92 protein-coding genes (1 of these 92 running past the window's edge) are annotated in these 115,343 nt (G+C 73.7%); 47 read left to right on the top strand and 45 right to left on the bottom strand.

Annotation, left to right across the window (positions count from 1 at the left end):
• Positions 1–535: the 5' portion of a TetR/AcrR family transcriptional regulator gene (locus ACYP53_RS25385; protein ID WP_459649097.1), read on the bottom strand. It extends 194 nt beyond the left edge of the window; the window shows 535 of its 729 coding nt (coding positions 1–535); it begins with the start codon at positions 533–535; the stop codon falls past the left edge of the window.
• Positions 536–681: 146 nt separating this feature from the next.
• On the opposite strand from ACYP53_RS25385, the gene ACYP53_RS25380 reads away from it, so the two are divergent.
• Positions 682–1,179 carry a nitroreductase family deazaflavin-dependent oxidoreductase gene (locus ACYP53_RS25380; RefSeq protein WP_189921187.1) on the top strand — a complete coding sequence of 166 codons (498 nt, stop codon included), beginning with the start codon at positions 682–684 and terminating at the stop codon, positions 1,177–1,179.
• A 76-nt stretch (positions 1,180–1,255) separates the two neighbouring features.
• Here ACYP53_RS25380 and ACYP53_RS25375 read toward each other — a convergent pair whose 3' ends face one another.
• From ACYP53_RS25375 to ACYP53_RS25360, 4 genes are all read right to left on the bottom strand, one after another.
• Positions 1,256–2,377 carry a hypothetical protein gene (locus tag ACYP53_RS25375; RefSeq protein ID WP_459649096.1) on the bottom strand — a complete coding sequence of 374 codons (1,122 nt, stop codon included), beginning with the start codon at positions 2,375–2,377 and terminating at the stop codon, positions 1,256–1,258.
• Between the two features lie 190 nt (positions 2,378–2,567).
• Positions 2,568–4,325: a penicillin-binding transpeptidase domain-containing protein gene (locus ACYP53_RS25370; RefSeq protein ID WP_459649095.1), complete on the bottom strand. Its 1,758-nt coding sequence runs from the start codon at positions 4,323–4,325 to the stop codon at positions 2,568–2,570.
• Positions 4,326–4,528: 203 nt separating this feature from the next.
• Positions 4,529–5,035, bottom strand: coding sequence for a carboxymuconolactone decarboxylase family protein (locus ACYP53_RS25365; RefSeq protein ID WP_189921178.1), 507 nt, complete (start codon positions 5,033–5,035; stop codon positions 4,529–4,531).
• Positions 5,036–5,200: 165 nt separating this feature from the next.
• A complete protein-coding gene (locus ACYP53_RS25360; protein ID WP_459649094.1) occupies positions 5,201–6,439 on the bottom strand; it encodes a cytochrome P450 in 1,239 nt (412 codons plus the stop codon).
• A gap of 224 nt (positions 6,440–6,663) precedes the next feature.
• Here ACYP53_RS25360 and ACYP53_RS25355 point away from each other — a divergent pair, with 224 nt between their 5' ends.
• Positions 6,664–7,305 (top strand): hypothetical protein, encoded by a 642-nt coding sequence (locus ACYP53_RS25355; protein WP_459649093.1) that lies wholly within the window; start codon positions 6,664–6,666, stop codon positions 7,303–7,305.
• A 281-nt stretch (positions 7,306–7,586) separates the two neighbouring features.
• A complete protein-coding gene (locus ACYP53_RS25350; protein ID WP_459649092.1) occupies positions 7,587–8,231 on the top strand; it encodes a hypothetical protein in 645 nt (214 codons plus the stop codon).
• A gap of 135 nt (positions 8,232–8,366) precedes the next feature.
• On the opposite strand, the gene ACYP53_RS25345 is transcribed toward ACYP53_RS25350, so the two are convergent.
• The gene (locus ACYP53_RS25345; RefSeq protein ID WP_459649091.1) at positions 8,367–11,576 is read right to left on the bottom strand and encodes a M28 family peptidase; all 3,210 of its coding nucleotides are present in this window, start codon (positions 11,574–11,576) and stop codon (positions 8,367–8,369) included.
• A gap of 348 nt (positions 11,577–11,924) precedes the next feature.
• On the opposite strand from ACYP53_RS25345, the gene ACYP53_RS25340 reads away from it, so the two are divergent.
• The 9 genes from ACYP53_RS25340 (at position 11,925) to ACYP53_RS25300 (ending at position 30,867) form a co-directional block, all read left to right on the top strand.
• Complete coding sequence (locus ACYP53_RS25340; protein WP_459649090.1) at positions 11,925–13,358, top strand: helix-turn-helix domain-containing protein; 1,434 nt, start codon at positions 11,925–11,927, stop codon at positions 13,356–13,358.
• A gap of 276 nt (positions 13,359–13,634) precedes the next feature.
• Positions 13,635–14,492 (top strand): sterol desaturase family protein, encoded by an 858-nt coding sequence (locus ACYP53_RS25335; RefSeq protein WP_459649089.1) that lies wholly within the window; start codon positions 13,635–13,637, stop codon positions 14,490–14,492.
• Positions 14,493–14,597: 105 nt separating this feature from the next.
• Positions 14,598–23,840, top strand: coding sequence for a non-ribosomal peptide synthetase/type I polyketide synthase (locus ACYP53_RS25330; RefSeq protein ID WP_459649088.1), 9,243 nt, complete (start codon positions 14,598–14,600; stop codon positions 23,838–23,840).
• Complete coding sequence (locus tag ACYP53_RS25325) at positions 23,827–25,581, top strand: phytoene desaturase family protein (protein ID WP_459649087.1); 1,755 nt, start codon at positions 23,827–23,829, stop codon at positions 25,579–25,581. The genes ACYP53_RS25330 and ACYP53_RS25325 overlap by 14 nt, the downstream gene beginning before the upstream one ends.
• Positions 25,582–25,598: 17 nt before the next feature.
• Positions 25,599–27,317, top strand: a complete 1,719-nt coding sequence (locus tag ACYP53_RS25320) for a phytoene desaturase family protein (RefSeq protein WP_459649823.1) — start codon at positions 25,599–25,601, stop codon at positions 27,315–27,317.
• On the top strand, positions 27,314–28,369 hold the full coding sequence (locus ACYP53_RS25315; RefSeq protein ID WP_459649086.1) for an MDR family NADP-dependent oxidoreductase: 1,056 nt from the start codon (positions 27,314–27,316) through the stop codon (positions 28,367–28,369). Before ACYP53_RS25320 ends, ACYP53_RS25315 begins: the two co-directional genes overlap by 4 nt.
• Before the next feature lie 124 nt (positions 28,370–28,493).
• Entirely contained in the window at positions 28,494–28,940 is a 447-nt protein-coding gene (locus tag ACYP53_RS25310; RefSeq protein WP_189921168.1) for a GntR family transcriptional regulator, read from the top strand.
• Positions 28,937–29,779 carry an ABC transporter ATP-binding protein gene (locus tag ACYP53_RS25305; protein ID WP_189921166.1) on the top strand — a complete coding sequence of 281 codons (843 nt, stop codon included), beginning with the start codon at positions 28,937–28,939 and terminating at the stop codon, positions 29,777–29,779. Before ACYP53_RS25310 ends, ACYP53_RS25305 begins: the two co-directional genes overlap by 4 nt.
• Positions 29,776–30,867 carry a hypothetical protein gene (locus tag ACYP53_RS25300; RefSeq protein ID WP_189921164.1) on the top strand — a complete coding sequence of 364 codons (1,092 nt, stop codon included), beginning with the start codon at positions 29,776–29,778 and terminating at the stop codon, positions 30,865–30,867. The genes ACYP53_RS25305 and ACYP53_RS25300 overlap by 4 nt, the downstream gene beginning before the upstream one ends.
• A gap of 27 nt (positions 30,868–30,894) precedes the next feature.
• Here the strand turns inward: ACYP53_RS25300 and ACYP53_RS25295 are convergent, their stop codons facing one another.
• On the bottom strand, positions 30,895–31,449 hold the full coding sequence (locus ACYP53_RS25295; protein WP_459649085.1) for a winged helix-turn-helix transcriptional regulator: 555 nt from the start codon (positions 31,447–31,449) through the stop codon (positions 30,895–30,897).
• A 110-nt stretch (positions 31,450–31,559) separates the two neighbouring features.
• Here ACYP53_RS25295 and ACYP53_RS25290 point away from each other — a divergent pair, with 110 nt between their 5' ends.
• A complete protein-coding gene (locus ACYP53_RS25290; RefSeq protein ID WP_459649084.1) occupies positions 31,560–32,318 on the top strand; it encodes a class I SAM-dependent methyltransferase in 759 nt (252 codons plus the stop codon).
• A gap of 217 nt (positions 32,319–32,535) precedes the next feature.
• Here ACYP53_RS25290 and ACYP53_RS25285 read toward each other — a convergent pair whose 3' ends face one another.
• Complete coding sequence (locus ACYP53_RS25285) at positions 32,536–33,753, bottom strand: threonine synthase (protein WP_459649083.1); 1,218 nt, start codon at positions 33,751–33,753, stop codon at positions 32,536–32,538.
• Between the two features lie 106 nt (positions 33,754–33,859).
• On the opposite strand from ACYP53_RS25285, the gene ACYP53_RS25280 reads away from it, so the two are divergent.
• Positions 33,860–34,186, top strand: a complete 327-nt coding sequence (locus tag ACYP53_RS25280) for a hypothetical protein (protein WP_459649082.1) — start codon at positions 33,860–33,862, stop codon at positions 34,184–34,186.
• A gap of 15 nt (positions 34,187–34,201) precedes the next feature.
• On the opposite strand, the gene ACYP53_RS25275 is transcribed toward ACYP53_RS25280, so the two are convergent.
• Together ACYP53_RS25275 and ACYP53_RS25270 are read right to left on the bottom strand one after the other, a co-directional pair.
• Positions 34,202–34,813: a hypothetical protein gene (locus ACYP53_RS25275; protein ID WP_459649081.1), complete on the bottom strand. Its 612-nt coding sequence runs from the start codon at positions 34,811–34,813 to the stop codon at positions 34,202–34,204.
• A gap of 55 nt (positions 34,814–34,868) precedes the next feature.
• Positions 34,869–37,718, bottom strand: coding sequence for a penicillin acylase family protein (locus ACYP53_RS25270; RefSeq protein ID WP_459649080.1), 2,850 nt, complete (start codon positions 37,716–37,718; stop codon positions 34,869–34,871).
• Positions 37,719–37,946: 228 nt separating this feature from the next.
• Between ACYP53_RS25270 and ACYP53_RS25265 the strand changes: the two genes are divergently transcribed.
• Positions 37,947–39,308, top strand: a complete 1,362-nt coding sequence (locus ACYP53_RS25265) for an SUKH-4 family immunity protein (protein ID WP_459649079.1) — start codon at positions 37,947–37,949, stop codon at positions 39,306–39,308.
• A 13-nt stretch (positions 39,309–39,321) separates the two neighbouring features.
• On the opposite strand, the gene ACYP53_RS25260 is transcribed toward ACYP53_RS25265, so the two are convergent.
• The 3 genes from ACYP53_RS25260 to ACYP53_RS25250 all read right to left on the bottom strand — a co-directional run bounded on the left by ACYP53_RS25260 (position 39,322) and on the right by ACYP53_RS25250 (position 41,802).
• Entirely contained in the window at positions 39,322–40,203 is an 882-nt protein-coding gene (locus tag ACYP53_RS25260) for an N-acetylglucosamine kinase (RefSeq protein ID WP_459649078.1), read from the bottom strand.
• A 50-nt stretch (positions 40,204–40,253) separates the two neighbouring features.
• Positions 40,254–40,850 carry a DUF1349 domain-containing protein gene (locus ACYP53_RS25255; RefSeq protein WP_189921146.1) on the bottom strand — a complete coding sequence of 199 codons (597 nt, stop codon included), beginning with the start codon at positions 40,848–40,850 and terminating at the stop codon, positions 40,254–40,256.
• Positions 40,851–41,115: 265 nt separating this feature from the next.
• Entirely contained in the window at positions 41,116–41,802 is a 687-nt protein-coding gene (locus tag ACYP53_RS25250; protein WP_459649077.1) for a macro domain-containing protein, read from the bottom strand.
• A 262-nt stretch (positions 41,803–42,064) separates the two neighbouring features.
• Here ACYP53_RS25250 and ACYP53_RS25245 point away from each other — a divergent pair, with 262 nt between their 5' ends.
• Entirely contained in the window at positions 42,065–43,684 is a 1,620-nt protein-coding gene (locus tag ACYP53_RS25245) for an ADP-ribosyltransferase domain-containing protein (protein WP_459649076.1), read from the top strand.
• A gap of 132 nt (positions 43,685–43,816) precedes the next feature.
• The gene (locus ACYP53_RS25240) at positions 43,817–46,024 is read left to right on the top strand and encodes a HelD family protein (protein WP_459649075.1); all 2,208 of its coding nucleotides are present in this window, start codon (positions 43,817–43,819) and stop codon (positions 46,022–46,024) included.
• Between the two features lie 61 nt (positions 46,025–46,085).
• On the opposite strand, the gene ACYP53_RS25235 is transcribed toward ACYP53_RS25240, so the two are convergent.
• The 5 genes from ACYP53_RS25235 to ACYP53_RS25215 all read right to left on the bottom strand — a co-directional run bounded on the left by ACYP53_RS25235 (position 46,086) and on the right by ACYP53_RS25215 (position 50,949).
• Positions 46,086–46,664: a phosphatase PAP2 family protein gene (locus tag ACYP53_RS25235; RefSeq protein WP_459649074.1), complete on the bottom strand. Its 579-nt coding sequence runs from the start codon at positions 46,662–46,664 to the stop codon at positions 46,086–46,088.
• The gene (locus ACYP53_RS25230) at positions 46,657–48,159 is read right to left on the bottom strand and encodes a diacylglycerol/lipid kinase family protein (protein ID WP_459649073.1); all 1,503 of its coding nucleotides are present in this window, start codon (positions 48,157–48,159) and stop codon (positions 46,657–46,659) included. Before ACYP53_RS25230 ends, ACYP53_RS25235 begins: the two co-directional genes overlap by 8 nt.
• Positions 48,160–48,515: 356 nt before the next feature.
• Positions 48,516–49,358: a universal stress protein gene (locus ACYP53_RS25225; RefSeq protein ID WP_459649072.1), complete on the bottom strand. Its 843-nt coding sequence runs from the start codon at positions 49,356–49,358 to the stop codon at positions 48,516–48,518.
• Complete coding sequence (locus ACYP53_RS25220) at positions 49,355–49,555, bottom strand: hypothetical protein (RefSeq protein WP_459649071.1); 201 nt, start codon at positions 49,553–49,555, stop codon at positions 49,355–49,357. The genes ACYP53_RS25225 and ACYP53_RS25220 overlap by 4 nt, the downstream gene beginning before the upstream one ends.
• Positions 49,556–49,650: 95 nt before the next feature.
• Positions 49,651–50,949, bottom strand: a complete 1,299-nt coding sequence (locus ACYP53_RS25215; RefSeq protein ID WP_459649070.1) for an SGNH/GDSL hydrolase family protein — start codon at positions 50,947–50,949, stop codon at positions 49,651–49,653.
• A gap of 144 nt (positions 50,950–51,093) precedes the next feature.
• Between ACYP53_RS25215 and ACYP53_RS25210 the strand changes: the two genes are divergently transcribed.
• Together ACYP53_RS25210 and ACYP53_RS25205 are read left to right on the top strand one after the other, a co-directional pair.
• Entirely contained in the window at positions 51,094–52,257 is a 1,164-nt protein-coding gene (locus ACYP53_RS25210) for a multinuclear nonheme iron-dependent oxidase (protein WP_459649069.1), read from the top strand.
• A 109-nt stretch (positions 52,258–52,366) separates the two neighbouring features.
• A complete protein-coding gene (locus tag ACYP53_RS25205) occupies positions 52,367–52,654 on the top strand; it encodes a DUF6059 family protein (RefSeq protein ID WP_459649068.1) in 288 nt (95 codons plus the stop codon).
• 90 nt (positions 52,655–52,744) lie between these two features.
• Here ACYP53_RS25205 and ACYP53_RS25200 read toward each other — a convergent pair whose 3' ends face one another.
• The 5 genes from ACYP53_RS25200 to ACYP53_RS25180 all read right to left on the bottom strand — a co-directional run bounded on the left by ACYP53_RS25200 (position 52,745) and on the right by ACYP53_RS25180 (position 57,907).
• On the bottom strand, positions 52,745–53,692 hold the full coding sequence (locus ACYP53_RS25200) for an SDR family NAD(P)-dependent oxidoreductase (RefSeq protein WP_459649067.1): 948 nt from the start codon (positions 53,690–53,692) through the stop codon (positions 52,745–52,747).
• Positions 53,692–54,492 (bottom strand): AfsR/SARP family transcriptional regulator, encoded by an 801-nt coding sequence (locus tag ACYP53_RS25195; RefSeq protein WP_268256617.1) that lies wholly within the window; start codon positions 54,490–54,492, stop codon positions 53,692–53,694. Before ACYP53_RS25195 ends, ACYP53_RS25200 begins: the two co-directional genes overlap by 1 nt.
• A 275-nt stretch (positions 54,493–54,767) precedes the next feature.
• On the bottom strand, positions 54,768–56,456 hold the full coding sequence (locus tag ACYP53_RS25190) for an MDR family MFS transporter (protein ID WP_459649066.1): 1,689 nt from the start codon (positions 56,454–56,456) through the stop codon (positions 54,768–54,770).
• Positions 56,457–56,580: 124 nt separating this feature from the next.
• A complete protein-coding gene (locus tag ACYP53_RS25185) occupies positions 56,581–57,174 on the bottom strand; it encodes a TetR/AcrR family transcriptional regulator (RefSeq protein WP_189921123.1) in 594 nt (197 codons plus the stop codon).
• A 130-nt stretch (positions 57,175–57,304) separates the two neighbouring features.
• Complete coding sequence (locus ACYP53_RS25180; RefSeq protein WP_189921121.1) at positions 57,305–57,907, bottom strand: flavin reductase family protein; 603 nt, start codon at positions 57,905–57,907, stop codon at positions 57,305–57,307.
• Positions 57,908–58,174: 267 nt separating this feature from the next.
• Between ACYP53_RS25180 and ACYP53_RS25175 the strand changes: the two genes are divergently transcribed.
• Entirely contained in the window at positions 58,175–58,939 is a 765-nt protein-coding gene (locus tag ACYP53_RS25175; RefSeq protein ID WP_189921119.1) for an SDR family NAD(P)-dependent oxidoreductase, read from the top strand.
• Positions 58,940–59,030: 91 nt separating this feature from the next.
• On the opposite strand, the gene ACYP53_RS25170 is transcribed toward ACYP53_RS25175, so the two are convergent.
• Positions 59,031–59,765, bottom strand: a complete 735-nt coding sequence (locus ACYP53_RS25170) for an SDR family oxidoreductase (RefSeq protein WP_459649065.1) — start codon at positions 59,763–59,765, stop codon at positions 59,031–59,033.
• A gap of 347 nt (positions 59,766–60,112) precedes the next feature.
• Between ACYP53_RS25170 and ACYP53_RS25165 the strand changes: the two genes are divergently transcribed.
• Entirely contained in the window at positions 60,113–61,738 is a 1,626-nt protein-coding gene (locus ACYP53_RS25165; RefSeq protein ID WP_459649064.1) for an FAD-dependent monooxygenase, read from the top strand.
• A gap of 92 nt (positions 61,739–61,830) precedes the next feature.
• On the opposite strand, the gene ACYP53_RS25160 is transcribed toward ACYP53_RS25165, so the two are convergent.
• Positions 61,831–62,904 carry a ketoacyl-ACP synthase III family protein gene (locus ACYP53_RS25160; RefSeq protein ID WP_459649063.1) on the bottom strand — a complete coding sequence of 358 codons (1,074 nt, stop codon included), beginning with the start codon at positions 62,902–62,904 and terminating at the stop codon, positions 61,831–61,833.
• 56 nt (positions 62,905–62,960) lie between these two features.
• Between ACYP53_RS25160 and ACYP53_RS25155 the strand changes: the two genes are divergently transcribed.
• Both ACYP53_RS25155 and ACYP53_RS25150 read left to right on the top strand, forming a co-directional pair.
• A complete protein-coding gene (locus ACYP53_RS25155; protein WP_459649062.1) occupies positions 62,961–63,998 on the top strand; it encodes an RNA-guided endonuclease InsQ/TnpB family protein in 1,038 nt (345 codons plus the stop codon).
• A gap of 588 nt (positions 63,999–64,586) precedes the next feature.
• A complete protein-coding gene (locus ACYP53_RS25150; RefSeq protein ID WP_459649061.1) occupies positions 64,587–65,642 on the top strand; it encodes an acyltransferase domain-containing protein in 1,056 nt (351 codons plus the stop codon).
• A gap of 58 nt (positions 65,643–65,700) precedes the next feature.
• Here the strand turns inward: ACYP53_RS25150 and ACYP53_RS25145 are convergent, their stop codons facing one another.
• Complete coding sequence (locus ACYP53_RS25145; protein WP_189926054.1) at positions 65,701–66,912, bottom strand: nucleotide disphospho-sugar-binding domain-containing protein; 1,212 nt, start codon at positions 66,910–66,912, stop codon at positions 65,701–65,703.
• Positions 66,913–67,092: 180 nt separating this feature from the next.
• On the opposite strand from ACYP53_RS25145, the gene ACYP53_RS25140 reads away from it, so the two are divergent.
• A complete protein-coding gene (locus ACYP53_RS25140) occupies positions 67,093–68,754 on the top strand; it encodes a class I adenylate-forming enzyme family protein (RefSeq protein WP_229929261.1) in 1,662 nt (553 codons plus the stop codon).
• A 152-nt stretch (positions 68,755–68,906) separates the two neighbouring features.
• Here the strand turns inward: ACYP53_RS25140 and ACYP53_RS25135 are convergent, their stop codons facing one another.
• Entirely contained in the window at positions 68,907–69,587 is a 681-nt protein-coding gene (locus tag ACYP53_RS25135) for a response regulator (protein WP_189926056.1), read from the bottom strand.
• Positions 69,588–69,906: 319 nt separating this feature from the next.
• Positions 69,907–70,347 (bottom strand): nuclear transport factor 2 family protein, encoded by a 441-nt coding sequence (locus ACYP53_RS25130; RefSeq protein WP_189926058.1) that lies wholly within the window; start codon positions 70,345–70,347, stop codon positions 69,907–69,909.
• Between the two features lie 373 nt (positions 70,348–70,720).
• On the opposite strand from ACYP53_RS25130, the gene ACYP53_RS25125 reads away from it, so the two are divergent.
• From ACYP53_RS25125 to ACYP53_RS25105, 5 genes are all read left to right on the top strand, one after another.
• Entirely contained in the window at positions 70,721–71,506 is a 786-nt protein-coding gene (locus ACYP53_RS25125; RefSeq protein WP_189926060.1) for an SDR family NAD(P)-dependent oxidoreductase, read from the top strand.
• A gap of 100 nt (positions 71,507–71,606) precedes the next feature.
• Complete coding sequence (locus tag ACYP53_RS25120; protein WP_459649060.1) at positions 71,607–72,560, top strand: aromatase/cyclase; 954 nt, start codon at positions 71,607–71,609, stop codon at positions 72,558–72,560.
• Positions 72,557–73,912, top strand: coding sequence for an FAD-dependent monooxygenase (locus ACYP53_RS25115; RefSeq protein WP_459649059.1), 1,356 nt, complete (start codon positions 72,557–72,559; stop codon positions 73,910–73,912). Before ACYP53_RS25120 ends, ACYP53_RS25115 begins: the two co-directional genes overlap by 4 nt.
• 2 nt (positions 73,913–73,914) lie before the next feature.
• Positions 73,915–74,694 carry a cyclase family protein gene (locus ACYP53_RS25110; protein ID WP_189926065.1) on the top strand — a complete coding sequence of 260 codons (780 nt, stop codon included), beginning with the start codon at positions 73,915–73,917 and terminating at the stop codon, positions 74,692–74,694.
• A 3-nt stretch (positions 74,695–74,697) separates the two neighbouring features.
• Positions 74,698–75,675 carry an aldo/keto reductase gene (locus ACYP53_RS25105; protein WP_459649058.1) on the top strand — a complete coding sequence of 326 codons (978 nt, stop codon included), beginning with the start codon at positions 74,698–74,700 and terminating at the stop codon, positions 75,673–75,675.
• Positions 75,676–75,739: 64 nt separating this feature from the next.
• On the opposite strand, the gene ACYP53_RS25100 is transcribed toward ACYP53_RS25105, so the two are convergent.
• The 4 genes from ACYP53_RS25100 to ACYP53_RS25085 all read right to left on the bottom strand — a co-directional run bounded on the left by ACYP53_RS25100 (position 75,740) and on the right by ACYP53_RS25085 (position 80,590).
• A complete protein-coding gene (locus ACYP53_RS25100; protein ID WP_189926070.1) occupies positions 75,740–76,771 on the bottom strand; it encodes a methyltransferase in 1,032 nt (343 codons plus the stop codon).
• A 119-nt stretch (positions 76,772–76,890) separates the two neighbouring features.
• A complete protein-coding gene (locus tag ACYP53_RS25095) occupies positions 76,891–77,187 on the bottom strand; it encodes an antibiotic biosynthesis monooxygenase family protein (protein WP_189926071.1) in 297 nt (98 codons plus the stop codon).
• A gap of 51 nt (positions 77,188–77,238) precedes the next feature.
• Positions 77,239–78,885 (bottom strand): NAD(P)/FAD-dependent oxidoreductase, encoded by a 1,647-nt coding sequence (locus ACYP53_RS25090; RefSeq protein WP_459649057.1) that lies wholly within the window; start codon positions 78,883–78,885, stop codon positions 77,239–77,241.
• A gap of 67 nt (positions 78,886–78,952) precedes the next feature.
• The gene (locus ACYP53_RS25085) at positions 78,953–80,590 is read right to left on the bottom strand and encodes an FAD-dependent oxidoreductase (RefSeq protein ID WP_459649056.1); all 1,638 of its coding nucleotides are present in this window, start codon (positions 80,588–80,590) and stop codon (positions 78,953–78,955) included.
• Positions 80,591–80,813: 223 nt separating this feature from the next.
• Here ACYP53_RS25085 and ACYP53_RS25080 point away from each other — a divergent pair, with 223 nt between their 5' ends.
• The 4 genes from ACYP53_RS25080 to ACYP53_RS25065 all read left to right on the top strand — a co-directional run bounded on the left by ACYP53_RS25080 (position 80,814) and on the right by ACYP53_RS25065 (position 85,142).
• Positions 80,814–82,097 carry a beta-ketoacyl-[acyl-carrier-protein] synthase family protein gene (locus tag ACYP53_RS25080; protein ID WP_189926075.1) on the top strand — a complete coding sequence of 428 codons (1,284 nt, stop codon included), beginning with the start codon at positions 80,814–80,816 and terminating at the stop codon, positions 82,095–82,097.
• A 73-nt stretch (positions 82,098–82,170) separates the two neighbouring features.
• Entirely contained in the window at positions 82,171–83,379 is a 1,209-nt protein-coding gene (locus ACYP53_RS25075) for a ketosynthase chain-length factor (RefSeq protein WP_189926077.1), read from the top strand.
• 65 nt (positions 83,380–83,444) lie between these two features.
• Positions 83,445–83,702, top strand: coding sequence for an acyl carrier protein (locus ACYP53_RS25070; RefSeq protein WP_229929263.1), 258 nt, complete (start codon positions 83,445–83,447; stop codon positions 83,700–83,702).
• 135 nt (positions 83,703–83,837) lie between these two features.
• On the top strand, positions 83,838–85,142 hold the full coding sequence (locus ACYP53_RS25065; RefSeq protein WP_189926079.1) for a cation:proton antiporter: 1,305 nt from the start codon (positions 83,838–83,840) through the stop codon (positions 85,140–85,142).
• Positions 85,143–85,266: 124 nt separating this feature from the next.
• Here ACYP53_RS25065 and ACYP53_RS25060 read toward each other — a convergent pair whose 3' ends face one another.
• From ACYP53_RS25060 to ACYP53_RS25050, 3 genes are read right to left on the bottom strand one after another with little or no spacing between them, the layout of a single operon-like run.
• Complete coding sequence (locus tag ACYP53_RS25060) at positions 85,267–85,671, bottom strand: PPOX class F420-dependent oxidoreductase (protein ID WP_189926080.1); 405 nt, start codon at positions 85,669–85,671, stop codon at positions 85,267–85,269.
• Positions 85,672–85,705: 34 nt separating this feature from the next.
• Positions 85,706–87,097, bottom strand: coding sequence for an NDP-hexose 2,3-dehydratase family protein (locus ACYP53_RS25055; RefSeq protein WP_189926082.1), 1,392 nt, complete (start codon positions 87,095–87,097; stop codon positions 85,706–85,708).
• Positions 87,094–88,158, bottom strand: a complete 1,065-nt coding sequence (locus tag ACYP53_RS25050) for a glucose-1-phosphate thymidylyltransferase (RefSeq protein ID WP_189926084.1) — start codon at positions 88,156–88,158, stop codon at positions 87,094–87,096. The genes ACYP53_RS25055 and ACYP53_RS25050 overlap by 4 nt, the downstream gene beginning before the upstream one ends.
• 284 nt (positions 88,159–88,442) lie before the next feature.
• Here ACYP53_RS25050 and ACYP53_RS25045 point away from each other — a divergent pair, with 284 nt between their 5' ends.
• From ACYP53_RS25045 to ACYP53_RS25035, 3 genes are all read left to right on the top strand, one after another.
• Positions 88,443–89,435, top strand: coding sequence for a Gfo/Idh/MocA family protein (locus ACYP53_RS25045; RefSeq protein ID WP_459649055.1), 993 nt, complete (start codon positions 88,443–88,445; stop codon positions 89,433–89,435).
• A gap of 111 nt (positions 89,436–89,546) precedes the next feature.
• Positions 89,547–90,902: a lipopolysaccharide biosynthesis protein RfbH gene (rfbH, locus tag ACYP53_RS25040; RefSeq protein ID WP_459649054.1), complete on the top strand. Its 1,356-nt coding sequence runs from the start codon at positions 89,547–89,549 to the stop codon at positions 90,900–90,902.
• Between the two features lie 67 nt (positions 90,903–90,969).
• Positions 90,970–92,166 (top strand): nucleotide disphospho-sugar-binding domain-containing protein, encoded by a 1,197-nt coding sequence (locus tag ACYP53_RS25035; RefSeq protein WP_459649053.1) that lies wholly within the window; start codon positions 90,970–90,972, stop codon positions 92,164–92,166.
• A gap of 97 nt (positions 92,167–92,263) precedes the next feature.
• Here the strand turns inward: ACYP53_RS25035 and ACYP53_RS25030 are convergent.
• The 5 genes from ACYP53_RS25030 to ACYP53_RS25010 all read right to left on the bottom strand — a co-directional run bounded on the left by ACYP53_RS25030 (position 92,264) and on the right by ACYP53_RS25010 (position 97,965).
• Positions 92,264–93,153, bottom strand: a protein-coding gene (locus tag ACYP53_RS25030; protein ID WP_459648961.1) for an IS5 family transposase whose coding sequence is annotated in 2 segments (ribosomal slippage) — positions 92,264–92,799 and positions 92,799–93,153 — 891 coding nt in all. Because the reading frame shifts where the segments join, the coding sequence is not laid out codon by codon here.
• A 197-nt stretch (positions 93,154–93,350) separates the two neighbouring features.
• Positions 93,351–93,746: a cobalamin B12-binding domain-containing protein gene (locus ACYP53_RS25025; protein WP_189926090.1), complete on the bottom strand. Its 396-nt coding sequence runs from the start codon at positions 93,744–93,746 to the stop codon at positions 93,351–93,353.
• Positions 93,747–93,826: 80 nt separating this feature from the next.
• The gene (locus ACYP53_RS25020) at positions 93,827–95,482 is read right to left on the bottom strand and encodes an acyl-CoA mutase large subunit family protein (RefSeq protein ID WP_189926092.1); all 1,656 of its coding nucleotides are present in this window, start codon (positions 95,480–95,482) and stop codon (positions 93,827–93,829) included.
• Positions 95,483–96,520, bottom strand: coding sequence for a ketoacyl-ACP synthase III family protein (locus ACYP53_RS25015; protein ID WP_459649052.1), 1,038 nt, complete (start codon positions 96,518–96,520; stop codon positions 95,483–95,485). It abuts the gene before it with no gap.
• A gap of 254 nt (positions 96,521–96,774) precedes the next feature.
• Positions 96,775–97,965: an agmatine deiminase family protein gene (locus ACYP53_RS25010; RefSeq protein WP_459649051.1), complete on the bottom strand. Its 1,191-nt coding sequence runs from the start codon at positions 97,963–97,965 to the stop codon at positions 96,775–96,777.
• Between the two features lie 253 nt (positions 97,966–98,218).
• On the opposite strand from ACYP53_RS25010, the gene tatA reads away from it, so the two are divergent.
• Complete coding sequence (gene tatA / locus ACYP53_RS25005) at positions 98,219–98,500, top strand: Sec-independent protein translocase subunit TatA (protein WP_459649050.1); 282 nt, start codon at positions 98,219–98,221, stop codon at positions 98,498–98,500.
• A gap of 412 nt (positions 98,501–98,912) precedes the next feature.
• Here the strand turns inward: tatA and ACYP53_RS25000 are convergent, their stop codons facing one another.
• Positions 98,913–99,332 (bottom strand): ester cyclase, encoded by a 420-nt coding sequence (locus ACYP53_RS25000; RefSeq protein WP_459649049.1) that lies wholly within the window; start codon positions 99,330–99,332, stop codon positions 98,913–98,915.
• Between the two features lie 111 nt (positions 99,333–99,443).
• Between ACYP53_RS25000 and ACYP53_RS24995 the strand changes: the two genes are divergently transcribed.
• Together ACYP53_RS24995 and ACYP53_RS24990 are read left to right on the top strand one after the other, a co-directional pair.
• Entirely contained in the window at positions 99,444–100,016 is a 573-nt protein-coding gene (locus ACYP53_RS24995) for a PadR family transcriptional regulator (protein WP_459649048.1), read from the top strand.
• Between the two features lie 23 nt (positions 100,017–100,039).
• A complete protein-coding gene (locus tag ACYP53_RS24990) occupies positions 100,040–101,020 on the top strand; it encodes an NADPH:quinone reductase (RefSeq protein ID WP_459649047.1) in 981 nt (326 codons plus the stop codon).
• A gap of 160 nt (positions 101,021–101,180) precedes the next feature.
• On the opposite strand, the gene ACYP53_RS24985 is transcribed toward ACYP53_RS24990, so the two are convergent.
• Together ACYP53_RS24985 and ACYP53_RS24980 are read right to left on the bottom strand one after the other, a co-directional pair.
• Positions 101,181–102,956, bottom strand: a complete 1,776-nt coding sequence (locus tag ACYP53_RS24985) for a serine/threonine-protein kinase (RefSeq protein WP_459649046.1) — start codon at positions 102,954–102,956, stop codon at positions 101,181–101,183.
• Between the two features lie 171 nt (positions 102,957–103,127).
• Entirely contained in the window at positions 103,128–103,694 is a 567-nt protein-coding gene (locus ACYP53_RS24980; protein ID WP_459649045.1) for a TetR/AcrR family transcriptional regulator, read from the bottom strand.
• 171 nt (positions 103,695–103,865) lie between these two features.
• Here ACYP53_RS24980 and ACYP53_RS24975 point away from each other — a divergent pair, with 171 nt between their 5' ends.
• The 8 genes from ACYP53_RS24975 (at position 103,866) to ACYP53_RS24940 (ending at position 112,897) form a co-directional block, all read left to right on the top strand.
• Positions 103,866–105,086, top strand: coding sequence for an agmatine deiminase family protein (locus ACYP53_RS24975; protein ID WP_459649044.1), 1,221 nt, complete (start codon positions 103,866–103,868; stop codon positions 105,084–105,086).
• 172 nt (positions 105,087–105,258) lie between these two features.
• Complete coding sequence (locus tag ACYP53_RS24970) at positions 105,259–106,263, top strand: agmatine deiminase family protein (RefSeq protein WP_459649043.1); 1,005 nt, start codon at positions 105,259–105,261, stop codon at positions 106,261–106,263.
• Positions 106,264–106,359: 96 nt separating this feature from the next.
• On the top strand, positions 106,360–108,009 hold the full coding sequence (locus tag ACYP53_RS24965) for an ABC transporter substrate-binding protein (protein WP_459649042.1): 1,650 nt from the start codon (positions 106,360–106,362) through the stop codon (positions 108,007–108,009).
• Positions 108,006–108,965: an ABC transporter permease gene (locus tag ACYP53_RS24960; RefSeq protein WP_459649041.1), complete on the top strand. Its 960-nt coding sequence runs from the start codon at positions 108,006–108,008 to the stop codon at positions 108,963–108,965. Before ACYP53_RS24965 ends, ACYP53_RS24960 begins: the two co-directional genes overlap by 4 nt.
• Positions 108,962–109,816 (top strand): ABC transporter permease, encoded by an 855-nt coding sequence (locus tag ACYP53_RS24955; RefSeq protein WP_459649040.1) that lies wholly within the window; start codon positions 108,962–108,964, stop codon positions 109,814–109,816. The genes ACYP53_RS24960 and ACYP53_RS24955 overlap by 4 nt, the downstream gene beginning before the upstream one ends.
• Positions 109,813–110,781 (top strand): ABC transporter ATP-binding protein, encoded by a 969-nt coding sequence (locus tag ACYP53_RS24950; protein WP_459649039.1) that lies wholly within the window; start codon positions 109,813–109,815, stop codon positions 110,779–110,781. Before ACYP53_RS24955 ends, ACYP53_RS24950 begins: the two co-directional genes overlap by 4 nt.
• Positions 110,774–111,571 (top strand): ABC transporter ATP-binding protein, encoded by a 798-nt coding sequence (locus ACYP53_RS24945; RefSeq protein ID WP_459649038.1) that lies wholly within the window; start codon positions 110,774–110,776, stop codon positions 111,569–111,571. The genes ACYP53_RS24950 and ACYP53_RS24945 overlap by 8 nt, the downstream gene beginning before the upstream one ends.
• Positions 111,572–111,730: 159 nt before the next feature.
• Complete coding sequence (locus tag ACYP53_RS24940; protein ID WP_459649037.1) at positions 111,731–112,897, top strand: agmatine deiminase family protein; 1,167 nt, start codon at positions 111,731–111,733, stop codon at positions 112,895–112,897.
• A 105-nt stretch (positions 112,898–113,002) separates the two neighbouring features.
• Here the strand turns inward: ACYP53_RS24940 and ACYP53_RS24935 are convergent, their stop codons facing one another.
• Both ACYP53_RS24935 and ACYP53_RS24930 read right to left on the bottom strand, forming a co-directional pair.
• Complete coding sequence (locus ACYP53_RS24935) at positions 113,003–114,163, bottom strand: agmatine deiminase family protein (protein WP_189922040.1); 1,161 nt, start codon at positions 114,161–114,163, stop codon at positions 113,003–113,005.
• Between the two features lie 51 nt (positions 114,164–114,214).
• The gene (locus tag ACYP53_RS24930) at positions 114,215–115,252 is read right to left on the bottom strand and encodes an agmatine deiminase family protein (protein WP_459649036.1); all 1,038 of its coding nucleotides are present in this window, start codon (positions 115,250–115,252) and stop codon (positions 114,215–114,217) included.
• Positions 115,253–115,343: the final 91 nt, after the last annotated feature.

Here is a 115,343-nt window from a genome sequence, read left to right as displayed (position 1 = left end):
GTCCGGGCAGGGCGCCCTGTGGCGGGGGGCCGGGCGGGGTGGGCCGCAGCGGGGCGTCGCGGACCACGCCGATCAGGGCGAGGGGCAGCCGGGCGGCGGGTTCGACCGTGGTCCGGGGCGCCGCGTAGCCGGGCACCGGGGTGCCGAAGACCAGGGCGAACTCGTGGGGGTTGGCGCGGGCCCAGTCCCGGGTGGCGGTCCACAGGGCGCACCAGCGGTCGCGGGGGGAGGCCTGCTCCGTGCCGGCCTGCGACGTGTCGGCCTGCGACGTGCCGGCCTGCGACGTGCCGGCCAGGGCGTGGTCGGCGGCGTCGCCGAGCTCGTTGTACGCGTCGATGATCAGCGCGGTCAGCAGCTCGTCCCGGCTGGGGAAGTAGCGGTAGAGGGCGGAGGAGGCCATGCCCAGCTCGCGGGCGACGGCCCGGAGCGACAGCTGTTGGGCGCCGACGGACGCGAGCTGGCGGCGCGCCTCCTGCTTGATCTCGCGGGTGAGTTCCTCGCGGGCCCGTGCGCGGGCGGTCCGGATCGCTGGCATGGGGCCAGCCTGCCACATGTCGGAGCGGTGCACACAAGTGAGAGCACTGCTCTTGCTTTGGGTGCCCGCCGGTGCCATGCTGAGGATGTCAAAACGAGAGCAGTGCTCTTGAAAAGAAGCGGTAGTCACAGAATCGAGGCAGGCCGATGTCCAGCACCGAGAACCCGAACCCCCGGCCGACCGACCCCACCACCCGCCTGGTCGCGCCCACCACCCGCCTCGGCGCCGCCGCCAACCGGCTGACCAACCGCGCGGTCGCCGCCCTCACCCGGGCCGGCGTGAGCCTCTGGGGCTCCCGGGTGCTCGCCGTCCGGGGCCGCAAGAGCGGCGAATGGCGCACCAATCCCGTCAACCTGCTCACCCACGGCGGCGAGCGCTACCTGGTCGCCCCGCGCGGCCACACCCAGTGGGTGCGCAACCTCCGGGCGGCCGGCACCGGCGAACTGCGGGTCGGCCGCCGCGCCGAGGTCTTCCACGCCACCGAACTCCCGGACGCCGACAAGCCCGAGGTGCTGCGCGCCTACCTGCGCCGATGGAAGTGGGAGGTCGGCTACTTCTTCGACGGGATCGGCCCGGACGCCCCGGCCGAGGAGCTGCTCCGGGTCGCCCCGGGCTACCCGGTCTTCCGCGTCACCGCCGGCTGACCCGGCCACCCGAGGCGGTGCTCCCGGCCCTTCTCCAGGTACGGGCCGGTGCCGAGGTACGCGATGTGAACGGGCATCAGTTCCCCTCCCCGGGGCTCTCGGTGGCCGGTGCCCGGTCCTCGAACGCCCGCAGGCGCAGCCGGGGCCGGCTGTGGTCGGCGAACCAGAGCAGCCACCGGTCGCGCGCGGCCAGGGCGGCGCGGGCCGTCTCGCACCAGTCCTCGCGGTCGAGGACGGCGAGGTACGCGGCGAGCACGGCGGTGCGCTGCTCCTCGGTGCAGCCGCAGTCCTCGGCGGACGCGGTGGCCAGGTGCAGGGCCAGGGTGGCCACGAACTGGAAGGTCTCGACGGTCGGTGGCGCATCGCCGGCGTGCCGGGCGTGGGCCGCCAGGACGGCGGCGGAGTGGGGGTAGTGGCCCAGGGTCATCCCCATGCCCGAGCTGTGCGTCAGCATGTAGAGCAAGTGTCCGGTGTGGTGGAGGAGTTCGCGGTCCCGCCCGAACTCCGGGACGGCCTCGTGCAGTCGGCCGGCGACGGCGACCCGGCCCGCGAAGTAGCCGTTGAGGAAGTCGCCGTCGATCGCCTTGCGCAGCAGCCAGGGGCGGGCGGCCGGGTCGTCGAGCCGGCAGAGCGCCTCGACGACGTAGACCCGCCCCCAGCCCGCCGTCCGGTCGGCCAGCCAGAGCAGGTGGGCCGTGCCCCCGTCGAGCCGTTCGAGCGCGCGTGCCGCGAGCGGGCCGAAGGTGTTGGACAGCAGTCCGATGGTCCGGATCAGCGGGATGTCGGCCGTGGTGCCGACCTCGGCGAGCAGGGCGAGCCCCGTCACGACGCTGCCCTCGTCGGTCCCGTGGCGCACCAGCCACCGTCCGGTGCGCCGGACGCGTTCCGGGTCGGCCCGGTGGGCGGCCGCGGTGACGGACTCGCGGGGGTGGATCGGGACGTAGAGCTCGCCGAGCGCGTCGGCCAGCTCCCGGAGCGGCGCGGAGGGCCGGGCGAAGTGCCCGTCCAGGAGGCGGGCGACCGGAACGTCCGCCGTCCGCAGGTCGTCCGGCGCCTTGGGGCGGGGCCGCCCGCCGTCCGGGTACGGCGCACCGTCCCGGGGGAGCGGGCCGTCCGGCGTCAGCCGGTGCAGGCGCAGCGCGTGGTCGTGGAAGCTGCTCGGGATGCCGGGCGACAGCGGCCCGGAAGCGGCGCTCACCAGCGGGTGAGGGGCTCGATTCTGAAGATCATGGCGCCGATGGTGACACCCGAACTCCGGTTTCGGCAAGCCCTTTTCCGCTCCGGTTGCAGTGGCGCGGGCCCCGCGCTGGCGGTCCTGAGCGCTGAACGCCGGGCCCCGCCGACCCGTGCGGACGTACGTACGGCCGCGCGGGTCGACGGGGCAGCCGTCAGCCCTTGCCCGCCTTGAGGACCTGGGCCGCCGCCACGCCGGCCGCGCTGTTGCCGTGGCCGCCGCCGTCGACCTCGGCGGCGACGGCGAGGTCGCCGCGGTAGGCGATGAACCAGCTGTTGGTGGACTGGCCGCCGGTTTCGACGGTGCCGGTCTTGGCGCCGATCTGGCCGGTGAGGCCGGACATCGGGGCGCGGGCGGTGCCCTGGGTGGCGGTCTTGGCCATCATGGCGCGCAGGTCCTGAGCGACGCCGGCGGGGAGCTTCCCGGGGGCGGTGGCGCGCTTGGCGTCCTCCCGCAGGACGGGCTGGCGGAACGTTCCGCTCTGCACGGTGGCGGCGACCGAGGCCATCGCCAGCGAGTTGACCTGGATCTTGCCCTGGCCGATGTACTCGGCGGCGGCCTCGTCCTTGTCCGCCGGCAGCGGGATCGTGGCGTCCCGGCTGTCGATGCCGATGTGCCATTCCAGGCCGAGGCCGAACTGGTCGCGGGCCACCTTGGCGAGCGTGCCGGGCTGCAGCTTCTCCAGGCCCTTGTCGATGAAGCCGGTGTTGCAGGAGTGGCTGAAGTCGTCGGTGAGCGTGTACGAGGGGAAGTCGCCCGGCTCGTCGTTGTGCCACGGGCGCGGGGAGTTGGTGGTGTTCTTGCACGGCACCACGGTGTCCGGGGTCACGCCGGCCTGCAGCAGGGCAGCCGAGGTGATCACCTTCATCGTGGAGCCGGGCGGCTGGCCGGCGGAGACCGCGCGGTTGTACCCGCTGGGCGAGAAGGCCATCGCCAGGATGTGGCCGGTGCTCGGCTGGACGGCTACCAGCGAGGCCGGCTTGCCGCCCGCGGCCTGCTGCTTGACGGCCTCCTCGGCGACCCGCTGGAGGTCGGCGTCCAGCGTCAGCTTGACCTGCGGCGCGCTCGGCGGGGTCAGTACGAACAGCTGCTCGGGCTCCTTCCCGGCGCCGCCGGAGAGCACCACGGCCCGCCCGTTGACCACGGTCTCCCCGTCGGCGGGCGCGATCTTGGGCAGGACGGCGGCCAGCGAGGGGAAGCCCTCCAGGGGCTTGCCGTTGCGGTCGGCCGGCTTGGTGACCGGGTCGGGCAGCGCCTTCACGGCGATCGTCCCGCCCGGCCCGAGGCGGGGGTGGAGCACGGTCGGCGCCCAGCGCACGACGGCCTTGCCGCTCTCGCCCCGGACGACGCTGAGCGTGCTGTCGTACTCCCAGGCGCCCGTCGCGCCCTCGAACTCGGCCTTCACCCGGAAGCCGACGGCCGGTTCCTCCGCCGTGCCGGTCGCCGCCGGGCCCGTCCCGGTCAGCGCGAGGGTGCGGGCCGGCACGTTCTCGTGGAAGGCGGCCAGCGCGGCGCGGGCCGTCTCCGGCCGGTTGGTCAGTGCGGAGGCGGCGGTGACGTCCCCGCGGCCCCAGGCCGCCAGGAAGTCCTTGGCGACCGCCGCGGCCTGCTCGGCGGTCGGCGGTGTCTGCGGGGCCTTCGCCGCGGTGTCGGACCCCTGGGTGCCGCTGCCGCCGCTCGACGGGTTGCCGCCCTGCACGGCGTTCACGATGTTGTAGAGGCCGTACCCGCCGACCGCCAGCAGCGCGGCGAACACCCCGCCGACCGCGACCAGCACGGCCTTCCGCGCGCCGGAGCGGCGCGGGGCTTCCCCCTCGTGCCCGGTCCCGTCCTCGTACTCGACGTACTCGACGTGGTCCTCGTCGAGTTCGGTGTACCCGGCGTACCCGTCGGGTTCCCGCTCTTCACGCATGTCTCTCGTCCCCCTGTGTCCTTCGTGTCCCGCGGACCTGCCCCCTCCGGCATCCCGGCCCGCGGGCCCGGACGGACGGGCGGTCGATCGCCAGTCCGTTCGAGCGCGGACCAGCCTATGCGGACACCGGTGATCGGTCGACAGCGGGAGCGCCCGCCGGGCGGAGTTGCCCGGTAGGCGCTCCCGTGGCCGGAAGGGAACGGTCAGGCCCAGGGGTCGGTGAAGGAGCGGCCCGGGACGGGCTTGGCGATCAGGGCGATGGCGGTGAAGAAGTTGACCTGGCCGATGGCGATCATCAGGGTGGCCAGGGCCTCCTCGTCGTAGTGCTCGGCGACCTCGGCGTACAGGGCGTCGGAGACGCGCTCGCCGTGCTGGTTGGGCTGGAGGGCGGCCTCGACCAGGGCGAGGGCGGCCCGCTCGGGGGCGGTGAAGTACGGCGAGTCCTGCCAGGAGGACACCGAGGCGATGCGCTCCTCGGTCTCGTCGGCCTTGCGGAGGAAGCCGGTGTGCAGGACGGTCAGGTAGGTGCTGCCGGCGATCTGGCCGGCCCGCAGCTGGACCAGGCTGATGGTGGTGCGGGGCACCGAGCGGTTGCCGGTGGCCTTGAACAGCGCGGCCGAGACCTCGGCGAGGGCGGGCACGAGCTGCACCGGGTCCTGGGCCATGCGGGGGCGCTGCGGGACCTCGGCGGTGATGGATCGGCTGGTCATCGTGGTGTTCCTCTCGGGAGCGGCGGGGTCGCCGTGATCGGTGCGATCAGCGGTGCCGTCACCTCCCCGACGGATCCCGGCGCCCGGGTGTGACAGTGCGGGCCCGCGCGTTTCGCGCTCCCCGGCGCGGGCCCGCCCGTGTCGCGCTCCCCGGCGCCGGCCCGCTCAGCGCAGGACGGCGGGCGAAGGTCCGTCCGGCCGTACGGTGATGCTGTAGGCGGCGCCCTTCGGCTTGCTGACGTAGGCCAACTCGCCCATCGGCAGCAGGAGTTCCAGCAGTGCCGTGGTCTCCCGGAGGGCGAACTGGGTGCCCAGGCAGGCGCGGGCGCCGAGGCCGAAGGGGAGGTAGGCGCCGAGGTGGCCGGGGCGCTCCGAGCCCGGGGCGAAGCGGGCCGGGTCGAAGCGTTCGGGGTCGGGCCACAGGGCCGGGTCGCGGTGGATGAGGTACGGGCAGACCAGCACGTCCGTTCCGGCGGCGATGTGGTGGCCCTCGATGACGTCGTCCTGCGTGGCGTGCCGGGGGAGCAGCCAGGCGGAGGGATAGAGCCGCAGGGTCTCGCTCACCAGCGCCTGCGGATCGGCCGTCCGGGCCTCGGGGTGCTCGTCGAGGAGCAGGAAGAGCCAGGTGAGCGTGGTGGCGGTGGTCTCGTGCCCGGCGACGAGCAGGGTGACGAGCTCGTCGCGGATCAACCGGTCGGTGTACGCGGGGATTTGGTCGCCCGCCTCCAGCAGCACCCGGAGCACGCCGGGCTCCTCCGTCGGGCCGGCCTCGCGCGCCGCGTCGATGGCGGCGTGCGCCACGGCGTCGACCAGCGCCAGGTCCTCGGCGACGGCGTCCCGGGCGTCCGCCGCGTCGGTCGGCAGCTTCGGCATGGCGGCCACCACCCGTTCGACCGCGCGGAGTTCGCGGTCGGTCCGGTCGTCCAGGGGCAGTCCGGTGAGCGCCCGCCAGACGGTGTCCAGGGCGAAGCGGCGCATCTCCTCGCCGACGTCGAAGGTCTCCCCGCTGCGCCGGTAGCCGGCCCAGCGCTCGGCGGTGCGGCGCGCCGCCGCCGCGATCCGCTGCTCGTACCGGCGCATCCCGGTGCCGGTGAACTGTGACTGCAGCAGCCGCCGTTGGCGCTTCCAGGCATCCCCGGTGGCGGACAGCACGCCGTCGCCGACGAGCATCCGGGCGCGGTGCGAGCGCTTGACGTACCGGTCCGGGTGGCGGCCCAGGACGTGCTGCACCGCCGCCGGGTCGGTGACCAGGACGGTCGGCTCCGGGCCGAGCCGGAACGCGGCGATCCCGCCGACGCCGCGCCGGGCCCGGGCCAGCAGGTCGACGAGCTCGGCACCCTCGGTGCGCCACTGTTCGACGGCCTCGGGTGCCAGCTCCGGTACCGGGCGGGTGTCCGTGCTCACGGTGGGGGTCCTTTCGGTCCGATGACGGCTGACGGGTGCTGCTGACGGTTCGTCCGCTCCGACTCTATGCCGACTCCATGCCCGGCCGTCCGGTGCTCACACGGCTGCGCCGACCGGGCGGCGGGCCTGGCCGGCGACCGCGCGGCGGCCCGCCGGGCCGTATGCGAACGGGTACCGTGCGGCGGGGCCGACCGGCCCACGCTCGCGCGCGGATGGGAGAACGCATGCCCGGGACCCGGCACATCGGAGGCGGCACAGCCGGCCGAGCGGCCCGGTGGCTGGCGGCCGCCCTGCTCGTACCGGCCCTGGTGTCCTGCGGCGGCGGTGGCGGCGACTCGGCCTCGGCCCAGCGGAGCGACAGCGGCCCGAACGGCAACGGCCAGAACGGCGACGGCGGTCAGACCGGGGAGCAGCGGACCCAGGACACCGGGAACCAGGGCGGGTTCCGGACCGCCGGCGAGCCCTCGGCGAACGTCCAGGGCACCGACAACAAGGCCCTGATCAAGCTGTCCTTCCCCGCGAGGACCAGCTTCCGGGCGACGATCAGCAAGGTCGCCGACTGCGGCACGTCGAGGTTCGCCACCCCCGCCTCGCGACCGGTCCAGGTGGTCGACGGCGAGACCGAACGGGCCGAGTTCACCCTTCCGCGGTGGACGCCCGGCACCACCAGCCGCACGATCTGCCTGACGGTGACGGTCGACGGCGACAGCAAGCAGGTCCAGGCCGTGGGCACCGTGGAGATCATCACCGTCCCGGACGACGGCTCCACCTCCGGCACCGGCTCCACCCCCAGCGTCGAGGCGACCCCGTACGGCGGTGTCAGCCTGTACGGCGGTGCCACTATCGGCGCCGGGAGCAACCCCTGACCACTGCCGAGGAGGAGCCCCCGGACGAACCGAGGCGGGCGCCGGCGGAACAACCGGCGCAACAGTCGCCGCAGCCGCCGGCGCGGCCCTGGACCGACTGGATCGCCAAGCTCGCCACTTGGGTCGCCCCGACCACCCTCCTCACCGCGCTGCTCTTCTTCTTCGGCTACGCCTACACCAGCTCGCTCTACAGCTACTTCGGCATCGACGCGGGCACGATCGGCTTCGCCACCCAGGACCTGCTGCTGCGCAGCTCCCCCGCGCTCTACGTCCCGGCCGGGGTGGCGCTGTGCGGGGCGCTGGTCGGCGCGCTCGGCTACCACCTCGCGACCAGGGCGGCTGGCGGCGGCGCGGATGGCGTCCGGACCGTGCGGTGGGTCTGCCTGGCCGTCACCGCGCTGGTGGTCCCGCTGCTGGTGCTCGGGTTCCTGGCCGGCTTCGAGGTGGTCGACGCCGGCCCCATGGGCACCCCGCTGCTGATCGGCGGCGCGCTGCTGCTCGCGGTGCTGGCCCGGCTGATGTACGTGCGCAGCACCGGCGCGGACTACCCGCTCACCGGGGAGCGCGCGGCGCTGGGCATCAGCGTGGCGATCGTCGTGCTCTGCTCGTACTGGGCGGTCGGCGGCTACGCCCAGCAGAAGGGGACGGCCGACGCCGAGCAGCTCGCCCACCACCTCTACCGGCGTCCGGCGGTCATCCTGGACACCTCGGAGCGCCTGCACCTTGGGTGGGAGGGGGTGCGGGAGACGGTGCTGCCCGAGGTGGCGGAGGGGGCGCGGTTCCGGTACCGCTACGAGGGCCTGCGGCTGCTGGCGCACTCCGGCGGCCGGATGTTCCTCGTCCCGCGCACCTGGACCTGGCAGAGCGGCAACGGGCTGATCCTCCCCTTCGACGCCACCGTCCGGGTCGCCTTCCACCCGGGCTGACCACCGGCCCCGCACACGGCTGCGCCGCGGTCCGTCCCCCTCGACGGACCGCGGCGCAGCGGCTTTCACCGGGCGTCGGTCAGAACGCCCCGGTCAGGTCGTCCTGATCAGATCGCCCCGGTCAGGTCGCCTCGATCACACCGGCTGCCAGAGCGCGGGGACGATCGGCGGCTCCCAGCCGACCTGGGCGGTGTGGCCCTGGACGCAGACGTAGGTGACGCCGTTGTAGGTCACGGTGTCGCCCGCCTTGTAGGTGGTGCCGGCCGTCCAGGTGCCGCTGGGGTCGGGGTTCCCGTTGCCCACGACCAGCGAGAAGGTGGTGCTGTGGGTGGCCGAGCCGGCCCCGGTCAGGGTGATGCTGTAGGTGCCGGCCGCGGTGGAGGCGGAGGTCGCGACGGTGACCGTCGCCGAGCCGCCGGACTGCACCGAGGACGGGCTGAACGAGACCGTGACGCCGGCCGGGGCGCCCGAGGCGGACAGGTTGACCGTCTGGGCGGAGCCGGAGGTGGTCGCGGTGGCGACCGTCGCACTGGCGCTCTCACCGGGCTTGACGGTGGCGCTGCCGGGGTTCACCGAGAGGGAGAAGTCGTTGGTGGGCGTGGTGCCGCCGACCGAGGTCTTCCAGATGGTGTAGGCCACGCCGTCGGCGCTGCGGTTGAGCACCGTCGCGTCGATGTTGCCGGTGGTGTCGCAGGACTGGTGGTAGCAGGAGTCGTAGGACCGGCCCGCCTGACCGCCCCACTTGGCCGCCTGCGAGGAGGACTTGGTGTCGCTGGCGCCGGCCGCGTAGCCCGAGGTCGGGATGCCGGCCTGCTGGAAGGAGTAGTCGTCCGAGCGGCCCTGGCCCTCGACGTTCTCCTCCGGCTGGAGGTTGAGCGAGTCCCAGTAGGCCTTCATCGGCGCGGAGGCCGAGGAGGAGATGTTGTTGATGAAGTAGCCGGCGTTGGGCGAGCCGACCATGTCGAAGTTGTAGTACGCCTTGATCGCGGAGCGCTGGCTCGACCCCAGCTGGCCGACGTAGAACTGCGAGCCCTGGAGGCCCTGCTCCTCACCCGTCCACCAGGCGAACCGGACGTGCCGGGTCAGCGTCGGGTTCTGCTGGGCGAGCACGAGCGCGTTCTCCAGCAGGGTGGCCGAACCGGAGCCGTTGTCGTTGATGCCGGGGCCGGCTCCGACGCTGTCCAGGTGCGCACCGAACATGGTGACCTGGTCGGACGGGCCGCCGGGCCAGTCGGCGATCAGGTTGTTGGACTGGTAGGTGCAGGAGGTGCAGGTCTGCTCGCTGACGGTGTAACCCGCCGCCTGCAGCTTGCCCTTGATGTACGCCACCGACTGGCTGTGCCCGGCGGTGCCCGCCCGGCGGTTGCCGCCGTTCTGGTTGGCGATGCCGTTCAGCTGCGACAGGTGGGCCTGGACCTTGGCGACGTCGATGTCGGGCGCGGGCCCGCCGGGGGTGCCCCCGCCGCCGACGGTCAGGGTGTACTGGGCGGTGTGGGTCGCCGCGCCGGCGGTGCCGGTGACGGTGATCACGTAGCTGCCGGCCGGGGCGCTCGCCGAGGCCGCCAGGGTCAGCGTGGCGGACGAGCCGGTCTGCACGGAGGAGGGGCTGACCGTCGCGGTGACGCCGGCCGGGGCGCCGGAGACGCTCAGGTTGACGGACTGCGCGGTGCCCGAGGTCAGCGCGGTGCCGACGGTCGCCGTGGTCGAGGCGCCGGGCTGGACCGAGCCGGACGCCGGGCCGAGCGACAGCGAGAAGTCGTTGGTGCCGGACGGCGTGCAGCTCGGGTCACCGCTCTGCGCGGGCACGCTGATCGCGTCCCAGGCGGCCTTGGCCCGGGTGAAGAAGGTGCAGGACGGGTCCAGGTTCTTCGCCGCCGTCAGGGTGGCGGTGCGGTAGCGCTTGTAGGTCATGCCGCTGGTCTTGAGCAGCATGCCGCCGTAGAAGACCCGGCCGGCGTCCTTGATACCGATGCCGGTGACCGTGGAGTTGTTGCAGGTCGGGCTGGTGGGCTTGCCGCCGCCCGGGTTGGAGCCCTCGGCCAGCAGGTAGAACCAGTGGTTCAGCGGGCCGGCCGCCGCGTGCTCCTCGGTGTTCGGGATGGAGGAGGAGTAGCAGTTGGGGTTGTTGCCGACCTGCGAGGGGTTGTACATGTTGCGGATCGGACCGCTGCCGACCAGGTTGATCATCTCGCCGACGAGGTAGTCCGGGTTGTCGTACGGCGCGGGCTCGTTGGCGTAGGCCTCGGTGAGCGCGCCCATGATGTCACCGGTGGACTCGCCCAGCCCGGCCTCGTTGTTGGCGCCGCCCGGGGTGTACTGGTCGATGCCGTGGCCGAATTCGTGGCCGACCACGTCGATCGAGGCGATCCACTCGTTGGCCTGGCTGTGGCCGATGGATATCGAGCTGCCGTCCCAGTAGGCGTTGACGTCGTTGAGGCCGACCTTGACCGGCCAGCTGCCGCCGTTGCCGTTGTGCCCGTTGCGACCCAGCCAGTCGCGGAGCATGTCCCATTCCTTCTGGGCCGCGAACATCGCGTCGCCGCAGCCGGTCTCCTTGCTGGTGGGGCTGCCGGTGCCCCAGGAGTCGCTGGACTTGGAGAAGACCTGGCCGGTGCTGTAGTCGGAACAGGTCAGGCCGGGCCGGTTGGGGTCGCGCAGCGAGTACGAGCCGCCCGAGCCGGTGGTGCTGATGGTGACCGGCGCCGGGCCGTTCCACTTGCTGTTGACGGTGCCGGCGTGGACGTCGTCGTAGCTGTCGATGACCTCGCCGCTCGCGGCGTCGACGAAGACGTGCAGCCGGCTCGGGGCGGCGCCCTTGGAGCCGTTGAGCACGGTCTCCCAGGCGAGCCGGCCGCCGTTGCCGTCCTTGACCCGGACGACCAGGCGGTTCGACTCCACCGATTTCACGACGGCCAGCTCGGTGCGCGCGGTCTGCTCCGCGCGCTCCGCGCTGATCTGCGGGGTGACGGAGCCGCCGACCGGGCCGGGGGCGGCGGACTGCAGGCCGCGGACCTTGCCCTGACCGTCGGCGAGCACCACCGCGTCGCCGCCGACCACGGGCAGGCCGCGGTAGCTGCGCTCGTAGGCGACGGAGTAGAGGCCACCGACCCACGGGGTGACGGCCTTGCGCTCATAGGTCTCGTCGGGGCCCTTGGCCAGCGCGTCCAGGCCGGCCGCGGCGGCCGCGTCGGCGGCGTTGACGGCGGCGGACAGGGCGCTCGGTGGTGCTGGGGAGGGGGTGGGCGCGGCGGTGGCCGGCCCCGCAGTGGCGGCGATCAGGCCGGCCAGCACGGTCAGGGTGGTCGCCGTGGTGAGCAACCGCCCGGTGGACATCCTGCGTTGCATCGAGGCTCCTCGTATGTGGGGGTCCTCGACCGCGGACGGCAGTGGCTGGTGGCGCACCGCTGGCCGTGTTCGGGGGACGGCCGTGCGGGCCGTCCGCGCTCGGGTGCCCGAACCCTCACATGGCGTCATGCCCGGGTCAATGGCTGGTGCGGGCGATGCATCGGGTTGGCAAATTCCGTCAAGCGCGTCGTTCGACTTTGCGTCAAGCTGGGGTTTTCTTGAAGTGGTTGAGACCACGTCATATACGCGGCGGGGGGCCGTCCAGTACCGTCGGCGATCGAGTACCGGTGCCGTCCTCGTGGTGGCACCGCGACCGGCCGAGGGCGACGACGCACCCGGGAGGCAGCCGTGGAGCGGAACCGAGTGGCCCCCGACCCGGGGGCTCCGGCCCCGCCGGCCGGCCAGGGCCGCGGCGCCTGGCGGGAGTTCGGCGCCCGGTTGCGGCACTGGCGCCGCCGGGCCGGCCTCACCCAGGCGCAGCTCGGCGCCGGGATCGGCTACGACCACACCGCGGTCAGCAAGATCGAGCACGGTGCCCGCCGGGTCACCCCCAGGGTCGCCGACCGGATCGACCGACTCCTCCGCGCGGGCGGTGAGTTGAGCGCGGCCTGTCTGCGCGCCGAGACCGCCGAACTCTGCGGGCCCGACTCCCTCTCCCTCTCTCCCGCGCTGCTCCGGCCCCCGCTGCCGGGCCTCGCGCCGGCCGAGCCGGTCCTCACCGCCCCCGCCCCGGCGCGGCTGCCCGACTACGGGCTGCTCTGTCCGCTGCACGGCGCCGAGGGCTGCGCCGTCCCGGCGGCCGCTGAACTCGCCGGACTGCACGCCGAGTTCTGCGCTCCCGAGGCGCTCGCCGACCCGGCCGCGGCGCGGCCGCTGGACGCCGCCACCGCGCACGCCCTGACCGGACTGCTCGCCGCCCACCTGCGCTCCGGCGAGACCGGCGGCCGGCCGGGCCTGGCCGCCGCCGTCGAGCGCACCCTGCACGCGGTGCTCGCCCGGCTCGCCGGCGCCCCCGCCGCGCAGCGCGCTCCGCTCGCCCGGCTGGCCGCCGAGCACGCCCACGCGGCCGGCGCGCTGCGGATGCAGGACGGCCGCAACGCCACCGCGATGGCCTGCTACGACCGGGCGCTCACCTGGTCCGGGCTGGCCGGGGACCTGGCCACCCAGGTGGGCACGCTCAGCGATCTGGGCGTCCTGGCCCGGATGGACGGGGACCCGGCGGCGGCCCTCGGCTTCGCCCGGGAGATCGACCGGGTCGCCCCCGGCCGGCACTGGGCCGGTGCGATGGGCCGGATCAGCCGGGCCCGCGCGCACGCCCTGACCGGCGACGTCCGGGCGACCGTCCGGCAGATCGGTCTGGCCCGGGCGCACCTGGACCACATCGGCGCGGCGGACGAGGCCGACGTGCCCTGGCTCTCCATCGCCTCGATGCGGATGCGGGTCGAGTCCGCCGCTGCCGCCGCGCTGCGCGACCTCGCCGCGGCCGGCGACGACCCCCGGCTGGCTCGCCGGGCGCTGAGCGCCACCGAGACCGCGCTGGGCCTGCTGGGCCCGAGCCAACTCCCGTCCAGCCGCCTGCTGTTCATCGTCCGGGCGGCCGACTGCCTGGTCTGCGCGCACGATCCGCGGGGCGCCGTCGAACTCCTCGGCCCGGCGCTGGAGGCGATGCCGGCGGTCGCCCTGCCGGCGCTGGTCGGGTACGAGCTGCGCGGCGTGCGCGACCGGCTCGCGGCGCACGCGCCGCACGCCGCACACCGGTTGGCGGAGCTGGTCCGGACCTGAGCGGCGGGCGGGTGCCGCGGCGCCTCCCGGTACCGGCGCGCGTGGGGGCGCTCGACAGCGCTCACCCGGTGGTGTGATGCCGTGCGCGCCCCGAGAGTCCCCGCTACTGGCACAAAACGCGCCCCCTTCACGCCGTTCGAGCGTCAACTTCGTGCGCGTATCGTCCGCCGATCGGGTCATTCATGGCGTTAACACGTCGAATGACTTCCTCGGCCAGCGGCTCCGGCTAGAGTCTCTGACGTTTCCAGTCGTTAGTCCGCGAAGAACGGGGGGCGCGTGCTTTCAGCCATTGCACGCCGGCTCGCCCATCCGCTTCTGCTGCTGGGCGTGCTGTGCGTCGCCGTCGCGACCCTCCGCTTCCACTGGGCTCCCGACCGGGTCTCCCCGCTCGTCCTGGTGGCCGTCATCGGATACCTGGCGGTCCTGGAGCGGGTGATCCCGTACCGGACCGACTGGCACCCGACGCGTCGCGAACTCGGCTGGTACAGCGTCTACTTCCTGCTGAGCATGGTCGGCGGCGCGCTGGCCCAGGGGCTGGTGACGTCACTGGTGGAGCTGCTCGGCCCGGCGCACCCGGCGCTGCCCTTCGCGGTGGAGATCCCACTCGCGCTGCTGGTCGGCTCGCTCGGCGACTACCTCGTGCACCGCTGGTCGCACCGCAACCGGTGGCTCTGGCGGCTGCACGGCGTGCACCACGTCCCGGAGAAGGTGAACGTCGCGAACAACGGCGTGAATCATTTCCTGGACGTCTTCGTCGCGCAGTCCGTGGTCCAACTTTCACTGGCGCTCGTCGGATTCTCGGCGGATTCAGTGTTCGTGGTCGGAATATTCGTCCTGGCCCAGGGGTATTTCGTCCACGCGAACATCGACGTCCACCTCGGGCCGCTCGGTCACGTCCTGGCCGGTCCGGAGCTCCACCGCCTGCACCACAGCACCGACCTCGGCGAAGCCGGCCACTACTCCTCCGACCTCTCCCTGTGGGACCACGTGTTCGGGAGCTTCACCTGGCGGCCCGGCCGGGTGCCCACCGCCGTCGGCCTCACCGACCCGGCCGCGTTCCCCACGACCGGCGAGCTCGGCGCCACCCTGCTGCACCCGTGGCGCCGGGCGGAGACCACCGAGCCGTCCGTCTGACTCCGGCCGCGCGGCCGCCCCCATGCCCGTGTCCCCGCCCCCATGCCCGTGTCCCGCCCCCATGCCCGTGTCCCCGGCGCCACGCCTTCACCTTCGGATTGGACCATGACCTCCTCGCCCTTCGCCGTGCCCCGCGAGCCCATCGCGATCACCGGTATCGGCTGCCGCCTGCCGGGACACGCCAACGACCACCGGACCTACTGGCGCAACCTGATCGAGGGCCGGGACTGTCTCACCGAGACGCCCGCCGACCGGTACGACACCGCCACCCTGGGCAGCCGCGACCGGGCCAAGCCCGGCCGGCTGATCGGCGGCCGGGGCGGCTACATCGACGGATTCGACACCTTCGACCCGGACTTCTTCGGCATCAGCCCGCGCGAGGCCGAACACATGGACCCGCAGCAGCGCAAACTGCTGGAGGTCACCTGGGAGGCCCTGGAGGACGGCGGCCTGCGCCCCGCCGAGCTGGCCGGCCGGGACGTGGGCGTCTACATGGGCGCCTTCACCCTCGACTGGAAGATCCTGCAGTTCGCCGACCTCGACTTCGACACCATCGCCGCGCACACCGCCACCGGCACCATGATGACGATGGTCTCCAACCGGATCTCGCACTGCTTCGACTTCCGCGGCCCCAGCGTCTCGATCGACACCGCGTGCAGTTCCTCCCTGGTCGCGGTCCACCTGGCCTGTCAGAGCCTGCTCCGCGGCGAGACCGAACTCGCCCTGGCCGGCGGCGCGTTGCTGCACATGGCGCCGCAGTACACGATCGCCGAGACCAAGGGCGGCTTCCTCTCGGCGGACGGCCGCTCCCGCGCCTTCGACGCCTCCGCGGACGGCTACGTCCGGGCCGAGGGCGTCGGCGTGGTGGTCCTCAAGCGGCTCTCCGACGCGCGCCGCGACGGCGACCCGGTGCACGCGGTGATCCTCGGCAGCGGTGTCAACCAGGACGGCCGCACCAACGGCATCACCGTCCCCAGCGCGGATGCCCAGGTCACCCTGATCGAACGGGTCTGCGCCGAGGCCGGACTGCTGCCCGGCAGCCTGCAGTACGTCGAGGCGCACGGCACCTCCACCCCGGTCGGAGACCCGATCGAGGCGGCCGCGCTCGGCCGGGTGCTCGGCATCGGCCGCCGCGACGGGGACCGCTGCTACGTCGGTTCGGTCAAGACCAACATCGGGCACACCGAGGCCGCCGCCGGCGTCGCCGGGCTGATCAAGACCGCGCTCGCCCTCAAGCACCGCCGCATCCCGCCGCACCTCAACCTGGAACGGCCCAACCCCGGCATCGACCTGGCCGCGCTGCCCTTCGAGATCCCGACCGAACCGGTCGACTGGCCCGAGCACCGCGGCCCGGCCCGCGCCGGCGTCAACTCCTTCGGCTTCGGCGGCACCAACGCGCACGTCCTGCTGGAGGAGCCGCCCCGCCCCGAGCCCGCCGCCCCGGTCGCCGAGCCGGTCCGCACCGTTCTGCCGCTGAGCGCCAAGGACGCCGCCGGACTGCCCGAACTCGCCGAAGCCGTCCGGCAGGAGCTCGCCGCCGGGGCCTCGCTCACCGATCTCGGCCACACCCTGGCGCACCGCCGCCAGCACCTGCCCGAGCGGCTCGCGGTGGCCTACTCCACCCGGCAGGACCTGGACGAGGCGCTGGCCGCGTACGCGCGCGGCGAGGAGCACCCGCAGGTGGCCCGGGGCCGCGCCCGCGAGCGCCGACAGCGGCGCCTGGCCTGGGTGTTCACCGGCATGGGCCCGCAGTGGTGGGGCATGGGCCGGGGCCTGTACGAGAGCGAGTCGGTCTACCGGGAGGCCGTGCTGGCCGTCGACCGGGAGATCCGCGCGCAGGCCGGCTGGTCGCTGACCGAGGAGCTGGGCCGGGACGAGGCGGACTCCCGGATGGCCGAGACCTGGCTGGCCCAGCCCGCCAACTTCGCGGTCCAGGTGGGGCTTTCGGCGCTCTGGCGGAGCCACGGCCTGCGCCCCGACGCGGTGGTCGGCCACAGCACCGGCGAGGTCGCCGCCTTCCACGAGGCCGGGGTGTACGACCTGGCCGACGCCGTCCGGGTGGTGCTCGCCCGCAGCCGGCTCCAGCAGCGGCTGGCCGGCACCGGCGGCATGCTCGCAGTCGGCCTGCCGGAGGCGGAGGCGGAGCGCCGGATCCGGCCGTACCGCACCCGGATCTCGCTCGGCGCCGTCAACAGCCCCTCGGCGGTGACCCTGGCCGGGGACACCGAGGCGCTGGGCGAGCTGGCCGAGGAACTCACCCGGCAGGGCGTCTTCGCCCGCCCCCTGGACGTCGAAGTCCCCTACCACAGCATGCGGATGGACCCGATCCGGGACGAGCTGACCGCAGCCCTCGCCGCCGTCAAGCCGCAGCAGGCACGGCTTCCGCTCTACCTGACCGGACGGGAGGGCCTCGCCAAGGGGCCCGAACTGGACGGCGGCTACTGGTGGGAGAACGTCCGCAACCCGGTGCGCTTCCGCGCCGCCGTCGAGCGGATGGCCGAGGACGGGCACACCCTGTTCCTGGAGCTCGGCCCGCACCCGGTGCTCGGGCACGCGATCCGGGAGTGCGCCGAGCGCGCGCACACCCTGCCCTCCATCCGCCGCGGCCAGGACGAGCCCGCGCGCTTCACCCGCAGCCTCGCCGAACTGCACACCCTGGGCGTCGAACTGGGCTGGGACGCGCTGCACCCGGCCGGGCGCCCGGTGCCGCTGCCGGGGTACCCGTGGCGGCGCGACCGGTACTGGGTCGAGCCCTCGCCCGTCGCACAGGTCCGGCTCGGGCGGGTCGACCACCCGCTGCTCGGCCGCCGCACCGCGAGCGCCCAGCCCGGCTGGACCACCACGCTCGACCCCGAGCGGCTGCCCTACCTGACCGACCACCGGATCGAGGGCCAGGTGGTCTTCCCGGCCGCCGGGTACCTGGAGATGGCCGCCCAGGCCGTCCGTGCCCTGACCGGCGGCACCGAGGTGGTGCTGGCCGAGGTCGAACTCAACCGCGCGCTGTTCCTCTCCGAGACCGAGCCCGTCCGGGTCCAGCTCGGCTACGCCCCCGAGGACGCCCGCTTCACCGTCGCCGCCACCCCGAACGGCGGCGAACCGACCGTGCACGCCGGCGGCCGGGTCCGCACCGGCCAGCGGCGCTCCTACGGGCCCGCCCTGGACGTCACGCTGGCGCACACCCACGGGGAACACCTCGACGGCCCGGACTGCTACCGGCGGCTGGCCGAGCGGGGCTACGACTACGGGCCCGCCTTCCAGGCCGTCGCCGAGGTCTGGGCGGGCCCCGGCCAGGCGCTCGCCCGGATCCGGCCGACCGCGGGCCTCGGCCCCGACGCGGCCGGCCACCACCTGCACCCGGTCCTGCTGGACGCCTGCTTCCAGACCCTGCTCACCACCACCCTGCACGCACCCGAGGGCGGCAGCGTCCGGCTGCCGGTCTCCATCGAGGAGGTCAGGCTCGACGAGATCGGCGACCGCCCGCTCTGGGCACGCGCCACCGTCACCCGGGACAGCGGCGAGGAACTCGTCGGCGACATCGCCCTGTACGCCGAGGACGGCACCCCGCTCGGCCGGATCACCGGCTTCCGGGTCGCCGACGTCGCCCAGGCCCCGGCCTCCGTCGGCCTGGCCACCATCGACGGCTGGCTCACCGAGGTCGCGTGGACGGAAGCGCCCGAGCCGACCGCCGAGGAACCCCTCGGCGACCTGCTGCTCCTCGCCGACGAGGGCGGCCTCGCCGAGCGGCTGGCCGCCCTGGCCGCCGAACGCGGCGCCCGCTGCCACCTCGTCCGGCCGGGCCCCGAGTACCGGCACGACGAGCAGGGCTCGACCGTACGGCCCGACTCCGCCGAGGACGTCCGACGGCTGCTCGCCGACCTCGACCCCGGCTACCGCACCGCCGTCCACCTCTGGAACCTCGACCTGCCCGCCCTGGACGCCACCACGCCCGACCGGCTGGACGGGCTCGCCACCCTCGGTGCCTACTCCCTGATCGCCCTCGCCCAGGCCCTGCCCGCCGCCCGCCCGGACGGCCGGCTGCACATCGTCACCCGGGGCACCCAGCCCGCCGCCCCCGGCGAGCGGGTCGAACCCCTCGGCGCCCCCGCCTGGGGCGTCGGCCGGGTGCTCTGGCAGCAGGAACTCGTCGCCCAGCGCGGCAGCCTGATCGACCTCGACCCGGCCGCCGAGGCCGCCGGCCAGGCCGAGGCGCTGCTCGCCGAGCTCACCGCCCGCGACGAGCAGGAGATCGCCCTGCGCGCCGGGCGCCGCCTCACCAGCCGGCTGCGGCAGGCCGAGGGCCTCACCCGGCCGCTGCCGCCCGTCCTGCGGGCCGACGGCAGCTACCTGGTCACCGGTGCCTTCGGCGCGCTCGGCCGGCTGCTCTGCCGCACCCTGGTCAAGCGCGGCGCCCGGCGGCTGATCCTGGTCGGCCGCACCGCCCTGCCCGAGCGCGCCCAGTGGGCGGACACCGACCCGAGCAGCCCCGCCGGGGAGCGGATCGCCTTCCTGCGCGAACTCCGGGCACTCGGCGCCGAACCGCTGCTCGCCCCGGTGGACGTCACCGACGAGGCGGCCCTGGCCGGCTGGCTCGCCGACTACCGGGAGCGCCAGCACCCGCCGATCCGGGGCGTGTTCCACCTCGCCGGGCAGGTCAAGGACACCCTGCTCGCGCAGATGGACCGCACCGCCTTCGACGCCGGGTACGCCCCCAAGGTGGCCGGCGGCCACCTGCTGCACCGGCTGCTGCGCGAGGAACCGCTCGACCACTTCGTGCTGTTCGCCTCCGTCGCCTCGCTGCTCACCACCGCCGGGCAGACCAACTACGCGGCCGGCAACGCCTTCCTGGACGCCCTGGCGCACCACCGCCGGGCCGACGGACTGCCCGCGCTCAGCCTGGACTGGGGGCCCTGGGCCACCGGCATGATCGAGGAGCTGGGCCTGGTCGCGCACTACCGCGACGCCCGCGGTATGAGCTCGCTGCCGCCGGACGCCGGGACGGCCGTCCTGGAGCGCGTCCTCGGCCAGGACCGGGCCCAGCTGCTGGTCGCCACCGTGGTCGACTGGCCGACCTTCCTCGCCTGGTACCCGGCGCCGCCGCCACTGGTCGCCGACCTGGCGGCGAGCGCCGCCGAGCAGGCCCCGGCCGAGACCGGCGGCTTCCTCGACGCCTACCGGGCGGCCGGCCCGCAGACCCGCCGGGAGCTGGTCACCGAGCGGTTCACCGCCGCCGCCGCGGCCGTGTTGCGGATCGGCGCCGAACGGATCGGCCTCGACACCAAGCTCGGCGCGCACGGCCTGGACTCGCTGCTCGCGATGGAGCTGCGCGCCCGGGTGCACGGCGAACTGGGCGTCGCCCTGCCGGTGGTGGCCCTGCTCAGCAACGGCACCGTCGGCGACCTGGTCGACCTGCTCGCCGACGGCCTGACCGAGCGGCTCGATGCCGACGGCGGCCCGGCCCGGGCCGAGGTCGAGCTGTACACCGACGAGTCCCGCTACCCGCTCACCCACAACCAGCAGGCGCTCTGGTTCCTGCGCCAGCTGCACCCGGACGGCTTCGCGTACAACATCGGCGGCGCCGTCGAGGTGCGCGCCGCGCTCGACCCGGAGCTGGTGTTCGCGGCCTTCCGCCACCTGGTCGCCCGCCACCCCGGCCTGCGGGCCGCCTTCACCGCCGAGGAGGGCCGGCCGGTCCAGCGCATCCGCGCGGAGGACGTGGCCGACACCGGCCTGATCGACGTCGAGGGCCGCCCGTGGGAGGAGATCCACGAGCTGATCGTCCGCGAGTACCGGCGGCCGTACGACCTCGCCGAGGACCCGCTGGTACGGCTGCGGCTGTTCCGGCGCGGGCCGGAGCGCTGGGTGCTGATGAAGGCCGTCCACCACATCGTCTCGGACGCGATCTCCACCTTCACCTTCATCGAGGAGCTGTTCGAGGTCTACGAGGCGCTGCGCCAGGGCCGAAGCCCCGAACTGCCCCCGGTGCCCGCCCGCTACCTGGACTTCCTCAACCACCAGAACCGCTTCCTGGCCGGGCCCGGGGCGCAGCGGATGCTGGACTACTGGCGCGGCCACCTGCCCGCCGAGATGCCGGTGCTGGCGCTGCCCACCGACAAGCCGCGGCCGGCCGTGCAGACCCACAACGGGGCCTCCGAGTTCTTCCGGCTGGACGAGGAACTCACCGCCCGGGTCCACGAACTGGCCCGTTCGCAGAACGCCACCCCGTTCATGGTGCTGCTCAGCGCCTACTACCTGCTGCTGCACCGGTGGTCCGGGCAGCCGGACATCGTGGTCGGCAGCCCGGTCACCGGCCGCACCCAGGAGGAGTTCGCCTCGGTCTACGGCTACTTCGTCAACCCGCTGCCGCTGCACGTCAGCCTGGGCGGGGAGCCGACCGTGGCCGAGCTGCTGGCCCGGGTGCGGGAGAGCGTGCTCGGCGGGCTGGACAACCAGGAGTACCCCTTCCCGCTGCTGGTCGAGCAGCTGGGGCTGCAGCACGACCCGAGCCGCTCCGCGGTGTTCCAGGCGATGTTCATCCTGCTCACCCACAAGGTCGCCGTGGAACGCTTCGGCTACCGCCTGGAGTACATCGAACTCCCGGAGGAGGAAGGGCAGTTCGACCTCACCCTGTCCGCCTACGAGGACCGCGCGGACGGCTGCTTCCACTGCGTCTTCAAGTACAACTCCGACCTCTTCGAGCCCGCCACCGTCCAGCGGCTGGCCGGGCACTACCGCAACCTCCTGGACGCCATGACCCGCGCCGCCGAGGACCTGCCGGTGGGACGGCTGCGGATGCTGGACCCGGCCGAACGCCGGGAGATCCTCACCGGGTTCAGCGGCGCCGACCGCCGGATCGAGCACGACACCCCGCTGCCGGAGCTGATCGCCAAGGCCGCCGCCGAGCACCCGGAGGCCGTCGCCGTGGTCGCCCCCGGCCGGGACGAGGCCCGGCGGCTCACCTACGGCGAACTGGACCGGCGCTCCCAGCGCACCGCCGCCCGGCTGCGCGAACTGGGCGTCGGGGAGGGCTCGGTGGTGGCGGTCTGCCTGGACAAGTCACCCGAGCTGATCACCACCCTGCTGGGGATCTGGCGGGCCGGCGCCGCCTACCTGCCGCTCGACCCCGGGCACCCGGCGGACCGGCTGGCGTACCAGGTGGCCGACGCCGGGGCCGCACTGGTCGTGGTCGACGAACGGCGCCCGCTCCCCGCCGGCCTGCCCGCCGAGCCGGTCACCCTGGAGGAACTGGACCGCCCCGCCGCGACCGCCGTACCGCTGCCCGCCGCCGACCCGGACCGGGCCGCGTACCTGATCCACACCTCCGGCTCCACCGGCCGGCCGAAGGGCGTCCGGGTCGACCACCACAACCTGGCCGCCGTCACGGCCGGCTGGCGCGCGGAGTACCGGCTGGACACCGAGGCCCGGGTGCACCTGCAGATGGCCGGCACCGCCTTCGACGTGTTCTCCGGCGACCTCGCCCGGGCGCTCGGCACCGGCGGCACCCTCGTCCTGGTCGACCGCGAACTGCTCTTCGACACCGCCCGGCTGCACCGGGTGATGCGCGAAGAGGCCGTGGACTGCGGCGAGTTCGTCCCCGCCGTGGCCCGCGCCCTGCTGGCCCACTGCGAGCGCGAAGGCCTGACGCTGGACTTCCTGAAGCTGGTGATCGTCGGTTCCGACTCCTGGAAGTCCGCCGAGCACCGCCGACTGCGCGCCCTCTGCGGCGAGCACACCCGGCTGGTCAACTCCTACGGGCTGACCGAGGCCACCGTCGACTCCACCTACTACGAGGGCGCGGCCGAGGAACTGGAACCCGGCCGGATGGTGCCGATCGGCCGGCCCTTCCCCAACAGCGCGCTGTACATCCTCGACCCCTACGGCGAGCCCGTCCCGGCCGGGGTGCCCGGCGAGCTGTGGATCGGCGGCGCCGGCGTCGCGGCCGGCTACCCCAACGACCCGGAGCAGACCGACCGGCGCTTCACCACCCTGGACCTCGACGGCACGCCCCTGCGGCTCTACCGCACCGGCGACCTCGGGCACTGGGACACCGCGGGCACCGCCCACCTGCTCGGCCGGATCGACAACCAGGTCAAGGTCCGCGGCCACCGGATCGAGCCGGGCGAGATCGAGACCCACCTCACCGCCCGCCCCGAACTCGCCCAGGCCTGCGTGGCGGTCCGCCAGGACGCCTCCGGCGAGGCCGTCCTGGCCGCCTACGTGGTCCCCGCCGAGGGCACCGTGCTGGACCGCCGGGAACTCCGCCGCCACCTCGCCGAGCACCTGCCCACCGTGATGATCCCCTCCTACCTCACCGAACTGCCCGCCCTGCCGCTCACCCCGAACGGCAAGGTCGACCTCGCCGCGCTGCCTGAGCCCAAGGCCGACACCGCCGGCGCCCAGCACGAACCGCCCGTCACCCTCTACGAGACCCGGGTCGCCGAGCACTGGCGGAACCTGCTCGGCCTGGAGGAAGTCGGCCTGCAGCACGACTTCTTCGAACTCGGCGGCAGCTCGATCCGGCTGATCGAGCTGATCCACCACCTGCAGACCGAGTTCAACATCGGCATCCCGGTCGGCCAGCTGTTCAAGGTCACCACCCTGCACGGCATGGCCCGCACCGTCGAGCAGATCATCACCGGCGAGGTGGCCGGCGGCCAGTCCCACCTCTGGTTCAACGCCGCGGCACCCGAGGACCGTACGGTCTTCTGCTTCCCGCCCGCCGGCGGCCACGGACTGGTCTACCGGCAGCTCGCGACCCACCTGCCCGAACACCGGATCGCCGCCTTCAACTACCTGACCGGCGACGACAAGACCGCCCGCTACGCCGACCTGGTCGAGGAACTGCACCCGGGCGGGCCGTACGTCCTGCTCGGCTACTCGCTCGGCGGCAACCTCGCCTTTGAGGTGGCCAAGGAACTGGAACACCGGGGCCGGACGGTGAGCTCGGTGCTCCTGGTGGACGCCTACCGGGTGCTCGACGCCTTCGACCTCGGCGAGGAGCACGTGGCCGTCTTCGAACGCGAACTCCACGAGCACCTGCACCGCCACACCGGCTCCCGGATCGTCGCCCGGGAGACCCTCGAACAGGCCAGGGACTACCTGGAGTTCTGCAGCCGTACGCCCAACACCGGCACGGTGCGGGCCCAGCTCGACGTGGTCTGCGAGCGCGAGCGGCTGGCCGTCCACGTCGGCGGCGAGGAGGGCTCCTGGCACGGCGCCTCCACCACCGGCACCGCCGTGTACGCCGGCCACGGCAGCCACGCCGAGATGCTCGACGGCGACCACGCCGCCCGCAACGCCGAACTCGCGGGCGCCATCCTGGCCGGAGGGACCGTCGATGGCCGCGACTGACCGCGGACCGGACTGGTCCACGCGGGAGCGGGCCCCCGGCGGCCCGCCCCGGGTCATCGTGATCGGGGCAGGCCTGGCCGGCCTCGCCACCGGCTGCTACGCGCAGATGAGCGGCCTGGAGACCCGGATCTTCGAGAAGCACGTGCTGCCCGGAGGCTGCTGCACCGCGTGGTCCCGGCACGGCTACCTGTTCGACTACTGCATCGACTGGCTGATCGGCACCGCCGAGGGCACCGGCGCGCACCAGGTCTGGAGCGAACTCGGCGCCCTGGACGGCAAATCGGTGACCCGCTTCGACACCTTCAACCGGGTCGTCGACGAACACGGCCGCGCCGTCACCTTCTACGGCGACCCGGACCGGCTGGAACACCACCTGCTGTCCGTCGCCCCCGGTGACGCCAAGCCGATCCGGGCCTTCTGCCGGGACCTGCGCCGCTTCGCCGCCGTCGACCTGCCCTGGGACCTCACCCCGCCGCCGCTGCGCACCCCCGCGGAACGGCTGCGCACCCTGCGCACCGTCCTGCCGGCCTTCCGGCTGTTCTGGCGGACCGCGACCACCCCGATGAGCGGCTTCGCCGAGCGCTTCCAGGACCCGCTGCTGCGCCGGGCCTTCCCCAACATGTTCCTGCAGGAGCCCGCCGGCTTCCCGCTGCTGCCGTACCTGTACACCCTGGCCGCCGCGCACAACGGCAACGCCGGCTTCCCGCAGGGCGGTTCGCTGGGGCTGGCCCGCTCGGTCGAGGAGCGGTACACCTCGCTCGGCGGGGTGATCGGCTACCGCTGCCGGGCGGAGCGGATCCTGATCGAGGACGGGCGCGCCATCGGCGTCGAACTCCGGGACGGCTCACGGCACTTCGCCGACCACGTGGTCGCCGCCTGCGACGGCCCGACGGTGCTCGACCGGCTGCTGGAGGGCCGCTACTCCAGCCCCGCCACCGACCTGCTGTACGGCGAACTGCTCGACAAGCCGGGCAACCTGTACCCGGCCGTGGTCTCCGCCTTCGTCGGCGTCGACGGCCCGCTGCCGGCCGGCGAGCCGCACAGCACCACCTACCTGCTGGCCCCCGAGGAGGGCGCCCGGCTGCCCGGTTCGCTGCAGAGCAGCCTGGTGGTGCAGCTGCGCTCGTCCTACGCGGAGGGCTTCGCACCGCCCGGCAAGTCGGTGCTGCACTGCACCTACTTCAGCGACTACCGCTCCTGGAAGGACCTGCGGGTCCGGGACCGCCGGGCCTACCGGGCGCGCAAGCAGGAGGTGGCCGCGTTCGTCCGGGGATTCCTGGAACGGACCTACCCGGGGCTCGGCCGGCGGATCGAACTGGTCGACGTGGCCTCGCCGGTGACCACCGAGCGGTTCACCGGCAACACCTACGGCTCCATCCTCGCCTGGCAGGCCTTCTCGGAGGCCGAGGACGCCGCCAACCGGCTGGTCAACCGGGACCGGATGCGGCTGCCCGGGCTGAGCGGCTTCTCCATGGCCGGGCAGTGGACCGCCCTCGGCGGGCTGATCCGGGCGGCCACCAGCGGGCGGTTCGCCGCGCAGTACCTCTGCCGGGAGCTCGGCCGGCCGTTCCGGGCCTGGCCCAGCGACAACCGCGAGCCGTGGCACACGGGCAAGTGGGGCAGCCTGCCGCAACTCGACCGGGTCACCGTGGGGGCGCCGGGAGCGGGCGTGGCGGGAGCGGGCTTGGCGGAGGCGGGAGCGTCGGAAGTCGGAGTCGCGGAAGTGGGAGTGGCGGAGTGACCACCAATCGACAGACGATGGTCGTCATCGGCGGCGGGCTCGGCGGCCTGTCCACCGGCTGCTACGCGCAGATGAACGGCTACCGCACCCGGATCCTGGAGATGCACGAGATCCCCGGCGGCTGCTGCACCGGCTGGGACCGCGGCGAGTTCACCTTCGACTGCTGCGTCAGCTGGCTGCTGGGCAGCGGACCGGGCAACGAGATGCACCGGATCTGGCTCGAACTCGGCGCGCTGCAGGGCAAGCGGATGCGCAACTTCGACGTCTTCAACGTGGTGCGCACCAGGGACGGCGGGGCGGTCTACTTCTACTCCGACCCGGACCGGCTGGAGGCCCACCTGCTTGAGCTGGCCCCGGAGGACGCCCGGCAGATCCGGCAGTTCTGCGCCGGACTGCGCAAGTTCCGTCTGGCGCTGGCCCGTTACCCGTTCCTCAAGCCGGTCGGACTGATGGGCCGGCGGGAGCGGTGGCGGATGCTCGCCTCCTTCCTGCCCTACTTCAACGTGATCCGGCGCTCGATCACGGTGCTGATGAGCGACTACTCGGCGCGGTTCCGGAGCCCGCTGCTGCGCGAGGCGTTCAACTTCGTCCTGTACGAGAAGCACCCCAACTTCCCGGTGCTGCCGACCTACTTCCAACTCGCCTCGCACGCCGGGCAGTCGGCCGGGGTGCCGGAGGGCGGCTCGCTCGGCCTGGCGCACTCGGTCGAGCAGCGCTACCGGCGGCTCGGCGGGGAGATCACGTACAACGCCAAGGTGACCGAGATCCTGGTCGAGGAGGACCGGGCGGTCGGGGTGCGGCTGAGCGACGGCCAGGAGGTGCGGGCGGACATCGTGGTCGCCGCCTGCGACGGCCGGACGACCATGCTGGACCTGCTCAAGGGCCGCTACCTGAACGACACCTACCGCCGGCTGTACACCAGGACCATCACCGAGCCCGGCATGGTCTTCCCCGGGTACCTGACCGTCTTCCTCGGCCTGCGCCGCCCCTTCCCCGCCGGTGACCCGTGCACCACCTACCTGCTGGAGGACGAGCTCGCCGGCCGGCTCACCGGGATCCGGCACCCCAGCGTCAACGTCCAGTTCCGCAGCCGCCACTACCCGGAGCTGTCCCCGGCCGGGACCACCGTGGTGTACGCCAGCTACTTCTGCGACATCGCCCCCTGGCGGGAGTTGAGCACCGGGCCCGAGCAGACGCCCCGGCTGCGGCGCGGCGAGGAGCTGCACACCCTGCCGGTCGGCCGGGGCCGGGAGTACCAGCGGGAGAAGCGCCGGGTGCGGGACGCCGTGATCGACTTCCTGGACGTCCACCACCCGGGCCTCAAGGACGCGGTGGCGGTCAAGGACGTCTCCACCCCGCTCACCCAGGTCCGCTACACCGGCAACTACGACGGCACGGTGCTGGGTTGGCAGCCCTTCGTGGAGAGCGGCGAGACCCTGGAGGAGGAGATCAAGCGCAACGGCCCCGGACTGCCGGGCCTCGCGAACTTCTACCTCTCCGGCGTCTGGGCGACCACCGGCGGGCTGATCCGGGCCGCGGCGGCCGGCCGCCACGTCGTCCAGTTCATCTGCCGGGACGACGGCAAGCCCTTCTCCGCCGAGATCGACGACACCGCGCCGCCGCCCACCCTGCTCATCGAACCCGTCGGACCCGCAGGATCCGCAGGCCCCTCAGGAATCGCAGGAACCGCAGGCCCCACAGGACCCGTCGACCGGCAGTTTGGAGTCACCTCGTGAGGATCGAGAAGTGGACCGTCCGGGAGCACGTGGAGGGCGTGCCGGACATCGAGCGGATGTACCGGAAGGTCGTGGAGGAGGTGGACGTCCGGCTCGCCGCGGACGAGATGCTGCTGCGCACCCGGTACGTCTCGGTCGACCCGTACCTGCAGGGCATCGCACTGGACACCCCGATCGGCGACCACATGGGCGCCGACTCGATCATGGAGGTGGTGGAGGCCGGGCCGGCCGCGCGGTTCGCGGTCGGCGACCTGGTGCAGGGGTTCGCCGGCTGGTGCAGCCACGTGGTCAGCAACGGCGCGCCCCGGCTCTGGCAGACCGGGACCTTCCCGATGGTCTTCCCGGCCTACCGCCGACTGGACCCCGGCCACTACGACGAGGCGCTGCCGCTGTCCACCGCGCTCGGCGTCCTCGGCGGGCCCGGGATGACGGCCTGGGGCACGGTCGAGAAGTTCCTCGACGTACGGGCCGGAGCGACGGTGCTGGTCAGCGGGGCCTCCGGGGCGGTGGGGTCGGTGGTCGGGCAGCTGGCCAAGCACCGGGGAGCGCGGGTGATCGGCACCACGGCGACGCCGGAGAAGGCCGAGCGGCTGTGGGAGCTGGGCTTCGACGGGGTGGTGCTGTACCGGGACGGCGACGCCCCCGAGCGGCTGGCGAAGGAGCTCGCAGAGCTGGCACCGGACGGCATCGACCGCTACTTCGACAGCCTGGGCGGGGTGCTGACGGACGTGGTGTTCGGCATGCTCGCGGTGGAGAGCCGGGTGGCGGTCTGCTGGCAGTGGGGGAGCCAGGTGGGCGGCGACTGGGCGGGGCCCCGGCTGCTGCCAATGATCATGTTCCCGCGCACCACCATCCGCGGCATCTTCTCGCTGGAGTGGTTCACCGAGGAGAACTGGGCCGCACTGCGACGGGACGTGGGTGCCCTGGTCCGCAACGGGGAGCTGAGCTACCAGCAGACCGTCCACCGGGGCTTCGACAGCATCCCGGAGGCGTACCGCAGCCTCTACGTGGACCGCGCGGCGAGCCGGGGGAAGGTGCTGGTCGAGCTCTGAGGGGGGCGGTTCTTCGGGTACCGGTGTCCTGTCGTCACCGCAGTGCTTCGCTGTAGTGGTTGACTAGTGTTCTACTTGACCATAACAATTACGGGGCAGGCCTCAATCACCGAGGAGACACCCCGTGATCGAATTCCATGTGGACCGGGCCGACAGCCTCCCGGCCTACGCGCAGCTCGTACGACAGGTGCGGGAGGCGCTCAGGCTGGGAGTGCTGAAACCCGGTGACCGGCTGCCGGCCGTGCGGGACGTCGTCGTCTCGTGCACCGTCAACGCCAACACCGTGCTCAAGGCCTACAAGGAGCTGGAGCACGGCGGCCTGGTCGAAGCGCGCCAGGGTTCCGGAACCTTCGTCACCGGCTCGCTCGGTGCCGTCGAACCGCACGACATGGCGCGGCTTCGCACCGGACTCTCCCGCTGGGTGGCCGAGGCCCGCGAGGCCGGGCTGGAGGACGAGGACGTCAAGGCGCTCGTCACCGCCGTCCTCGCCGAGGAACCGGCCGCCGCCCGGCGCGACGCGGGCCACGGAGCCGCAGCCCGGCGCGACGCGCGTCAGGGGGCCGGAGCGTGAGCGCGGCCCTGGAGGTGCGCGGACTGACGAAGCGGTACGGGAGCGTGACCGCCCTGGACGACTGCGGCTTCGAGCTCCCGGCCGGCGGGGTGGTCGCGTTGGTCGGCGCCAACGGCGCGGGCAAGTCCACCCTGATGGGCATCGTCAGCGGCATGCTCCGGCCCACGGCCGGGGAGTACCGGACGGCGGGCCGAGTGGTACTGCTCTCCCAGGACAAGCCGCTCTACCGCGACTTCAGCGTCACCGACATGCTGAACTTCGGCCGGCACACCAACCAGGTGTGGGACCAGACCCGCGCGCTCGCCTGGCTGGAACGGTTCGGCATCCCGCTCGACCGGCGCTGCGGCAAGCTCTCCGGCGGCCAGCAGGCCCAGGTCGCGCTGGCCGTCGCGCTCGGAGCCTGCCCGTCGCTGCTCCTGCTGGACGAGCCACTGGCCAACCTCGACCCGGTCGCCCGCAAGGCCGTCACCGGCGAACTGCTCGGCGAGGTCGCCGAGACCGGCATGACGGTGCTGCTGTCCACCCACGTCGTCGCCGAACTCGCGGGCGTGGGCGACCACCTACTGCTGCTGTCGCACGGCAGGAACATCCTGGACGGCGACGTCGAGGACCTGCTCGGCCAGCACGCGCGGCTGACCGGGCCGCGGGCCGACCGGCCGCCGGTCGAGGGCGAGGTCGTGCACGAGACCCACACCGCGCGGCAGTCCACCTTCCTGGTACGCACCCTGCTCGGGGCGGCCACCCCGCTCGACACCCCCGGCTGGACCGGACACCCCGTCACCCTGGAGGACATCGTGCTCGGCTACCTCAGGACCTCCCTCGGGGAGACCGGCCGATGAGCGCCCCGACCACGACCCCGCCGCCCGCCTCGCCGGCTGCCACCGCCACCCGGCCCGCACCCGCTCCCCGAGGGCAGCTGTGGCGCGGCATCCTCTGGCTCACCTGGCGCCAGCACCGCTGGCAGCTGATCGGCGGCGCCGTCCTGACCGCCGGCTTCCTCGGCTGGATGGCCGTCAACGCGGCCGACCTCCAGGGCGCGCTCGACCTCTGCCACGGGCCGGACTGCTCCCGGGCCGTCGCCGAGGACCGGCTCGCCCGGATCAGGCACGGCGCCGACATCGCCGGCTACCAGCTGAACCTGGTGGTCTTCCTGCCCGCGATGCTCGGCATGTTCATCGGGGTGCCCCTGCTGGCCCGCGAGTACGAGCAGCGCACCCTCCTGCTCGCCTGGTCCCAGGACATCAGCCCGCGGCGCTGGCTGTTCGGCAAGCTCGCCGTGCTCGGCACCGTGGTCGGCGGGCTGGCCGCCGCGCTCGCCACCGAGTGCCTGCACGTCGCCCGGCTGGTCCACCTCGCCGACCGGCGCAGCCTGTTCGAGGGGACGCTCTTCCAGGCCGGCGGCTGGATGCCGCTCACGCTCGCGCTCGCCTGGGGGATGTTCGGGGTGGCCGTGGGAGGCGCGCTGCGCCGGCTGGTGCCCGCCTTCCTGGTGGTGCTGGGCTCCTTCGCCGGGCGCACCGCGCTGATGGAGCGGCTGCGGCCGCACCTGATGGACCCGGTGACCCGGACGATCCCGCTCCCGCCGGGCGGTGGCGCGGGCGGTGGCGGGGGCGTGGACGCCTTCGCGCCGGTGGCCAACGACCTGGTGCTGGACGGCGGCAAGGCGCCGTTCGTCGACGCGGCGGGGGGCCTGCACCCGTACAACGAGGTGATGGGTCAGTGGTGCGGCAACATTCCGGACGGGCGGGCCGAGGCGTTCAGCTCCTGCCTGCGGCAGCACGGGCTGACCGGCATGCAGCAGAGCCTGCAGCCGGAGGGCCGGATGGGCACCTTCCACCTGATCGAGAACGGGCTCAACCTCGGGTTGTTCGTGGTGGCGCTGGTCGTCACCTGGTGGCTGGTGCGCAGGGCCCGGACCACGGTGTAGCGGGGCGGGGGCCGGTGGCCGGCTCCGCTAGCGACCGGTGTCTTCGGCGGCGTTTTCGGCTCGGGCGGCTCGGGCGGCTCGGGCGGCTCGGGTGGCGAGGAGCGGGCCGAGGACCTGGGTGCCGGGGCCGGTCCGGCCGCCGGGGCCGGGCAGTTCGGTGGTGTTGGCGGCGGTGACGGGCCCGCCGCAGTGGCCGCAGGCCGTCACGGGCGTGGTCTCCTGCCCGCAGTCCAGGTGGCGGATCCGGGCCGGCGGGCCGGCCTCGCCCGCGTACCAGCGGTCGCCCCAGGCCATCAGGGCCATCAGGACGGCGTGCAGTTCGGCGCCCTTCTCGGTGGCCCGGTACTGCTCGCGCGGCGGGTGCTCCTGGTAGCGCTCGCGGACCAGGACGCCTTCCTCGACCAGCCGGGCCAGCCGGGCGGCCAGGACCTTGCGGGAGATGCCCAGGTCGTGGGCCAGGTCGTCGAAACGGTGGATGCCGGTCAGGACGTCCCGCATGATCAGCGCCGTCCAGGCGTCGCCGAAGAGGTCGGTGGCGCGGGCGATCGAGCAGGCGACATCGGCGAGGGAGGTGCGGGTCATGGCGGCCAGCGTATCCGGGGCCGGCCGGGTCGGGTTCCCTGAGGGAACTTCATCGGATAGGTTCCTTCAGGGAACCCGAATGCATCCGGCGCGTCCAGAGGGAGTTCGGCATGGGCACCACCCCGCACATCGAGCTCGATGCGGCGTCCCCGGCGGCGATCGACGGTCGGCACATCCGCGCCCTGTCGTTCCAGGCCGTCCGGATGGAGTACCTGGGCGAGGTCGCCCCGCGCGGCGAGGGCCGGGCCGCGCTGGTGGTCGGCGGCGGGCGCGGCCTGATCGCCGCCGGACTCGCCCGGTCCGGCTACCGGGTGACGGCCGTGGACCCGTCCCCGGTGGCTACCGGCCACGCCCGGGCCGCACACCGGCGGGACGGCCTCGCGATCACCGACCTGGTCGCCCGGGCCGAGGAACTCCCGTTCGGCGATGACGAGTTCGACCTCGTCTACGGTGCCGACACGCTGGAGGTGACCGACCGTCTGGACGACGTCCTCGCCCAGACGGCCCGGGTGCTCGCTCCCGGCGGCACCCTGGTCTACGACACCGTCAGCCGTACCCCGCTCTCCCGGCTGGTCTACCTCGGCGCCTTCCAGGCCGTCCCGATGACCCGGATCATGCCGCCCGGCCGCTACAGCGCCGACCGGCTGCGCCCACCCGCCGAGCTCGCCGCCGCGCTCTCCCGGCACGGCCTGCACAACCGGGACGTCCGCGAGTTCAAGCCGCGGAACCCTCTCGGCCTGGTCCGGGCGGTCCTGGCCCGTCGCGCCGGTCGGATCACCGACGAGGAGATCCCGCCGCTGGTCGACTTCGTGCTCTCGCCGGCCGCCCGACCACTGGTCACCTACCTGGGGTACGCGGTGAAGGGTTAGGGCGTGTCTGACAATTCCCGCCGGGCGCGCGACGCCGGGGCACGCACCTCGCCGCGTTGTCGTCGGTCGCCGATGCTCCGCATGGACTCCCTCCTCCGCCTTGCGATGCACGCACCCCAACGCCGCGCGCTGATCCGACGCGAATTGTCAGACACGCCCTAGGGCCCGTCTTCGAGCCCCCGCCTGCGGGCGGACGACGGGGGCTCGAAGACGGACCCTAGGCGGCCAGCCCCGCGGCGCGCAGGCGGTGGAGGACGGCGTCCCACTCGGGGGCGACGGGTTCGGTGCGGCGGGTGCCGACGCCCAGGTCCTTGAAGCCGCTCGACGTCGACAGGCAGACCACCGGGCCGTCCGAGAGGTCCGGCTCGCCGAGGCTGCGCAGTCCGGCCAGGCCGGCGGCCGCGGACAGCTCGGTCCACAGGCCCGCCCTGGACAGCTCGTGCTGGGCCTCGGCGAGGCTGCGGTCGTCCAGCGTCAGGGCCCGGCCGCCGCTCTCCCGGACCGCGACCACCCCTCGGTAGCCGCTCACCGGCGAGGCGATCGAGTAGGCGTCACTCGGACCGACCGTGACGTGGGCGGCCGGGAGGCCCAGCGCGATGGCCCGGGCCAGCGGGCCGGAGGCGGCCACCTCGCAGGAGTGGATCCGCGGCACCCGGTCGGTGAGGCCCAGGCGGCGCAGCTCGGCGAAGCCCTTCCAGACGCCGAAGAGCAGTTCGCCGTACCCGGTCGGGACGAACACCGCGCTGGGCACGCCGACGTCCTGGTAGATCTCGTACGCGACGGTCTTGTAGCCCTCGGGGCCGTAGGCGTGCCCGGTGTGGGTGGTGGTCAGGTTGCTGACCGGGTGCAGGCCCAGCCGCTCGACCACCTGGCGCAGCAGCGGCCAGCGGGCCTCCCACGGCACCGGGAGCACCACCGCGCCGTAGGCGTTGAGGAAGGCGTCGACGTTCGGCGGGACGTCGGGGCCGGTGAACACCACGCAGGGCAGGCCGGCGCGGGCGGCGTAGGCGGCGGCCGAGGCGCCGTGGTTGCCGGAGGAGGCCACCGCGATGCCCGGGGCGCCGGCGCCCACGGCGGCGCTGGTGGTGCAGCGGTTCAGCCGGTCCTTGTGGCTCCAGGTCGGGTTGCGCGACTCGTCCTTGACGTACACCCCGGGTTCGATCTCGACCAGCGGGGTGGCGCCCTCGCCCAGGCCCGGCGCGTGCAGCGGCGGCAGCAGCGGGGCCCAGCGCTCCAGGCCGCCGCGGGTGGGGGCGGGGGCGAACAGGCTCGCCGGGTCGACCTTGTCGTAGGCGTAGTCGACCTCGACGGGGTAGGAGATCTCCTCCGTCCCCGTCCGGGGGCAGCCCGCGGTGAGCGGGGGCCAGAGCGGGTAGTCGACGTCGGGGTCGCCGAGGGAGCGTTGTCCGGTCGCGAGGGAGTCTGCTGTCGCCATGTAAGCAGCCTAGAACTGTTTCGGATGCTACCGGGTGGGGTTTGTGATTCCCGTGCGCACGGGCACACTCACCGGGTCGGAGGACTCGGACGGAACCGGGGGAGCGATGGACAGCGGCGTGCGGGCGATGGTCGAAGCGGTCGGCGAGGCGCGGCGGCAGCTGCGTGAGAACGCGCTGCCGAAGGCCCGCGAGGGCGGGCGGGACAAGGTGCCGGCTACGGAGGAGGCGGCGCTGCTCGGCGCCCTGGCGGGGCTGGTGGAGGCCGTCGTGGAGCTGGCCGACGCCGCCTCCGACCGGATGACCACGATCGACAGCGGAACGGTGTACCTCAAGGTGGGCAGGCGCTTGCGGGACCAGGCCGGCTACCTGCGGGACGACGAGCGTGGGGTGAGGGCCCGAGTGGCGCCCGCCGGGCCGGCGAAGCCGTCCTGACCCGGCGGGCGGTGGTCACGAGGCGGTGAACAGTAGGGCGACCAGGCGGCCTTCGGCGTCGCGGCCCTCGTAGCAGTCCGCCCCTCCGGCGTTCACCGGGAAGGCCAGCACGTTCGCGCCGGTGCGTTCGTCCACCGTGACGTCCACCCAGGAGGGCGTCCGGCCGGTCGGGTCGGCGGTGGCGAGCTCTGCCTCGACGAGCGTCACGAAGGCGTCGAGGTCCGGGAAAGCGTCCGGGCGGGGGCCGTCGAAGCGCAGGGCGTCCATCGCGGTGCCGTCCCAGAGGAAGCCGAGGTCGGGGCCGAGCGGCTGGTAGTCGTCGAAGGCGTCCTCGAACTCGGCCTCGGCGATCGCCTCGGGCTCGGCGAAGGGGATCAGCGCCATGGTGACGAGCGCCAGCTCCCGTCCGCTCTCGCTGTCCTGCCGACGGACCACGCCGACGTGCACGGGGTGTGTGCCGATGGGCACGTCGTCGCAGGTGAACCACTCCAGCGCGTCGGGGCTGCTGAAGACCAGCCCCGAGGTGACGGTCAGATCGGCGGCGCGGTGGAACTCCTCCGGGCGCTCGCCGAGGGACTCGTCGATGTGCTCGTCGGCCAGGTCGCGGAGCAGGGTCTCTATGTCCATGCCGGTGATGATGGCAGCCCCCGCCGACAATTCGGCGGGGGCTGCCTGCGACGGCTCAGCGGTGGGCGGGGAACTGCACCACCTGCTGGTACGTCGGGCGGTTCTGCCAGGTGGTCTTGGCGTCCGTCACACCGCCCAGCGGGCGCTGGATGATGCTGTCGGCACACCACTGGTCGCCGGCCGGGCAGTCCGCGTCGCCCGGGTAGACCTGGGCCGGGGTCTGGGCGGCCGCGCGCTTGAGGGTGTCCAGCAGGACGGCGCGGCAGGCGGTGAGGTCGCCGCCACCGCAGAACGGACGGGCCAGCGGGCCCCTGACCTGGTCGCCGAGGACGGACCTGAGGTCCTTGTCCAGGTAGCTCCACCAGCCGTACTGGAAGGCTGAACCCTTGTGCGGGATACCCTCGTTGGCGCTCACCGGGCCGCCGCCGGGACCGGTCTGCCCGCCCGAGGGCGACTCGTTGATCTGCAGCGCGTCGGTCAGCGCGCCGAACAGCTGGTCGCCCAGGCCCGGCCGCATGACGCCCTCGGCGACCAACGGCCACCAGGCGTCCGTCACCCGGATCGCGGTCGCGTCCGCGTAGGTGTGGCTGCCGGCCGAGGTCTCCTTCCGCTGGGCGCCGTTCGCGAGCCAGGTCTCCAGCTGCTGAAGGGCGGTGAGGGCGGCGGGGTCGGTGACGGGCGCGCTGCGCAGTACCCGGATCAGTTCGGGAAGCACGTCCTCGGCCCGCAGGTCGGCCAGGGCGGCGCTCTCCATGGCCTGGGTGAGCGCGACCCGGCTGATCTTGCCGCCGCCGCGCAGCAGCGCCTTGACCCGGTCGTCGAGCAGGTTGCCGCGGTGCACCGAGCCGTTGCCGAAGCCGGCCGAGGTGTAGCCGTTCGCCTGCTTGTTGTTCCAGGAGATGTAGTAGTCCTGGCCGACGGACTGCGGGTGCTCGGCCGCCGGGGTGTACCGGGCGGTGTTCGCGACGGGGTCGAAGTCGGCCCACTCGTAGGCGGGTTGGGCGAGCACCGGCAGGCCGGCGTCGACCCCGGGGGCGCGCACCGGGTTGCTGCCGGAGTTGTAGTACGCGATGTCGCGGGAGTCGGCGTAGAACCAGTTGAAGGTGTAGTTGACGTCCTGCGCGGCCCGCTGGAAGCTCGCCGCGTCGTGCACCGCGCCGGGGTCGTTGAGCTCCTGGAAACCGATGATGGAGTCGGCCTCGTGGCGGTAGGTGGAGCGCAGCGAGGTGAAGGCGACGGGCGCGCCGCCGACCGTGCCGCGGGCGGTGACCAGGCCGTACTTCGAGCGGTACATCACCAGGGTGTAGGAGCCGGCCGCGGTGGAGTCGGCGGTGGTGGGGCTCCACGCGTTCTTGCGTTCCAGCCGGTCGAAGGGCAGGCACTGGCCGTGCCAGAGGTAGGCGTTCGCGGCCGTGGTGACCGGTGAGCCGTCGGTGGTGCAGAGCGGGACGGCGTAGCTGTCGGTGATGTCCTGCCCGGCGGAGGTGGCGCTCCAGGCGTAGTCCTGGCCTCGGCCGAGCTGCACGTAGAAGCTCAGGCCGGCGAAGGCCGCGCCGCGCGCGCTGATCCCGGGGCCCTGGATCTCCTCCAGCATCAGCAGCTGCGGGGCGAAGTAGCCGGTCTGCGGGCCGAACACGGCCACCGGGTGGCCGTCGTCGGTGTGCGCGCCGGACACCAGCAGGGCGTTGGACATGCCGTGCTTGGCGGTGAGCAGGTTGCCGGGCAGGACGCCGTCGGCCTTGGTGGCGGCGGTGCCGGCCGAGCCGGTGGCGTCGTAGACCATCCGTTCGGGCACCACCGAGCCGGGGTCGGGCAGCGCCTCGCCCCGCGGCTGGTCGGGCACGGTCGCGTACGGGAAGCTCTGCCCGTCGTGCAGGGTCTGGACGGCCTCCGGGTCGTCGGCCTCGCGCAGCGACTTCCAGAGCGCGTCTCCGGCGTCCTTGCCGTAGCGGGCCTCGGCGGCCGACTTGACCTGGGCGGAGGAGAGTTCGTTGCCGCCGCCGGAACCGAACAGGGCGCCGACCACGGAGGCGAGGGCGGCCAGGTCGGTCAGCTTGAACGGCTCGATCGACCCGGCGTTGGTGATCGGGTCGATGTGCCCGGTCAGGTCGTATTCGCCGGGGAAGGTGCGTGCGTTGTAGGACTCCTTGGCGTACTGGTTGATGCCGTCCAGGTAGGCGGTGGCGTCGGCGAGCGCCTGGGTGGCCCGGCCGCCGCGGGCGGCGATGGCGTCGATCTGCTGCTGCAGCTCCGCCTCGGTGTACGGCGCGGCCTGCCAGAAACTCTGCTCCAGCTGGCGGTTGGCGGCGGCGCCGCCCGCGAAGCCGGAGAGCTGGCCGCGCCCGACGTGCCGGAAGAGGTCCATCACCCAGAGGCGGTCCTGGGCGGCGGCGTAGCCCGCGCCGAACTCGGTGCCGTAGCGGGTGGTGCCGGTGATGTGCGGGACGCCGCTGGCCTTGTCGCGCACGATGGTGACGTCCGGGCGCGGGCTGGTGGTGCTGGCGACCTGGTCGGCGGGGACGCCGAAGGAGGCGTCGTTGAAGAAGTCGCGCAGCTTGGCGTCGGTGAGGCCCGGGTAGCCGGAGGCGAGCGCGGCGTACGGGCCGAGCTGGTCGTCGGTGTGGGCGGGGCGGGTGCCGAACATCCGGTTGAGCAGGATGTCGGCGAGGGTGGCGTTGCCGTTCTCGCCGGGCGGCAGGATGTCGGCGCAGTGGCCGCCGCAGTAGTCGCCGGCGGCGGTGGTCGTTGCGGTGCTCGCGGTGTTCGGCGCGGTGTTCGTCGCGGTGGGGGCGGCGGTCGCGGTCGGGGTGGTGGTCAGGGCGGCGGTGATGAGCAGGGCCGACGCGAGGGCGGCGGCCGCCCGGAAATGGAGGGGGCGTCGGAGGGGGTGGGGGCGTAGGCGCAAGGCGGACTCCTCCGTCGAAGCCACGGAAGCCACGGGGAGTCGACGGTAGGGGCGCTACTGGACGGTTGGCTAGTGGCGTGCATGCCATTTTCCGTCGGGATGGTGAGGACTTGACGGTGCGTCGGGGGAGGCGGTACCGGCGTCCGGGCCGGTTGTCAGTGGTGTCGGTTATGGTCGGTCGCGTCGGAGCAGGACCGTCCGTCGGATCGGCGGGGGAGGAGGGGCGCGGTGGACGAGACAGCGGTGGACGAGACAGGCGTGGAGACGACGCTGATCAGGGAACTGCCCGCCGGGCTCACCCACGGGCCGAGCCGTGAGCGGCTGGCCGCCGGGGGCCTGCCCCGCTCGTTCGCGCACCTGGACCTGGAGGCGTCCTGGTACGAGCCCCTGCGGACGGCCGCCACCTGGTACGACGGGCTCCAGGACGGCGAGGTGGCCGAAGGCCTGATCGTGCTGGGCGAGGCGCGCTACGAGGACCCGTTCGGCCACAACCTCGCGGACGTGCTGCTCGACGGGGCCTCCGGGGAGATCTACCTGGCCTGCCTGGACAAGGACGGGGCCCTGCGGCGGGACTTGCTGGCCAGTGGTCTGGAGTCCCTGGTCGCGCTGATGATCGAGGTCGAGGCCGTCACGGCCGGCGCCGCCGAGCCGTACGAGGCGGATGAGGACGACGCGGAGGATGACGAGGAGGACGGGGAAGGCGAGGAGGGCGGGTCGCGGGAGGAGTTCGAGCGGCGCGGGCCGGGGGCGGTCGCCGAGGCCGCCAGGATCTCCCTGGAGCGGATGCACCGGGCCGATCCGGAGCTGTTCCGGCGGACGGACGGCCGGCCGGCGCACTGGGAGACGGCGATGCGGGTCCGGGCGCTCGCCTGGGGAGCACTGGAGGGCGAGCCCGGCGGCCTGCGGTACACCATCGACGCGTCCCTGGTCGAGGAACTCGCGGCGCTCACCGAGGGCACCGTCCGACGCTTCCACGAGGACGACCTGCCGGCGGTGCTCGACCACCTCCCGACCCGGCGGCTGCTCACCGGGATCGGCCTGCCGGTTTCCGCGCGGGGAGTGTTGCGGGTCGATCCGGCGGGGCCGCTGCGGACGATGGCGGAGACCTTCCCGGAGGACTATGAGCCCGATGACTGGTCCGACTGCTCGGACCGGTCGGACCGCTCGGACCACTCGGACGACTCGGACCCGTCGGACCCCGGCGACGCGGAGGACCTCGACCGGGCCTACCAGGGCGAGTTCCTGGCCCTGGGGGACTGGCTGTACGACCTCACCGTCGCGCTGGACGGTGCCACCGGCCGCCTTGAGCTCCCGGGCTGGTTCGACGACGGAGACCCCGCCGCCTACCTGCACCAGGACCTCTCGGCGATGCTCTACCTGCTCTGGTCGTACGAGCGCCTGCGCGCCGACCGGCGCCGGTGGGACGGCCGGCCCGACCCGGCACCTTGGGCGGCCTTCGACCCGCAGGCGCTGCTGGATGCTGCGGCGGAGGACGCGCTGCGCGTGCTGGACCCGGAGGCCTTCGCGTCGGAGACGCACTTCTGGCCGATACGGATCGACGACGGGCACATGGGAAGCCTGCTGGAGTAGCGGTGGCAGGTGGTCAGCCGGTTCGGTGGGCGCGGCGTCCGGCGAGCAGGGCGGCGGCGGTGGCCGCGTCGGTGGTCGGCAGCTGTGGGGTGAGGTCGGCGAGGTGACGGAGGAGGTGGTCGCGGATCGGGCCGGGTGAGGTGGCGACCGAGCCGGTGAGGACCAGGGGTTCGGCGGTGACGGCGGTGGCGCGGACCAGCGCGGCGAGGTGCTCGGCGGCGGTTCGGGCGATCGCGAGCGCGGCGGTGTCGCCGGCGGTGGCCAGTCGGGTGACCAGCGGGGCGAGGTCGGCGAGCCGGCGCGGCGGGCCGGCGTAGGCCCAGCGCAGCAGCGGGTCGGGGGAGTCGACGGCGCAGTGGGTGCGGACGGCGGTGCCGAGCGGGCCGTCGGGGCTGGCGTGGGCGTGCCGGAGCGCCTCCCGGCCGAGCCAGAAGCCGCCGCCCTCGTCGCCGAGCAGCCAGCCGAGCCCGCCGCTGCGGGCGAGCGTGCGGTCGCCGTCGAGGCGGACGCAGATCGTGCCCGTGCCGGCGATCAGGACGGTGCCCCGGCCGTCGGTGACGCCGCCGGAGGCCAGGGCCGGGACGGTGTCCGGGACGAGCCGGACCGGGCAGTGGAGGCCGAGCGCGGTTCGGACCCGCCGGGCGAAGCCGTCCGGGTCGGGCAGCGCGCGGTACCCGGCGAGGCCGATCAGACAGGCCGCGACCCGGGCCGGATCACGGTGACCGAGCGCGGCCGAGGCGATGGCGGCCAGGGTGGCGACCGTGTCGTCCTGGTCCGGCCCCGCGGGGTTGGCACCGCCGCTCGCGCCCCGGCCGAGCAGGGTTCCGGCGGTGTCGAGGAGGGCGGCGCGGGTGCGGCTGCCGCCCGCGTCGATGCCGAGGAGGAAGGTGGTCACGGCGGCGGCTCCGGTGGACGGAGGAGGCTGAGCACGGAGTTGGGCGGTGGTCAGTCCGCCAGGTGCAGCGTCATGTCCGCCGGCCCCTGGGCGAAGCGGGTGAAGCGGACCTGCAGGCCGTCCCGTTCGGGTGAGGCGCAGAACGGTCCGGCTGCCGCCGGTGCGGCGGGCGGCAGCGGGGCCAGCCGGACCATCCGCCAGGGGCTGTCCTCGCAACGGGCGCGGACCGTCACGGCGTCCCCGCTGCGGCTGGCTCTGACGGTGACTTCTCTGCCGTGCCATTCGGGGACGGGGGCGAGCGACCAGTCCGAGACGCCGCGGGTGACGACCGCGCCCAGGTGGGGGAGGCCGTCGCTCATCTCGACCCCGGCCTTGATCCAGGTCTGCGGGTCGACCCGGATCAGCAGGCCGGCCTGGTCGTACAGGGCGGCGAAGTCGGCGACGAAGGTGACCTCGGTCGCGCTGCCGACCGGGAAGGCGGTGAGCAGCGCGTGCCCGTCGTCGCGGACGAAGCCGTAGCTGGTGGTGCGCCAGAAATCGCTGCGGCCGCGGGCGGTGACCAGGAGGTCGGTGCCGTCGGTCCGCGCCCGCTCGGGCTGGTTGAGCCAACTGCCCTCGTGCCAGGCGATATCGCGGGGCGGGTGCATGGGAGGCCGTCCTTCCGATGTTCCAGCCGGTGGCAACAGGTGGCTGAAATGGTTTGCAGAAAGGCCATTCAACACCCGCCCGGGTGGGCTCGGGGGAGGTTTGTCAGGGCTGCGGCAGGAGGCGGATCGGGTCCGCCCTCCTCGCGCTCCGGCGCCGCGACCGCGAGGGCGGCCCCGGTCGGCGGGGGCGTGCCGCCCACCGAGCGGGCGCAGTGCCGCCCGGGACGGCGCGGTGATGCGCCCCGGGGCGGGCTGTGGTCGGTCGTCAGGCCCGGCGGGTCGGCGAACTCCGGCGGGCGGGCGGGGAGATGCGGACCCGCTGGGTGGCGGGCGCCCGCTCGATGTCGTCCAGCTGGGCCAGGATGGTGGCGCGCAGGTCGTCGTCGTCCTCGAAGTGGTGGTCGTCGAAGAGGGTGAGGCCCGACCACATCAGGTTGGCGCAGACCCGGGCCGGCACCCGGCCGGTCTGGGCGCCCATGCCGACCAGGGCGACGGAACGGATGGAGCCCGGCTCCAGCGCGTTCTGCCGGTGGACGGCCTGGAACGCGGCGGCGCAGGCCAGTGCCACGTTCAAGGTCTCGCTCACGTTCTGCGAGGAGGTCCGCATCGTCGGGGCCGAGATCAGGAACTTCGGGTTGACGGCGCCGGACCTGACGCACACCGCGCTGCCGACCGGGAGCGAGCCGGCGTGCCCGTCGCGGATCGCCTTCTGCACCCGCAGCTGGATGCCGGCGCCCAGGTGGCGCTTGATCGCCGCGTCCGTCCCGCCGTCCATCCGGCCGCGGGCGTTGGTGGGGCTGACCCAGGCGTCGACCTCGGCGGTGAGGATCGAGGCGTGCCGGATCTCCACCCCGGGGGTGTCGGCGAAGGCCGCCCGCCAGGACTCGACCACCGTGGCGTTGAGGTCGGTCAACACGACCTTGAGCGGCGAGTGCGCGCGGTCCGTGGTCATGGCGGGGCTCCTGTCGGTCGGTGCGGTTCCTGCTGACACCGACGAAGCTAGCGGGGGCCACTGACAATCCGTCCGGGTCCCGCGCGGACCGTCGGAGCGGGCCGGATTGTCAGTCCTGCCTGGTAGGACTGTGGTGTCCGGCAGGGGAGCTGACGGAACGTCATCTGCGTTCCGCCTGCTCTCCGTCCGTCATCCGTTGCCATTCGTCTGCCATTCGTACGGTCCCGACCAGTCGGGCCGCCTCTCACCTTGGGGCACCACCATGAGCGCTGTCGACACTTCCTCCACCCAGCCCGACCCGAACGACCCGCTCGCCCTCACGGAGCTGTTCGCGGGCGGCGGCGAGCCGTGGCTTCCGCTGCTGAAGCCGGTCATCGAGGCCCAGGCCGGCGCGGCCTCGTTCATCGGCCCCGGCCGCGGCCCGGACGTCGTCCCCGTCCGCGAGCTGACCTTCCAGGCGCTCAAGCCGCACGCCCCGGACAAGTGGAAGGTCGTGGTCTTCGGTCAGAACCCGTACCCGCGGCCGGAGAGCGCCACCGGCATCGCGATGTTCGACAACACCTTCCACGACTGGAAGGACAGCAAGTTCGGCCGGGTGGTCAGCATCCGCTGCATCATCAAGGCGGCGGCGATGTGGAAGTACGGCATCCCCAAGAAGACGCCGATCGCCGACATACGGGCGCTGCTGAAGGAGCGGGAGACGGTCCAGCCGCCGGAGTGGTTCCAGGCGATGCTGACCCAGGGCGTGCTGCTGCTGAACGCGGCGCTGACCGCCAGCAGTGACGGCGCGATGGGGCCGGACCAGCACACCGCGTTCTGGCGGCCGGTGGCCGAGCGGATCGTCGAGGAGATCCTCCGGGCCAAGGAACAGGCCGCCGAGGAGGACCGCTACGTGGTCTTCGCGTGGTGGGGCGCGCACGCGCGCAGCCTGAAGAACGTCGTGCTGCGGCTGCAGAAGAAGTACCCCGGGGTCGAGGTCCGGCACATCGACCACGCCAACCCGGCGGCCCAGGGCGACATCTTCTGCGACGGCGAGCACTTCGCGACGGTGAACTCGGCCCTCACCGCGCTCGGTGCCGAGGAGGTCGACTGGCTGCCCAGCGCCGGGTGGAACGCGCAGGCCGACGGGGGCGGCGCGGCGGACGGCGGGGTGGCCGAGCGGATGGGCGCCTTCATCGCCTCCACCATGGAGCTGCACCAGCTCTACCTGGACCGCCTCGCGAGCGTGAAGGACGAGGGGCTCGTCCTGCCCGCCATCACCGGTGTGTTCGACACCCCGCTGATGGGCTTCCGGGAGGCTGCGGCCCCGGTCGCCGAGGTGCTGCGCGGGTTGGACCGGCACGTCACGCTGTCGCACGAGTTCGGCAAGCGGCGGGCGGACGAGGCGGCAAGCGCGCTGTCCGCCGACGAGATCGCCGCGCTGTACCTGTACACCTGCGAGTCGGCGTTCTACCGGGAGATCAACGCCGTCCTGCGGTCGCCCGACCGTGCCCGGCTGGTGCCGTACCTCCCGTACCTGCGGCTGCTGTTCGCGGCGGTGTCGCGGCTGCCCGTCCGCACCGAGCCGCTCTGGCGGGGGGTCTCGCTGGACCTGCGCCGGCAGTACCCGCTCGGCCGGACGGTGACGTGGTGGGGCGTTTCCTCCTGCACCTCCAAGCTCGGGGTGGCGCAGGGCTTCCTCGGCAGCCGGGGCAGGCGGACGCTCTTCGAGGTGCGCCCCGCCCGGGCCGCGGGCATCCAGAAGTTCTCGGCGTTCACCGGCGAGGAGGAGTTCATCCTGCTGCCTGGCACGCAGCTGGAGGTCACGGACGTCCGGGCGGAGCGCGGCGGGCTCTGCACCGTCACGCTGACCGAGCTGGCGGAGGCGCCCCTGGTGTCCTGAACCGACGGGTCCGCGTCCCTCTCGGCGGTCACCGCCATCCCAAAAAGCATAACCGAGTTAGATTTTTTACTAGGTTCAGTTATGCTGGATGGTGAGCCACACGGTGATCCCGTTGCGAGGGAAGGGATGCGGATGATGACCTCGGAAGCCCATCAGGCGGTGCCGGAAGCCCGGCCGCTCGACGACGAGCTGCGCCGGGAGCGGGCCTACGTCGAGACCTGCCGGGCGGCGATGGCCCGGCAGGTCGAGGACGCGGGCCACCAGGTTGTCGCCGGAGAGGACGTCTCCGGCGACGGTGCCAGCGCGGAGGCGCTCGGCCGGTACCTGCGCACGCGCGCCAAGCGGATGAAGGAGCTGCCGGAGAGCCCGTCCTTCTTCGGCCGGCTCGACTTCGCCGACACGGCCGAGGCCGGGGACCACCGACGGCAGCGCTACTACGTGGGCCGCCAGCGGATCTCCGAGGACCCGACGGTGCCGCCGCTGGTCGTCGACTGGCGGGCCCCGGTCTCCCGGGCGTTCTACCAGGCGAGCGCCCACGCACCGCACGGGCTCGCGCGCCGCCGCCGGTTCGGCTGGGCACCGTGGAGTCTCGGCCGGCCCGAGGAGCTCACCGGACTGGAGGACGAGCCCCTCGATGCTGCCGGGGCCGGTGCCGGGGCCGGGGCCGGGGCCGGACCGGACGCCGGCCCCGGGGCAGGCGCGGCGGGCGGCGGTCGGGGCGGGAACGGCCCGGGCGGCATCCTCGCCGCCGAGATCGAACGGCCACGCACCGGCCCGATGCGGGACATCGTCGCCACCATCCAGCCGGAGCAGGACGAGCTGGTGCGGGGCGGGCTGAGCGAGTCCGTCTGCGTGCAGGGCGCCCCCGGCAGCGGCAAGACCGCCGTCGGCCTGCACCGCGCCGCGTACCTGCTCTACAGCTTCCCGCAGCGGATCCGGCGCGGCGGCCTGCTGGTGATCGGCCCCAACCGCACCTTCCTCCGCTACATCGCCGAAGTCCTGCCCGCGCTCGGCGAGATCGACGTCACCCAGTGCACCGTCGAGGACCTCGTCGCCGGCCGACCGGTCACCGCGACCGACGACGACCGGGCCTCCGCGGTCAAACAGGACGCGCGGATGGCGACCGTACTGCGCCGGGCGCTCTACGGGCGGATCAGGGCGGAAGGCTCGGAGCCGCTCGTCGTGCCCGACGGTTCCTACCGCTGGCGGGTGTCGCCGGACCGGCTCGACCGGCTGGTCGCCGAACTGCGCGAGCAGGCGCCCCCGTACGCGGTCGGACGGGAGAGCCTGCGCACCCGCGTGGTCGCCGAGCTGCAGGACCAGGCCGAGCGGCGGGCCGGCGTGATGCCCGGCGCCTGGACGCGGAAGACCGGCCGCTGCAAACCGGTCGCGGCCTTCCTGGAAGCCGCCTGGCCCACCCTGCGGCCCGAAGCCGTGGTCACCGCGCTGCTCGGCGACCCAGCCGTGCTCGCCGAGGCCGCCGACGGGGTGCTGACCCCCGAGGAGCAGGCGGCGGTCCTGTGGCGCCGGCCGCCGCGCTCGGAGAAGAGCGCGAAGTGGTCCGAGCACGACCTGATGCTCCTCGACGAGGTGGCCGGCCTGATCGAGCGCCCGGCCGGCTTCGGCCACGTCGTCGTCGACGAGGCGCAGGACCTCTCCCCGATGCAGTGCCGGGCGATCGCCCGGCGCAGCGCCTTCGGCTCCCTCACCGTCCTCGGCGACCTCGCCCAGGCCACCGCGCCGTGGGCCGCCCGCAGCTGGCCCGAGCAGCTCGCCCACCTCGGCAAGCCGGAAGCCGCCGTGGTGCCGCTGACCACCGGCTTCCGCGTCCCGGCCGCGGTGATGGCGCTCGCGAACACGGTGCTCGGGGCGCTGGACGTGGACGTGCCGCAGGCCGTCTCGCTGCGAAGGGACGGCGAGTTGACGGTGCGGCGGGTCGACGGGGCGGGGCCGGGCGGCGGTGGCGACGGGGTCGACGGGGGTGGCGCGGCGGGCCTGGGCGGCGCCGCGGTGACGGCGGTGCGGACGGCGCTGGAGCGCGAGGGCTCGATCGCGGTGATCACGGCGGACGGCACGGTGGCGCGGACCACCGAGGCCCTGCGCGCCGCCGGCATCGAGCCGGCCACGGCCGAGCAGGTCGGCACCACGGCCCGGGTGAGCGTGCTGCCCGCCACGCTCGTCAAGGGCCTGGAGTACGACCACGTGGTCGTCCTGGAGCCGGCCGAGATCGTCGAAGCCGAACCGCGCGGCCTCCACCGGCTCTACGTCGTGGTGACCCGGGCCGTCTCGCGGCTGGACATCCTGCACTCCCGGCCGCTGCCCGCACCGCTGGGCGGCTGACCGTACCGGCCGACGCGCGGGGAGAGCACCGAACCGCTCGCCGGGCCGTTCACCGGGCCGGTCACCGGTCGGCGAGCCGCAGCGGAACGTGCACGACGGCCAGCGCCGCCACCGCCGCCGCGAAACCGAGGACCGCGCCCGCCGCGACATCGCCCGGGTAGTGCACACCCGTGTGGACCCGGGAGTAGCCGACCGCCACCGCCAGCGCCCCGAGCGGCGCCGCCGCCACGGGCAGCACCACGCCGACGGCCGTCGCGAAGGCCGTCGCCGACGCCGTGTGCCCCGACGGGAAGGACGCCGACTCCGGCATCGGCACCTGCCGCGCCACGATCACCCGGGCACGCTCCCGGTCCGGCCTGCGTCGGTGGACCATCCGCTTGCCGAACAGGTTCGCCGCCACCGAGGCCAGCGCGACGGCCGTGACCCCGACCACCGCCGCCTCCCGGGGCCGACCGGGCACCAGGGCCAGGCCCGCGGCGACGGTCAGCGAGATCTTCGAGCGGTCGGCCGCGCGGGACAGCCGGCGCAAGGCCGGGTCCAGGGCCGGGGTGGGGGTGGCGGCCACGGCCGCGTACAGCGCCCCGTCGACCGCCCGCAGATCGGCGAGGACGCCCGCCGGGGGGATGTTCCGCTCAGCCACAGGTCCGCCCCCCGGGCTCCCGCTCGGCCGGCTCCCGTTCGGTCGACTCCCGCTCGGCCGGCTCCGGTCCGCCGCGGCCGAAGGCCAGCGTGGCCAGCTGCCGCCAGTCCACCCGGGGCGTGGCCGACGCGACGCCAGGCCGGTCGCGCGGCACCAGCACCCGCAGCGCCCCCGGGCGCATCGTGCAGACCACCGGTGTGGGCATCCGCAACGCCTCGCCGTCCACGGCCACCGCGATCTCCCGCTCCCCGGACGCCACCTCGACCCGCCGCGCGGTCAGCACGGTCAGCCCGGTCGACTGCGAGCCCCGGACGGCCAGGTCCGCGGCCTGCGCCGCACCCTCCACCCGGACGCCCAGCACGCCCAGTTCACCGCTGTCGAGCCGAGGCCGGCGGCCACCGCCGTCCAGGCCGTCGGGGGAGCCGTACGGATTGTTGCTGACCAGTAGCGCCTGCTGGGCCGAGAGCGAGGCGGGCGCGGTGCCGTCGACCGTGGCGTCGACCCGCCGCACCCCCTCGCCGACCAGCAGGTCCGGCAGGAGGTTGAGCATGGTGCCCGCCTTGTCGTCGCGGTACTCGGGGCGCTGCACGATGTCCGCGTACACCCCGAAGGACACGGTGTTGACGAAGGCCCGGCCCGCGACCTCGCCGAGGTCGACCCGCAGCTCCTCGCCGTCGGTCAACGCGTCCAGGCAGCGCGAAGGGTCGTCCCGGTCGAGGCCGAGGTCCATCGCGAAGTGGTTGCGGGTGCCGGCGGAGACCACCAGGAACGGCAGACCGTGCTCGGCCGCGACCGCCGCGACCAGGGCCTGCGTGCCGTCGCCGCCCGCGACACCGAGCAGGTCCGCGCCGTCGGCCACCGCCTCGCGGGCGAGCTCGGCGACATCGGCGGGAGCCTCCGGGTCGAGCAGCACCACCCGGGCACCGAGCCGCTCCGCCCGCTCGACCAGCCCGAAACGGCCGACCTTCCCGCCGCCGGACTTCGGGTTCATGATCAGCACCGGCTGTCGGGGCCGCGGCGCGGAGGCCGTCCGTTCCGCCCTGGCCGGACGCGCCCGGCGCAGCGCCGCCCGGCCCAGGGCCAGGGCCGCGCCCCAGCAGAACACCAGCAGCAGCGCCGTCGGCCACAGGTCGTGGCGGGCGAACAGCACCACGACGCCGACGGGCGCCGCGACCGCGAGGAACGCCCCGATCAGTCGCACCGGACCGCGGTGCGCCAGGAACCACCAGACACCGGCCGCCCAGACCACCAGCTCCAGGAAGCCGAACACCACCACTTCCAGGCCCCCGTCGCCCAGCGCGAGCAGCAGCACCACCACGGCGCCGGCCGCCGCCAGCAGCGCGCACCGCGCGAGCACCCGCGCGGACCCGCCGCCCGCCGGACCGGCCTGCCGCGTTCCGTCGATGTCGTCCTCCCTGAGCCGTGTCCCCCGCCGGTCGCCGCCGCGCGGCCCGGTCCGTGCCAGCAGCCTGCGCACTCCCGCCGCCGGAGGCATCCCGGCCAGTCTGTCCGGGTGAGCCCCGTTCCGGCCACGCGAACCGCCGACGGGGTTCCGGGGCGGGCGCTGGTGAGGGGCGGGGCGCGGCAGGCGGGGCTGGAAGGGGGTGGGCCCAAGGCGGGGCGGGGCCCGAGGCTGTGGCGGGCTCAATGAGGGGTGGGGCAGACGGGCCGGGAGGGGGTGGGTGGCCGCGGGGGCCCGAGGAGGGGTGGGGCCGAGGCCGCGGCGAGGGCAGGCGGGCCGGGAGGGACAGGGCCCGAGGCTGGGGCGGGCCCGGGGAGGGGGGTGGGCACGTAGCCGTGGCGGGCCCGAAGCGGGCCGGGTGCCTCCGGCGTGGTGGGGCCGGTGCGGGCTCAGTCGTGGGGGACGAGGGCGACGGGGCAGTGGACGTGGTGGATGGCGGCGTGGGCGACGGGGCCCAGGTGGGTGCCGAGGAGGGTGCGGCGGACGCGGCGGCCGAGGACGAGCAGGCGGGCGTCCGCGGCGGCGTCGACGAGGGTGACGGTGGCGCTGCCGCGGATCAGGTCGGTGGTCACGTCGACTTCGGGGCGGCGGGCGAGCCAGGGGGCCAGGAGGTCGGTGAAGCGGGTCCGCTCGACGGAGGAGAGTTCGGTCTGCAGGCCGCCGATGGCGTCGAAGGCCATGTACTCGCTGCCGACCGGCGGCGACCAGACGTGGACGGCGCGCAGCGGGGCGGAGCGCCGGGCGGCGGCCTCGAAGGCGAAGGCGAGGACGTCGTCCATCGGGTGGGCGAGGTCGAGGCCGACCAGCACGGGGCCGTCCGGTTCCTCCTCGCCGGCCCGGACCAGCACCACGGGGCAGCCGGCCCGGCGCAGCACCTCCTGGCTGACCGAGCCGACCAGGAAGCCGCGGACGGCGCCGAGGCCGCGGGAGCCGAGCACGAGCAGGTCGGCCCGGTCGGCGGCGTCCTCCAGGGCTTCGGCGGGGGCGGCGGCGACGTGCACGGAGGTCACCGGGACCTCGACGGTGGCGCGCAGTTCGGCTTCGCGGGCGGAGAGCAGTTCGACGGAGCGCTGGCGGGTGCCCGCGCCGCCGGTGGTGTCCCGTTTCGGCCACGGCCAGGCCTGGAGGAGTTCCAGCGGGCAGTCGCGGCGCTGCGCCTCGTGGGCGGCCCAGGTGCTGGCGGCGACGCTCTCGGGGGAGCCGTCGAAGCCGACGACGACGGGTCCGGTCATGGTCGGCCGCCTCGTCCGCGGAGGGTGTCGAGCGCGGGGTCGCCGGCGCCGGGGGTCTTCCCGCGCTTCTCGCGCGGGGTCGACCGGACGTCGCGGGTCGACCGGGCGCCGAAGCCCTGGTCCTTGAGCGCCGCGGTGACCGCCTCCACCGCCTGGGTGGAGGGGCGGTCGAGCCGTACACCGATGCCGTGGTCCATGGTTCCTCCCGGGGGCGGGGGTCGCGGCCCCAGTATCGGGGTCCGCGGCGGCCGCCGCCTCCCGGGTCGGGCGGCCGCCGTCGGGCCGGTCCGGTTCAGCTCAGGGCGTCGAGGTCGATGCTGTCGGCGACGGCCCGGTAGCCGAGGGGGCTGGGGTGGAGGTGGTCACCGCTGTGGTAGCCGTCCGGGATGGCGCCGGTGCTGTCGGGGTCGATCGCCCGGTCGAAGTCGGCCACCCCGTCGTACGTGCCCGAGCCGCGGATCCAGTCGTTGAGGTCGCGGCGCAGCCGGTCGGCCTCGGGGGTCCAGAAGGGGGCGCCGCCGAAGGGCATCAGGGTGGCGCCGACGGCCTTGACGCCGCGGGCGTGGGCGGCGCGGACGAGGGCGCGGTGGGCGTCGATCAGTCGCTGGAGGGTGACGGGCGGGTCGTCGCGGTCGACGCCGCAGATCTGGTCGCCGGTGCGGAGGATGTCGTTCATGCCGTGGGAGACGATCACCGTGCCGACGTTCGGCTGGTCGAGCACGTCGCGCCGGAAGCGGGACAGGGCGCTGTCCCCGGCGCAGGCGGAGTCGGCGAGCAGCTTGTTGGAGCCGATGCCGGCGTTGAGCACGGGGTGGGGCAGGCCGGCGGCGGTCAGCCGTTCGGCGAGCAGGTCGGGGTAGCGGTCGTCGCCGTCGACGGTGGCGCCGAAGCCGTCCGTGGTGGACTCGCCGAAGGCCACCACGGCCTTCCCGGCCGGCCGCCCGCCGGTGACCTCGATGCCGTCCAGGTAGTACCAGGAGCCGAAGCCGGGGCGGACGGCGTCGGTGAACGCGGCCGGGCCGGGGTCGCCGCGGTGGTCGCCGTCGGCGCGGTAGGTCGTGGTCATGGAGACCTGGTGGTAGGTGGCGGGGCCGGTGGGGCCGTCGAAGTAGAGGGTCAGCGCCAGGCGGTCGAGGGCGGCCACCGGGAGCGCGACCGGGTCGCTGAGGACCTCTCCGCCGGGCGGCACGGTGACCGAGTCGCGGTGGTCGAAGCGCAGCGGGCGCAGCGTGCCGGGGAGGACGGCCGCGCCGTCGGCGGCCCGGCCGACGTCGGCGCCGGTCAGCCGAAGCGGGGTGGTGCCGTAGGCGTTGGAGAGCCGGAACCGGACCCGGGAGCCGCCCGCGCTGAGCCGCACCACCTGCCGCACCGACTGGTGGTCGAAGCCCGCTACGGCCCAGGTCGCGAACCAGGGCGCGGCGGAGGGCCGCATCATCGGCGCGGACCACGCGCCCGACCAGCGCTGCGGGTGCGCGGCGACGGTGGTGGCGGGGGCGGCCGCGGCGGGGAGGGCGGAGGCGGCGATCGACAGTGCGGTCAGGGCGGCGACGGACGCGGCGCGGGTGAGCGGGTGGCGGGTCCTTGCGGGCATCGGTGGCTTCCTCGGGTCGGTGATGGCTGACGGGTTCACAGGCCTTGACCCCTCCCGGCGCGGGAATGTGACACGGCCGCACCTCGGAGCAGCACGCGGCGACACGAGGCAGCGCGCACCGAGCCCGCCGAGCTGCAGGAGGCGGTGGAACTGCACGTCTGCATGGGGCTGAACGCGTGCAAGGGCCACGGCCGCGACACGTCGGGCGAGATGGCCGGCATGGGCGAGTGCGCCACCGTGTTCCACGTCTGTCACGGCGCCAACGAGTGCCGTGCGCAGGGTGGTTGCGGCTACTCGGGGTCGGAAGCGGAGCAGGCCGTGCCGGGCGACCAGAACTGCCGCTGGAACGGCAGCTGCGCCAGTCCGATCAACGAGAGCCGGGTGCACGGCCACGCCGATCTGGGCACCCACGTCATCGACACCCACGACCAGCCGGTCGCCCAACCCGTGTGGGAGCTCTACACCTTGGCGACCTCGCTGACCGGTCCGGTGCCGACCCTGCTCGAATGGGACGACCGCATCCCGCCGTTGCCGGACCTGCTCGCCGAGCTGGACAAGGCGCGACAGCGGACCGCGGCGGGCAGGCTGCGGGCGCGGTGGTCCGTGGCTAGCGGGGCGGCGCCGGGTGAGGCGCAGCGCCGGCTCCAACGGGCGATCCTGGCCGGGCAGTCGGCCGGGCAGTCGGCCGGGATCATCCGGGAAGCCGACGAACTGCTCGATCCTGCGGCGAAATTGACGCCATATCAGTGCCTGGAGGTCTATTGCCGGGGCTACCGGCTGCGGTTGCTGGAGGCGATGCGCGGACTCCCCGGCCTGGACGAGATGCCGCACTACATCAAGTTCAAGCGGATCGCGGACGGCGTCGAACCGATCGGCCCGGTCCGGCCGCTGCCCACGGACCCGAAGGCCGGCCTGTACGGCGAGGACGAGGCGGCCACCAGCATCAACACCCTCTTCAACGCGGTGTACTGCTACGTGCTGCACATGCTCGACGTCATCTACCGGACCTCGCGCGGCGACGTGAAGCCGGGCGCCACCAGCCCGCGCTACCACTACGAGCGGACCTTCATGTCGGCCATGCAGGGCATCCTCGTCACCCTGGCGGAGACCATGGCCGCCCTCCAGGTGCACGGCTCCCTGCCGATGGTCGTGCACGCGGGGCCGAGCTTCGAGTTCCACCGGCTGCCGGCGACCGGGAAGAAGCAGTACCTCCTGCGGCTGTGCGACGCGGCGATGGCCCACTTCCCGCATCTCGGCGGCGACAACAGCGTGCGCCGGCTGATCGGCAAGCTGCCCGACGCGGTGTGAGGGCGGCGCACCGGCGCCGGAAAGTCGCCGCATCCTCCAGGACGGCTTGAAGCGGTCCGGAAACACTGGCCGCCCCCGCGCTGGACGGGACGGCCGACAGGAGGCGGGCGTGATCGCTCTGTGGACGGTTCTGAGGGGCCTGGGTGCCCTGGTGGGGTGGCTCTGGTCGGGGTTGCAGCTGCTCGGCGGGGCGGACATGTACGAGGCCGCCACGCGGGCCGCCGCGGCCCCGGCACCTGTGCCGGAGCCGCGGCGGCTGCGCGGGCCCGCGCCGGGGCACCCCGAGCGGCTCTGCCCGGAGGTGCCCCTGAGCGCGGTGGAGTCGCGGTTGAGCCGGGAGCTCGCCCGGCTCCCGGAGCCGCCCGGTCGGGGTGAGGGCCGGCGGTCGGCTGGTTGAGCGGGTCACCCGGGGTGGTCGGTCCGCAGTGACCGGGTCCGCGGTGACCGGGCCCGTGTGGTGGGCCGGGGGTGGCCGGCCCGGGGTCGGTCAGCCCACGCCCACCAGCGCGGCGGAGACGTCCCAGAGGCGTGCGGCGCGTTCCGGGTCGAGCGCCTCCGGCAGGTAGCCGCGGGGCGGGCCCTGGCCGTCCCACGGTTCGGCGAGCGCGCAGTCCTCGAGGTAGGCCCCGCCGGTCCCGGCCAGTTCCGGGGCGACCGCCGCCCACACCGGGGTGGCCGCGCCCTGGGCGGCCGTGCGCAGCCGCGGGTTGGGCGTGCCGTCGGGCCCGACCAGGCCCACCGCCAGCTTGGTCTCGGCACTGAGGTGGCGCTGGAGGCCGGTGAGGGCGGCGCCGGGGCTGACGGTGTTGGCGAGCACGCCGTCCGCCCGGTGCCGGCCGGTGAGGGCGACGGCGAACAGGGCGTTGGCGGTCTTGGACTGGGCGTAGGCGAGGTACGGGTCGTACGGGCGGTGCTCGAAGTGCGGGTCGTCGAGGTCGAGTCCGCCCAGGTGGTGCGAGCTGGAGCCGACCACGACGACCCGGGCGTGCCCGGCCGAGCGCAGGGCGGGCAACAGCCGGACGGTGAGGGCGAAGTGGCCGAGGTGGTTGACGCCGAGGTGGGTCTCGAAGCCGTCGGCGGTGCGGCCGGGGGGCAGCCCCATGACGCCGGCGTTGGCGATCAACAGGTGGACGGGGTCGCGCTGTTCGAGCAGGGCGTCGGCGAACTCGCGGACCGAGCGCAGGGAGCCGAGGTCCAGGGCGGCGACGGTGACGGCCTGGTTCCCGGTGCTCTTGCGCAGGTCGGCCGCGGCGGCCCCGGCGGCGCGGGGGTCGCGGGCGCCGATGACCACCCGGGCGCCGGCCAGGGCGAGCGCGCGGACGGTCTCCAGGCCGATGCCCGAGGCGCCGCCGGTGACGACGGCGGTGCGCCCGGTCAGGTCGTGCCCGGCGACGACGTCCAGCGCGGTCGGCGCGGGCGGGGTGAGGATCGTCATCAGCCTCTCCTCGCCCCGGAGACGGCGGGCACCCGCTGGACCGCCGGCCCGTCCACCCGCAGCACCTGCTGGTGGACGCGCTGGAGTTCCGCGGACGGGTCGAGCCCGAGCTCCTCGCCGAGCAGGCGCCGCACCCGCTGGTAGGCGTGCAGGGCGTCGCCGCGCCGGCCCGAGCGGTTCAGCGCGAGGATCAGTTGGGTGTGGAACCACTCGTTGAAGGGGTAGGCGGACACCAGGGTCTGGAGCTCGGCGACGAGCTCGCGGTGGCGTCCGAGTTCCATGTCGGTGCGGACCCTGGCCTCCAGGGCGCTGATCCGCCGTTCTTCCAGGTGGGTGGCGTAACTGGCCAGCACCGGACCGCAGGTGACGTTGGACAGGGCCGGGCCGCGCCACATCGCCAGGGCGTCCTCGAGGAGTCCGGCGGCCCGCAGGGGTTCGCCGTCCTCGGTGAGCAGCCGGGCCTCCTCGACCAGCCGGTCGAACCGGGGGGCGTCGAGCTGGCGTTCGTCGATCCGCAGCACGTAGCCGGGCAGGACGGTGGAGATCATGTGTCCGGCCGCCTCCTCGCCGACCTCGGCGGCGAAGGCCTTGCGGAGCTGGTAGATGTACGTCTGCGCGGTGGTGACCGCGCTCCTCGGCGGGCGGTCGTCCCAGAGCTCGGTGATGATCGAGTCGAGGCTCACCACCTGGTTGACCCTGAGGAGCAGCAGGGCCAGCAACTGTCGGGTCTTCGGAGGACTCGGGGTCCGCGAACAACCCAGGTGGTTTACCTCCAGTGGTCCCAGTACCTTGAAATCCATGGGAAGCTCCTCGCCGGTCGGCTGAATCCTCATGAACGCGGGTGGCCGGCCCCTTGTGGCGGCCGGCCTGTGATCAGGACCCTAGAAGCGTTGTCCGGGATCGCTCAAGGCGATTGCCCCCAATGGAGCGCCGGACACCCACCTTCGGGGTATCCGGCGATGTCACTGAAGAGAGATGGCGCGCGGCGCGGTCGCTGTGCGGTCGCCCGTACGGGGGTGACGGGCGGGGCACCGTGCGACCGCGCCGCGGCCGGCTTGCTGGAGTTGACGGTGCGTCAGGAGTGACGCTGCGTCAATCCTCCTTCCCTGCCGCCGGGTTGGGCCGGGAACTCGGCCGTTCCGATCGGATGGACGGTCGCGGTGCCGTGGCCGTCGCCGGGGGCGCCGGGCCCGCTCTCGCCGTCCTCCTCGTCCTCGTCGAGGTCCAGGTGGGCGAACTCGCCCAGCGGGACGCTCTGGTCGAGGTGGACGTTCTTGAGGAAGGCGGAGAGGATCAGCACGCCGATCATGACCGGGGTGAGCCAGAAGAAGACGTCGGTCAGGGCGTCGCTGAAGGCCAGTCGCAGGCCGTCCCGGACCGCCGCGGGGAGGGCGTTGACCACCGTCGGCGACACCGAGCCGTCCGACGGAACGGCCGCGACCTGGGCGGGCGTCAGGTGCTTGGCGAGACCGTGCTCGTACTGGTGGGCGAAGAGGGCGCCGAGCGCGGCGAGGCCGATCGAGCCGCCGATGCGCTGGGAGAACGCCGCGGTCGCGGTGCCGACGCCGAGGTCCCGGCGTTCGACGGTGACCTGCACGGCGATCACCAGGGGCTGCATCATCAGGCCGAGGCCGGCGCCGAGGATGGTGACGTAAACGGCGAGCAGCCACCAGCCGGTGTGCTCGTTCATCGTGGAGAGCAGGAACATGGTGAGCGCGCCGATCACGGCACCCAGCATGGGGGACCACTTGTAGCGCTCGGTCTTGGTGATCATGTTGCCGCCGATCACGGACGAGAACATCAGGCCGACCATCAGCGGCAGGGTCAGCAAGCCGGTGTTGGTCGCGGTGATGCCCGTGACCAGCTGGAGGAACATCGGGATGAAGGTGGCCAGGCCGTTGACCGCGGTGAAGACCAGCATGCTGGCCAGGCAGGCGAACACCACCGTGCGGACGGTGAACAGCCGTAGCGGGATCAACGGGTCGGGGGCGTACCGTTCGGCGACGACGAAGGCGGCGATGCAGACCGCCATGCCGGCGAACAGTCCGAGGATGGTGGTCGAGGACCAGGCGTACTTGGTGCCGCCCCACGAGGTGGCGAGCACCAGGCAGGTCAGCGCGCCGGCCAGGGTGACGAACCCGGGGTAGTCGATCTTCCCGCCGCGGTGGCGCACCGGCAGCTTGAGCGCGGTACTGGCCACGACCAGCGCGACCAGGCCGAGCGGCAGGTTGATGTAGAAGACCCAGCGCCAGGTGGTGTGGTCGACGAAGTACCCGCCGATCAGCGGCCCGGCCACCGAGGACAGGCCGAGCACGGCGCCGTACAGGCCCATGTACTTGCCGCGTTCACGGGTGGGCACGATGTCGGCGATGATCGTCAGGGTCAGCACCATGAGGCCGCCGGCGCCCACGCCCTGGATCGCCCGGAAGGCGATGAGCTGGAAGATCGACTGGGCGGCGCCCGCCAGGGCCGAACCGGTGAGGAAGGCGACCAGGGCGAACAGGTAGAGCTTGCGCCGTCCGTAGAGGTCGGCGAGCTTCCCGTACATGGGCGTGGAGATGCCCGACGCGAGGATGTAGGCGGTGAACAGCCACGAGGTGTACTTGAGGCCGTGCAGATCCCCGACGATCGCGGGCAGCGCGGTGGCGACCACGGTCTGGTCCAGCGCTCCGAGGGACATGGACAGTAACAGGGCCGTCATGACGACGACCAGTTGGCGGCGGCTCAGGGGACTCCGGGCGGCGTCGCCAGCTGTTGGTGGCACGGGTGGCTCCTTGGTGCGGCTGGTCACGGGTACGTGAGGTCTGGATGGTGCCGACAAGCGGTTGGGAGCGGTGCTGTGGTGCTGGGGTGGTGCTGGTCTCGCGGGTCGATCGGGTGCGGCGGTCTCAGAGGCCGATCTCGAGCAGGTCGAAGGCCTCGTCGATGAGGTTGGCCGTGGTCCGGCCGTCCTGGTTGATCCAGGAGAAGCGGACCGCCCACTGGATCACCGAGAACGCCGAGGTGACCACGACGCTCGGGTAGCTGTCCTTCATCGGGTCGGCGCCGACCCGCTCGGCGACCGCGAGGATGAGACTCCGGAACATCTCCTCCTCGCCGCCCGAGCCGCGCTTGGCCAGGAGTTCGGGGTGCCGGCGCCACAGTTCGCGCCAGAGCTCGGACTCCTCGCGGGCCGGGACGAACGAGTCGGCGATCTCCTGGGCCACCACGCGCATCGACCGGAACACCGGCTCGTCGGCGGGGCGGGCCTCGAAGAGGGCCGTCAGGGACTCGGACGACCAGGACGGTCGCATCTGGAGGGCTTCGTCCTTGGTGGAGAAGTAGTTGAAGAAGGTCCGGGGGCTGATGTCGGCGGCCTCGCTGATGGCTTCGACGGTCATCGCGTCGAGGCCCTTGTCGAGGACCAGCCGGACGGCCGTGAGGGTGATCGCGTGTCTCTTGGCCGCCTTCTGTCGTTCTCTGCGTTGGTCCGATGCGCTCATCACGACTGCACTCTATGCAATCTTGGCGCAGACTGCAATAACTGCAGAGGTTGCATACTCATCGGATAATGCAAAAATTGCACGATGTGCAAAGTTCGAGAGTTTCGGCGACTGCTCCAGCAGGCGCGGGTCAGCCTTCCGCGGCGAGGGTGATCGCGGCCGACGCCTCGTCCGGCTGGGCGGGCCACGTCCCGTACTGGCTGCGCCAGTACATGAGCGGCGTGGAGAGCCCCTGGTGGGCGGTGCCGTCCACGACCGCGCCCACCAGCACCGTGTGGTCGCCCGCCCGGACGGCGCCGGCCAGCCGGCAGTCCGCGTGCGCGATCGCGTGCCGTTCGATCCACGGCAGGCCGGTCGCGGGGCTGGGCCGCCACGGCGTCGCCCCGAAGCGGTCGCCGCTGCGGGAGGCGAACAGGTTGGAGACCCCCTCGCCGCGCTCGCGCAGCACGTTCACCACGAAGCCGCCGCGCGCCAGGATCGCCGTCAGCACGGTGCTGCGGTTGTCCAGGCAGGCCAGCAGCAGCGGCGGACGGGCCGAGACGCTGCACACCGCGCTGCAGGTCAGCCCCTTCGGCCGGCCCTCCTCGTCGAGCGTGGTGATGACGCTGACCCCGGTGGGCAGCGTGGCCATGATCGACCGGAACACGCTGTCCTCCACGTGCGCTCCGCTGTCGTCGTAGTCGATCCGCAGCACCCGCTCGTCGGTGTGCGCGCTCCCGGTGTCGGTGTTCATGCTTCCTCCCAGTCCTCGGGTACGTCCCCGCGGTCGGCCGGGGTGGCCGTGCGGTTGGCGGCGAGGCTGGCAGAGCCGTTTCGACCCGGGTTCGAATTCCGGACAACGCGCTTGCCCGGCAGGCGGGTTGACGGCGGCTCCAGGATCCAGGCCATGGGCCTCGAACCGCCCTCCAGGCGGGCCGGGCAGGCTCGCGCCGGGACCGGCGGACGCTCCGCCGGGCCCCCGGAGGCCGGCCCACCGGACACCGGGCCGCAAGGAGGCAGCGTGGAACTCGCAGTCGCGGACCGGGTGGTCCTGGTCACCGGTGCGACCGGAGGGATCGGGCGGGAGATCGCCAGGGCCTTCGCCGCCGAGGACGCCCGGGTCCTGGTCGGCTACCACAGCAAGGAGCGCGAGGCCGTCGAACTGGCCGAGGAACTGGGTGCGGCCAAGGGCCGGGCCCGGGCCGTGCGCTACGCGCTGACCGAACCCGAGCGCACCCTCGACGAACTCGCCGCCGCCGGTGACGGCTGGGCGGACATCGACGTCCTGGTCACCAGCGCCGTACGGATGATGGCCACCCGCCGGGCGCCGGGGGTGCGCTTCGAGGACGTCCCGGTCGAGGACTGGGAACCGGTGGTGCAGCAGAACCTCGCGCCGACGGTGCGGCTGGCCCAGCTGGTCGTGCCCGGCATGCGGCGGCGCGGCTGGGGCCGGATCGCCCTGCTCTCCTCGCACGTGGCGGTCGACGGCCACCGGGGCCAGGAGTTCTACGGCGCGGCCAAGTCCGGACTGCACGGCTTCGCCCGCAGTCTGGCCTGGGACACCGGGGCGGACGGCATCCTGGTCAACGTGGTCTGCCCCGGGCTCACCCTGACCGAGCGGGCCCTGACCGGGCTGCCGGCCGCGGTGCGGGAGCAGGAGAGCGCCCGTACCGCGAGCGGCCGGCTCAGCGCGCCCGCCGACGTCGCCAACGCCGTGCTGTTCGTCTGCTCGGGGGCCAACGGCAACATCACCGGGGAGGTGCTGACCGTCGCGGGCGGGCGCTGAACGCGCTGAACGTACTGAACGCGCTGAACGTGCGGAAGGGGCGGCCGGGGTGTCCCGGCCGCCCCTGATCCGTGCCCGATCCGCGGCAGGATCAGCCCAGTTGCTCCCGGGTGGAGAGCACCGCCAGCTCGGTCACGTGCACCCCGGACGGGGCGTGCAGCACGTGCAGCACCTGCTCCGCCACCTCCGCCGGGTCCAGCCCGACGGCCTCCTGCACCTTGGCCAGCACCCCGCGCAGCGCCTCGTCCCTGATCCGGGCGGCGCCCCCGGTGTGCACCGCGCCGGGTGACACCAGGGTGACCCGTACGCCGTCCCCGGCGAGCTCCAGCCGCAGGCCGTCGCTGAGCGCCACCAGCGCGTGCTTGGTGGCCGCGTACACGCCCTGGATCGCGTGGGACACCGAACGCCCGGCCGTGGAGCCGATGTTGACGATCTGCGGGTGCTCCCCGGCGAGCAGGGCCGGGATCGCCGCCCGGCTGACCGTCAGCACCCCGAGCACGTTCAGGTCGAGCATCGCCCGCCAGTCCGCGGGATCGCCGTCCCGCACCAGGCCCAGCGGGAACACCCCGGCGTTGTTGACCAGGACGTCCAGCCCGCCCAGCTCCTCGCAGGCCCGTCGCACGGCGGCTCCGGCCGCGGCCTCGTCGGCCAGGTCCACGCCCACCGCCGGCGCGCCGAGTTCGGCCGCGAGGCCGTCCAGCTCCGCCGACGGACGGGCCAGCAGGGCGACCCGGCCGCCGTCCGCGGCCACCGCCCGGGCGATCGCCGCCCCGATGCCCCGCGAGGCCCCCGTCACCAGTACCCGTCGCCCGCTCGATCGCGTCATCCTCGGTTCCTCTCCGATTCGCCCGGTTCAGCCGGTTCAGCCGGTGGGGTCTTCCCCGTGGCCCGGCCGATCAGCAGTACCGGGCGTGGCTGGAGAACCGTTGGAAGGCCGTCCGGCGTTCCCAACTCGGCCGCACCGTAAGCCTGTCAGGGGCGGGGCGCGGACCGGTAGGGTCGGTCGGCCGAACTTCCGGGCGTCGGGGGAGCGCAGCCGTTCTCCAGCAGCGCAGCCGTTCTCCAGCACCGTTCGAGGCGGACCGGCCAGGGTGTGGGCGCGGGCGCGGGCGGCACCGACCTCCGCGCCCAGCCATCTGCACGTTCAGGTACACGCTCGGACGAGGGAGAGTCATGGACGACGAAGAAGTGTCGGTACTCGTGGTCGGCGGCGGCCTCGTCGGGCTGTCGGCGGCCGCCTTCCTGCGCGGCCACGGCATCACCACGACGGTGGTCGAACGGCATCCGGGCACCTCGGTGCTGCCCCGCGGCCGGGTGATGAACTCCCGCTCGATGGAGATCTACCGGTCCTCCGGCCTGGAGCCGGTGATCCGGGCGGCGCCGCCCTCGGTGTTCGACCGGTACCCGGAGCTGGCCCGGGTGGAGACGCTGGCCGGGCCGGAGATCTACCGGGTGCGGCGCGAGGCGCCCGGCTCGGTGGCGCACCTCAGCCCCTGCGAACCCGCCTTCGTGGACCAGCAGGTGCTGGAACCGCTGGTCCTCGACCACGCCCGCAAGCTCGGCGCCGACGTCCGCTTCGCCACCCGGATGGTGGAGTTCGAGCAGGACGCGGACGGCGTCACGGCGCTGGTCGAGTCCGCCGGCACCGGCGAGCGCCGGCGGATCCGCGCCCGCTACCTGATCGGCGCGGACGGGCACCGCTCCCCGGTCCGGCAGGCCCTGGGCATCACCACCCACGGGCCCGGGGTGCTCCACCACGTCGCCAACATCGTCTTCGAGGCCGACCTCACCGCGCTGCTGCGCGGCCGGCTGATCTCGGTCTGCTACATCGACAAGCCCGAGGCCGGCACCCTGCTGGCCATGTTCGAACGCCAGGACCGCTGGCTGCTGATGGTGCCGTACCACCCCGAACGCGGCGAGCACCTGGACGACTTCACCCCCGAGCGCTGCCTGGAGCTGGTCCGCACCGCCACCGGGGACCCGGCGCTCGACGCGGAGATCGTCCCGACGCTGGCCGACGCGGCCCGGCCGGTGCAGGGCTGGGAACTCGCCGCCCGGGTGGCCGACCGGTTCCGCGACGGGCGGGTCTTCCTCGCCGGGGACGCCGCCCACGTGGTCTCGCCGGCCGGCGGCTTCGGCGCCAACACCGGCGTCCAGGACGCCCACAACCTGGCCTGGAAGCTCGCCGCCGTCCTGAACGGCTGGGCCGGCCCCGAACTGCTCGACTCCTACGAGGCGGAACGGCAGCCCGTCGCCGAGACCACCAGCGCCTTCTCCGCCGCCAAGCAGCACGAGCGCAGCCGCTCCGACGGCGAGGGCGGCGGCGTCTCACCACTCGCCCTGACCTTCGGTTACCACTACCGCTCGGCCGCCGTGATGGGCGGGGCACCGGCCGGGACCGAACCCTGCGAACCCGCCGACCTGGCCGGCCTCGCCGGGACCCGGGCACCGCACGTCCGGCTGACCCGCGAAGGCGCGCCCGTCTCCACGCTGGACCTCTTCGGCGACCGCTTCGTCCTGCTCACCGGCCGCGACGGCACCCCCTGGGCCGAGGCGGGCAGCCGCGCCGCCGCCCGGCTCGGGACGCCGTTCGCCGCCCACCGGATCGGCACCGACCTCGCGGACCCGGACGGCGAGTGGGGCGCCCGCTACCAGCTCGGCCACACCGGGGCCGCCCTGGTGCGGCCGGACGGCTTCGTGGCCTGGCGCTCGGTGGACCACGGCGGCCGGTGCGGCGCCGCGCTGGAGGGCGAACTGGCGCACGTGCTGGGCCGGTTGGTGGCCCGTACGGCGCCCTGACCGGCGCCCTCGCGGCGCTCGCGGACATGACGGAGGCGGCCGGCCCGGGAGAGCTCCCGGGCCGGCCGCCTCCGTCATGCTGAGGGCCTCTCTCAGGCCCCGCCCCCGTAGTCGTAGTCGTCCCCGTGTGTGACAGGCTGCCCGTCGGCCCGCGCCAGGACCTCCAGGACGGCGCCGGACCAGGTGAAGCCGGCGCCCACGCCCAGCAGCAGCACCCGCTGGCCCGGCTCCAGCCGGCCGGTCCGCCACAGCCGGGCGAGCCCGGCGAACTGATCGGCCGGCCCGAGGTGCCCGACCGTCCGGCCCCACTCCCAGGTGGAGCGCTCCACCGGGATCCCGTAGCGGCGGAAGTAGCCGGAGTCCAGCCGGTGCATGCCCAGGTTGGGCAGCACGAAGTGGTCGATGTCGGCCAGGTCCGTCCCGGCCTCGGCCAGCACCGACTCCAGCGAGGTGCGCCCGCCGCGGGACACCCGGGTGGCCGTGTACGGCATGCCGTGGCGGGCGATGAACGCCTTCTGCCAGACGCCCATGTCGATCGGCCGGCGATGGGTGAACGGCGCGTCGGAGAACAGGTCGTCACCCCGGTGCATGGCCTCCAGGCCGGGCTCGGAGTGCGACACCAGCGCGACGATCCGGGCGAAGCCGGGCCGGCGGGTGACCACCACGGCGGCCGCGCCGTCCGCGTAGAACGTCCCCGGGTCGGTGCGCCAGCGGTCGAACCCGGGCGGGCAGAAGCGGTCCCCGGCGGTCAGCAGCGCGGCCCGGTCCTCGGGGGCGCCGTCCAGGTAGTGGCAGGCGAGGTCCAGCGCGGCCATGCCGCCGTTGGACATCTGCCGCACCTCCATCGCCGGGCAGTGGCTCGCCCCGGCGACCTCCCGCTGCACGAAGGAGGGCGCCGGCCACTCGTCCAGTCCCTGGTAGTACGCGGTGGCGTGCAGCAGCAGCGCGAGGTCGGCCGGATCGCGCCCGGCCGACCGCAGCGCGGCGCGCGCCGCCCGTACCGCCATCTCGGGCGCCGAGAGCGTGTCGGAGACGCGCACCGACAGCATCCGGGTGGACGCCTCCAGCTCCGGCTCGCACCAGCCCGCGCGGACGGCGTCGCGTACGGCCACGGGCGGTGGCAGATGGAAGGCGGCGCCCGCGATGAACAGGCCCTCGAACCTCATCCTCACCTCTGATCTCCCAGGATGCCCCGGCCTTCAGGCCGGGGAGGAATGGGGGTTTGACGCGGAGCCGCGTAGCGGCGGAGCGGTCTCCGGAGGTTCTGACTTACCGGAACTTCTTCGACTCGGTGTCCGGTAAGCGCGCCGGTCGGCCGATCGGGCTTCCCCGGTTCAAGTCGAAGCGCGATGGCCGGCAGTCGCTGCGGTTCACCCGTAACGGGTTCCGTCTCCGGGGCAACGGGAAGCTGAACCTGGCGAAGATCGGCGATGTGCGGGTGAAGTGGTCGCGCGCTCTGCCCGCCGACCCGTCCTCGGTGACGGTCGTGCTGGATGCGGCGGGCCGCTACCACGCGAGCTTCGTGGTGGACGTCGAACCCGGCCACCTGCCCGAGGTCGATGCCGAGGCCGGCATCGACCTCGGGCTGACCACCTACGCGGTCCTCTCCGACGGCAGCGTCATCGACAACCCGCGCTTCCTGCGCAAGGCCGAGAAGAAGCTCAAGGCCGCGCAGCGGGAACTGTCCCGCAAGGCCAAGGGCTCGAAGAACCGGGCCAAGGCCCGCAGGAAGGTCGCCAAGGCGCACGCCAAGGTGGCCGACACCCGCAGGGACTGGCTGCACAAACAGACCACCAAGTTGATCGGCGAAACCCAAGCCGTCTACCTGGAGGACCTGAACGTGCGCGGCCTCGCCCGGGGCCGACTCGCCAAGTCCGTCCACGACGCCGGATGGGCCGCCTTCCGGCGACTGCTCGAAGAGAAGGCAGCCCGCTACGGACGGCACGTCGGCATCGTGCCCCGTGCGTTCCCGTCCTCCCAGCTCTGCTCGGCGTGCGGACACCGTGACGGGCCCAAGCCCCTGCACGTGAGGGAATGGGCGTGTGGTGCGTGTGGCGTGCTGCATGACCGTGACCTCAACGCTGCTCGGAACATCCTGGCCGCCGGGCAGGCGGACAGGCTGAACGCCCCTGGAGGGCCGGCAAGACCCGGCGTGGCGATCCCACGCCGGGCACGGCCCGTCGAACGGGGAACCCGCCTCGGCGACCCGCCACGCACGGGTGCCCGTGCCACGGGCGCGGGAGGAATCCCCGTCCGCTAGGGCGTGTCTGACAATTCCCGCCGGGCGCGCGACGCCGGGGCACGCACCTCGCCGCGTTGTCGTCGGTCGCCGATGCTCCGCATGGACTCCCTCCTCCGCCTTGCGATGCACGCACCCCAACGCCGCGCGCTGATCCGACGCGAATTGTCAGACACGCCCTAGGGCGGGGAGGATGTCAATCCGTTGTCGATGAGTCGATGAGTCGGTGTCGGTATGTCGGTGTCGGTGTGTCCGTGCGCCCACGGGCGTCCGTGGGGCGGGGTGCCGGACCGGGCGGTGGGCGCTGTCGGCCCCGCCGGCCCGGCACCGTGCCGTGGTGATCGGCCAGGACGAGGCCGGACAGCGGCTTGTGGCGCGCGCCCGGGGTCGTCCTCCGTCGACCGTCCCGCGGGTTCCGCGTGGTCGGTCGACCTCCATCCTGGGCCGGGCGCCTCGACCTGACGTGGAGCGAGGTTCGAGGCCGGACCGGGCCGGTCGACCACCGGTCGAACGGCGGTCGAGACCGCCTCGACCCGGCCCGGCCAGCATCGGCGCCACGAGGGCGCGTCCCAGGGCGCGTCTGACCGAACCCTGGAAGGACGGACCGCGATGACGACACTCCCCGGCCGGACCACCGCCACGACCACCGGCGGAGCGGACTCCGGCCCCCGCCCGGTGGTGCTGCTGCTGCCCGGCCAGGGCGCGCAGTACGAGGGGATGGCGGTGGGCCTGTACGGCACCGAGCCGGTGTTCACCGCCGCGATGGACAAGGTCTTCGGGCTGATGGGCCCGGAGGGCGGGCGGGTGCGCGCGGACTGGCTGAGCGAGCGGCCCGCGGTGCCGCTGGACGACGTGACCCGGGCCCAGGCCCTGCTGTTCGCCGTCGACCACGCGCTGGCGCGGCTGGTGCTCAGCTGGGGGATCCGGCCGGCGGCGGTGCTCGGGCACAGCGTCGGCGAGGTGGTGGCCGCCGTCCTGACCGGGGTGCTGGAGCTGCCGGACGCGGTCCGGCTGCAGATGGACCGGATCGCCCGGATCAGCACCGCCCCGCCCGGCGGCATGCTCGCGGTGGCCGCCCGGCGCGAGGAACTGGCGCCGTACCTGAGCGAGCAGGTGGTGGTCGGGGTGGTGAACGGCGCCAAGCAGTGCGTGCTGGCCGGGCCGGAGGACGAACTGGCCGGGGTGGAGGCCCGGTTGCGGGTGGACGGGTTCCTCTGCCGGCGCACCCGGGCGGTCCAGGGCTTCCACAGCCCCAGCCTGGCGGCGGCCGCGGCGCAGTCGCTCCCGACGGTGGCCGCGCTGCGGCTGTCCCCGCCGGACCCGGTCCTGTTCTCCGGGTACACGGCCGGGCCGCTCACGCCCGGGCAGGCCACCGACCCGGCGTTCTGGGCCGGGCAGCCGGCCGCGCCGGTGCTGTTCGGGCCGGCCCTCGGGGCGCTGCTGGACTCCGGCCGCTACGTGCTGGTCGAGGCGGGCCCGGGGCAGGGCCTCACCGCGCTGGCCCGCCGCCGGCCGGCGGTCGTCTCCGGCCGCAGCGCGGCCGTCCCCACCCTGCCGGCCCGGCGCGGCGCCCCCGCCGACGACCGGCGGGCGGTGCTGGCGGCGGCCGGCTTCCTCCGGGCGGAGGGGTACGAGGCCGCACCCGCGGCGGCGGCCCGGGCCTGACACCGGGTCGGGCCCGGCCCGCTCACCAGCGGACCGGGCCCGATCGGGAGGACGGACGCTACGGCTGGACGACCAGCTCGCTGCCGGTCACGCCGCCCTCGGCCACGGCGCGCTCCAGCAGCCCCACCAGCCGGGCGGGCGACGGCATGGCGGCGTTCTCGTCCCGCAGCCGGGCGGCGCTCGTCCGGTGCCCGGGCACGGTGAGCAGTGCGGTGACGGCCTCCGCGACGGCGTCGGGGTCCGGACCGTCCGGGACGTCCAGGGTCAGGCCGGCGCCGACCTCGGTGATCCGCTCCGCCCAGTGGTCCTGGATCGCGGTGTGCGGGACCACCAGCTGCGGCAGCCCGGTGACCGCGCTGATCATGCCGGTGCCGACGCCGCCGTGGTGGATCACCGCGTCGCAGCTCGGCAGCAGGGTGCTCATCGGGAAGGCGCTCAACAGCCGGACGCCGTCCGGGAGGTCGGCGGGGGAGACGTCGTGGTGCCCGGCGACCGTCAGGACCGGTTCGGCCCCGGCCCGCAGCACGCCCTCGGCCAGCCGGCCCAGCAGCCCGGTCAGGGCGGTGGTGGTCACCCCGCCGGTGACGCAGACCCGGGGGCGCTCCGGCCGCTCCAGCAGCCACTCCGGCAGCACCAGCGGCCCGTTGTACGGGACCAGCCGCATCGGCGCCCAGGGCACCGGGTGCGGCGAGCGCAGGGTCTGCGGGCAGGGGTCGATCCAGGCGTCCGGCGCGAACCGGGGCTCGACGCCGAAGCGTTCGAAGAGCCCGGCGAAGGGCTCCCGGAGGTCCTCGTCCCGCTCGAAGTCGAAGCCGAAGGAGAAGCCCCAGGTGTGGCCGAAGGCCGGGACCTTGAGCGCCGCCGCGGTGACCAGCCCGGCCAGCGCGACGGTGTCGTACACGACCACGTCGGGGCGCCAGGCGCGGGCGAGGGCGACCAGGTCGTCGGTCATCGCGTCGGCGGAGGTGATCTGGCGGGTGCCGAGCAGCCGCCGGGTGTCCCGGTCGAGCCGTTCGGGGTTGCTGACCCAGCCGGAGGCCAGCCGGCGGGGGCCGCCGGTGGAGGCGAGGCCCCGGTGGGTGGCCTGCGCGGCGCGGATGGCGTCCTCGTCGCCGACCTGGGCGACGGTGAGCCCGGCCGCGGTGAGGAAGGCGGTGGCGGCCGGACGGGAGGCCACCAGCACCTCGTGCCCGGCGACTTGGCAGGCCCAGCTCAGCGGGGTGATCCACGGCAGGTGCGCCCCTGCGGTGGCCACGAACAACACGCGCATCCGCTACTCCCATCGGTCGGTTCTGCGTCGACGTGCGCCGGCCAGCCTGGACCGGCGCGATCGCGGCCCGGTCGAGGGAGCCCGCCCGCTCGAACGGGCCGCGATCCGTGCCCCAAGGCGGCCTGCCACGGTCCCCGTACCGGGTGCGGGTCGCACCCACCGGACGGAGGAGGAAGACCCTTGACCACGTCCAGCCCAACTGCCCGCCGGAGCAGCGCCGTGGCCGGCGTTCCGCTGGCCACGATCGCGGACCGGCTCGGCGGACCCCGGGTGGATCACCTGCTGAGCCGCGCGGCGGCCCTGGCCCCGGACCGCGCGGCGCTGCGCAGCCCCGACGGGTCGGTCCTGACCTTCGGCCGGCTCGACGGGCAGGTCGACGCCTTCGCCGCCGCCCTGCACGCCCTGACGCCGGGCCCGGAGGCCGTGGTGGCGGTCGCCGCCGAGCTGTCCCCGGCGTTCCCGGTCGCGTACTACGGCACCGCGCGGGCCGGCCGGATCGCCGCCCTGGTCAACCCGCTGCTGCGGGAGGAGGCCCTGGTGCACGTGCTGGCCACCTCCGGCGCGCGGACCGCGGTGCTGACGCCCGAGGTGTACCGGCGGGTGCGCACCGTCCGGGACCGGCTGCCGCGCCTGGAGACGGTGCTGCTGACCTCCGCCGCCGCGGAGGACGAGGGGGTGCCGGTGCTGGCCGAGGTGCTGGCGGCCGCGGCCGGGAAGCCCGTCCCGGAGGCCGCCGGGGATCCGGAGGCGGTCGCCAACCTGCTGTTCACCAGCGGCACCACCGGCGCGCCCAAGGCCGTCGAGCTGACCCACCGCAACCTGACCGTCAACGCGGCGCAGACCGCCCACGCGCACGGCCTGGACGCCGGGTCGGTGGTCTTCAACTACCTGCCCACGTACCACCTGATGCACCTCAACGCCGCGGTGCAGGCCGCCGCGACCCAGCTGCTGTGGACCGACCCGGACGTGCCGGGGTCGCTGGCCGCGGCGCGCGAGGGCGGCACCACGCACTACTACAGCCTGCCGATGCGGCTGTCGCGGCTGGCGGCCGATCCGACGGCGGGTGGGACGGTGCCGACGCTGCGCGCGGTCCTCTCCGGGGGGTCGGCGCTGGCGCCGGAGGCGACCCGGGGCCTGACCGCCCGCTTCGGGGTGCCGGTGGGCCAGGGCTACGGGCTGGCCGAGGCGTCCCCGCAGACGCACTTCGACCGGCTGGACGATCCGCGGGCGGGCTCCTGCGGGCCGCCGTCGGCCGGCACCGAGTCGCGGATCGTCCACGTGGACACCCGGGCGGAGCTGCCGGTCGGGGAGCGTGGCGAGATCCAGGTCCGCGGGCCGCAGTTGATGAAGGGGTACCTGGGCGCGGAGCCCACCGCGCACCTGGACGCCGAGGGCTGGTTCTCGACCGGCGACATCGGCTACACGGACGAGGACGGCTACCTGTTCGTCGTCGACCGGATCAAGGACGTCTTCAAGTGCGACAACTGGCTGGTGTCGCCGACCGAGGTCGAGGGGGTGCTGCGGGGGCGGCCCGAGGTCGCGGACAGCGTGGTGGTCGACCGCCCGGACCGGTTCAGCGGTGCGGTGGCGTACGCGCTGGTGGTGCTGGCCAAGCCGTACGCCGACGAGGAGGGGGCGGCGCTGGCGGCGGTGCGCGGGGCGAACGCGCTGATGCCGTACTACCAGCACCTGCGGTACGTGGAGGTGGTGGAGAGCATCCCGCGCTCGCAGAACGGCAAGGTCCAGCGCCGGGAGATCCGGGACGCGGTGCACGGCCGCGAGCTGCCGGAGCCCTCCGCGGAGGGGCCGCTGGAGGTGACCGGGGCGGCCCGCCCGGTGTGAGCGCGGACGCGGGACCGGCCCGGCGACCACCGTTGGTCGCCGGGCCGGTCACCTCGTCGCCGGCCGTTCGCAACCGGCTGCCCCGGCAGCGCGTCGGCCGTCCTCGGGGTCGGAGGGGTCAGGTCTGGAAGGGGTCGGGTCTGCCGGAGCGGTCAGGGCTGCCGGAGCGCGGTCAGCGGGGCGCCCCGGGTGCGGGTGGGGACGGGGATCAGCGACGCGGCAACCGCCTTGTTGACCGCGTCGATCCGGGACACCGCGCCCAACTTGCCGAAGACGTTGCGCAGGTGGCGCTTGACGGTGCCCTCGGCGATGCCGAGCCGGGAGCCGATCTGGAAGTTCGTCAGCGCCTGGGCGGCGAGGACGAGGACTTCGAGCTCCCGTTCCGACAGGGTGACCGTGGTCTGCGTGCTGAGCTGGGCGAGGCTGTGCTGGGAGACGGCCAGCGTGGACTGGTCCCGGCTGTACAGCCCGCGGATGGCGGCGAGCAGTTCGTAACGGCTCACGCTCTTGAGCATGAAGCCGCGTACGCCGAGGTCCAGCAGGTCGCGGACGGCGGCGGGCCGGTCGCTCATGCTCAGCACGATGACCCGGGCGTCGGGTGCCACGGAGGCGATCCGCCGGACCGCCTCCGCGACCTCCGCGTCGAGCAGTTCGCCGCCCAGCAGGACGACGTCGGGCGCGGTGGCGGCGGCGAGGGCGACGGCCTCGTCGACGTCGCCGGTGTCGCCGACCACCGCGAGGTCGGGTTCGGCCGCGAGGACCTGCCGCAGCGACTGCCGCAGCAGGGTGTGGTCGTCGATGAGCAGTACCCGGGCGGACTCAGTCGGTTTCATCTCGATACCGTTCTGCCGTTGGGACGGGCCGGGTTACTGACGATCTTTCCAATAGTTCGGCCGGGAGCGCGTCGAAGGCCGTTGGCTGGTAATCCGCTTCGTCGGATAAGAGGAGCCTCCGCGCATTTTGTGGTCGACATGACGGTTCTTCTCCCCCGCTCTGGTCTCTGGGTCGAGATGCGCCGATCTTGTCGGCCTGACCCTGCCATGAAGTCGTATTACCTGACAATACGAAGACTGTCTGATTGTCAACCTGCGTGCGTCATGAGCTTGGCAAAAACCGAACGTCCGTTAGGGTCCGGTCCGGCCCGGTCGCCGCTCAGGCGAGATCGTCCCGGGTCACCCGGCGGTCCACCACCACCCAGCCGCCGCCGGCCGGCGCCAGCAGGTCGACGCAGACCGTGGAGCGGTGCACGGTGGCCTCCCCGCCGCGCGGCACCTCCAGTACCAGCGCGTAGCAGGTCGCCCGGAGCAGGCCGTCCTCGGCGGGCTCGGTGGTCAGCATCCCCACCCAGTGCCGGTGCACCACACCCGCCTCGGCGAGTCGCCGGGACGCCTCCTTTGCCGCCGCCGCGATGTTGCCACGGCCGCGGACCGGAGCGGGCAGGCCGTTGGCCGCGAACACCCCGTCCTCGGCGAAGGTGGCCGCCCAGTCGTCGGTGGCCCCGGTGTCCAGCAGCCGCATCTGGCGGGCGTAGAAGTGCTGGACGCGCAGGTAGGTGTCGGTGTCGGTGAGCGCGGTGGCGTCGTGAGCGGTCATCGGGATTCCTCTCGGGGCAGATCGGGGCAGAGCGGCGTGCACGGTCGTGCACGGGCGCGAAGGGGTGGTGAAAGGGCGCGGACCGGCGCGCACCGGGGCTGGTCGCGCGGGGGCCGGGGCCGGGCGCGGACGGTCCGGGGGGGGGGTGAGCGGCCGGGACCGGCGGGCACGGGGGAACGGGGCGCGCCCGACTCTCGCAGCGGAGCCTGGAGAGCGCTTGGAGCTGCCGTCCAGCCGGGCCGCCGGAGGCCGGCCGTTCCGCCGCGCCTTGAGGGTGTCTTGAACCGTTCCCGGGAGAGTCCGCCGGAGCGTGACGACGTACCAGCCCCCGCCCGCACCCGGCGGCGGGGGACACCGGCGGGAAGGCGGAGACATGGCGGAACACAGCAAGCGGGTCGCTTTGGTGACCGGCGGGACGAGCGGCATCGGGCTCGCCGTTGCCGAGCAGCTGGGGCGGCGCGGCGACCGGGTGTTCGTCTGCGCGCGCACCGAGGACGACGTGGCGGTCACGGTCGAGCGGCTCCGCGAGCAGGGTCTGGACGTGGACGGCGTCAGCTGTGACGTCCGCTCCGGCGAGCAGGTCGCGGTGGCCGTGGCGGCGGCCGTGGAGCGGTTCGGGCCGGTCGAGATCCTGGTGAACAACGCGGGCCGGGGCGGTGGCGGGATTACGGCGGAGATTCCGGACGAGACCTGGTGCGACGTGATCGACGTCAATCTCAACGGCGTTTTCCGAATGACCCGCGAGGTGCTCGCCCGCGGCGGCATGCGCGAGGGGAGCTGGGGGCGGGTCATCAATATCGCCTCGACCGGAGGAAAGCAGGGCGTCGTCCTCGGAGCGCCGTATTCCGCCTCCAAGCACGGCGTCGTCGGATTTACCAAAGCTTTGGGGCTGGAACTGGCCAAAACCGGGATCACGGTGAACGCGGTGTGCCCCGGATACGTGGAGACGCCGATGGCCGGCCGGGTCCGGCAGGGCTACGCCGCGCACTGGGGCGTCACCGAGGCCGAGGTGCTGGAGAAGTTCGAGGCGAAGATCCCGCTCGGCCGGTACAGCACCCCGGAGGAGGTCGCCGCGATGGTCGGCTACCTGGCGACCGAGGCCGCCGACCCGGTCACCGCCCAGGCGATCAACGTCTGCGGCGGGCTCGGCAACTACTGATCCCGGCTCCCCGGCACCCCGGGCCGACCGCGTCCGGGCGGACCGCGTCCGACCACCCGCGTCCGACCACCCGAGTCCACCCCATGGAAGGAGGGCCACCGTGCCCGCGCAGGACATCCGGCACACCGATCACCGCATCCTCGTCTCCGCGCCCGCCGAGACGCTCTACCGGCTCGTCGCCGACGTCGGCGGCTGGCCGCACCTGTTCACCCCCACCGTCCACGCCGAACGGGTGGACGGCGACGACCGCCGGGAGCGGATCCGGATCTGGGCCTTCGCCAACGGCGAGGTGCGCAGCTGGACCTCGCTGCGCGAACTGGACCCGGACACCCGGCGGGTGGAGTTCCGCCAGGAGGTGTCCCAGGCGCCGGTCGCCTCGATGACCGGTAGCTGGACGATGGCCCCCGCCCCCGACGGCCGCACCGAGGTGGTGCTCGGCCACACCTTCGCCGCGGTGGGGGACAGCGCGCCGGACCTCGCCTGGATCGACCAGGCCGTGGACCGCAACTCCCGCTCCGAGCTGGGCTGCCTCAAGGAGATCGCCGAACGCAGCCCCGGCCTCGACGAACTGCTGCTCTCCTTCGACGACACCGTGCTCGTCCGGGGCCCGCGCGAGGAGGCGTACGACTTCATCCGCCGCTGTGAGCTGTGGCCCGAGCGGCTGCCGCACGTGGCCCGGCTGGAGCTGACCGAGCCGGAGGACGGCGTCCAGAAGATGGTGATGGACACCCGGGCACCGGACGGGACCACCCACACCACCGAGTCGGTACGGGTCTGCCTGCCGGAGCGGATCGTCTACAAGCAGACCGTGCTGCCCCCGATCATGGCCGCCCACACCGGCGCGTGGACCTTCGAGGAGACCGCGGAGGGCGTCGCGGCCACCTCCCACCACACCGTGGTGCTCCGGGCCGACGCCGTCCCCGCCCTGCTCGGACCGGACGCCACCCTGGCGCAGGCCCGCGACAAGGTGCGCGCCGCCCTCGGCGCCAACAGCCGCACCACCCTGGAGCACGCCAAGGCGCTGGTCGAGCGCAGCGCCAGGGCCGGCCGGTGACCGACCTGACGGCCGAGGTCTGCGTCGTCGGCGCGGGCCCGGCCGGCCTCACCCTCGCCCTGCTGCTCGCCCGCTCCGGCGTGGACGTCGTCGTGGTCGAGCGCTCCCGCTCGTTCGAGCGGCAGTTCCGCGGCGAGATCCTCCAGCCCGGCGGGATGACCCTGCTCGACCGCCTGGGCGTGCTGGCGGGGGCGCGCGAGCGCGGCAGCCACGAGCACGACCGGTTCGTGCTGTCCGAGCGCGGCCGGACCCTGATCGACGGCGACTACCGGCGGCTGCCCGGCCCGTTCAACTGCCTGCTGAGCATCCCCCAGCGGCACGTGCTGGAGGAACTGCTCGGCCAGTGCCGGGAGCTGTCCGGGTTCCGCTACCTGGAGGGCGCCAAGGTGGGCGCCCTGCTGACCGAGGACGGCCGGGTCCGCGGCGTGGTCGCCGGCGGCCGCGGCGGCGAACAGGTGGTCCGGGCCCGCTGGACGGTCGGCGCCGACGGCCGCTACTCCAAGGTGCGCCGGCTGGCCGACATCGGGGCCGGCCGCCTCGACGTCTTCGACCAGGACGTCCTCTGGTTCAAACTGCCCTCCGACGGACGGCCGTTGAACGAGGTGCGGATCTTCCGCGCCGGCGGCAACCCGGTCCTCGCGTACACCGCGGTGCCGGACGCCATCCAGGTCGGCTGGACCCTGCCGCACGGCGGCTACCGCACCCTCGCCGCCCGGGGCACCGAGCAGGTCCGCGAACTGATCTGCGCCGCGATGCCGATGTACGCCGACCAGGTCCGGGCGCGGATCACCGCGCTCGGCGACCTCACCCTGCTGGACGTGTTCTCCGGCGTCGCCCGGGAATGGGTCCGGGACGGGCTGGTGCTGATCGGCGACGCCGCCCACACCCACAGCCCGATCGGCGCGCAGGGCATCAACCTCGCGGTGCAGGACGCCGTCGCCCTGCACCCCGCGCTGCTCGCCTCGCTGGCCGCCGACGGGCAGAGCGCGCCGGTCCACGCGTACGCCACCGCCCGGCAGCGGGACATCGCCCGGATCATGCGCATCCAGGTCCTGCAGAGCCGCGGCATGCTCTCCAACGGCCGGGTGGCCGGCGCGCTGCGGCCCGTCCTCGCGCCGCTGCTCTCCCGCTCGCCGGTCTACCGCAAGGTGCTGGCCGAACTCGCCTTCGGCAACCGCGCCATCACACCGGCGCCGTCCGCGGTCGTCCGCGATCCGGGAGCCGATCCGGGAGCCGGCGCGGAAGTCGGCGTGGAAGTCACCGCGAAAGCCGGCGCGGAAGTCGGCGTGGAAGCCGACGCCAAAGCCAAAGCCAACGCCAACTCGGAAGCCAACTCCGAAGCCCAGGGGTAGAGATGCAGCTGATCGACCTGTCCTCACCGGTGGACGCGACCTTCTGGGAGCCCGACCCGGTCACCCACGTCACCATGTCGCCGCGCGAGGGCGCCCTGCACATGGCCGAATCGATGCGGGAGCACTTCGGCGTCGACTTCGACGTCGACGTGCTGCCCGACGGCGAGTTCCTCAACAACGACACCTTCACCCTCACCGTGCACACCGGCACCCACATCGACGCCCCGGCGCACTACGGCAGCCGCGCCTCCTACCGGGACGGCGGCCCGCGCACGATCGACCAGCTCCCGCTCGACTGGTTCCACCGGCCCGCCTTCGTCCTCGACCTCACCAAGGCCGGGACGGGCGCCGTCGGCGCCGACCAGCTGGCCGAGGAGCTCGACCGGATCGGCTACGCCCCGGCCCCGATGGACATCGCCCTGCTCAACACCGGCGCGGACCGCCACCTCGGCACCCCCGCCTACTTCTCCGACTTCGCCGGCCTCGACGGCTCCGCGGTGCACTTCCTGCTGGACCTCGGGGTGCGGGTCATCGGCACCGACGCCTTCAGCCTGGACGCCCCGTTCCCGTACATCCTGCGGACCTACCAGGAGACCGGCGACCGCTCGGTGCTCTGGCCGGCCCACTTCGCCGGCCGCGACCGCGAGTACTGCCAGATCGAACGGCTCGCCAACCTCGACACCCTGCCCCGCCCGTACGGCTTCACCGTCTCCTGCTTCCCGGTCAAGCTGGCCCGGGCCGGGGCCGGCTGGTCCCGCGCCGTCGCGCTGCTGGAGGACTGAACCGTGCGGACCACCACCCTGGGCCGGACCGGGCCGGCCGTCTCCGCGATCGGCCTCGGCGGGCTGCCGCAGGCCGGCGCCTACGGACCGGCGGACGACCCCGCCGGGATCGTCGGGCACGCCCTCGACCTCGGCGTGACCCACTTCGACACCGCCGACTACTACGGCCGCGGCGTCGGCGAGCAGGTCCTCGGCCGGGCCCTCGCCCACCGCAGTGACGGCGTGGTGCTCGCCACCAAGACCGGCATCCTCCACCGCGACGGCGGCCCGCCCGGCCTCGACGGCAGCCCCGAGCACCTGCGCCGGGCCTGCGAGGACTCGCTGCGCCGGCTGGGCACGGACCGGATCGACCTCTACTACCTGGCCCGGATCGACCCGCGGGTGCCGGTCGAGGAGTCGATGGGCGCGATGGCGGAGCTGGTCGCGGCGGGCAAGGTCGGCCGGGTCGGCCTGTGCGAGGCCGCGCCGTCGACGCTGCGCCGGGCGCACGCCGTCCACCCGGTCAGCGCGCTGCAGACCGAGTACTCGCTCTGGGAGCGGCACGTCGAGGCGGAGATCCTGCCCGCCTGCCGGGAGACGGGCGCCACGCTGGTCGCCTACCGGCCGCTGGGCTCGGGCCTGCTGGCCGGCCGGCGGACCGACCCGCGGACGCTGCCGCCCGGTGACTTCCGCCACCGCGACCCCCGGTTCGCCCCCGGCAACCTGGACGCCAACCTGGCGCTGGCCGAGGGGCTGGCCGAGCTCGCCCGGAAGGCGGGCGCCGAGCCGGCCCAGCTCGCCCTCGCCTGGCTGCTCGCGCGGGACGGCGTCCTGCCGATCCCCGGCACCCTGGACCGGGCCCACCTGGCGGCCGACCTCGCCGCCGCCGAGCTGCGGCTGGACGAGGACCTCCGGCAGGCCCTGGACGAGCTGCTGCCCCCGGACGGCCCGGCCGGCGACCGCTACCCGCCGGGACTGCTGGCCACGGTCGACCGGGGCTGACGGTACGTCAGAAGCGAGGGCGTGACCCGTGGTTCCCGGGTCACGCCCTCGCTTCGTGGGTCGGTCAGGACGCGGGGACGGTGCTCTCGAAGCAGTGCAGGTACGGGCCGATCTGCCGCACCCCGCCGAGCTCCAGCCCGGCCTCCTCGATCAGCGCGGACAGCCCGGCCCTGGTGTGCTTCTTGCCGCCGACGTTGAGCAGCAGCAGCAGGTCCATCGCGGTGGTGAACCGCATCTCCGGGCTGCCGTCCACCAGGTTCTCGATCACCACGACCTTGGCGCCGGCCGGCGCCGCGGCCCGGACGTTGCGCAGCGTGGTCACGGTGCTCTCGTCGTCCCACTCCAGGATGTTCTTCAGGAGGTAGAAGTCGGCCTTCACCGGGATGCTGTCGCGGCAGTCGCCCGGCAGCAGGGTGGCCCGCTCGGCGAGGGCGCCGCCGGGGCGCAGCCGCCCGTCCGCGCCGGCGATCACGTCGGGCAGGTCGACCAGGGTGCCCCGCAGCCCGGGGTGGCGCTCCAGCAGGGTGGCCAGGACCAGGCCCTGGCCGCCCGCGATGTCGGCGAAGGTGGTGGCGCCGCCCAGGTCCAGGACGTCGGCGACGGTCTTGGCGGAGAGGCGGCTGGACTCGGTCATGGCCCGGTCGAAGATCTCGGCGGAGTCGGGCGCGTCCTCGTGCAGGTAGGTGAAGAACTCCTTGCCGAAGACGTCCTGGAAGACGCCCTTGCCGGTGCGCACCGACTCGTCGAGCAGGCCCCACACCGCCCAGGTCCACGGCTCGGTGGCCCACATGACCATGTTGCGCAGGCTGCGCGGGGCGTCCTCGCGCAGCAGCCGGGACGCGTCGGTGTGCGCGAAGCCGTCCGCCTCCTCGGTCAGGACGCCGTGGGCGACCAGCGCCCGCAGCAGCCGCAGCAGGGTCCCGGGCTCGGCGCCGACGGTGGCCGCGAGTTCCTCGGCGGTGGTCGGTGTGTCGCCGATCCCGTCCGCGACGCGCAGCCGGGCCGCCGCGCGGACGGTCGCCGCGTACGCGCCGCTCATGGCCAGTTCGCGAAGTCGCATCACGGCGGTGAAGCCGGAGGCCTCGGTGTCGTTCATATGTGCTGCCTCTCCTCAACTCGGGGCGGAGTCCTGGGTGTTCGGACGTACGGGCGGGGACGTACGGGCGCGGCGGCCGGGAACGCGCGGGCTCCCGGCCGCCGCGGTGGGGGCGGTGGCTACTGGCCGGCCGGGAACGCCGGGATCTCCAGGCAGGGCTCGAACTCGGCGGTGGCGAGCTTCATCAGCAGGCCCACCCGGTCCCGGAAGCCGGCGCCCTGGAGGGCCGCCGCGTGCGCCTCGCGGCTCTCCCAGGTGCCGGTCTCGATCAGGACGTTCTCGTCCTTCAGCGACTTGTACAGGGTGTGCGAGACGAAGCCGGGCTGGCTCTTCATGTAGCCGGTGATCTCACCCAGCAGCTTCTCGAACTCGGCCCGGTCGCCGGTCACGGTCAGCTTGTTGACGATGGTCAGCATGGTTCCTCCTGAAGGGGGTTGGGACGGACGGGCGAGCGGCCTGGGAGGGGCTCAGTCGAGTTCCCGGTGGCCGATCGCGAGGTACTCCCGCAGCTCCTTGCTGGGGTGGGTGCGGGCCCATTCGCCGACCTCGCGCATCTTGGCCGGGGTCGGGTCGATGAAACGGGTCCCGGGGTCGGTGAAGCCGAGGGCGGGGAGCATCCAGTCGGACTCCTGGATCCGCCGCTGCATGCGCTGCGCGGCCTCCTCGCTGCTGATCCCGCCGGCCTCCACCAGCTCGCAGACCTCGACCAGTTCGCTGAACAGCTCGTGGTAGAAGTCGGTCGGGCACCAGAGGCCGGGGTAGCGGTCGTCGTCCAGGGCGCGGCAGTGCGCGTCGTCGCCGGTGGCGACGGTACGGGCGATCGCGGTGGCGAGCCGGCGGCCGCCGAGGATGCTGGCGCTGCCCCAGAGGCGGAACACGCAGTCCCACAGCCGGTGGTCGGCGAAGGCGATGAACGAGGAGTTGACCAGCTTGTCGTTGTAGTCGAGCAGCCCCTGCTCCAGGCGCTCGACGTACTCGAAGCGCTCGGGGGCGAAGTCGTCCTCGCGCAGCGCGTCCATCAGCCGCCAGGACAGGGTGTTGATGATCTCGCAGGTGTTGGCCAGGCCGCGGGAGAACAGCGGGTCGAGGAAGCCGGCCGCGTGCGACATCAGGCACCAGCGGTCGCCCACGGTGCGGCTGGAGGAGTACTGCATCCGGCCGGTGCGCACCCACTCGCGCACCGGGCGGGCGCCGGCGAGGTGGCGCTCGACCGCCGGGAAGCGCCGGACGTGCAGCCAGAACTCCTCCTCGGGCGTGAGGTCGGAGCGCTCCGGGTACATCCGCGGGTCGATCTGGATGCCGACGCTGCACAGCTGGTTGGTGGCGTTCTCGTGGTTGTCGAAGGGGATGACCCACATCCAGCCGCGGTCGAAGATGTGGTGCATCGTCCCGTCGTTCCAGCGCACCGGGGGGCGCTCGCCGACGGGCACGTCGATGTGGTCGTCGTACGGCTGCACCCCGATGAAGTGGGTGAAGATCGACCGCGCCTGGTGCTTGAGCCGGGTCGGGACCTCGCGCAGGTCCTCCTGGTGGGCCAGCGGGGAGCGGAAGCCGCTCGCGTCGACCAGGTAGCGGCCCTCGTAGACGGTGCCGTCGGCACCGGCCACCGAGACGCCGTCCTTGCGCAGGTCCAGGCGCTCGACCCGGAAGTTCTGCCGGGCGTCGCAGCCGTAGCCGACGGCGGTGTGGAACATGTAGGCGTCGGTGTCCTGGCGGAAGTAGTGCGCGGCGTAGCCGATGACCTCGGGGATCCGCAGCTGGTTGCTCTGGGACGGGTCCGGCTCCCGGCCGTCCTGGTGGATCTGGAAGCCGAAGTTGGTCTTCTGGCCGTGCGAGCTGCCGACGTGCTTGATGGTGTCCGGGAAGCTGGCGAGGTAGCCGATCTCCGGGACGTCGTAGCGCTGGGCGATCAGCCGCAGCAGGGCCAGGGTCTGGCCGATCGTCGACTCGCCGATGGCGAAGCGGGGGTGCTGGGCGCCGTCCAGCAGCAGGGTGCGGAATCCGTGCCGCGCGAGGATCGAGCCCAGCATCGTGCCGGAGAGCCCGGTGCCGACGATGATCACGTCGTACGGTTCGGCGGTTCCGGTGGTTCCGGCGGGGTCGGCGGGTTTCACGGGCGACTCCAGTCTCGTGGTCGGGTTCCTGACATCGGGTGCGGGGCGGTCGGGGGCCGTCGGGGGATCAGGGGAAGCGGGTGAGGCCGGCCCGGCCGGCGGCCTCGGCGAGCGACTCCTCGTCGAGCCGGTCGCCGCGGGCGGCCACGTACGCGTCCGGCCGGACGAGGATCCAGCCGCCAGGGCGGCCCCCCAGGGCGGCGGTCAGCCGGGGGTCGTGCGGCAGCGGGGCGGGGTGGCCCTCGCCGTCCTGCGCCGACCAGGGCACGGTGCGCACGGACAGCCAGTCCTTGTGCCGGTCGGCCAGGGCGGCCGCGGGCCCGGCGGTGTGCGCCGTGCCGGGGCCGGCGAAGACCAGCAGCGTCCAGCCGAGGTCCCGCAGTTCGGCGAGCAGCGCCGGCCAGCCGGGCGACGCGGCCCCCGCCTCGTCCACCTGGGTGATCCGCTCGCCGGGCGCCGGCCCCGGGCCGGCGGCGGCGGACGGTACGGTCAGCGGGCTCTCCCCGTACCGCAGGTTGAGGCCGGAGATGCCGCCCAGGAAGCCCCGCTGCACCCGGGCCCGCAGGGGGTGGACGGTGCGCAGCACGCCGAAGAGCAGCGGGAGCAGCCGGTCGGCGACCGGGTTCTTCAGCTGGATCATCCGGGTCGCCCGCTTGGTGGTCGCCAGCAGCGCGGCGCCGACCGGCACCCGCTCGGCGGTGTAGCTGTCCAGCAGGCCGTCCGAGGCCTGGCCCTGGACCACCATGGCGAGCTTCCAGGCCAGGTTGTACGCCTCCTGGATGCCGGTGTTCATGCCCTGGCCGGAGGCCGGGCTGTGCACGTGGGCGGCGTCGCCGACCAGCAGGCAGCGCCCGACCCGCATCCGCTGGACCATGCGCTGCTGGAAGGTGAAGACCGAGGTCCACCGGGGCGGTGCGACCCGGAACCCGGTGCCGGTGCCGGCCGAGAACATCCGGGTCAGCCGGTCGGCGACGGTCTGCGGGTCGGTGCTGCGGTCGCGCGGCGAGGTGTCCAGCATCCGCCAGCGGCCGGGCTCGGTGAGCGGCACCGCCATCAGGGTCACCCCGCCGGTGCGCACCCAGTAGATGCTGTCGGCCGGCAGCGCGGTCTCCACCTGGGCGTCGGCGAGCATCCAGGTCTCGGCGCTCTCGCCCTCCAGCGGGACGCCGAGCGTCTTGCGGACCAGGCTGTGGCCGCCGTCGCAGCCGAGCAGCCAGGGGGTGCCGATGTGCTCCTGTGCCCCGCCCGGCAGCTCCAGCCGGGCCCGGACGAAGCCGTCCTCCTGGGCCAGTTCGGTCAGCCGGGTGCCCCACTCCACCTCGACGCCGAGCCGGGCCAGGGCCCCGCGCAGGACCCGCTCGGTGTCGGCCTGGTCGACGGCGAGGGTGAACGGGTAGCGGGTGGGGGTGGCCGAGTAGTCGGCGTCCAGCCGGGTCATCCGGCGGCCCCGCTGGTACAGCGTGAAGGCGGTGATCCGGCGGCCGGCGGCCAGCATCTCGTCCACGATGCCCATGTGGTCGTAGACCTCCAGGGTGCGCGGGTGCGTGGCGATGGCGCGGCTGGTCGTGGGGGGTTCCTCGCGGGCGTCCACGATCCGCACGCGCAGCCCGCGGCGGGTCAGTTCATGGGCCACCGCCAGGCCGACCGGGCCCGCGCCCACCACGAGCAGCGGGGCGTGCGGCCGGCTGGTCGGATCCGTCGTCATACGGCTCACCTCTCGGCAACGTTCGCGGTCCGGCCGATGCTGGCGACGGCCGTTCGAGGGACGGACGAGACCGGATGGGCGAGGGGTGGACTCCCGTGAGCAGCCGGGAGAGTCACCTCCCTCCACCAGCGCTCGATCGCGGGTTGAGCTCCACGGCCCATCGTCCGGAGACACAGATCCGACGGGGACTCGGGGCGGTTCGCACCGGACGCGGGTCACTGCCATGAGGAGGTTGCCGGTGGACCGGCTCGTCGCGATTACCGGAATAGGCGTGGTGGCGCCGGGAGATCCAGGGACGAAGGCGTTCTGGGACCTTGTCGTCTCGGGGCGCACCGCCACCCGGACGATCTCCGGGTTCGACCCGTCGCCCTACCGTTCCAGGGTCGCCGCCCAGTGCGTCTTCGACCCGCTGCAGGCGGGCCTCGGCCTCCAGGAGGTGCGCCGGCTGGACCGCGCCGCGCAGCTGGCGGTCGTCGCCACCCGCGAGGCGATGGCCGACAGCGGACTCGAACTCGCCCAGGAACGGCCCGAGCGGATGGCGGTCTGCCTCGGCAGCGCCGTCGGCTGCACCATGAGTCTGGAGGCCGAGTACGCGGTCGTCAGCGACAGCGGCCGCCGCTGGGAGGTGGACCACACCTACGCGATGCCGCACCTGCCGGACTACTTCGTGCCCAGCTCGCTGGCGGCCGAGGTGGCCTGGACGGCCGGCGCGGAGGGGCCGGTCAACATGGTGTCGGCGGGCTGCACCTCGGGCCTGGACGCCGTCGGCTACGCCTGCGACCTGATCCGGGAGGGCAGCGCGGACATCGTCGTCACCGGCGGGACGGACGCCCCGATCTCGCCGATCACGGTCGCCTGCTTCGACGCGATCAAGGCGACCTCGACCCACAACGACGACCCCGAGCACGCGATGCGGCCGTTCGACCGCACCCGCAACGGCTTCGTGCTCGCCGAGGGCGCGGCCGTCCTGGTCCTGGAGGAGGCCGAGCGGGCCCGCCGGCGCGGCGCCCGGATCTACGCGCTGATCTCCGGCTTCGCCGCCCGCAGCAACGCGTACCACATGACCGGGCTGCGGGCCGACGGCCGGGAGATGGCCGCGGCGATCGACGCGGCCCTGGCCGAGGCCAGGCTCGCCCCGGAGGCGATCGACTACGTCAACGCGCACGGCACCGGCACCCGGCAGAACGACCGGCACGAGACCAACGCCTTCAAGCGCGCCCTCGGCGACCACGCCTACCGGACCCCGGTCAGCTCGATCAAGTCGATGATCGGGCACTCGCTGGGCGCGATCGGCTCGATCGAGATCGCCGCCTGCGCGCTGGCGATCGAGCACGGGACCATCCCGCCGACCGCCAACCTGACCGAACCGGACCCGGAGCTGGACCTCGACTACGTCCCGCTGACCGCCCGCGAGCGCGACCTCGACGCCGTGCTCACCGTGGGCAGCGGCTTCGGCGGCTTCCAGAGCGCCATGGTGCTCACCCGCCCCGGGGCGGTGCGCGCATGAGTGAGCGAAGCGAGCGAATCATCAAGAGGTGCGTGTGGGCGAATGCCCCTGCCGAGCGTAGCGAGGTGGGCGCATGAGTGCGGTGATCACCGGGCTGGGCATCGCCGCCCCCAACGGCCTGGGCACCGAGGAGGTCTGGCGCAGCACCCTGGCCGGCACCAGCGGGATCGGCCCGATCACCCGGTTCGACGCCTCCGGGTACCCCGTCCGGCTGGCCGGTGAGATCCCGGGCTTCGAGGTGTCGGAGCACGTGCCGAGCCGGCTGGTCCCGCAGACCGACCGGATGACCCAGCTGGCGCTGGCCGCCTCGGGCTGGGCCCTGGAGGACGCCGGGGTCGACCCGCAGCGGTTCGACGACCTGGAGATGGGCGTGGTCACGGCCAACTCCTCGGGCGGATTCGAGTTCGGCCAGCGGGAGTTGGAGAAGCTCTGGGCGCAGGGCCCGGAGTACGTCAGCGCCTACCAGTCCTTCGCCTGGTTCTACGCGGTCAACACCGGCCAGCTGTCGATCCGGCACGGCATGTCCGGGCCGACCGGGGTCACCGTCGCCGAGCAGGCCGGCGGGCTGGACGCGCTCGGCCAGGCCCGGCGCCAACTGTCCAAGGGCGTACGGCTGGTGCTCACCGGCGGGATGGACGCCTCGCTCTGCCCGTGGGGCCTGGTGGCCCAGCTCCCGTCCGGCCTGCTCAGCGAACAGCCGGACCCGGAGCGGGCGTTCCTGCCCTTCGACACCGGGGCGAGCGGCCAGGTGCTGGGCGAGGGCGGCGCGATCCTGGTGATGGAGCCCGCGGCGTCCGCCCGCGAGCGCGGCGCCCCGCAGCTGTACGGCGAGATCGCCGGCTACTGCGCGACCTTCGACCCGCGGCCGGGCTCGGGGCGGCCGTCCCGGCTGGCCGCGGCGATGCGCGGTGCGCTGGACTCGGCCGGCCTGACCCCCGAGGAGGTCGACGTGGTGTTCGCCGACGCCTCCGGGGTGCCCGAGCTGGACCGGGCCGAGGCCGAGGCGATCACCGGCCTGTTCGGCCCGCGCGGGGTGCCGGTGACCGCGCCGAAGACCATGTTCGGCCGGCTCAGCTCCGGTGGCGCGCCGGTCGACGTCGCGCTGGCCCTGCTGGCGCTGCGGGACGGGGTGATCCCGCCGTCCGTCAACGTCACCGCGCCGGCCGAGGAGTACCGGCTGGACCTGGTGACCGAGGCCCGCCCGGCCCGGCTGCGCACCGCCCTGGTGGTCGCGCGGGGCTACGGGGGATTCAACACCGCCCTTGCCGTACGCCAGATCTGACGTCCGGTCAACACTCTTCAGCCACAGCCCTGACCACTGGAAATGCGACGAGAGGATTCATTATCGTGAGCGCGTTCACCATCGAGGACCTCAAGCGGATCATGCGCGACTGCGCGGGAGAGGAGGAGTCCGTCGACCTGGACGGCGACATCCTGGACCTCCGCTTCGAGGAGCTGGGGTACGACTCCCTGGCCCTCATCGAGACCACCAGCCGGATCTCGCGCGAGTTCGCCGTGCAGCTCCCCGAGGACGAGCTGGGCGAGATCGGCACCGTGCGCGACCTGCTCGCCCTGATCAACCAGAGGCTCTCGGTCAGTTCCTGAGCCCCTCCCGCACCACCCCTGCACGACCCGCTCCCTGATCCGTCACCCGGGGCCGGTGGCTCGGCGATCCGCCGGGCCACCGGCCTCCGGTGATCCGCCGTGCCCTCAACCACCCCGCCCCGCAAGGGAGTCACCATGCCGTTGGCCGCTGGACCGGTCGCGCCGCTCGCCGCCCATGACCTGATGGTCTTCCTCCTCCAAGTGGGCCTGCTGCTCGGGCTCGCCGTCGCGCTGGGACGCCTCTTCACCCGGATCGGGCTCTCCGCCGTCGTCGGCGAACTGTTCGTCGGCGTGCTGCTCGGACCCTCCCTGCTCGGGCACCTGTCACCCGGGTTCTCCGCCTGGCTGCTCCCGCACGACCCCGCGAGATTCCACCTCCTCGACGCCTTCGGGCAGATCGGCGTCATCCTGATGGTCGGGGTGACCGGCCTGCAGATGGACCTCGGCCTGGTCCGGCGCCGAGGGGCGACCGCCGTCCGGGTCAGCGTCCCCGGGATCCTGGTGCCGCTCGGCCTGGGCATCGGACTGGCCTACCTGCTGCCCGGCTCGCTCCTCGGCACCGTCTCCGACCGGCCCACCTTCGCGCTGTTCGTGGGGGTCGCGATGGGCGTCAGCGCCATCCCGGTGATCGCCAAGACCCTGATGGAACTCGGCCTGGTGCACCGCAACATCGGCCAGCTGATCCTCTGCGCCGTCACCGTCGACGACATCGCCGGCTGGCTGCTGCTCTCGGTCGTCTCGGCGATGGCCACCGTCGGCGTGTCCGGCGGCCAGATCCTGCACTCGGTGGCCAACCTGGCGGTCGTCGTGGCGGCGGCCCTGGTGCTGCGCCGCGCGAGCAAGGCGGCCGGGCCCCGGATCGAGGCCCACCCGGCCCTCCTGGTCACCGCCCTGCTGCTCGCCGCGGCCGGCACCCAGGCGCTGGGCCTGGAGGCGGTCTTCGGCGCCTTCCTGTGCGGACTGGCGCTCAGCGGCACCCGGCTCGGCGACCCGCAGAAGCTCGCCCCGGTGCGGACCGTCGTGGTCTCCGTGCTGGCCCCGGTGTTCTTCGCGACCGCCGGGCTGCGGATGGACCTGACCGCGCTCGGCCGGCCCTCGGTGCTGCTCGCCGGGGTGGCGGTGCTGGCGGTCGCGATCGCCGGCAAGTTCGGCGGCGCCTACCTGGGCTCGCGGCTCAGCCGGATGAGCCACTGGGAGGGCCTGGCGCTCGGCGCCGGCATGAACGCCCGGGGCGTGATCGAGGTGGTGGTCGCCATGGTCGGGCTCAAGCTCGGGGTGCTCAGCCAGGAGATGTACACCGTGGTCATCCTGGTCGCCATCGTCACCTCGCTGATGGCGCCGCCGCTGCTGCGCCGGATGATGGCGCGGATCGAGGAGACCGCCGAGGAGCGGCTGCGCGAGCAGACGCTGACCCCGGGGGCGGTCGCCGCCCACCTCTGAGGCGCCCGGCTCCGAAGCCGGAGTGCGAGGGGGCCGGAGCACGAGGAACCCGACGCACGACTGGACCGCCGGGCCCGGTGCCCCGCCGCGAGGGCGGGGACCGGGCCCGGCGGTCCGTCGTCGCTCAGCCGACGTCGCGGCCGTTGCTGCCGGCCTGCCACGGCGCGTCGACGCCCCAGGCGATGACCCGCGCCGGGGTGATCCGGATCAGCTCGTCGGCGAGGTTCGGGTTGTGGGCCCGCCCGCCGGTGGGGAGCGCGACGGCCTCACCGCGGATCTCGATCCCGCGCGCCACCCACGGGTCCGTACCGGCGATGTCGTCGACGACGAAGGACACCGCGGGGTGCTTCGCCACGTCCCGGTACTTGCGGCTGCGGGCGAGGTCGCGGCCGGTGACGTCGATGGTGCCGTCGTCGTTCAGCCGGAACCCGACCGGGACGTTGTGCGGGCGGCCGTCGGGGCCGACGGTGGCGAGCCGGCCGATGCGCTGGGACCGCAGGTAGGCGGTCTCCTTCTCGGTGAACGGCACGGGTGTTCCTCCTCGTCAGTGGTGGGAGCGCGGTTCAGAGCGTCGCGAGCAGGGCCGCGATGAGCGTGCGGGCCTGCACGTTGAGGTAGCCGTCGTAGCGCAGCAGGGTGCTCGCCTGGTGGACGCTGATCCAGGCGAAGTCCGGCGGGACGTCCAGCGGGAAGTCCTCCGGGACCTCGACGATCCGGTACCGCGAACGGGCCTCGAAGAAACGCCCGCCCTCCTCGGAGAGCACGGTGTTGTAGCGCACCAGGCTCCCGGTGGTGGTCAACGCCTCGGTGAGGAAGCGTGGTTGGCGCTCCGGTGGCAGGCCGGCGTAGTTGTCCGGGCAGCACTGCACGGTCGGCGCGATCTCGGCGACGTTCGCCAGCCCGGCCTCCACCCGCGCGTGCGCCAGCAGGTGCAGCACCCCGCCGATCGGCCGGACCAGGAAGGCGGTGACGCCCAGCCCGATCGGCTCGAACAGCGGCTGGGTCCAGCTGGCGACCTCGCGGTTGGCGGCGCTCACCGCCGCGGCGATCACCTGGAAGTAGCGCCCGTCCCGGTGCCCGATCCGGTCCTCGGTCAGCTGCCAGCCCTCGACCTCGCGCAGCGGCCGGTACCGCTGGGAGAGCTCGCTGGTCGCCCGCACCCGGGTGAGCCAGCTCAGCACGTCGGTGAGCGACTGGTAGGCGCCCTGGTCCTCGACCCGGGGGCCGAGCGGGATGGACGACAGCACGGTGCGGGCGTCCATGTTGACCACGTCGTCGAAGCCCAGCAGCCGGTGGATCTGGCCGAGGGTCAGCCACCGGAAGTCCGGGAGCTCGGGCGGCTCCTCGGTGATCTCCACGACGATGTTGCGGTTGCGCTTGCGCAGGAACCACGCCCCCTGCTCGGACTGCAGCGAGTCCACCAGGACCTGCCCGGCGGTGGGCGGGACGAAGTGCTCCAGGAAGGTGATGGGCCGGCCGCGGTGCACCCCGGTGTAGTTGCTGCGGGTGGCCTGGACGGTCGGCGAGAGCTGCACCGAGTTGATGTTCCCCGGCTCCATCTTGGCCTGCATCAGGAAGTGCAGGACGCCGTCGAACTCCTTGGCCACGAAGCCGAGGATGCCGATCTCGGGCTGGTTGATGATGGGCTGCATCCAGTCGTGCACGTCGGTGTGGATGCGCAGCCCCTCGACGGTGAAGAACCGTCCGCTGTCGTGCCCGAGGTCGCCGCTCGCGGCGTCGAAGCGCCAGCCGGCCAGGTCGGCGAAGGGGATCCGGGTGACCTCGTGGCGGAAGATCCGCCGGTTCTCCTCCAGCCAGGAGAGGATCGCCCGGTTGGGGGTCACCGGGCTGTCGGTGGTGGCCGCGGAGCGGGTGAAGCGGCGGATCAGCTCGGTGCGGTAGGTGACGTCGGAGCCGTGCCGGGAGCCGGTGGCGGCGAGCGGGGCGAGGGTCATCGGGCCACCCGCACCTTCGCCAGGTCGCCGACGATCAGCCGCTGGCTCGCCGCGGCCGGTTCGGCGTGCAGCTCGGCCCGCCGGCCGATCAGGGAGCCGTCCAGTCCCCGCACCCCGGTGATGGTGGTGCCCTCCAGGACGATCGAGTTCTCGATGCCGGTGGAGTCCAGCGTGCAGCCCGGGCCGACCGAGGTGTACGGGCCGAGCCGGCTGTCCCGGACCACGGTGCCCGCGGCCACCGTGACCGGCCCGGTCAGCTGGGAGCGGACCACCTCGACGCCTTCGGCCAGGACGACGTCGCCGGTGAGCACCGAATGCCGGTCGACGCTGCCGCGGACGTCCCGGCGCAGGGTGTCCAGGACGGCGCGGTTGCAGTCCAGCAGCCCTTCGACGGTGCCGCTGTCGCGCCAGAACCCGGTGTACTCCAGGGCCCGGACGTCACCGCCGGTGGCGATCAGCTCCCCGATGGCGTCGGTGATCTCCAGCTCGCCGCGGCGGCTGGGGCGGATCGCGCGGACGGCCCGGTGGACCGCCGCGGTGAAGAAGTAGACGCCGATCAGCGCCAGGTCGCTCGGCGGCCGCTCGGGCTTCTCCACCACGGCGTTCACCCGGCCGTCCGCGCCGAGCGAGGCGACCCCGTAGTCGGACGGGTTCGCCACCTTGGTCACCAGCACCTGGGCGTCCGGCCGGTCCGCCCGGAACGCCCCGGCGGCCTCGGCCACCCCCTCGGTCAGCACGTTGTCGCCGAGGTACATCAGGAAGTCCTCCTCGCCGAGGAAGTCCGCCGCGACCGTGACGCAGTGCGCCAGGCCGAGCGGCCGCTCCTGCTGGAGGTAGGTGAGCCGCAGGCCCATCGCCGAGCCGTCGCCGAACACGGCGGCGACCTGCTCGGCGTGCGGCCCGACGATGACGCCGACCTCCTCGATCCCGCAGTCGCGGATGTTCTCCAGGCAGTGTCCGAGCACGGGCTTGTTCCCCACCGGGACAAGCTGCTTCGGTATCGAGTACGTGAGCGGGCGCAGGCGGGTGCCTGTCCCTCCGGACAACAACAGAGCCCTCACGGTTGCCTTCTCCTCACCGCCGCGGCACGCAGTCCGGGCAGGCTCCGGAGCCTCTTGCCCCGGCTGGACACGGAAAGCATGGGTCCGCAGCTGTGCGCTCCCGGTGGAGCGCACACCAGCCCCAGGCGGGACGATGCTTGGGGCTCGCGTTCGAGGGCCGTTCAAGCCGGGTGGTTCGCGACGGCGGGCGTCCGGGCTGGACGGCGCCTCCAGCGGGCGCCCCCAGGCTGGCCCGAACACAGGCCAAGCCGGACGGCGCGGGCCCGGTCACAGCGGAGGCGACCATGGACCAGAACCGACTCGAGCCGCCCGCCCTGAGGATGGGCGTGCTCGGCTGCTCGGACATCGCGTGGCGCCGGGCCCTGCCCGCGCTGGCCGCCGACCCCTCGGTGGAACTGGTCGCGGTGGCCAGCCGGGAGGAGGGCAAGGCCCGCCGGTTCGCCGAGCGCTTCGGCTGCGAGGCGGTCACCGGCTACCGCGCCCTGGTGGACCGGGCCGACGTCGACGGCCTCTACGTCCCGGTGCCGGCCGCCCTGCACGAGCCGTGGGTGGAGGCGGCGCTGCGGGCCGGCAAGCACGTGCTCTGCGAGAAGCCGCTGACCGTCGACGCGTCGGCCACCCGCCGGCTCGCCGCGCTCGCCGCCGCCCGCGGGCTGGTGCTGCTGGAGAACTTCATGTTCCAGTTCCACGCCCAGCACCAGGCCGTCCGGGACCTGCTCGAACAGGGTGTGATCGGTGAACTGCGCGGCGTGCGGGCGGTGTTCACCATCCCGGCGCTGCACCCCGACGACATCCGCTACCGGCCCGAACTCGGCGGCGGCTGCGTGCTCGACGTCGGCGGCTACCCGGTCCGCACCGCCCAGCTCTTCCTCGGCCCCGACCTGCGGGTGGCCGGCGCGGTCGCCGTGCGCGACCCCGGTTCCGGCGTGGACGTGGCCGGCGCCGCCCTGCTGGTCTCCACCGAGGGCGTCAGCGCCCAGCTGACGTACGGGATGTCGCACGGCTACCGCTCGGCGTACGAGCTGGCCGGCAGCGAGGGGCGGATCGTCCTGGACCGGGCGTACACCCCGCCGGCCGACCACCGGCCGGTGCTGCGGGTGGAGACCAAGGGCGGGTCCGAGGAGATCACGCTGCCCGCCGACGACCAGTGGGCCGAGCTGGTGCGTGTCTTCACGGAGGCCGCGCGGGGCGCCCGGAACCTCGATCGCTACAGCGAACTGACCCTCCGCCAGGCCGAATTGGTGGAGGGGATCCAGCGGGCCGCCGGCCTCCGCTGAGCCCCGGCCCGGGGGGACTCCAACGGGCTTCGACCGACCGTCCGCACCATCGACCGCGAAACGGGCCCCGCGAGGCGGGCGAACCCGCGGCCGTGCCTACTGCCTGGAGGAATGACGGTGAACGATCGCCGCGATCTACTGATCGAACAGGTCCGGGAGTACCATCGCGAGATCAGCGTGGAGCAGGAGTTCGTGCCGGGGGTCACCCCGCTGCTGCCGGCCGGCGCCGTGCTGGCGGAGGAGGACCGGGTCGCGCTGGTCTCGGCCGCCCTCGACCTGCGGATGACCTCCGGGGACATCTCGGTGCGCTTCGAGCGCGCGCTCGCCCGCCGCCTCGGCCTGCGCAAGGCCCACATGGTCAACTCCGGTTCCTCGGCCAACCTGCTCGCCCTCTCGGCGCTCACCGCGCACGAACTCGGCGAGCGCCGGCTCCGCCCCGGCGACGAGGTGATCACGGTGGCGGCCGGCTTCCCGACCACGGTGAACCCGATCATCCAGAACGGCCTGGTGCCGGTCTTCGTCGACATCGAACTGGGCACCTACAACACCACCCCGGAGCGGGTCGCCGCGGCGATCGGGCCGCGCACCCGGGCCATCATGATCGCCCACCCGCTGGGGAACCCGTACCAGGCCGAGGAGTTGGCCGACCTCGCCCGCGAGCACGGGCTGCACTTCGTCGAGGACAACTGCGACGCGCTCGGCTCCACCTACCGCGGCCGGCTCACCGGCACCTTCGGCGACCTCAGCACGGTGAGCTTCTACCCGGCGCACCACATCACCACCGGCGAGGGCGGCTGCGTGCTCACCCGCAGCGTCAAGCTGGCCCGGCTGGTGGAGTCCTACCGGGACTGGGGCCGGGACTGCTGGTGCCTCCCCGGCAAGGACAACACCTGCCTGAAGCGCTTCGAGCACCAGATGGGGACGCTGCCGCCCGGCTACGACCACAAGTACATCTTCTCCCACATCGGGTACAACCTGAAGTCGACGGACCTCCAAGCGGCCCTGGGGGAGACCCAGTTGACCAAGCTGGACGAGTTCGGCCGGCTGCGCCGCCGCAACTGGGCCCGGCTGCGCGAGGCGCTGGACGGGCTGCCCGGCCTGCTGCTGCCCCGCCCCACCGAGGGCAGCGACCCGAGCTGGTTCGGCTTCGTCATCACGGTGCTGCCGGACGCCCCCTACACCCGGGCCGAGCTGGTGGCCTTCCTGGAGGCGCGGGCGATCGGCACCCGGCGCTTCTTCGCCGGCAACCTCACCCGCCAGCCCGCCTACGCCCACGCGAACTACCGGGTCGCCGGGACGCTGGAGAACAGCGACACCGTCACCGAGCACACCTTCTGGATCGGCGTCCACCCCCGGCTCACCCCGGAGATGGTGGACTACCTCGCCGAATCGGTACGGGAGTTCGTGACCTCCCGGCGCAGCCCGGTGCTGGCCGTCCCGGACCTCCCCGGGCGGGCCGGAGCCTGACGAGCCGGGGAACGGAGCCCGGTGCCCGGGGCCGGAGAGCAATGACCGTACCGATCGAGGAGCTGCTGTGCGTGTGATCGTGAATGCCCTGGTGCTCACCCATCTGATGCCGATGGTGCCGGTCGCCTGGGGTCTGCGGCTGGCCGGCCACGACGTGCTGGTGGTCGGCGACGCGGAGGTGGCCAGGGCGGCGGGCCGGGCCGGACTGCCCAGCCGCCGGGTCGGCCCGGCGGACGGCGGCGCCGAGCGCTGGAGCCGGCCGCTGGTCGCCAAGTCCCCCTTCGCCGTGGCCGGTTCGGGCAGCAAGGGGCCGAGCGAGGAGCCGCCGTGGGCGCAGATGGGGCAGCGCTGGCTGGCCCGGCTGGACACCTACATCGACGAGTACCTGGAGCTCGCGCGGGCCTGGCGGCCCGACCTGATCATCACCGACCCGCTGGAGTGGGGCGGGCTGGTGGTCGGCGGCGCGCTCGGCGTCCCGGTGGTGGTGCACCGCTGGGGCCTGGACAACATGAGCTCCTCGCTGCTCGTGCCCGGCAAGCTGGCGCTGCACGAGCTGTGCGTCCGGCTGGGCTCGCCGGACGGCCTGCCCGATCCGGTGCTGGTGGTGGACCCCTGCCCGCCCAGCGTGCAGTCCCCGAACGTGACCCCGGCCGAGCCCGTGCGCTTCGTGCCGTACAACGGGACGGCGCCGCTGCCGGACTGGGTGCTCGGGCCGCGCCCGGAGCGCCGGGTGTTCGTCAGCCTCGGCGCCTGGGGGACCGGACGGCTGGCCGAGCAGGGCAAGCTGGACTCGATCGTGGACAGCATCGCGGCCGCCGTCCACGAGGTGGACGAGGTCGAGGCGGTGCTCTTCCTGGAGGAGCGCTTCCGCGAGACGCTCGGGCCGCTGCCCTCGACGGTCCGGGTCGCCGACCCGCTGCCGGTCAACCTCTGCCTCCCGTACGGCGACGCGATCATCCACCACGGCGGCTCCGGCACGGCGCTCACCGCGTTCTACTACGGCGTGCCGCAGCTGGTCCTCGCCCAGGACGGGCCGCTGCTGGTGCCCAACGCGGAGCGGGTCGAGGCCAGTGGCGGCGGGCGGGGCATCGTCGACGAGCGGGAGCGCGACGACCCGGCGGCGATCGGCAAGGCGCTCGGCGAGATCCTCACCGAGGAGCGGTTCCGGGAGGGGGCCGAGCGGATCCGCCGGGAGATGGCCGCGATGCCCTCGCCCGGGCTGCTCGGCGACCTGCTGGAGGGCATCGCCCTGGGGCGTGTCTGACCGCGGCCGGACCGGGTACGACAGCGCCGCCCGCCCGGGATCCGGGCGGGCGGCGCTCTCGTACCGGAGGAGGCCCTAAGGCGTGTCTGACAAATGATCATCTGGCCGGTTCGCGGAGCCAGAGGATCAGGGAGGCCAGGACGACTCCAGCGTGGTAGCGGTCGGCGAGCTTGTCGAACCTGGTGGCGATCGCGCGGAACTGCTTGAGGCGGGCGAAGCATCGTTCGACCACGTTCCGATCGCGGTAGATCTCCTTGTCGAAGGCGGGCGGCCGACCGCCGAGGCGCCCGCGGCGTCGGCGATTGGCCACCTGGTCGCGGCGTTCGGGGATCGTGGCAGCGATGCCCCGACGCCGCAGCAGATGCCGGATCGCCCTGCTGGAATAGGCCTTGTCGCCCAGCACCCGCAACGGTGTCGTGCGCGGGCGGCCTGTTGCGGCTCGCGGGACGTGGATCCCGTCCAGGACCTCGGCGAACGTGGTGGCGTCGTTGACGTTGCCCGGGGTGAGCACGATCGACAGCGGCAGGCCGCGGCCGTCGACGGCGAGGTGGACCTTCGTGGTCAGCCCGCCTCGGGACCGGCCGAGGGCCTGGCGCGTCTGTGAGCGGCCCGGATCTTCCAGTTCGTCCCCGTCCGCGTCCCCTTTTTGCGGGCGCCGGCGGCGTGCTGGTGGGCCCGGTTGACCGTGGAGTCGACGGCGACGGTCCACTCCACCCGGCCCACGGCGTCGTCGCGGACCTGGACGTGCTCCAGCAGCCTCGCCCAGGTGCCGTCCGCTTCCCAGCGGGCGAACCGCTCGTAGACGGTCTGCCACGGTCCGTACCGCTCGGGCAGGTCGCGCCACGGGGCCCCGGTCCGAAGCCGCCACAGCACACCGTTGACCACCTGCCGGTGATCACGCCACGGGCGGCCACGCCCATCCACCTGCGGCAACAGGGGCTCTATCCGCTCCCACGCCGCGTCCGTCAACTCACCTCGACCTGCCACGAGATCAATTATCAGACAGGCCTTAGGGCGCGTCTTCAAACCCCCGCCTGCGGGGCGACGCCGGGGCACGCGCCTCGCCGCGTTGTCGTCGGTCGCCGATGCTCCGCATGGACTCCCTCCTCCGCCTTGCGATGCACGCACCCCAACGCCGCCCCGCCCGCCCTGGCGGGCGGACGACGGGGGTTTGAAGACGGGCCCTAGCCGACCGGGCGGCCGGCGACCAGTGAGACCTGCTCGGCGATCCGCTCCAGCGGGGTGCCCGGGCCGAAGATGGCCCGGACCCCGGCCTTCTCCATGGCGGGCCGGTCCTCGTCCGGGATGATCCCGCCGAGGACGACCGGGATGGACTCGGCGCCCTGCGCGCGCAGGGCCTCGAACACGGCGGGCACGATGGCGTGGTGGTTCCCCGACAGGCTGGAGATCCCGAGCACGTCCGCGTCCTCCTGCACGGCGGCCCGCACGGCGCCGTCCGCCAGCTGGTTGCCCAGGTAGACGACCTCCATCCCGCGTTGGGTGAGGTAGCGGGAGACGACCAGCGCGCCCCGGTAGTGCGAGTCGAGGCCCGGTTTGAAGATGACGACCTTGATCGGCATGACTGACCCCTCGGTTCGTCGACTGCTGTTCGGTTGCCGCTCGGTGCCGCTCGGGTGCCGCTCGGCTCAACGGGTGCCGCTCAGCTCAGCGGCTGCTGCCAGCCCCCGTGCCGGTCCCGGAAGACCTGGCAGCACTCGCCCAGCGTGGCGCCCGCCCGGGCCGCGTCGATCAGCACGGGCATGGTGTTCCCCTCCGAGACCACGCAGGCGTCGAGCCGCCGCAGGGCGCGGGCCACGGCGGCCTCGTCCCGGGAGCGCCGCCACCGGTCGAGCCGGGCGCGCTGACGGGGCAGCGTCTCCGGCACCGCGAAGGTGCCGACCGACTGCGCGGAGCCGGTGTCCGCGGTGTTCACCCCGACCACCACGCGCTTGCCGCTGTCGACGTCGCCGACGTCGCGGTAGGCCCGGTCGAGGATCTCGGTGTGCACCCAGCCCTGCTCGACGGCGGCCACGATCCCGCCCAGGGCGTCGATCTTCCCCAGCGTCTCGCCGATCCGGCGGTCGAACTCGTCGGTCAGGCTCTCCACGAAGTACGAGCCGGCCAGCGGGTCGATCGTCCGGGCGGCGCCCGTCTCGGCGAGCAGGATCTGCTGGGTGCGCAGCGCCGTCAGCGCGGCGTCCTCGGACGGGATGCAGAGCGCCTCGTCGTAGGCGCACAGGTGCAGGGACTGCGCGCCGCCCAGCACCGCGGACAGGCCCTGCAGCGCGGCCCTGGCCACGTTGTTGAGCGGCTGCTGCGCGGTCAGCGAGGACCCGGCGGTCTGCACGTGGAACCGCAGCCGGGTGCTGCGCGGGTCGGCGGGGGCGAAGCGCCCGGTCAGCTCCCGGTGGTAGACCCGGCGCGCCGAACGGAACTTCGCCGCCTCCTCGAAGAAGTCCCCGGCCGCGGTGAAGAAGGCCGACAGCGAACCGGCCACCTCGTCGACGGCCAGGCCGCGCGCCCGCATCTCCTCGATGGTGGCCACCGCGTTCGCGACGACCAGGGCGACCTCCAGCACCGCGTCCGCGCCGGCCTCGCGGTAGTTGTAGCCGGTGAAGCTGACCGGGTGCCAGCGCGGCAGGTTCCGGGCGCAGTACTCGACCACGTCCATCGCCAGCCGGAAGGAGAAGTGCGGGGCGAGCGTGTTCGGCGCGGTCAGGACGACCGTCTCCATCATGAAGTCGTTCTGGAGGGTGCCGGAGAGCGACGCCGGGTCGTACCCGGCCTGCTCGGCGGCGGCGAGGTACATCGCCAGCACCGCGCCCGCCGCGACCGGGTGGGACAGCACCAGCGAGACGCTGACCCGGTCCAGCGGCACGCCGTCGTACAGCGCGAGCATGTCGCCCACCGAGTCGACGGCCACGCCGCCGAGCCCGGCGTCCGCGCTGCCCCAGGCGTCGTCGCTGTCGTAGCCGCGGTTGGTGGGGTAGTCGAACACCGTGTTGACGGCGGTGGCGCCCTCCGCCAGCAGCATCCGCATCCGGCGGTTGGTGTCCTCGGCGGTGCCGAACCCGGCCAGCGGGCGGATGCTCCACCGCCGCCCGGAGTACATCGTGGGGTACACCCCGCGGGTGTACGGCGGGGCCCCGGGCACACCGAGGCCGGCGGCGTGGTCGGCCGGCAGGTCGCCGGGGCCGTACAGCGGCCGGACCGGCAGGCCGCTGTCGGTGACGGTGTCACCGACGGCGGCGCCGTGCTCCGCCCGCCAGCGGGCGACGTCCGGGTCGGCCGCCGGCGGGCGGCCGGGGCCGGCCACTCAGGCCGACCAGGGCGGTGTCGACAGGTACTCCAGCACCGCCGTGCCGAAGTGCAGGCCCGGGCCGACCCCCGCCATCAGGTAGGTCTCGCCCGGCTTGATCAGCTGCTGCTCGATCAGCCGGTCGAAGCCGATGATCTGGTCGCCGGTGCCGACGTGGCCCAGGTCGCGGCCGAGCCGGTAGGTGGAGCGCTCCTCGGTGAAGCCGAACAGCGGCAGGAGCCGGTCGGCCACCACGGCCCGGCTGGCGTTGATGTGCCCGATCCAGGAGATCTCCGACATCGATTCCAGCCCGGCGTCGGCCACCGTGCGGTCGTTCAGCTCCTGCTGCCCGTCGACCAGCAGGTCCTTCAACTGCCCGGCGACCGGCGAGTTCTGGACGAAGTGGGCGCTGCGGGTGCGCAGGTCCATCGGCTGGCCGGTGACGGCCGTCGGCGGCCAGATCGGCACGCCGGAGCGGTGCAGCTCCTCCAGCTGCGGCACGGCCTGCAGGCCCACCGACCGCAGCCGGGCGAACCCGGGCCGCTTGGTCAGCAGCACCGCCACGGCGGCGTCGCCCAGGACCATCCCGTTCAGGTGGGACCAGCGGTCGACCAGCGGCTGGGCGAAGTTGTCCGCGCCCACCACCAGCACCGAGGCGTTCTCGGGCGCCGAGCGCAGCTGCCCGACGGCCAGCTGCAGGGCGCTGAACATGCCGGTGCAGTGGGCGCGCAGCTCGACCGCCGGCGCCGAGCCGCCGATGGTGTTCTGCTGGATGTACGAGGCCGGGCTCCAGCCGTTGGGGCCCTGGTGGAACCCGGTCGCGTACAGGACGAAGGAGACGTCCGCCGGGTCCGCCCCGGACCGGTCGAAGGCGTGCCGAACGGCCCGCACCGCCATGTCCGGCGGCGCCATGTCCCCGGCGACGGGCACCTCGTCGATCTCGTTCGCGGCGAAGTCCTCGGCCGAGTAGACGCCCTCCTCGACGGCCCTGGCCGCGTTGTACTTCTCCGGCAGGTAGATCCCGATTCCTTCGATGAAGACATCGCCAACCCGCATCTGGCCTCCTCCTCCGCAGTGATCACTTCCCGGCAGTCGCCGCCAGCCTGCTGGCGACGGCTGGAGGGCCCGTCCAGCACCGCTGGAGGAACGCCCGGCCCTGCCGAGCGCCCAGGATGCCGTCGGGCCCCTCCGGGCTCAAGTCCTGGCGGATAAAGATGAGTTGGCGACGGCCGGGAGACGAGTGGGGCTACGCCAGAGGAAGTAGAGGCGGTTCGGCCGCACGGGGTTGCCGGGGGCGCGGGGCGGTGGGGTCAGCCGGCGGGCTGGTCGTGGGTGGAGCAGTGGATGCCGCCACCGCCGGAGGCGATGGTGTCGATCTGCAGGGGGACGACCTCGCGGCCCGGGAACTGGTCCCCGAAGAGCTCCTGGGCGTGGCCGTCGGCCCGGGCGTCGCCGAACTTCGGCAGGTAGACGCCCTTGTCGCCGATGTAGAAGTTCATGTACGAGGAGACGAAGGCGTCGCCGCGCCCGGTGATCCTGTCCGGGTCGGGCTGGTCGACCTCGACCACCTTGAGCTTCCTGCCGGTCGCGTCGGTGGCCTCGGCGAGGACGGCGCGGGCCTGGTCGGCGGAGCGGGACCAGACGTCCGGCGGGGTGCCGGGGAAGGCCCGGTCCAGGAAGACGACGCCGGGGGCGACGAAGCGGGCGAGGCAGTCGACATGGGCGTCGGTGATGTCCTTGCCCTTGACGCCCGCCAACCAGATCACCTTGGTGACGCCGAGCGCCTTCCTGAGCTCCGCCTCGACCTGGTCGCGGCTGCGGCCGAGGTTGCGGTTGTCGTTGACGACGGAGCTCTCGGTGACCATCAGGGTGCCCTGGCCGTCGGTCTCGAAGGAGCCGCCCTCGGCCGTGATCGGGGTTTCGAGCCGCTCGATCCCGTACTTCTCCAGGACGGCGCGGGCGATCCGGGCGTCGTTGGTGTGCTCCTGCTTTCCGCCCCAGCCGCTGAAGTTGAAGTCGATGCCCTTGACCTTGCCGCCCTCCTCGACGAACACCGGCACGGTGTCCCGGGCCCACAGGTCGTCCACCGGGACGGAGAGCAGCTCGACGTCCGAGCCGCAGGCGTTGCGGGCCGAGGACTCCTGGCCCGGGCGGACGAGCAGGACCACCGGTTCGCGCTCGCCGACGGCCCGGGCAACGGTGGCGATGTCCTTGCGGACGGCGCCGAGTTGCTCGGCCCAGACGTGCTCGGAGGCGGGCCAGGCCATGAAGGTCCGCTCGTGCTTCTCCCATTCGCCGCCGAGCCGGCGCCCGTGCGCGGGGGCCGGGGCGGGGGGCTGCGCGGGCGCGTCCCCGGCCGGGGCGGTGGTGGGGGCGGCCGGGGCCGCCGGGTCGGCCGGGTCGTCGCCTTCGGCGGCACAGGCGGTCAGACCGAGGGCGAGCACACCGGCTCCGGCGAGGCAGCGCAGCACCGTGCGGCGGGCGAGGGGGGACTGGGACACGGTGTCCTCCGGTGGGGCTGGGGGTGGAACGGCGGGGGTGGGCCGGCTGGGGCGCGGGGACCGGGGTGGATCCGTGGCCGTGGGTCGGGGTGGATCCGTGGACCGGTTCGTCCGGTATCGCCGGAACCGAACTCTCGCATTGACTGAAAAATCAGTCAAGCTTTACGGTGAAGTCAGCCGAACCACCCCGAGACGACCCGGGCCGCCGACCGCGCGGCCCCGGTCACGACGACGAAAGGCCGGGTGAGCGGCGATGCTGCGCAATGGTCTGGAGCCCTGGCACCTACTGATCATGGTGGCCGTCCTGGTGCTGCTGTTCGGCTCCAAGAAGCTGCCCGAGATGGCGCGCGGGCTGGGCAAGTCGATGCGCATCCTGAAGAGCGAGACGGCGGCCATGCGGGAGGAGTCGGCGGGCGGAGCGGCGGCCGAGCCGGCGGCGGGCCCGGCGGTGCAGCCGTCCGCGGGCGCGGCGTCCCCGGCGCACCCGGCGACCCAGGCAACCCCGGCGTCCCCGGAGGTGAAGCGGCCTGCCTGAGCGCCGCACCCGGGCGTGCTGCGGAGAGCCGTCGTCGCCCCCGCCACCCGGTGGGGGCCGGCTTTGTTCACGAGATTCGACAGCGTTTGTTCATGACTTCGGACAGCACCCCGGTCACCCCGTGTTCGATTCCTGTGGGCCACTGCGGCGGCACGGCGGTGGGTCACAGCTCCGCCGAGAGGGCCCACTCCTCGGCGAGCGGCTCACCACGGCTACGGTCGTCGGCACGGGGCTGATGTTCGTGGCCGTCGCCAGCCTCGCGGCCGCCGAGTCGCGACCGGACGCGAAGAGCTGACCACCGGCGAGGTGACATGAGACGAGGGTGGTGCGCCAGACCATGGTCTGGCGCACCACCCTCGTGCCGCCGGAAGCCGGTGGACGTTCCGGCGCTGCCGCCGACGGACCTGTGCTCTCACGGCGCGGGCACGGCACCGATCTGCTGCATCACCCCGAGGAGGTCGGGCTGGCCCCGCTCCTTGATGATCCTTCCGTCGGCCAGGTAGTAGAAGTTCATGGCCTGGACCGAGATGGTCTTTCCGCTGGCCGGGACTCCGAAGAACTCGCCCTGATGCGTTCCGCGCATGGTGAACCGGGCGGCGACCGTGTCGCCCTCGGTGACGGTCTCTTCCAGAGTCCACCGGACATCCGGGAACCCCGCGCGCATCATCGCGATCAGCTCCAGGTAGCCCTCGGGGCCCCGCAGCGGTTCCGGGTGGCTCGGCGCGTGAAACTCGGCATCCGGGGCGATGACCTCGCGGGCAAGGTCCTCGTCGGCTGTGTTGATGAACTCGACGAAGCGACTCATCACGGATTCGGTGGATTGCGGCGACATGTCGTCCGCCTCTCTCTTCGTGCACTGCCCCTCGCGACGAGCGAGCGGAAGAACCACAGTACATCGATTCGATGTGTACATCGAATCGATGAGGTGTGGGACGATAGGGCCATGCTTGACCTAGCGATACTGGGCTTCCTGGCCGAGCGGCCTCTGCCCGGACACGAACTGCGCCGCCTGCTCACGGAGCTGACGGGCTACACCCGGCCGGTGAGCGACGGCAGTCTGTACCCGGCGATCAAGCGTCTCGCCGCGGCGGGCCTGCTGGAACGGCGCGCGGACCCGGCCGCGGGCCCGGCCCGCTACATCCTGAGCGTGACCGACGCCGGGCGCACCGACCTGCTGAATCGGCTGCGCGCGCCCGCCGACCACGAGATCAGCGACTTCACGCGGTTCTTCACCGTCCTGGCGTTCCTGTCCCTCCTGCCGGACGTCGCCGAACAGCACGCGGTGCTTCGGCGGCGACTGGAGTTCCTGGAGGAGCCGGCGAGCTTCTTCTACGACGGCGACCGGCCGCTGCGTGCCGAGGACATGACCGACCCCTACCGGCGCGGCATGCTGCTGACCGCCCGCGCCATCAGCAGCGCCGAACGGGCCTGGTTGCACCAGGTTCTCGACGGTGACCAGCCAGTCACCGCGCGCACCGGGACGGACCCCTCTACGCTCGGACAACCTGTGCGCTGACCAGCCCCCGGAGGTAGCCGCTCATGCTCGCGTCCTGGTACGACCGACAGGGCCCCGCCGCCGACGTGCTGCACGTCGGCGAGCTGCCCGACCCCACCCCCGGCCCGGGCGAGGTCCGCGTCCGCGTCACCCTCTCCGGTGTCAACCCCGGCGACACCAAGAAGCGGCGCGGCTGGCTCGGCTCGTCCATGCCCTACCCACGGGTGATCCCGCACAGCGACGCCGCCGGGGTCGTCGACGCCGTGGGCGAGGGGGTCGACGGGCGTCGGGTCGGACAGCGGGTGTGGATCTACGGCGCCCAGTCCTACCGGCCGTTCGGCACGGCCGCCCAGTACACCGTCGTACCCGCCAATCTGGCTGTTCCGCTGCCCGGCCACCTCAGCGACGAACTCGGCGCGGCCCTGGGCATCCCCGGCATCACCGCCCACCGCGCCGTGTTCGCCGACGGACCGGTCGACGGCAAGCTCGTGCTGGTGCACGGCGTCCTGGGCGGGGTCGGCTCCCTGGCCGCGCAGCTCGCCCGCTGGGGCGGGGCCACGGTACTCGCCACCGTCCGGCGCGGCGCGGATCTCGCACAGGTCGACCCGGCCGTCGTGTCCCACGCCGTGGCCCTGGACCAGGGGGACCCGGCGGCGGCGATCCGCGCGTACGCGCCCGAGGGCGTGCACCGGATCGTCGAGGTGTCCCTGTCCGACAACGCAGACCTCGACAACGCCGTCATCGCGAACGGCGCGGTCATCACCGCCTACGCGACGAGCGCGGACCGGACCGAGATCCCCTTCTGGCCCCTGCTGTTCAACAACGTCACCCTGCGCCTGATCGGCAGCGACGACTTCCCCGAAGAGGCGAAACGCCAGGCAGCACGCGATCTGACCGCCGCGGCCGCCGTGGGCGCCCTGACCGTCGAAGTCGGCGACCGTTACGACCTGGCGGACATCGCCAAGGCCCACGACCGCGTCGACGCCGGCGGCCGCGGCCGCGTCCTGGTCACCCTCCCCCAGTGACCCCGCCCATCGCTCACGGCCAGCCTCATTCGGTTGGGTGACCAAACGGGCAGCAGGACTGCGCTGTTCGAATCGCCTGACCAAGCCCCGCTGTCTGAAGTCATGAACAAACGCTGTCGAATCTCATGGACAGAGCCACGGTGGGGGCCGACGACGGCTCTCAGCCGTTGCGGCGGTAGTGGTCCACGGAGACCCGGACCGGGCCGTCGCCGGGCGCGGTCGACAGCACCCGCACGACGGCGAGGTCCCGGCCGTCCGCGGACCGGACGCAGAACGCCCCGCGCGGCCCGACGGCCGCGAACGGGATCCGCCCGGCCGGCCGGCTGCCGAGCCCCTTGAGGCAGTCGGCGACACCCAGTCCGGCGTCCCGGCCGATGAAGGAGTCGGCGCTCTCCGGTACCAGGAACTCGCTCTCGCCGCGGCTGACGTACCAGGTGACGCTGTCGACCGGGACGACGGTGCCGGTGGCGAGGTCGAACTCGTAGCCGGAGTCCGCCGAGGTCAGCTCGGTCCCGCGGTAGACGGCGGCGTAGTCGGCGGCGGGTGCGGGCGGCGGCGTGGCGGTCGGGGTTGCGGTGCCGGAGCGGGTGGGGGAGGGCGGGGCCGTCGGCGTGCCCGGCGCCGGGGTGGGCGCCCCCGGCGTCGTCGGGCCGGCGATCGGGGCCTCGTCGGCCGCGGCCTCCCCCGCGTCCGGGTCGTCGAGCAGCAGGACCGCCGCCGCGGCGCCGACGGTCAGGGCGACGGCGGCGGTCAGCGCGGTGCGCCCGAGAGAGCGTCCGCGGCGGCCCCGGCCGTGGGCGCCCCCGCGCGGAACCGGGTCGCCGCCGGCCTGGCCGGGCACCCGGGCGTATCCCGGCGAGGGCGGCTGGGCGGACCCCGGCGAGGGCGCCTGAGCGGTCGCGGGCACGGGTGCGAGCACCGTCGGCGTCGGCGCCGCCGCCGGGGCGAGGACGGTCAGCGCGGAGTCCAGGCCCGGCCGGGCGGTGGCCTCGGCGGCCTCGGCGGGCACCTGGGGCAGGTCGGCGTGCCGGTCGATCTGGCTGGTCAGCGACTGCGGCAGCCAGTCCTCGGCGAAGCGGAGGTGGCCGCCCACCGCCGGGTGGCTACGGGCGGCGGCGATCACCTCGGCGGTGGTGGGGCGGTGCTCGGGCCGCTTGGCGAGGCAGCGCAGCAGCAGCTCGCGCAGGCCCTCCGGGACCCGGCCGAGGTCGGGCTCCTCGTGGACGGTGCGGTAGAGCGCCCCCAGGTCCGGGCCGTCCCCGAAGGGCGGGGTGCCGCCCGCGACGTGGACGGCGAGGGCGCCCAGCGCGTACACGTCGGTGGCCGCGGTCGAGGGCCGGCCGGTGGCCTGCTCGGGGGCCATGTAGGCGGGGGAGCCGATGCGCAGGCCGGTGCCGGTGAGCGGGACGGCGTCGGCGGCGCGGGCGATGCCGAAGTCGATCACCCGGGGGCCGTCGGGGGCGATCAGCACGTTGCCGGGCTTGAGGTCGCGGTGGACCACGCCGGTGGCGTGGATCGCCTGGAGGGCTTCGGCGATCCCGGCCATCAGCAGCAGGACGGTCCGTTCCGGGAGCGGGCCGAAGCGCTGCACCACCTGCTGGAGCGAGGGGCCCGGCACGTAGGTGGTGGCCAGCCAGGGGGTGGCGGCGTCCACGCCCGCGTCGACGACCTGGGCGGTGAACAGCCCGTGGATGCGCCGGGCGCTGGCCACCTCCTGGGCGAAGCGGGCCCGGAAGTCCGGGTCCCCGGCGAGTTCGGGCCGCACCACCTTGAGCGCCACCGGCCGGCCGCCGGGGGTGTAGGAGAGGTAGACCCTGCCCATGCCGCCGGCGCCGAGCCGGGCGTACAGCAGGTGGCCGCCGACCTCGCGCGGGTCGTCCGCGGTCAGTTCCTGGAAGACCGGCTGGAGGGTGAAGGGGGATCGGTCGGCGGACATGCGGTGGCCTCTCTGGCGGACGGGGAGGGTGGGGGCCGTATGGCGACGACGGCGTCCCCCCGGGCGGCCACGGCGCTGGGCGGCGTGGGCGGCAGCGCTGACGGCATCGCGAAGTTTAGAGGTAGGGTCAGGATAGCGGTGACGCGCTGCTCCGGGCCTCGGCGGCCGGCGCTACGGCAGTTCGGTCTCGACCGCGCTGCGGAGCAGCCGGCGGGCGTGGTCGAGGGGCAGCGAGCCGCTCAGCCACCGGACGCTGAGGCCCTCGACGAGGGTGGTGAGCCGTTCGGCGGCGGCCGCGTGCGCGGGGGCGGTGCCGGTCGGGTCGGCCCGGGCGAGGAGTTCGGCGATGTCGTGCACCCAGGTGTGGGTGGTCCTCGCCAGGTCCTCGCGGAGGTCGGGTTCGAAGACCGCGGTGGCTCTCAACTCGCCCCAGGCGGTGGAGTTCTCGCGGACTTCGGGGTGGTCCTGGAGCTCCCGGAGCAGCACCCGTCCGAGGTCGGCGCGGGGGTCCTCGGTGCGCGGCGCGGGGCCCTCGTCGGCGGTGTAGTGGTCGGCGCGGTCGCTGATGAACTCCAGCGTCCGGCGCAGCAGGCCGGCCCGGTCGGTGAAGTGGTAGTAGATCAGCGAGGTGGACACCCCGGCCTCGGCCGCCAGTTCGCCCACGCGCAGTCCGCGTACGCCACGGCGGGCGATCACCCGGGTCGCTGCTTTGAGTATTTCCGTCCGACGGTCCGACATGGTCGCTCACTCTACCGGGCCTCCTGGCTGGTCAGACAGGTTCCTGATGATCGTTTCAGGGAGTTGCCCCGGCTTTGAGCCAAAAGCTTGACTGAATTTTCAGTACGGTAGAGGATGCGGGGCAACCCTGCGGGGCAACCCCCACACCTCCCCCCTCATCCAGGGAGTGCCATGCGATCCCCCACCCCCTCCCGACGCGGCCTGCTCCGGTTCGGCGCCGCCGCCGTCCCCCTGGTCGCCCTCGGCGCCGTCCTGCCGGCGACCGCCCGGGCCGCCACGGCCGCCGGCACCACCGACGCCTCAACGGCCGGCGCCACCACGGTCGGCACCGCCACCACGGCCGGAGCCACCGCGAGGCTGCGGATGCCCGCCGAGAGCGACCGGCACGTCCGCACCTTCATGGCCTGGCCGGCCCTGTCCTCGATCTGGCAGACCCAGCTGTCGGCGGTCCGCGACGACATCGCGCGGGTCGCGTACGAGATCTCCCGCTACGAACCGGTGGTCATGGTCGCCCGCCCGGGCCAGGCCGCCGACGCCCGGTACTACTGCGGAGCCGGCGCGTACTACAGCATCACCGTCGTCGAGATCGCCAACGACGACCTGTGGATCCGCGACTTCGGCCCGACCTTCGTGGTCGCGCCGGGCGCCGTCGCCGGTGTCGACACCAACTTCAACGGCTGGGGCAAGTCCGGGACCCCGTACTACCAGCGCTACACCGAGGACGCGGCGGTCGCGGCCGCCCTCCTCGCCGAGTACGGCGTCGAGCGCGTCCGGGCCCCCTTCGTCGGCGAGGGCGGCGCGCTGGAGACGGACGGCCAGGGCACCCTGCTGGCCACCGTCAGCTCGCTGGTGAACCCCAACCGCAACCCCGGCATGTCGCAGGACCAGGTCGAACGGGCCCTGAAGACCGGCCTCGGGATGGACAAGGTGATCTGGCTGGCCGGGCTCGCCGGCCAGGACATCACCGACGACCACATCGACTGCCTGGCCCGCTTCACCGCACCCGGTCGGGTCATCCTCGACAAGCCCGGCCCCGGCACCGACCGGATCTGGGTCCAGGTCTACGAGCAGGCCAAGCAGGTGCTGCGGACCGCCACCGACGCCCAGGGCCGCCCGCTGACCGTGATCGAGCTCCCCGGCCCGGACCGGGCGCGGATCCGCGGGCGCGGCAAGGACTTCCTGTCCAGCTACACCAACTTCTACGTCGCCAACGGTGCGGTGTTCGTCCCCCAGTTCGGCGACGCCTACGCCGACGGCCTGGCCTGCACGATCCTCCAGGCCGAGTTCCCCGGCCGTGACGTCGTCCAGCTGAACATCGACACCATCGCCTCCGGCGGTGGCGGCATCCACTGCGCCACCCAGTCCCAGCCGGCCGTCCCGCCGGTGCGCTGAGACTTCCCGGCGGCCCGTCCGGTACCCCCCACGGAGACGGGCCGCCGGGGACTCGCGTTCCCACCACTCTCCCTCCCGACCGTCCCCGACCGTCCCCGGTCGGCCCCGGCCGGCCCGCGCAGCGAAGCGCCGGCCCGGCCGGACCCCAGGACCCGAACAGAAGAGGTATCCCGTGACGTACCGCATGCCGGCCGAGTGGACCGAGCACGAGGGCTGCCTGATGGCCTGGCCCGTCCGCCCGGACCTGTGGGGCGACACCCTCGACGAGGTGCAGGGCGAGTACGCGGCGGTCGCCCGCGCCATCGCCGAGTTCGAGCCGGTCACCATGGTGGCCCCGCCCGGCCACGGCGAGGAGGCGAGCGCCCGCTGCGGCGAGGGCGTCACCGTCGTGGAGCTGCCGACGGACGACTCCTGGTTCCGCGACTCCGCGCCGATCTTCGTCCTCGACGGCGAGGGCCGCCGGGCCGGCGTGGACTTCCGCTTCAACGCCTGGGGCCGCAAGCACAGCCCCTGGGACGCCGACGACCGGATCAGCGGCCTTCTGCTGGAGCACCTCGGCACCCCGGCGATCCGCTCCGAGATGATCCTGGAGGGCGGGGCGATCACCGTCGACGGCGAGGGCACGCTGATCACCACCGAGCAGTGCCTGCTGCACCCCAACCGCAACCCGGACCTGTCCCGGGAGGAGATCGAGGCGGAGCTGAAGGCGCGCCTCGGCGTCACCAAGGTGGTCTGGCTGCCGTACGGCGGCGCGCTGGACACCGAGACCGACGGGCACGTGGACGGCGTCTGCGCCTTCGTCGCCCCCGGCAAGGTCGTGGTGCAGCTCCCGGCCGACCCCGCGCACCCGGACTTCGTGCGGATGCGGGCCAACCGCACCGTGCTGGAGCACTCCACCGACGCCCAGGGCCGGCCGTTCGAGATCGTCGACCTGCCCCAGGCCGCCTTCGTCGAGGTCGACGGCCGCGAGGTGGAGGTCGGGTACCTCAACTTCTACCTGGCCAACGGCGGTGTCGTCGTGCCGGTCGCCGACCACCCCGAGGACGAGGGCGCGCTCGCCGTGCTCGCCGCCGCCTGCCCGGACCGGAAGGTCGTCGGGGTCCGGGCCCGGGTGATCGCCTACGGCGGCGGCGGCATCCACTGCATCACCCAGCAGATCCCGGCCGCCCGCGCCTGACCGCCGCGCCCGCGCCCGCGCCTGACGCCGCCCCCACCCGCGCCCGACCTCACCCGCGCCTGACCGCACCCCCGTCAGCGAACGGAGAACACCCTCATGACTCCCACCGCGCCCGCGAGACGCGCCACCGTCCGCGGTCGGTTCGTCCTCGCCACCGCCCTGCTCTCGACGGCCGCCCTGGTCGCCGCGTGCTCCGGGCCGCCCCGCGGCGGCTCCGGCCAGGCGGCGGTTCAGCTGTCCGCCGACACCCCGCCCGCCAAGGGCGAGCTCGACTCGTTCACCTGGGCCACCTACGCCGAGCCGCCCACGCTCGACTACGTCCAGGCCTTCGACTACCCGCAGAACACCGTGCTCGCGAACGTCTGCGAGAGCCTGATGCGGTGGACCCCCCAGCTCACCCTGGCCCCCGGCCTGGCCGAGAAGGCGTCCAACCCCGACCCGACCACCTGGGTCTACGACCTGCGCTCCGGCGTCCACTTCCACGACGGCTCGGTGATGACCGCCGACGACGTCGTGTACAGCCTCGGCAGGCAGACCAACCCGGACAACGCGGCGGCCTGGGCCCAGGTGTTCCAGAACGTCGACGCCGTCACCAGGACCGGCCCGCTGCAGGTCACCGTCAAGCTCAAGCAGCCCGACTCCCAGTTCCCGCAGTACATGGCGACGGCCGCCGGCGTGGTCGCGGCCAAGGCCGGGGTGGAGGCTGCGGGCAAGGACTACGGCACCGGCGGCAGCCTCGACTGCACCGGGCCGTACCAGCTCGGTACCTGGGCCAAGGGCCAGTCGATCGAACTCCGGCGCTTCGACGGCTACTGGGGCACCAAGGCCAAGTCGAAGAAGGTCGTCTTCAGCTTCCTCACCGACCCGTCCGCGCGCACCAACGCGATGCTCACCGGTGACGTCGACGGCGGCTACCTGATCCCGACCGAGAGCTACGACCGGCTGCGCGGGAGCGGCGCGGGCACGCTGTACTTCGGCGAGGGCCTGAGCACCGTCAACCTCAACGTCACCAGCATGCGGGGACCGCTCGGCGACCTCCGGGTCCGCCAGGCGCTCTCCCTCGCGCTCGACCGCTCCGGCTTCGTCAGGACCGGCCTCGCCGGGGCCGGCACCGTCACCGGCTCCCTCACCACCCGGGCCGCCTGGGCCGGCGCCCCCGAGTCCGTCCGGAAGTCGGCCTTCGAGCACCTCACGCCGACCGCCCAGGACGTCGACCGGGCCAAGGCCCTGGTCAAGGAGGCCGGCGCCGAGGGGAAGACGATCACCGTCGCCACCAGCACCATCGGCCAGGACGTGTCCCTGCTTGCCACCGCCGTCCAGGCCGCCGGGGCGAGGATCGGCCTGGACGTCCGGCTGCGGACGATCGCGCCGAACGCCTTCACCTCGCTGTTCACCGACCCCAAGGCCCGCGAGGGCCTGGACCTGTTCCCCGAGACCTACTACGACTCGGTCACCGACCCGCTCGACCTGCTCACCAACTTCAAGACCGGCGCCTACCAGAACTTCGCCGGCTACAGCGACAAGGGCTACGACGACCTCGTCGACCGGGCCACCGCCGAGTACGACCCGGCCGAGCGCGGCGCGATCGAGGCGGAGCTCCAGCGGACCGCCTCCGAGCAGCTGCTCTGGATCCCGGTCGCCGAGTGGCCCACCGCCGTCTTCCTCAACAAGCGCATCACCGGCGCCCCCACCACCATCGCGTACATGTACTACCCGTGGGCCGCCGACGTGGGAGCCGCACGGTGAACTTCCTGAGATTCGCCGCCCGGCGGCTGGCCGAGATGGCCGCCACCCTGCTCGGCGCGTCCTTCGTGGTCTTCGGCGCGATGTACCTCGCGCCGGGGAGCCCGGCGAGCTTCCTGCTGTCCGGCCGGTCGGCCTCGCCGGCCGCCCTGCAGGCGATCAACGAGCAGTACCACCTCGACGACCCCTTCCTGGTCCGCTACCTCCGCTGGCTCGGCCAGGTGCTGCACGGCGACTTCGGGCGTTCCATCACCTACCGCACCGACGTGTCCACGCTGCTCGCCGACCGGCTGCCCGCCACCCTGACCCTGGTGGCCATGGCGCTGCTGGTGGTCGTCGTGATCGGCCTGGCGCTCGGCTGGATCGGCGCGGTGCGCGGCGGCGCCACCGACTCGACGATCCTGCTGACCACCACGCTCGCGGTCGGCACCCCCTCCTTCGTCGCGGCCGTCCTGCTCCAGGGCCTGTTCGCGGTCAAGCTGGGCTGGTTCCCGACCAGCGGCACCGGCGACGGCTTCGCCGACCTGCTGTGGCACCTCACCCTGCCGGCGGTCGCCCTCGCGCTGTACCTGATCGGGATGCTCGCCCGGGTCACCCGCTCCGCGATGCTGGAGGCCCTGGACGGCGAGCACGTGGCCGTCGCCCGCAGCCGCGGCGTGCCGGAGCGGGAGGTGATCCGCCGCCACGTGTTCCGCAACTCGCTGGGCACCGTGCTGACCACCGGCGGCCTGATCGTCTCCACCCTGCTGGTCTGCACGATCCTGGTGGAGTCCGCGTTCAGCATCGGCGGCATCGGTCAGCTCCTCGAACTGTCCACCAGCACCAAGGACTTCCCGACCGTCCAGGCCATCTCGCTGCTCATCGTCGCCCTGTTCATGACGGTGAACCTGGTCGTCGACCTGCTCCACCCGCTGGTCGACCCCCGGGTCACCCTCGGCGCGAGGAGGTCCGAGGCATGAGCGCCGTCCTCACCCGCCGACCAGGCCTCGGCCGGCTCAAGTCCGCCCGCGCCCCGCTCCACCTGGCCTGCCTCGGCTTCGTCGCCCTGGTCGTGCTCGCCGCCCTGCTCGCCGCCTGGGCGGCACCGGACGACCCGAACGCCGTCGACCTCGGCAACGCCCTCGCCGGGCCCTCGCCCGACCACCTGCTCGGCGTCGACGCGGCCGGCCGGGACACCCTCTCCCGGCTCCTGCTCGGCGCCCGCACCTCGCTGCTCGGCCCGCTCGGCGTGGTCGCCTTCTCCACCGTCGCGGGCGTCCTGGTCGGCGTGGTGGCCGGCTGGCGCGGCGGCTGGCTCGACTCCGTCCTGTCCCGCAGCACCGAACTGGTCTTCGCCTTCCCCGGCATGCTGCTCGCCATCCTGATCGTCTCGGTGTACGGGGAGGGCCTGCTCGCCCCCGTCCTCGCCCTGGCGATCGCCTACCTGCCGTACGTCTCGCGGCTGACCCGCTCCCTGGTGCTGGCCGAACGGGAACGGCCCTACGTCAGCGCCTACCGGGTGCAGGGCCACTCCGCCGCGCAGATCTGCCTGCGGCACGTCCTGCCCAACATCGCACCCGTCGTCCTCGCCCAGTCCACCATCAACTTCGGGTACGCCCTGATGGACCTGGCCGGCCTCTCCTTCCTCGGGCTGGGCGTGCCCGCGCTCACCCCCGACTGGGGACGGATGGTCTTCGACGGCCAGACCGCGATCCAGCACGGCTACCCGCTCTCCGCCGTCCTGCCCTGCGTCCTCATCGTGCTCACCGTCGTGGCCTTCAACGTCGTCGGCGAGCGCTGGGCCGACCGCGTCGCCCGGAGGACCCCGTGAACCACCCGGAGGAGCGCGTGAACGCCCTCGACATCCGCGGCCTGCGGCTCCACCTGCCCGGTGCCGCCCGGCCCGTCCTCGACGGGGTCGACCTGACCGTCGCCCCCGGCGAGACCGTCGCCCTGGTCGGCGAGTCCGGCTCCGGCAAGAGCCTCACCTCGCGCAGCGCCCTCGGCCTGCTGCCGCCCGGCGCCACCACCGGCGGCAGCGTGCTCGTCGACGGTGAGGACGTCCTGACCATGGGCCCCGACCGGCTGCGCGCGCTGCGCACCGGCCGGGCGGCGATGGTCTTCCAGGACCCCCGCGCCGCCGTCAACCCGCTGCGCCGCATCGGCGACTTCCTCACCGAGGGCGTGCGCCGCACCGGCGTCCTGGGCAAGGCGGACGCCGACCGGCGGGCGGCCGAACTCCTCGACGCCGTCGGCCTCGGCCCGGAACTGCTGCGCCGCTACCCCGGCCAGCTCTCCGGCGGCATGCTCCAGCGCGTCATGATCGCCGGCGCGCTGATGGGCGACCCGGTCCTGCTGCTCGCCGACGAGCCCACCACCGCGCTCGACGTCACCAGCCAGGCCGAGGTCATCGCGCTCCTCGGCCGGCTTCGCGAACGCTTCGGCACCGGCCTGCTGTTCGTCACCCACGACCTCGGGCTCGCCGCCGCCATCAGCGACCGGGTCCACGTGATGTACGCCGGGCGGATCGTCGAGAGCGGCCCCGCCGAGGCGCTGTTCGAGCGGCCCCGCCACCCGTACACCGCCGCCCTGCTCGCCGCCACCCCGAGGCTGGACGCCCGGCCCGGCCGGCTCGCCGCCATCGACGGCCAACCGCCGGACCTGCGACAGGACCTGACCGGCTGCGCGTTCGCCGCCCGCTGCCCGTACGCGACCGGGCTGTGCCACGAGGAGGCCCCCGGGCCGTGGCCGGTCGCCTGCCACCACCCGCTCGAAGGGAACCCCGCCGATGACTGAGGCCGTCCTGCAGGTCACCGGGCTGTGCCGGGCCTTCGGCAGCGTACGGGCCGTCGACGAGGTGTCGTTCAGCCTCCCGGCCGGCGGCTCGCTCGGCATCGTCGGCGAGTCGGGCTCCGGCAAGACCACCACCGCCCGCATCGTCGTCGGCCTCGAACAGGCCGACGCGGGCGAGGTGCTGGTCCGCGGCCGGGCCAGGACCGGGCGGGCCCGGGGCCGGGCCGAACGGCTGGCCCGCGCCCGCGAGGTGCAGATGGTCTTCCAGGACCCGTACCTCTCGCTGGACCCGCGCACCAGCGTGGAAGCCGTCCTGCGGGAGACCCTGCGGCTGCACTTCCCCGGCACCGACCACACGACCCGGATCCGGGAACTCCTCGACCAGGTCGGCCTCGGCACCAGGGCGGCCGACGCGCTGCCCCGTCAACTCTCCGGCGGCCAGCGCCAACGCGTCGCCATCGCCCGGGCGCTGGCCGTCGAACCGGCGGTGCTGGTGCTGGACGAGGCGGTCGCCGCCCTGGACGTCTCGGTCCAGGCGCAGGTGCTCAACCTGCTCGCCGACATCCGCGAACGGACCGGCGTCGGCTACCTGTTCATCACCCACGACCTCGGCGTCGTCCGCTGCGTCACCGACGAGGTGGTCGTGATGCGCCACGGGCGGATCGTCGAGGCGGGCCCCACCACCGAGGTCCTGGACGCCCCGCGGCACGCCTACACCCGGCTGCTGCTGGAGTCCGTCCCCCGGCCCGGCTGGGATCCCGACCGGATCGCCGCCGCGCGCCGCGCACTGTGAGCCGGCCCGGGTCCGGCGGCGCGAGCGGGAGGTGGGCCGGAGTGTGAAGCGGGCCCCAGGAGGGGATTCCCTCGATCGGCGGAGGCGTGCCGCGCCGGACCCTGACCCTCCAGTCAGTAGCCTGCGGAGCCGGACCAGACACCTACCGGAAGAGGCCCCATGGCTCACCCCCGGCCGTCCCGCCGTTCGATCCTGCAGTCCGGCGCCGCGCTCGCCGCACTGGCCCTGACCGGCGGCTGCTCCTCCGACGGCGGCGGGGAGGAGCCGCCCGGCCCGAGCGCCACGGCCCCGGGCGCGGCCGCCTCCGGCAGCCCGGCGGCCGGCCGGTGGGCGATGCCGGCCGAGTCCGCCCCGCACACCCGCACCTTCATGGCCTGGCCGGCGCTGGAGGAGGTGTGGGGCGACCAGCTGGCCGGCGTCCGGCAGGACATCGCGGGCCTCGCCCAGGCCGTCGCCGGCTTCGAGCCGGTGGTCCTGCTGGCCCGCCCGGACCAGGCCGACCAGGCCCGGCAGGCCTGCGGCACCTCGGTGGAGGTGCTGGAGCTGACGGTCGACGACCTGTGGGCCCGGGACACCGGCCCGACCTTCGTCACCGGGCCGCAGGGGCTCGCCGGGGTCGACTTCGACTTCAACGGCTGGGGCGGCAAGCAGACCCACGCCAACGACGCCAAGGTCGCCCGCTACCTCCTCGACCACTACCGGATCACCCGCGTCCAGGCGCCGATCACCGGCGAGGGCGGCGGCATCGAGGTCGACGGCGACGGCACGCTGATGGCCACCGAGAGCTCCTGGGTCAACGACAACCGCAACCCCGGGAAGTCCCGCGACCGGATCGAGGCGGACCTCAAGGAACTGCTCGGCGTGGAGAAGGTGATCTGGTTCAAGGGCGTCGCCGGTCAGGACATCACCGACTGCCACGTGGACGCCCTCGCCCGCTTCGTCGAGCCCGGCACCGTCGTCCTGCACCGCCCCACCGCCGACACCCCGCCGGACGTCTGGACCACCGCCTCCGCCCAGGCCCTGGAAGTGCTGGGCTCCACCACCGACGCCAAGGGCCGCACGCTCAAGGTGGTCGACCTCCCCGAGCCCGACGTCGAGCGGATCCCGGGCGCGGGCAAGAACTTCCTCGCCACGTACATCAACTACTACGTCTGCAACGGCGGCGTCATCGTGCCGCGCTTCGGCGACCAGGCCGCCGACGACCGGGCTGCGGGCATCCTCGGCGACCTCCACCCCGGCCGGAAGGTCACCCAGGTCTCCATCAACCACATCGCCGCGGGCGGCGGCGGCATCCACTGCGCCACCCAGCAGCAGCCCGCCGGGTGAGCCCGCCGGGGCCGGGCCCGGTCCGCCGACCGGCCCGGCCCCGAACGGACCCGCCCCGAACGGAGGCCGGGCCCGGGGAACGCTCCGGGCCCGGCCTCCGTTCGGTCAGCCGAGGGCGGGGATGTCGTGGGTGGCGCAGTGGATGCCGCCCCCGCCGGCGGCGATCGCGTCGATCTTGACCGGGACGATCTCCCGGCCCGGGAAGTACTGCTTCATGATCTGCTGCGCCCGCTCGTCGGCCCGGGCGTCGCCGAACTTCGGCAGGTAGACGCCCTTGGTGCCGATGTAGAAGTTCATGTACGAGGAGACGAAGGCGTCACCGCGCCCGGTGATCCTGTCCGGGTCCGGCTGCTGGAGCTCCACCACCTGCAGCTTCCTGCCGGTCGCGTCGGTGGCGTCCTTCAGGACCGAGCGGGCCTGGTCGGCCGAGCGGGACCAGACGTCCGGCGGGGTGCCCGGGAAGGCCTGGTCGAGCAGCACCACGCCGGGGGCGACGAAGCGGGTCAGGCAGTCGACGTGGGCGTCGGTGATGTCCTTGCCCTTGACGCCCGCCAGCCAGATCACCTTGGTCACGCCGAGCACCTTCCTGAGCTCCGCCTCGACCTGGTCCCGGCTCATGCCAGGGTTGCGGTTGTCGTTGACGACCGAGCTCTCGGTCACCATCAGGGTGCCCTGGCCGTCGGTCTCGAAGGAGCCGCCCTCGGCGACCAGCCGGGTCTCGATCCGCTCCACGCCGTACTTCGCCAGCACCGTCCGGGCGACCTTGGAGTCGTTGCCGCGCTGCTGCTTGCCGCCCCAGCCGTTGAAGTTGAAGTCGACGCCCTTGACCTTGCCGCCCTCCTCGACGAAGACCGGCAGGGTGTCCCGGGCCCACAGGTCGTCGACGGCGATCGGCACGACCTCGACGGCCGAGCCGCAGGCCTTCTGCGCGGCGTCCTTCTGCTCGGGGCGGGCCATCAGGACGACCGGCTCGCGCGCCGCGATGGCCTGGGCCAGGCCGGCCACGTCCCGGCGGACGTCCGCGAGCTGGTCGCCCCAGACGGACTCGGAGGCGGGCCAGGACATCACCGTGCGCAGGTGCTTGTCCCACTCGGCGCCGAAGCGGCGCGGGCCGGGGGTGCCGCCGGGCTGGGGCGGCACGGCGCCCTCCGGGTCCTCGATGCCAGTGGGGTCGCAGGCGGTGAGGCCGAGGGTGAGGGCGCCGACACCGAGGCCGGCACCGGCGAGGGAGCGCAGCAGGGTACGGCGGGGCAGGGCGTTGGTCATCCGGGAACTCCAGCTGAGGGTCTGGGTGGTGGACAGGGTTTGAAGACGGGCCTACGGCAGCGGCTCGTGCATGGTCGAGCAGTGGATGCCGCCGCCCCCGGCCATCAGGCGGTCGACGTCGAGCTGCACCACCTCGCGGCCGGGGAACGCCGCGGCGAGCGCGTCCCGGGCCGCGGCGTCCTTGTGGGCGTCGCCGAACTGGGCGGTGATGACGCCGCCGTTGACGAGGTGGAAGTTGAGGTAGGAGTCGACGAACTTGGAGCTGCGGGAGCGGACGGTGTCCGGGCCGTGCACGGGGACGACCTGGAGCCTGCGCCCCCGGGCGTCGGTGGCGGCGGAGAGGATCGCGAACTGCTCGCGGGCGTCCCGCGCCCAGGCGTCGTTGCGGTCGGGCGGCGGCAGCTGCACCATCACCACGCCGGGGCGGATGAAGCGGGAGGTGACGTCCACGTGGTCGTCGGTGATGTCCTGGCCCTTGATGCCCGGCAGCCAGATCATGGTGTCGGCGCCGTAGGCCTCCAGGACGGCCTCCTCGATCTCGTCCCGGCTCATGCCGCGGTTGCGGTTCTTGTTGACCAGGCTGCTCTCGGTGGCCATCACCGTGCCGTCGCCGTCGGTCTCGATCGCGCCGCCCTCGCCGACGAAGTCCGCGTAGCTGTGGCGCAGGCCCCGCCGGGTGGCGATCAGCTCGGCGGCCCGGGCGTCGTCGTGGTGCACCTGCTTGTTGCCCCAGCCGTTGAAGTTGAGGACGACGGCGTCCAGGCCGCCGTAGCCGTCCCGGCGGAAGACCGGTGCGATGTCGCGCATCCAGAGGTCGTCGGTGGGGACGGCGGTGATCACCTCCACCCGGGGGCCGCACCGGTCCTGGGCCTTGCCCGCGGTCCTGTCGTCGGGGGCGCACATGACCACCGGCTCGAACTCGGCGATCGTCCGGGCGATCAGGGCGATGTCCTCCTGGACGCCGCCCAGCCGCAGGCCCCACACGCCCCGGCGGGAGGGCCAGGACATCCAGGTCCGCGCGTGCGGGACGTCGTCCGCCGGCACCCAGGGGTACGGCTCGGTGGAACGGTCATCGCGGTAGTGGGTCATGAGGGCCTCCAGATCGTGCGACGGTGCCGGGAGGGGTGCATGGCCGCCAGGTCCACTCTTCGCGCCGGGGCAGACCGGCGCACCACGGGGG

This window comes from Kitasatospora sp. Ki12 (assembly GCF_054601375.1).
This window is presented reverse-complemented; position numbering and strand designations above follow the sequence as displayed.

What these genes read in the sequence shown, in the direction of transcription:
- ACYP53_RS25380 (WP_189921187.1), top strand. Translation starts at nt 682, where the DNA reads ATGTCCAGCACCGAGAACCCGAACCCCCGGCCGACCGACCCCACCACC.
- ACYP53_RS25370 (WP_459649095.1), bottom strand. Translation starts at nt 4,325, where the DNA reads ATGCGTGAAGAGCGGGAACCCGACGGGTACGCCGGGTACACCGAACTC.
- ACYP53_RS25365 (WP_189921178.1), bottom strand. Translation starts at nt 5,035, where the DNA reads ATGACCAGCCGATCCATCACCGCCGAGGTCCCGCAGCGCCCCCGCATG.
- ACYP53_RS25355 (WP_459649093.1), top strand. Translation starts at nt 6,664, where the DNA reads ATGCCCGGGACCCGGCACATCGGAGGCGGCACAGCCGGCCGAGCGGCC.
- ACYP53_RS25345 (WP_459649091.1), bottom strand. Translation starts at nt 11,576, where the DNA reads ATGCAACGCAGGATGTCCACCGGGCGGTTGCTCACCACGGCGACCACC.
- ACYP53_RS25330 (WP_459649088.1), top strand. Translation starts at nt 14,598, where the DNA reads ATGACCTCCTCGCCCTTCGCCGTGCCCCGCGAGCCCATCGCGATCACC.
- ACYP53_RS25325 (WP_459649087.1), top strand. Translation starts at nt 23,827, where the DNA reads ATGGCCGCGACTGACCGCGGACCGGACTGGTCCACGCGGGAGCGGGCC.
- ACYP53_RS25320 (WP_459649823.1), top strand. Translation starts at nt 25,599, where the DNA reads ATGGTCGTCATCGGCGGCGGGCTCGGCGGCCTGTCCACCGGCTGCTAC.
- ACYP53_RS25300 (WP_189921164.1), top strand. Translation starts at nt 29,776, where the DNA reads ATGAGCGCCCCGACCACGACCCCGCCGCCCGCCTCGCCGGCTGCCACC.
- ACYP53_RS25295 (WP_459649085.1), bottom strand. Translation starts at nt 31,449, where the DNA reads ATGACCCGCACCTCCCTCGCCGATGTCGCCTGCTCGATCGCCCGCGCC.
- ACYP53_RS25290 (WP_459649084.1), top strand. Translation starts at nt 31,560, where the DNA reads ATGGGCACCACCCCGCACATCGAGCTCGATGCGGCGTCCCCGGCGGCG.
- ACYP53_RS25285 (WP_459649083.1), bottom strand. Translation starts at nt 33,753, where the DNA reads ATGGCGACAGCAGACTCCCTCGCGACCGGACAACGCTCCCTCGGCGAC.
- ACYP53_RS25280 (WP_459649082.1), top strand. Translation starts at nt 33,860, where the DNA reads ATGGACAGCGGCGTGCGGGCGATGGTCGAAGCGGTCGGCGAGGCGCGG.
- ACYP53_RS25275 (WP_459649081.1), bottom strand. Translation starts at nt 34,813, where the DNA reads ATGGACATAGAGACCCTGCTCCGCGACCTGGCCGACGAGCACATCGAC.
- ACYP53_RS25255 (WP_189921146.1), bottom strand. Translation starts at nt 40,850, where the DNA reads ATGCACCCGCCCCGCGATATCGCCTGGCACGAGGGCAGTTGGCTCAAC.
- ACYP53_RS25250 (WP_459649077.1), bottom strand. Translation starts at nt 41,802, where the DNA reads ATGACCACGGACCGCGCGCACTCGCCGCTCAAGGTCGTGTTGACCGAC.
- ACYP53_RS25245 (WP_459649076.1), top strand. Translation starts at nt 42,065, where the DNA reads ATGAGCGCTGTCGACACTTCCTCCACCCAGCCCGACCCGAACGACCCG.
- ACYP53_RS25240 (WP_459649075.1), top strand. Translation starts at nt 43,817, where the DNA reads ATGATGACCTCGGAAGCCCATCAGGCGGTGCCGGAAGCCCGGCCGCTC.
- ACYP53_RS25230 (WP_459649073.1), bottom strand. Translation starts at nt 48,159, where the DNA reads ATGCCTCCGGCGGCGGGAGTGCGCAGGCTGCTGGCACGGACCGGGCCG.
- ACYP53_RS25225 (WP_459649072.1), bottom strand. Translation starts at nt 49,358, where the DNA reads ATGACCGGACCCGTCGTCGTCGGCTTCGACGGCTCCCCCGAGAGCGTC.
- ACYP53_RS25220 (WP_459649071.1), bottom strand. Translation starts at nt 49,555, where the DNA reads ATGGACCACGGCATCGGTGTACGGCTCGACCGCCCCTCCACCCAGGCG.
- ACYP53_RS25215 (WP_459649070.1), bottom strand. Translation starts at nt 50,949, where the DNA reads ATGCCCGCAAGGACCCGCCACCCGCTCACCCGCGCCGCGTCCGTCGCC.
- ACYP53_RS25200 (WP_459649067.1), bottom strand. Translation starts at nt 53,692, where the DNA reads ATGACGATCCTCACCCCGCCCGCGCCGACCGCGCTGGACGTCGTCGCC.
- ACYP53_RS25195 (WP_268256617.1), bottom strand. Translation starts at nt 54,492, where the DNA reads ATGGATTTCAAGGTACTGGGACCACTGGAGGTAAACCACCTGGGTTGT.
- ACYP53_RS25185 (WP_189921123.1), bottom strand. Translation starts at nt 57,174, where the DNA reads ATGAGCGCATCGGACCAACGCAGAGAACGACAGAAGGCGGCCAAGAGA.
- ACYP53_RS25180 (WP_189921121.1), bottom strand. Translation starts at nt 57,907, where the DNA reads ATGAACACCGACACCGGGAGCGCGCACACCGACGAGCGGGTGCTGCGG.
- ACYP53_RS25170 (WP_459649065.1), bottom strand. Translation starts at nt 59,765, where the DNA reads ATGACGCGATCGAGCGGGCGACGGGTACTGGTGACGGGGGCCTCGCGG.
- ACYP53_RS25165 (WP_459649064.1), top strand. Translation starts at nt 60,113, where the DNA reads ATGGACGACGAAGAAGTGTCGGTACTCGTGGTCGGCGGCGGCCTCGTC.
- ACYP53_RS25160 (WP_459649063.1), bottom strand. Translation starts at nt 62,904, where the DNA reads ATGAGGTTCGAGGGCCTGTTCATCGCGGGCGCCGCCTTCCATCTGCCA.
- ACYP53_RS25150 (WP_459649061.1), top strand. Translation starts at nt 64,587, where the DNA reads ATGACGACACTCCCCGGCCGGACCACCGCCACGACCACCGGCGGAGCG.
- ACYP53_RS25145 (WP_189926054.1), bottom strand. Translation starts at nt 66,912, where the DNA reads ATGCGCGTGTTGTTCGTGGCCACCGCAGGGGCGCACCTGCCGTGGATC.
- ACYP53_RS25135 (WP_189926056.1), bottom strand. Translation starts at nt 69,587, where the DNA reads ATGAAACCGACTGAGTCCGCCCGGGTACTGCTCATCGACGACCACACC.
- ACYP53_RS25130 (WP_189926058.1), bottom strand. Translation starts at nt 70,347, where the DNA reads ATGACCGCTCACGACGCCACCGCGCTCACCGACACCGACACCTACCTG.
- ACYP53_RS25125 (WP_189926060.1), top strand. Translation starts at nt 70,721, where the DNA reads ATGGCGGAACACAGCAAGCGGGTCGCTTTGGTGACCGGCGGGACGAGC.
- ACYP53_RS25110 (WP_189926065.1), top strand. Translation starts at nt 73,915, where the DNA reads ATGCAGCTGATCGACCTGTCCTCACCGGTGGACGCGACCTTCTGGGAG.
- ACYP53_RS25100 (WP_189926070.1), bottom strand. Translation starts at nt 76,771, where the DNA reads ATGAACGACACCGAGGCCTCCGGCTTCACCGCCGTGATGCGACTTCGC.
- ACYP53_RS25095 (WP_189926071.1), bottom strand. Translation starts at nt 77,187, where the DNA reads ATGCTGACCATCGTCAACAAGCTGACCGTGACCGGCGACCGGGCCGAG.
- ACYP53_RS25085 (WP_459649056.1), bottom strand. Translation starts at nt 80,590, where the DNA reads ATGACGACGGATCCGACCAGCCGGCCGCACGCCCCGCTGCTCGTGGTG.
- ACYP53_RS25080 (WP_189926075.1), top strand. Translation starts at nt 80,814, where the DNA reads ATGAGGAGGTTGCCGGTGGACCGGCTCGTCGCGATTACCGGAATAGGC.
- ACYP53_RS25075 (WP_189926077.1), top strand. Translation starts at nt 82,171, where the DNA reads ATGAGTGCGGTGATCACCGGGCTGGGCATCGCCGCCCCCAACGGCCTG.
- ACYP53_RS25065 (WP_189926079.1), top strand. Translation starts at nt 83,838, where the DNA reads ATGCCGTTGGCCGCTGGACCGGTCGCGCCGCTCGCCGCCCATGACCTG.
- ACYP53_RS25055 (WP_189926082.1), bottom strand. Translation starts at nt 87,097, where the DNA reads ATGACCCTCGCCCCGCTCGCCGCCACCGGCTCCCGGCACGGCTCCGAC.
- ACYP53_RS25045 (WP_459649055.1), top strand. Translation starts at nt 88,443, where the DNA reads ATGGACCAGAACCGACTCGAGCCGCCCGCCCTGAGGATGGGCGTGCTC.
- rfbH (WP_459649054.1), top strand. Translation starts at nt 89,547, where the DNA reads ATGACGGTGAACGATCGCCGCGATCTACTGATCGAACAGGTCCGGGAG.
- ACYP53_RS25025 (WP_189926090.1), bottom strand. Translation starts at nt 93,746, where the DNA reads ATGCCGATCAAGGTCGTCATCTTCAAACCGGGCCTCGACTCGCACTAC.
- ACYP53_RS25015 (WP_459649052.1), bottom strand. Translation starts at nt 96,520, where the DNA reads ATGCGGGTTGGCGATGTCTTCATCGAAGGAATCGGGATCTACCTGCCG.
- tatA (WP_459649050.1), top strand. Translation starts at nt 98,219, where the DNA reads ATGCTGCGCAATGGTCTGGAGCCCTGGCACCTACTGATCATGGTGGCC.
- ACYP53_RS25000 (WP_459649049.1), bottom strand. Translation starts at nt 99,332, where the DNA reads ATGTCGCCGCAATCCACCGAATCCGTGATGAGTCGCTTCGTCGAGTTC.
- ACYP53_RS24995 (WP_459649048.1), top strand. Translation starts at nt 99,444, where the DNA reads ATGCTTGACCTAGCGATACTGGGCTTCCTGGCCGAGCGGCCTCTGCCC.
- ACYP53_RS24990 (WP_459649047.1), top strand. Translation starts at nt 100,040, where the DNA reads ATGCTCGCGTCCTGGTACGACCGACAGGGCCCCGCCGCCGACGTGCTG.
- ACYP53_RS24985 (WP_459649046.1), bottom strand. Translation starts at nt 102,956, where the DNA reads ATGTCCGCCGACCGATCCCCCTTCACCCTCCAGCCGGTCTTCCAGGAA.
- ACYP53_RS24980 (WP_459649045.1), bottom strand. Translation starts at nt 103,694, where the DNA reads ATGTCGGACCGTCGGACGGAAATACTCAAAGCAGCGACCCGGGTGATC.
- ACYP53_RS24975 (WP_459649044.1), top strand. Translation starts at nt 103,866, where the DNA reads ATGCGATCCCCCACCCCCTCCCGACGCGGCCTGCTCCGGTTCGGCGCC.
- ACYP53_RS24965 (WP_459649042.1), top strand. Translation starts at nt 106,360, where the DNA reads ATGACTCCCACCGCGCCCGCGAGACGCGCCACCGTCCGCGGTCGGTTC.
- ACYP53_RS24955 (WP_459649040.1), top strand. Translation starts at nt 108,962, where the DNA reads ATGAGCGCCGTCCTCACCCGCCGACCAGGCCTCGGCCGGCTCAAGTCC.
- ACYP53_RS24945 (WP_459649038.1), top strand. Translation starts at nt 110,774, where the DNA reads ATGACTGAGGCCGTCCTGCAGGTCACCGGGCTGTGCCGGGCCTTCGGC.
- ACYP53_RS24940 (WP_459649037.1), top strand. Translation starts at nt 111,731, where the DNA reads ATGGCTCACCCCCGGCCGTCCCGCCGTTCGATCCTGCAGTCCGGCGCC.
- ACYP53_RS24935 (WP_189922040.1), bottom strand. Translation starts at nt 114,163, where the DNA reads ATGACCAACGCCCTGCCCCGCCGTACCCTGCTGCGCTCCCTCGCCGGT.
- ACYP53_RS24930 (WP_459649036.1), bottom strand. Translation starts at nt 115,252, where the DNA reads ATGACCCACTACCGCGATGACCGTTCCACCGAGCCGTACCCCTGGGTG.